We start from the raw sequence: 113,780 nt of genomic DNA, 5'->3' as shown, positions 1-113,780 counted from the left end.
GATCGCCCAATCGGGGGTCGACAAGTCCAGGAGGCGCCCTGTGCTCTTGGCGTCTCCTTGTATCCATGTTGCTTGTAAGGAGGATATGGTTATGAGGACAAACCTCGATTTTTCTCCCCTTTTCCGGTCAAGCATCGGCTTCGACCGAATGTTGAACGCACTTGAAGCTGCAAGCCGTGTCGAATCGATCGACAACTGGCCGCCCTACGACATTATCAAGACCGGTGAGGACGACTACCGCATTGCCATGGCAGTGGCCGGCTTCACGCAGGACGAGCTGACGATTACCCAAGAGCAGAACATGCTCTTCGTCGCCGGGCAGAAGGCGAATGACGACAATCAGCAGTATCTGCATCGCGGGATCGCCGGCCGTTCATTCCAGCGCCGGTTCGAGCTTGCAGATCACGTCAAGGTCGTGGGTGCAGGGCTCGTCAATGGTCTGCTGACCGTCGATCTCAAGCGGGAAATCCCTGAAGAGATGAAGCCTCGCCAGATCGCGATTTCGACCGACGTGGCACTGCCGAAGGTCGAGACGAAGCAGATCGAAGCGGACAAGCAGGCCGCCTGATTTTTCAAACGACGTTGTCTGCAATCAGGGCGCCGGGCCATTGCCCGGCGTCACGGGCGGATATTGTCCAATCAACAGATGAGAAGGAGAAAAACCATGAGTGTTCGTGATCTGATCCCCTGGGGCCGCAATAATCGAGACCAGGTGCCGACTGTCCTGCGCGATGACGACCGCGATCCCTTCCTGTCGCTTCATCGCGAAGTGAACCGACTGTTCGATGATGTTTTCCGCGGCTTCGGCTCGGGCCTGACCACCTTCGGTGGCGGTTCTGCCTTCAGTACCGGCTGGCCGAGCGTTGAGGTCTCCGACACCGACAAGGAGATCAAGGTGACGGCCGAAGTGCCAGGCCTTGACGAAAAGGACATCGAAGTCCTGCTCAACGACGGCGTGCTGACGCTGAAGGGCGAGAAGCGCTCCGAGAACGAGGACAAGGATCGTCAGTTCTCTGAGCGATACTATGGCCGCTTCGAGCGCCGCATCCCGCTCGGCGTTGAGATCGCGGAAGACAAGGTCGACGCGCACTTCAAGAATGGCGTGCTGACCGTGATCCTGCCCAAGACCGAGAAGGCGCAGTCGCAGGTCAAGCGCATCGCCATCAAGAGCTGATCGGTTCAACCAACCCTGGCGGCCGGCCTACTGGCGGCCGCGAGTATCCTTCGCCTACCGGGAGGGATGAAAAATGGAGACTGCAAGAGACACAAAACCAAAAATAGAGACCCCAACTGCCGCTGTCCGCGCCTTAAATGACAACCGGCGCAACTTTTCCTTCGGACGCTCGCCATTTCCGGACGACGCGGTTGCGCGCATCTTCAAGCCGTCGCGTTCTGTGACCACCTCAGGGAATGCGCGAACAAAGGGCTGGCGGCTCGTTTTCGAGCGTCGCTCCGCGCCGTTTATCGAACCCTTGATGGGCTATACCGGCGGCAGTGACCCACTTGCGCAGGTGGAACTCGAATTCCCCACACTGCAATCCGCCATCCGCTATGCCAAGCGACAAGGGCTGACCTACGTCGTGCAACGGCCGGCAGACAAGGCTGTTGCATCGGCCAAGAAGAGGAATGGTCGCCAATCGGCTAGGCCCGCTCATGCCTTTGCTGATGCAACCTTGGAGCGGCTGGGTCTTGCTCGACTTCAGGAAAAGTACGGGCAGGCCATGGATAGCGCGGCAGACCGCGACGATGCGTCCGGCCCGGCCAGCTGGTTCGCCCCGATGGACGTCGTTCGCGATCCGGCGCTATCGCTCGACGCGAAGCGTTCGATCCTGATGAACTGGGCCTGGACGGAATATCTAGCGGATCAGGCGACCAACGAAGGCATGCCGGAGAACGACCGGCCGTCGCGCCTTTACGAGGTCGAGCAGGCGATGCTCGCGCTTGAGCGAGGCGTTGAAAACGGGCCAGTTCATACAATGAACGATCGGCATGCCGCATGAGGTGAGCCATGGACCCGCATGTCATCTTTGATTGTGAGAAGGCTCTTCCGAACCGGTTCGTGCTGGTGCTGGCTGCGGCAGCGCGCACGCGTGCGCTCAACCGTGGGGCCGAACCGAGACTTGCTTTGGGAGACCGGAATGCGGGGGATCTCGCATTGCAGGAGATCGCAGCAGGAGCATTCTCGGAGGAAGAACTGGCGCCGTTCCTGCTCCCCCATCGGGCCGAAGCGCGTCTTCTGCCGGCCCCATCCACGATATCCGAGCTTTGCGGCGACGGCCGTTCGAAGGCTGCCGCCGCACCGGCCGCCTCGCCGACCGAGGCGGTCCATTGATGATGCAACCAACCGATGAGGAGAAATAAACGATGCTAAAGTCCCTGAATTCGAATTACCGGACGGTTTTTGATATCGTCAATATCGTTGCCGGTCTTGGCCTTCTGATCTCGCCCTGGGGTGTTGTCACGTTAAGTTTCTCTGGCCGGAAAGACCAGGGGCTCGTAGATATTCATGCGAAACAGGCCGCAATTTTCCATGCATCGAAAGCTTCGAGGCGATGGTAGCGAATTGTGTGTGCGGCTCGGCGACGAGATGGAACAGAGAAACAATTGCGGGTCGCTGAGTGCATGGAGACGAACCGTTGCAACGCTCCAGGTGACCGATGACCTTGCATGGTTCGCTCCCGTTTCCTAAACGGCAGATGGCTATTTTCAGCCCGATTATTGAGGCCCTTGTGCGACCAATGGCCAAGGCCGGGTGCCACTTCTGCCTTTGCTGCACCGTAGGAGCGGAGCTTATCGGTGATGATCCGTTTGGGAGCAAAGCCATAGCGCTTCATTAACGCCACGAGCAGTCGCTTTGCCGCCCTTTTATCACGCCGCTTCTGCAAGATTTCTTCGAGAACGGAGCCATGTTGATCAACCGCACGCCAAAGCCAGAATTTTTCTCCAGCGCATTTGACGACCACTTCGTCCAAATACCAAATATCGCCGGGGCGCGCCTGACGCCGCCGCAAGTTGCGTGTGATCTGGGGGCCGAACTTGGCGATCCAACGACGAACTGTCTCGTATGATACGTCGATTCTACGCTCAAGCAGCATTTCCTCAACTTCACGCAGACTAAGGTTGAACCGCAGATAAAGCCACACCGCATGAGCAATAATCTGTGGCGGAAAACGGTGACGCTTGAAGATGATATCTGATGTCTGCATCGCCAAAATTTACGCCCAAACCGTCAGGCAGGCAACTGTAGCCCAGTTAACGTGACAACACCCTTCGTGGCCTGCACGTCGGCGGGTGATGTCTCCCGCCAAAGCTGCCCGGACAAGTTCGATCGCCTGCTCATCGACGTGCTTCCAACCAAGCGCCACGCGAGCGCTGCCTAGACCAGCTTGGCGTCCTTCAGTAGCTCTTCGAGATAGGTGCCCTCAATCTTCTTCATGGCCACCTTGCCGAGCAGGCGAGCCACAAACGGTAGCTGGATCTCGTCGAGCTTTTTCCGATCGTTGAGGTAATACAGCGCGCTCATCAATACGCGCACGTCAAACGACGAGGCGAAGACCTCCGGCACGCCGCGATCCACATTGAACAGCGTGTAGACGGCTTCCATGGCCGTGCGCACCGAATATTCGGTGGTGAACACGGTATCCTTCTCGGTTTCAGCGAAATTACCGATGAAGGCCAGATTCTTCGAACCGTCCGGCACAACAAGCGGACGGTCGCCCATCGCTCGCGGCATGAAATAGGACGTGATGTAGGGCATGTTGCAGGGGACCGTGCTCGCCGACCGGCGTGCCAGCGCGGGAATGTCCTCGACCGGAACGCCCATGTGAAAAAGCCACTCCTCGCACAACTCGGCGCCCGCACACTCGCGGATCTTCTTCTTCACGTAGTTACCGGGCTTGTCGGAGAACAGGCCATAGAGCCAGACCACGAGCTTCTGGCTTTCGTCCTGCGCCTTGAAGTGAGGCTGACGGCTCATCGTATAGCCGTACAGCCAGTTCGAGTCCTTGAAGTTGCAGGGGCCGCCGGTGACGATGCGACCATCGCGGGGATCGCGGCCGGTCATCTTCTCAATCCAGGGAACGATCTTATCGTCCAGCAGTGTGACGGTCGCCGAGATCGTCCAGTTCGCGTCCGGGATGTCCTCGCAGAACTTCTCCGGTCGGCCGAAGGCGGGATGCTGCGCCGCGAGATTCTTCCAGAGCGTCCAAGCGCCGCCATGGCCGGTTTCGATCGGCGCAGGATGGTCGTTGTCGCCGAATGTGGACGACTCGGTGATCGAACCGTTGGTGACGAACACCACGTCGTTCTCCGTGAGCTCGATCGTCTTCGGCTCGCCTCCCACCGTCATGACGAGCCGCCGGGCCAGCTTGTTGCCTCCCGCCGTTTCGACCTCGATGTTCTCGACCTGGGTGTCGTACTGGAAGCGGACACCTTTGCCTTCCAGCCACGCGACGAGCGGCATGATGAGCGACTCATACTGGTTGTATCGGGTGAAGCGCAGCGAGGAGAGATCGGCGAGCGTCGCGATGTGGTGGACGAAGCGCAGTATGTAGCGGCGCATCTCCATGGCGCTCGCCCATGGCTCGAACGCGAACATCGTGGCCCAGTAGAGCCAGAAGTTGGAGGCGAAGAACTCCTCGCCGAAGCATTCGTCGATGCGCTTGTCGTCGAGCGCGCTCTCGGGCGTCAGGGCGAGCTTGAGCATCTCCTCGACGGCCTTCGGCGTCAGCGTCAGGTCGGCCATGTGCGGAATTGGATCTCCTCGGCCCTCGGTCGCGCGGCAGGGATTTCGGCTCGGATCCTTCTTGTGAAGCCAGTACATTTCATCGAGGACGGAGGCGTCCGGCGTGTCGAGCGAAGGAATGGAGCGGAACAGATCCCAGAGCGTTTCGAAATGTGCTTCCATCTCGCGACCGCCGCGGACGATGAAACCCTTATGTTCGTCGAGTATGCCGTCCATGCTGCCGCCCGGCAGAGCAAGCTCCTCGAAGATGATGATATTCTCGCCGGATAATTGCGCATCGCGTATCAGAAACGCCGCGCCGGCCAGCGACGCGAGCCCCGCTCCGACAAAGTAAGCCGTTTTTCCATCGACGCCTTCCGGCTTAGGCGGGCGGGCATACGCCTCGAAATTACCGTTGCTGCGATACATGGGTGATACCTCTATGGACCTGGGCGCGAGCGCCGGGAATTATCTGAATGCGAGTTGCCGGCAGAGGTTCTTCCGGCCGTTGATCAACGGATCGACGCCTCTTCCTTCAACGACGGATCATCATACTCGATGTCTTCGGGAGGGCAAGCCATCGCATACAGCACATTGGCGTCCAGGAGCGCAGTATAGTTGCTCATGGACGTTAATAGTCCATGTCCTGTTCCTGGGCCTCACCGACGAGTTGATCCAGAATGGCTTCCCGCTCGCGATCGTCCCGGGCCTTGTAGGCCACGACATCTTCCATGCGGATGCGGCGGTGCTTCCCAACCTTCCGATGCGGAATGATGCCATCGTCAAGCAGCTTGATGAGATAGGGCCGAGAAACATTGAGCGCGCTGGCCGCTTCGACGGTGGTCAGCTCAGCGTTCTCTGGAATGATGGTGACGCCTCGTCCTGCGGCCATGGCCTCCAGAATGTCCATAAGCAGCGCGGCTGCGCCGGCCGGCAATTCGATCGGGTTCCTGTTCGGCATCGGTCACCCTTAGCGTCAGGGGCCTCTTCTGGCGCGCATAGCGAGAAAGAAGCTGGCCGGAGACGCGCGCAATCGCAGCGTCCTGCGCGGAAGGCGGGAGTTGTCGATGTGCGCGAATGGTCGTGGGCTTATCTCCGTTCTCGCCCTTGTCCGTCGTCGAATGATTTGAGACTATTTGTGCTTTTGAAGATTGGAGTTTCCGGCTCGGTTTAGGGGTTGATTCAAGCCGCTTTGGCCTGGTGGTTCAAGCGGCGTTTTTTGATCGTGTCTCGTTTGATCCTTTCGCGTTCGAGCAGGATGGTCTGTCCGCGTCCAAAGTAGACGTCGGCGGGAGTGAGATTGTCGAGGCTCTCATGGTAACGGCGATGATTGTAATGCTCGACGAAGGCCGCGATCTGGGCTTCAAGGTCCTCCTTGAAGAAGTAGTTTTCAAGCAGGATGCGGTTCTTCAGCGTCTGGTGCCAGCGTTCGATTTTCCCTTGCGTCTGCGGGTGGCCGGGAGCGCCGTGAACCTGGTCGATCTTGTGTTTCTCCAGCCATTCGCCGAGATCAGATGCGACGTAACACGAACCGTAGCACCTACGGAAGGAAGAGTTGGAGCCACCTCAAACGGTGCGCGCAGCTTTTTTGCTGCAAGCGCGCACCGTTTGAGGTGGCCATGGCCAGTCGAAGTAGCTCTAGAATGTGAGTGTTCACAACTCATTCCGGAGAGACCGACCATGACCAGTCAGAATTCTATACCTGCCGATGCCGTGTTGGTAGCCATCGACATCGCCAAGGTTCGCAATGAAGTGTTGATCGAAGCACCCGGCCATAAACGCCGCCGTCGGTTGTCTGTTCTCAATACGCGTGCAGAACATGACCATCTGATCGCGATTTTGCAATCATATGACCGACCGGTGGTCTGCGCCTTTGAGGCAACGGGTAACTATCATCGTCCGATTGCCTGGCGGTTGGTGGAAGCCGGCTTCGAAACGCGGTTAGTGTCGTCGCTAGCGCTTGCCCGCACGCGAGAAGCCTTGCACAACAGTTGGGACAAAAACGATCCCAAGGATGCCCAGGTGATCCTGCACATGTTGAGGATCCACTCGACTCAGGTCTACCATGATCCCTTGCGTGCTGGCATCAACGACGTTCAAGAATTGTCGAAGACACACGAAGCCATTGCTAACGCCAAGACCGAGATCCAACATCGCATCCTGACGCATTACCTGCCGCTGTATTTTCCAGAGATCGAGCGTTTCCGGGGTAACAGTCGGAGCGACTGGTTCTTCGCGTTCCTCGACGCCTTCCCCACACCATCGAGCATCACGACACTGACGAAGGAGAAGTTCGTCGAAGCGGCATGGGATGTTGTCGGCAGGAAAGTGAGCAAGTCACAGATTTTAATGGATATTTATGAGACTGCCCGCACCTCGATTGGCTTGCCATTGCCGCTGGATGCGCCTGCAATTCGCATGTTTCGGATGGTTGTCGCCGAAGCCCGCAGCCTGATCCGCCAACGCAACGAGATCGAAGCACAGGCCGATGATTTGCTGCGAAACAGCCGTGATTATCAGATCCTGCGGCAGATTCCTGGGATCGGTCCGATCAACGCGCTAACGATAATTGCGGAGGCTGGGGACCTGCGCCGCTTTCATCATCACCGTCAGTTTCTCAAATTCTGCGGGCTGGACCTGTCGACACAGCAATCGGGCCAGTATCGCGGCCAGACCCGACTTTCCAAATTCGGCAACGCGCGGCTGCGACGAACCCTGTGGATTGCTGGGCAAGTTGCCATCCGCCAGCGTGAGAACGGCTTCCGACATAAATTCGAACGCTACATCGCGAGAGATCGTGACAATCCTGATCTGCGCCGCAAGGCAATGACCGCTATTACCGCCAAGATGGCGCGTGTCGTACACGCCGTCGTCAAAAGCGGTTCAGACTACCGGCCCTTCGTTGAAGGACGGGTACCAGGTGGAAGAACCTCTGTCAGTTAGAGCCGTGAGGGCATCCTTCGGATGATCCTGTAGACAATGCTTGGGTCTTCCACCTGGATCAGAAGCTCGTGTTAAGGACGGTGAGGGCCAAAAGGATGGACCCTGTGTTTGCTATGGACGAGACCTTTTCCCATGCCAGTGGAAGCCGCCTGGTTCGACGATGTGACTTGACGAGCGTCATGCAGCGTGAGCATGCTGACGAGCAGAGAAACTTTGTCTGCCAAGCCCATTTTCTTCCGCACTTAGGACGTTGTCCGACAGCAGACGCGGCCGGTGCTCAACCTTGACCTTGTCACAGCCTGAGGCGGCCAATGCAAGATCGAGTGTATCGGTGACGTCATCCACCTTCATGCTGGTGCACAGCTTCCAGGCGATGATGTAACGGGAATAATCGTCGAGGATGGTCGATAGGTAAAACCATCCCCTGCCGATGACCGTCAGTGGAGTAAGAAGCGCAGATGCGCTTCTCCTCCCCGAACCGTACGTGCGCCTTTCAGCGCATACGGCTCTCTATTCAAGCTTGGCCCATGGCCATAGCAATGTCATGGTAGTGCGACGTGACGGTGCTGCGGTCTTCAAGCCGGGAGATGTATGGGTTTCCCTCCGGATTGCGCCACCGGAATTGCGCCTTGGGGCTTGAGACAAGCCGTTGCAGCGCTTTCCCGACGGGATCACCGCGTTCATTCCGACCAAACACGAGCCAGGTTTTCGCCTTGCCCGGTTCGGGGGCCCTGAACCATTTCCGCATCAAGGGTTTGATGCGGGATCGGTATTTGTGCCCCAGCCAATGCGCCATTTTCCAGAACACGACATGGTCGATGCGCCGGAAGACGTACGCCGTGAAGTCGGCGAACTTGTAGAACGCCGCCCATCCCACCAATTGGCGGTTCAGGCCAGCGATCATGTCGACCGTACTGACACTATGATTGCCGGAAAGGGTTTCGGTAAGTCTGTGAACAAACCCCTTGGCCTTTTCCTTGGGTATTGTCGTTACGATGGACATCCGTCCATGCGCCCCTCGCTTGCGGATGATCCGGTGCCCCAGAAAGACGAAGCCGTCGTTGACGTGGGTGACATGGGTCTTCTCCATGTTCAGCGTCAACTTCAACTCACCTTCTAGAAACGCCCGGCATTCCTCGCGGATTTCCTCTGCCTGAACCTTGGTTCCTTTTACGATCACGACGAAGTCGTCAGCGTATCGGCAATAGGCAACAGCCGGTTTCCATTGCCGGTTCTCGCGAACCGTGATGGGGCGGCCTTGCTTGATGCCGAAGTTCCATGCCCATCGGTCCTTGCGGGCCTTCTTGTTCAGGTATTTCGCCTCCAGCCACATATCAAACTCGTGGAGCATGATGTTGGACAGGAGCGGTGACAGAACGCCACCTTGCGGAACGCCCTCGCTTGAGGCTGTGAACAAGCCACGGTCGATGTGGCCTGCCTTCAGGAATCGATAGAGAAGATCGACGAACCGTCCGTCCTGCACCCGTCGCCGCACACATTTCAGAAGCAGCCTGTGATGGACCGTGTCAAAGTAGCTGGCGAGATCACCTTCGATGATCCAGCGGCCCTTCGTTCCACCTCCATCCTGTAGCTGTATCCTCACGGTGCGGACGGCGTGATGCACGCTGCGTTCCGGCCGGAAGCCATAGGATAGACGATGGAAATCGCTCTCCCAGATTGGCTCCATGGCCATCAGCATGGCGCGTTGGACAATGCGATCCGTCAGGGTCGGAATACCCAGTGGTCGTAGCTTGCCGTTCGATTTCGGGATATAGATGCGCTTGACCGGCTGAGGGCGATAACTCTCCTCCAGCAGGCTTGCCCGCAGGTCGTCCGGATGCTGATCCAGTCTGACCTGCAGTCTTTGCTTATCCATTCCGTCGATGCCCGGCGTTCGTGCGCCATTTGACGCAAGAACAATCCGGGCGGCCTCGGCAAGCCATTCCCGATTGGCAATCAGCCGAAGAAGCCGATCAAACCTCCGGTTTGGATCGTTTTCGGCCCATGTTGCGAGCTTGTGCTGCATTTCGCTGATTATCAAAGGTCTTCACCTCGCTTGGTCAGATAGTTTGCACTTCAAGCAGTTTGAACTGTTCCCCTTCGCCATGTGGCAGGCTTTCCCTGCCGCGGACTACTACGAGAACTCCGCCAACACGATGGACATCAGGGTCAACTCCCTTGCGACGCAATACTTTGTTGTCATTCCATCATGCCTTCCCTCGTTCATATGCTGGACGTCAGCGTATTGGTGAGGCTGCCGGTCGCAGTCTTTTTCCTTGCTTTCCGCAAGTCGATGCCGATGTCATGGTCTGGCTGCATTCTCCCCATGACCCACCGCGAGCATCCTTACATCTGCGCTCGCGTTCGGATGCACGCCGACATACCTGTCCGGCGACATCATCAGCATTCCGCCTGTTAAGCCGTGTAGGCGAGGCGACCTTCCAGCCCTCAGATGCGAGTTAACCGGTTCGTGTTCCTCAACCTTCCAATACTTCAGCCTCGGGAACCATCTTGGCGTAACGGCTTCGCCTCAATCCCCTTTACCTGCGGGCTACGTCACCCTGCCAGTTGACAGCAGGTCACCGCCGCTTGGGCTCATGTCCCCTCGCAGCAAGGGACAGGCAAATCTTCACATCCTCCTTTCTCTTTGCATTCCAGTCATATGCCTCCCCGATTGGGGCGAGGCGCACGATAGGTGAAGTCGGTTTGCCACATCTCGTTCGCGCGCGTGGTCTTGTCCTTGAACTCGTTGTTGGCCTTGATGAGGATATAGGCTGGCGAGGTGATCAGATCGTGGGCCTTGAGCAGGCGATAGACCGAAGCCTCTGATACAAAATAGCTTTCCGTGTCGGTGAACTTCACCGCCAGTTCACGCGGCGACAGATCGGCGTGGTCCAGCGCCATTTCGATAATGCGATCCCGGATATCGTCAGGGATGCGGTTCCACACCCGTGATGGCGCGGGCGTCCGGTCTTTCAGTCCTTCGACGCCATGGGTCAGAAACCGGTCATACCAGCGATAGAATGTCGGCCTTGGAATGCCAAGCCGGTCGAGGGTTTGTCTGGCCGACAGGTGCGATTGCTCGACCAACCGAATGATCTCAAGCTTCTCGGTGGCGGGATATCTCATTCGTCGTCGCCCCCATCCCCGATCATGCTTTTTTTAAGCAGGCGGTTTTCCAGAGTGACGTCGGCCAGCGCCTCCTTCAGGTCACGGCTTTCACGACGCAGCGCTTTTACTTCGTCGCTGGTGGCAGAACGGGCGGTGTCGCCTGCAAGGCGCTTCTTGCCTGCCTCGAGGAATTCTTTCGACCAGCTATAATAAAGGCTCTCGGCGATCCCCTCACGGCGGCAGATCGCAGCGATGCTGTCTTCCCCGCGCAGACCTTCCAAAACAATACGGATTTTATCCTCTGCCGAATAATGTTTACGCGTGGCACGACGGATATCTTTGATCGTCTTCTCCGCAGAAGACGTTTGGGGAACGGCTTTCTGTCTCATCTTTGCGTCCTTTGATAAAGCTATGATGAGCCGAAAATCCTCTCTTCTTAATTAAACCAGTTTTGTCTCAAAGACGCTGATGTCGGACACAGGAAATTGCAGAACGTATTGTCGACGTTCTGCACCCAGAAGACTTTATCGCTCGATCCGGGGGCGAGGAATTTGTCGTGATATTCGGTGAAAAAGGTAGCATGTCACCCGAAATCTCTGCCGAAAGAGTTCGTCAAGCCGTTGCCAGTAAGACTTTTCAGATTGGCACTACTACAATTCCGGTAACGGTTTCTATTGGCGTGGTTGTGTGTCGTGCAAATGCTACCTTTTCCGAAACCCTCAGCAGGGCTGATAAAGCTCTATACGCTGCTAAGAATAAAGGGCGCAATCAGGTCGTTTTCGCCGCTTAGTTGTCACGTGTTAGATCGGTTCAATCGCCGTCTCGTCACCAGGCCAGCGGTTTGAATTGATTTGGCGGTCTACGCGATACGTTTGCAGATCGCCATCCGTATGCTGTCTCATGAGGTCTTTGGCATAGCAGTACCATCTGTTAGTCCTTGGCCCGATGGCATGATGACTGTCTGATTGTTATCACCATTTCCGCTACCTAGCTTTGCAGACCGTTTCCCAGCACAATTATAAGTATTATTTGCATAATCACAAGCTGAAATGGCTGAACTTTTAAACAACGGCAGTACAATAGCTCCAGCCAGGTAGCGAAGCGGAATTGGTTTCACAGTCACCTCCTCATGCAGTATTGTATTTTTATCCGACGATCGTCGAATGCACGATAAGTAATTTCCATTAAAGCGAGCTAAACGTCAAAACTGGACGACTGTGTTCTTTGTGCAACAATTAATGTTCTAATTGGGCGTTCAAAGGACATCATTCTCAATCTCCACGTCAAAAGGCGCATGGCGAAGCCGGAATGGTCGTCAGCGTCCTTTCGTGCGTCTAACGTCGACCATAACGTCCTTCGATGCAATTCTTGAACCCGGTACGACCCGGATAACTGTAGTGATGAGAAAGAGGATAGTTTCGCAACAACTTCAATCTTTTCCAGTCCAGTAGCATATCCGGATTTCGCGTACGCTTGGTAAATATCCAGCCGGCAAAAGCCGGTGGTCACCGGGAATGTGCATAGTAAACATATTGGCGACCAACATCAGGTTCTCTTCCTCTTATGCTCCGCGGATGCTTTATTGTTCATTGAAGCTTTCGACTCGCCTCCGTGAAAGGATGTCCTTTGCAGTTTCTTCGTCCACAAGCCATTTTTACCCTTCGATCCATGCTTGTAACGATTGCGATAGTCGGCCTGTTAACGGGAACGCTCGCTTGGTTTTCCGCATTTGGCATCTGGGGTGATCGTATTTGGTTCGCGGCGACCGTTCCGGTACTGGTAGCGCTTGCCATTGACATCGTATCGAGCTTGCAAAAAGGCGAAGTTGGACTCGATCTGGTAGCAGCTCTGTCGATGGCCGCGGCACTGGCCTTTGGCGAGCCGCTGGCTGGCAATGTTGTAGCGTTGATGTATTCCGGGGGGCAGCTTCTGGAGAGCTACGCAGAGGGGCGCGCGCGTCGGGAGATGACAGCGCTGTTGGGCCGTGTCGCCCACACGGCGATGCGCTATGCTGGTGAAAAACTGGAAGAGGTTCCAGTCGATGATATCCAGCCGGATGAACGGGTTCTCATTCGCCACGGAGAGGTGGTTCCGGTAGACGGTATGCTCGCCTCACGAGCGGCCATTCTCGACCAATCAAGCCTGACCGGCGAAAGCAGGTCTGTAGAAAAGGCCGAGCAGGACGAAATCCTGAGCGGCTCAACCAATCTTGGCGACGCCTTTGATCTCGTCGCAACCAGACCGGCTGCTGAGAGTACCTATGCCAATATCGTGCGGTTAGTCAGTCAGGCGCAGGAAAGCAAAGCGCCAAGCGTACGCATCGCAGACCGCTTTGCGGTTTGGTTCCTGCTCCTCACTCTGTTGATCGCGGGGCTCGCATGGTGGCTGTCTGGCGATCGCATCAGAGCACTTGCAGTCCTCGTTGTTGCGACACCCTGCCCGCTCATACTGGCACTACCGGTTGCCATTATTTCTGGCATGTCCCGCTCTGCAAAACTCGGCGTATTGATCAAAAGTGGTGGCGCATTGGAAGCGCTGGCCAAGATCAAGACAGCCGTTCTGGATAAGACCGGCACCCTGACGTTTGGCCAAGCGCATGTGATCGATCTGAGAGTGACGAATGGCTGGGAAGCACAAGACATGCTTCGCCTCGCAGCGTCGCTCGATCAGGCGTCGGGTCACGTCATTGCCAAAGCTCTCGTCGACGACGCTCTTGGGCGTGGTCTTGTACTGTCCGTCCCCAGCAATGTGAGCGAGACCGCCGGAACGGGCGTGTCTGGTCTGGTCGACGGGCAACATGTAACAATTGGCGGAAGCCGATACGTTCGGAGCAATATCAAGCATGGCGATCCCTACGATTTACGCCAGGGTGTACCCGCTGAATCGGCGGTGGTAGCTGTCGCTGTTAACAACGAACTGGCAGGAGTAATCGTGCTTGCCGACCAGATCAGGCCGGATGCAGCACTCATGCTGGAAACCTTCCATGCCGTCGGCATTGACCGCATCGTGCTTGCCTCTGGTGATCGATCTGATGTTGTTGATGCCGTCGCACAAAAGCTTGGAATTGATGAGGCGCATGGTGATTTAAACCCGGAACAAAAAGTCGACATTGTACGCAAGGAAGCTTCGAAAGCCCCAACCATGATGGTTGGCGACGGTGTCAATGACGCGCCAGCACTGGCGACGGCGACAGTAGGTGTGGCGATGGGCGCACGAGGCGCCGCTGCATCTTCAGAAAGTGCCAATGTGGTGCTACTCGTCGACAAGCTCGACAATCTGATTAAGGCCATCCAATCTGCACACCGTACCAGGCGAATTGCGCTGCAAAGCGTGCTGATCGGTCTCGGACTATCGATACTTGCCATGATCATCGCAGCTTTTGGACTTCTGCCACCCGTAGCAGGCGCGTTCACCCAGGAAGTGATCGACATCGCAGTGATCCTGAATGCCCTACGTGCATTGCGGTAGGATTGAGACGCCAACAAAGACCAAGCCTCGATGTCGATCTGTGTAAATACGGCGTCGCGGCAATCGATATCGTCGGTGAAGCTTCCGACCCAGAAGCGCACATGATAACGAATCCCGTCCGATTCATAGGCTGCCACGCGCACATCGGGTCGAGGTGTTTCCGCTATGATATTACTGTCAGCCGCGGCTTGAGTTAGAAGCAACTTGGCATCTGCAACCGATATTTCATGATTGAGAAGTACCTGAACATGGGCCCGATAGTGCTGCCTTGGGGCGCTGTAGTTTGTCAGTTTCTGGCGCGCGATCTGACTGTTGGGTAGGATGACATAGGTGCTGTCACGCGTTGAAAGGCTTGTTGTGCGCCAGCCTATTTCCATCACACGCCCGCGCGTCACATCGTCGATGGAGATCCAGTCGTGAGCGCGACGAACATCCCACCTTTTCTTTTGTGAATGATGCCGCGAGATAAGCTCCTTCATTGATAGGAGCGGACCGGGATGATTGGAGATCGCGCTGATGCCATGCTTGAAGACATGGATGAAACCAGGCATGAGGGAAAGTATCGTCGGATCGAGGTGATTACCGGCCGGCGGCAGCGGCGGAATTGGACTGACGAGGAGAAGGCGCGGATCCTTGCGGAAAGCGCGGAACCTGATGTTAACATCTCGGCCGTTGCCCGGCGCTGGGGCGTCAATCGCGGCTTGCTGAACGTCTGGCGCCGGGACGCTGGGCTGACCTCTCAACGATCTGCGAGGTCCAGTGCGCAGCAGGCGATGTTCGTGCCGGTGACGGTAGTTGGCGATCGAACGCCGGCTCCAGGCGCGCCGTCAGATGTCGCCCACTTTGCCGCGGGTCGAATTGAGATCGAGATTGCTGGCGCGCGCATGACGGTTATCGGCCCGGTAGCACCTGAACTGGCGCAAGCGATGGTGGCGGCCTTGCGAGGTCGCCGGTGATCGGAGTTTCGCCGAGTGGCGTGAAGATCATGGTGGCTACGCAACCGGTCGACTTCCGGCGCGGGTGTTGTCACGTTAACTGGGCTACAGTTGCCTGCCTGACGGTTTGGGCGTAAATTTTGGCGATGCAGACATCAGATATCATCTTCAAGCGTCACCGTTTTCCGCCACAGATTATTGCTCATGCGGTGTGGCTTTATCTGCGGTTCAACCTTAGTCTGCGTGAAGTTGAGGAAATGCTGCTTGAGCGTAGAATCGACGTATCATACGAGACAGTTCGTCGTTGGATCGCCAAGTTCGGCCCCCAGATCACACGCAACTTGCGGCGGCGTCAGGCGCGCCCCGGCGATGTTTGGTATTTGGACGAAGTGGTCGTCAAATGCGCTGGAGAAAAATTCTGGCTTTGGCGTGCGGTGGATCAACATGGCTCCGTTCTCGAAGAAATCTTGCAGAAGCGGCGTGATAAAAGGGCGGCAAAGCGATTGCTTGTGGCGTTAATGAAGCGCTATGGCTTTGCTCCCAAACGGATCATCACCGATAAGCTCCGCTCCTACGGTGCAGCAAAGGCAGAAGTGGCACCCGGCCTTGACCATTGGTCGCACAAGGGCCTCAATAATCGGGCCGAAAATAGCCATCTGCCGTTTAGGAAACGGGAGCGAACCATGCAAGGTCATCGGTCACCTGGAGCGTTGCAACGGTTCGTCTCCATGCACTCAGCGACCCGCAATTGTTTCTCTGTTCCATCTCGTCGCCGAGCCGCACACACAATTCGCTACCATCGCCTCGAAGCTTTCGATGCATGGAAAATTGCGGCCTGTTTCGCATGAATATCTACGAGCCCCTGGTCTTTCCGGCCAGAGAAACTTAACGTGACAACACCGCTAGCGCCCCATGTGGTGCAGGCTCATTGCGCCAGCCGACCGTCGATCGATCAAGTCTTTATCTGGAACCGCAACGTCGACAGGGCGGAAAAACTTGCCAGCCGAATTGACATTGCTGGCGTCAACATCGTTGCCGTGGAGGATCTCGATAACACAGTCTCGAAGGCGGACGTGATATCGTGTGTCACCATGTCGACCAGTCCGCTGGTTAAGGGAAAACTCCTCAAAGAGGGCGCTCATGTTGATCTGATCGGTGCCTATATGCCAGACATGCGTGAAGCCGATGATGACGTGTTCCGTCGTGCCGGACGGGTATTTGTCGATACGCGCCATTGCTGTGATGATTCGGGTGAACTCGGAATTCCGCTCGCTACAGGACTTATCAACCATGAGCAAATCGAAGCTGATCTGATTGAGCTATGTCAGGGAAAACATCCAGGCCGCAGCGACGACCGCCAGATCACCGTCTACAAAAATGTTGGCGGCGGGCATCTCGATCTGTTTACCGCGCAATACCTGTACAGCACTCTGTAAGAGGGATGCCACGTTCAACAAGCACGGTATTGAACACCGGACGGCTGCGAAGACCGGTTGTTGAATGGCAATCAGGTGGGGGTGTCTGGGGAAAACGCCTGCTTCTCTAAATTTCGATTAGTCCAAATTATCTGTTTCCATTCCGGTCATTTAACGCTTTTCCTTAGCTTTATATCCAATCAAAGTGACGGCATTTTTGGCCTGATTGGGATCACTTGAAACATGATATCGACGGGGGTCACGTTCTTTAGATCGATTTAGCTTTGGAATTGAGGCTGATTTGAATGTTCGTGCGTTAAATTCTAATCAGGTCTCGATTTCACAGCTGGGAGATATCATAGGTGGTTGCGAAGGGCCGTCAGGAAATCCTGAACCGAAGCGCGCAACGGTTCGTTTCGCCGATGAAAGGCGACGATAGAGACCTCCGGCATATCGTTGATCGGCAGTGAAACCAGTCCCTGCATGGCGTAATCCTGCGCAGTCATCGCATCCACGACGCCGACTCCACCGCATGCACGAACCAGACTGCAAACAGTTCCGCAAAACGGCACAACGCATACAGGATCATAGTTTAGTCCTTGAGCGGCAAAGGCTGTGCGAATGGTGCCGCCCATGGGCGACCAGTCTGCATTGTAACAAACCAGCGGGTGTTTGGCGATAATCGCGCAGGTAAGTGACTTCAATCTAGCCAGTGGATGATCCGATTGAATGACTGCAACCAAAGGGGTCTGTCCGACAATATAGGAGTGAAATTCGGCCTTTGGCGGTAAAGCCATTTGTAAACCGATGTCAGCCTCCTCTTTGCGCAGGTCCTCTTCGGGTGTGTGAACCTTCAAAAGTAGGCGCTGTCTCCAGTCACGGTAACCTGCATTAAGAAGCACCGGTCCGATAAAACTTTCAACGAGTGCTGGCGTTGCAGAAATCGCCACTGGGCGGGACGCGCGATGACGCAAGGTGGATAATTCAGAGCGCACAAGGGTGTGCGTCGTGAAAATTGGCATCGAGAGCGCAAAAAGCTCATTTGCCTCGCGTGTCGGTTCAAGACGATTGCCGGTACGATGAAAAAGCGAGAAGCCGAGCCTGCTCTCCAGGCGCTTCAATTGTCCGCTCACACTGGGTTGAGATATTCCCAGCAAGCGCGCGGTTTCAATTGTCGTTCCAACGCGCATGAGCGTCCCGAACAGTTCCAGTTCACGCAAATCCATTATCAGCCTATTAATAAGAGATAGCAGATTTATTATTATCCATACGGGTGGTTGTTGTCTAATTTCTTTGTTGAAGAAGCGGTGGCTATAAAAAATAAGGGGATGCCGCTTCAATCACAGCAAATGGTGTAGGAGCACTTTCATGCTTTCCAGGCTCGGCCTAAAAGGCCTTTTTCTCGCCTCTGTCTTTTCGCTTTCCGCTCTCACGGCGCAAGCTGATCCACTGCGTGTCGCTATCGGTTTTGATCCCATCACACTTGATCCGATTGCAACCAGTGACAATGGTTCGATCTGGACCCAGCTGCTCATTTTCGACACGCTCGTTCGCCCGGACAAAACCGGCGAAAAGCTTGAGCCGGGCCTTGCAGAAAGCTGGACCGTTTCTCCGGATGGGCTGACGCTGAAGTTCAAGTTGCGGGATGCCAAGTTTTCTGACGGCACGCCGGTGACGGCCGAAGACGTGAAATTCTCTATTGAACGTGCTGCTTCCAAGGAATCCGGATGGGGTCGGTTCTATCGTCCGATCACAGGCTTTGAGATCGTCAGTCCGCATGAAATCACGATGAAGCTCGCCGAACCTTTTACGCCGGCCTTCAACAATCTGGGGCTTTTTGCCGCTGCGATTCTACCCAAGGCGCAGGTGGAAGCCAAGGGAGCGGCGTTCTTTGATGCGCCCGTTGGATCAGGTCCTTTCATGCTGAAGTCCTGGGTGCGGGGCTCGAAGGTGGAGCTGGCTAAGAATCCGCATTACTGGCAGCAGGGCAAGCCTTTCGTTGACGAGGCGCGTCTCGATGTCGTCACCGAACCATCTGTACGCGCTATCAAGCTTGAGGCGGGCGAAGTCGATGTGGCGCTCGATCCGCCCGTCAATCAACTAAAGGAGCTTGGCAATAAGGAAGGTATCAGTGTTGGCCAGACCATCCCTTATCGCGCCGACTTCGTGCAGCTCAACACCACACGCAAACCCTTCGATGATGAACGTGTGCGTCAGGCACTGAATTATGCGATTGACAAGAATGCACTGGTACAGGGCGTGCTTTATGGCGCTGGCAAGCCAGCTGCATCAGCCATGCCTGTCATGGCCTATGCCGATGCGAATCTAACGCCTTATCCTTATGACCTGGCCAAGGCAAAGGCGCTTTTGACTGATGCGGGTTACGCCGGCGGCTTTGAGGCCCAGCTTGTGGTCGACTCAGGCGCCGCAACCAGCCGCAATGCAGCTATTGCACTTCAGGCGATGCTGCAACAAATTGGTGTCAAGCTCAAGGTACAGATGCTGGAAGGCGGTACCCAGTGGGAAACGACCAAAGCGGGCAATTACGATATGTCGGTGTCCTACACCACCTCCGACACAATTGACCCCGATCAGATCATCGGTTTTGTCGCCGTTAATCCGGAACGCGCGAATGCCTACCACACCCAGTGGAAGAATGATCGTCTCAACGAGCTTTACGCGGAAGAGCGAAAGACCGCTGATGGGGAAAAGCGTGGTGCTATGTTTAAGGAAATGATCGGTATCCTGCATGACGGCGCACCGTATATTTTCCTCTATCATCCCGCGACAGCCTGGGCGGTGCGCAGCAACGTGAAGGGCTTTGAAGTGCTTCCCACTTCAAACTTCCGCCTTGAGGATGTGAAACTCGAAAAATGAGGTGAGCCATTGCCTCGCGATTCAGCGCCTGCGGGTCGATTAAGGATAGCAGGCGCGAATCCCGCCGCCTATCACGGTTACGGCATTTCCCAGAGCCATGCGGCCGGTCAATTCCGCAAGGTACGGCATTCTTAATGAAGTGAGCCATCGCCTTTTCGAAAGATACTTTCGAAGTCCGGGCGGTACGCCAAAATCGAACGCCAGCGAACGCAATGATTTTTTCCATTCTCAAACGTCTGCTGATGCTGATCCCGGTTCTGTTGGGGATTACACTGATCAGTTTTCTGCTTCTTCAGATAGTGCCGGGCGATCCGGCGTCCCATGCGATGGGAACCCGCGCCAGCCCTGAAGAATTGCAGGCCATGCGTGAACTCTGGGGACTCGATAAGCCGTTATGGGTCCAGTACATCTATTTTCTGCGTGATTGCCTGACGGGGAGTTTCGGGGTTTCGATCTTCCACAAGCAGCCAATCATCGCTCTGGTGATGGAGCGATTGCCCTTCACATTAGCAATCGTGGCTTATTCAACCATTATAGCCCTTCTGATCGCCCTCCCGTTCGCCATTGTCGCCGCCATTTATCGCGGCCGGTTCATCGACAACGTCATCCGTCAGGTGTTTGTGGCGCTCATTGCCATCCCGCCGTTTTGGCTTTGCTATATGCTGATTATCTGGCTAGCGCTTGGCATGGGCTGGTTCGCTACCGGTGGTGTCGGCACTGGCTTCTGGATCAACATAAACCGGCTTTTCCTGCCCTCTCTGGTTGTCGGTCTTTCAACCGCAGCCCTCATACAGCAGAGTCTGCGCGCCGCGCTCATAGACACGATGAAGGCTGATTATATCGACACGGCCCGCGCAAAAGGTCTTCGCCGTCCGGAAATCTTTCTGCGCCATGTGCTGCCAAACAGCCTTATCTCAACAATATCCATCATCGGCGTGCGGGTAAGCTGGATAGTCGGCGGCACCGTCGTGGTCGAGAAGATCTTCTCTGTACCCGGTCTTGGAAGCCTGTTGATCGATGCCATCGTTTCGCGCGATCTGCCCGTCATCCGCGGCCTGACCGTCTTCTTCGCAATCATGGTTGTGATTGTAAATCTGATTACCGACATCTGCTACGCGCTGGCCGATCCACGCGTCAGGATGGAGTAGACCATGTCCATTCCCGGCAAACTTCTGCACACCTGGTCCGGTGCAATTGGCCTGCTCATGCTGCTGATCACACTGGCCGCTACTGTCCTGACACCGATATTGTCACCTTACGATCCCTTCGCGCTCGATTTTGCGGGCGCGATGCAACCGCCGTCTGCGCTGCACTGGTTCGGCACCGATAATTTCGGGCGCGATATTTTTACCCGCATTCTGGCGGGCGCCGTATACGATCTGCGTCTGGCGCTGATCTGTGTCTTCGGTCCCATGATCATGGGTGTGATGATCGGTCTGATCGCAGGTTACTTCGGCGGGATTGTCGATGCGGTGCTGATGCGTATCACCGATATCGTCTGGGCTTTTCCATTCTATGTCCTCATCCTGGCTATAGTCGGGGTGCTTGGGCCCAGTGAAACCAATCTTTATATCGCCTTCTTCATCGTTAACTGGATCGGCTATGCGCGCATTGTGCGCGGTGAAACACTGCTTGTGTCGCGGCTGGAATATATCGACGCCACACGCGTTTTGCGATTTGGCAAGCTGCGTGTGATGCTGCGCCACATCATGCCCAATGTCGTCACGCCGGCGATTGTTTATTCAATGTCCGATGTCGTGCTCACCGTGCAGGCCGTCGCCGCCATGTCCTTTTTCGGCCTGGGTGTGCAGCCTCCCGCCCCGGAATGGGGCCTGCTGATCGTCGAAAGCATCGATTATATGCGCGAGGCGCCCTGGATGACCATTTTTCCGGGACTCGCCATCGTCTGGATCGGCATTGCATTTTCGCTGCTTGGCGAAGGTCTGTCTACCACGCTGAAACCGAAGGGGTAAGTCATGAGCCTTCTTTCTGTCCGCGACCTCATGACCGAGTTTGGCAGCCCGTCGGGTGTCGTTCGTGCCGTCGATGGCGTCAGCTTCGATGTCAATCCCGGTGAAATTTTTGGAATTGTGGGCGAATCCGGCTGTGGCAAGTCAGCCACCTGTCGCTCGATCCTGCGCCTTTTTGGTGGTGCCGCCGCGCGGGTCAGCGGCGGTCAGATACTGCTCGATGGCGTCGGCGATCTCGTTCCGATGAAGGAAAGAGAACTGTCAAAGATCCGTGGAAGCGATGTCGCCTTCATTTTCCAGGATCCGCTGACGGCGCTCAATCCGACCATGCGTGTCGGCAAGCAGATCAGTGAAGTGATACGCCGCCACAGAAATGTCAGCAAAAAGGCAGCCCGCGAAGCAGCGTTGCAACTGTTGCGGGATGTCCATGTAACGTCGCCGGAGCGCCGACTTGACGCCTATCCGCACGAACTTTCAGGAGGCTTGCGTCAGCGGGTGGTTATCGCGATGGCTCTCGCGTTGCGCCCGCGTCTGATTATAGCCGATGAGCCTACCACTGCGCTCGATGTTACCGTACAGGATCAGATATTGCGGCTCCTCAAAGAACGTCGAGACAGCCTTGGTGCCTCAATCATCTTGGTCACCCACGATCTTGGGGTCGTCTCCCAGATCTGCGATCGTATGGCGGTGATGTATGCCGGGCGTATGGTGGAAACGGGCACGGTGCGCGACGTCCTGGACAAGCCTTCGCACCCCTATACGAAAGCGCTGCTCGCCGCGCTTCCGGGTCAAGCCGCTCGCGACCAGGAACTTGCTCCCATTCAGGGAGCTCCCCCAGGGCTCGTCGATCCGCCTGATGGTTGCCGCTTTGCGCCACGCTGTTTCCGTGCCCAACCTCGGTGCGCGATCGGACGCTCGCCGGCGCTGGAGTTACGTGGCGGCTCATCCTTCGGTCATCTCGATGCGTGCATTCTGAATGAGGTTGCCAATGTCAGTGCTTGATTTCCGGAAGATCGAAAAGAAGTTTCCCGTCAGGCGCAGCCTTCGCGATGTTATTGCCAACCGTCCGCCTGTCAGTCTGCATGCGGTGCGTGGCGTCGACCTTGGTATCGAGCAGGGAGAAATACTCGGCATCGTCGGAGAATCCGGATGTGGCAAGAGCACGCTCGCGCGCATAGGCGTCGGACTGCAGCCCGGCAGCGCAGGGGAGGTGGTGTTCAATGGCCGTCGGCTTGACGGGCCGGACCGTGATGGCCGTCTTCAGATGGTCTTTCAGGATCCCTATTCCTCGCTCAATCCACGCATGACAATTGGCGCGCAGCTGGAAGAAGTGATCTCCCATTATCACCGCAATATTCCTGCCGGCGAGCGTAGGCAGCGGGCGCTTGACGTACTCGGGGAAGTCAATCTGGTAGCCGAAACGGCGTTGAAATTTCCGCATGCTTTGTCCGGCGGACAAAGACAACGCGTCTCGGTGGCGCGGGCACTCTGCGCCAATCCGCAGGTTCTGTTTGCCGATGAACCGGTCTCGGCCCTTGATGCCTCTGTTCAGGCGCAGATCATCAATCTTATGAAACGGCTCAACAAAGATAAGGGTTTGACCATAGTCTTCATTTCCCATGACATGAATGTAATCCGCTATCTGTGCGATCGCGTTGCAGTCATGTATCTGGGTGAGATCGTTGAATTGCAGGACAGTGCCGCCCTATTTGCTTCTCCCCGTCATCCTTATACAAAGGCTTTGATTGCAGCTGTGCCCGATGTTCGCCGTCCGCAGGCAACAGGCGAGCCGATCAGTGGTGAGATACCCGACCCCTTTGCCGTCCAGCCCGGTTGCCGTTTTGCGCCTCGTTGCCCGATTACCGAAGACATCTGCCACCAAAGCCAGCCCATGCAGCATCTTGTCAACGGCGGGCTGGTCCGCTGCTGGAAAGCTGAGCGCGCCTAAACCGTGAACGTCCTGATAGAAAGATCATCCCGTGTTCTTTGAAGATAATTCTGATTGGTCGCGCCGCTGTGAAGTCATCACCAGCTGCCTGACTGACACGTTTGCCGACCGCGGCCTGCGGGCCGACAATTTTGGTTTCGTCGCATTGCGTCAGAAAGGTCCCGGTGAAAAGCCGGATGGCTTTTCATATCGTGGCGACTGGCGCTGCTACCCCTGCAGTCTTGTCAAAGCATTTCATCTGGTCCATGTGCTCAACGCTATTGACCATGGCAATGTCGCCGATCATGAAGAACTGTCTCGCGCCATGCGTGACATGATCCTGTGGTCATCCAACACCGGAACCAATTATGTCATCGACATTATTACGGGTACGACCGGCGATACCATGTTGGAAGGCTCCCAGTTCAACGAATGGCGGGAAAAGCGCGAGCACCTCAACAGCTTCTTTTCCGGACTCAACTGGCCAGAGTTCGAGGGTTGTAATATCACGCAGAAGCTGATGGACGATGTGCGCTATGGGCGTGAGGCTCAATATGCAGGGCTTGCGGGAGAAAATCTGAACGCGCTGACGCCGCTTGCCGCAGCGCGTCTGTTCAGCGCGCTTTTCTCCAGTCAGCTTCCGCTCTCAGCCGCTTCTGAAAACAGGGCAAAACAGACATTGCTACGTGACCGCAATAGTGCCGAAGCCAGACAGCCGCATTTTCAGGTTACCGAATTTCTTGGTGGCGGTATTCCCGCTGATGCGCAGATATGGAGTAAAGCGGGGAAGAATACCTGGACCGGTGATCCCAAAGCATCCTATTACAAACACGATCTGATCCGAATTGCCGTCACCGGAAAGTCTCCTGTCATCATCTGCCTGATGACACAGGGTAAAGAAATCTGCGAAGAATTTCCGGAGGCATTTCCAGAGATTGGAGAGCTATTCTTTGAAACTCTCCTCAACGATTGACAGCCTCGACAACCAAGCGGAAAAATTTTTAACAGGCTATTGCTATGCTCAAAAAGCGAACAGTTTACCTCAATGGAAACTTCGTTCCCCAAGACGAGGCGAATATTTCTGTCTTTGACCGCGGCTTCCTGTTTGCCGATGCTGTCTATGAAGTTGTGTCAGTCATTGATGGCAAAATTCTGGATTTTGACGGACATGCAGCCCGATTGGATCGCTCACTTTCCGAGCTGCGCATCCGTCAGCCGCTTCACCGCCAGACGCTTCTTGATATTTTGCGGCAACTGATCATAGAAAACCAGCTCGATCAGGGACTGGTCTATCTGCAGATATCCAGAGGAAACCCCGGCGACCGGGATTTTGCGTTTCCAGACGAAGCCGTTCAGCCGACAGTCGTGATGTTCACACAAGCGGTGTCCAATCTGATTGACGGGCCAAAGTCAAAGACAGGGGTCAAGGTGATTTCTGTGCCCGATCTACGGTGGGCGCGTCGTGATATCAAGACTGTGCAGCTGCTTTACCCCTCAATGGCAAAAATGTTGGCAAAGCAAGCAGGCGTAGATGATGCGTGGTTCGTTCAAGATGGTTTTGTTACCGAGGGCACTGCCAATAACGCGTATATCGTTAAGGACAACAAGGTGATTACCCGTGCACTGTCTAACGATATTCTGCATGGCATTACGCGAACCGCCCTTTTGCGCTATGTGGCTTGTACGACGCTGGAAATTGTTGAACGCAGTTTTACTATTAAGGAGGTGATGGAGGCTGACGAAGCATTCATCACTGGCGCCTCGACATTTGTCACGCCCGTAATTGCAATCGATGGTGAATCGATTGGTACCGGGAAGCCAGGCCAAATTACACGCGACCTGCGCGCGCTTTATATTTCCGAGGCACGAAAAACCGCCATGTAGAAGGGATTTTGAGTCGGCCGCGATATCCAGAACCGTTGGACAAAGAATAGTATGTTCGGAACTAATGGCCACTACAAAGACGAAGGTTAATTCTATTTCTGACTGGTGACCTGCCACTGAGAATTTCCTCCAGAATGGATTAGATTCCGGCCCAATAAAGGACGGACGAATGAAGAAGCAGCGATTTACGGAAGAGCGGATTATTGCGGTGCTGAAGGAGCTGGAGGCAGGCATGAAGGTGGCCGACCTGTGCCGCAAGTATGGGATTTCGGACGCAACATTTTATAACTGGAAAGCCAAATACGGCGGTATGGAGGTGTCCGAGGCGAAGCGCCTGAAGGCACTCGAAGAAGAGAACGCCAAGCTTAAGAAGCTGTTGGCCGAGCAGATGCTCGATGCCGCCGCACTCCGCGAGCTTCTCGCAAAAAAATGGTAGGGCCTGCCGCCAAGCGTGACGCCGTTGCACATCTGAAGGACATAATGGGTCTTTCGGAGCGGCGGGCCTGCCAGATTGTGTCTGCTGATCGCAAGATGATCCGCTATCGGTCCTGCCGACCGCCGGAGGTCGAATTGCGGGCGAAGCTGCGCGACCTTGCCAACGAGCGACGGCGCTTCGGCTACCGACGGCTGTTCGTCCTGCTCAGGCGGGACGGAGAGCCATCCGGCGTCAACCGCATCTATCGGCTGTATCGCGAGGAAGGGCTTTCGGTTCGCAAGCGGAAGGCTCGACGAAGGGCCGTCGGCACGCGTGCGCCGATCCTGGTCGAGGCGAAAGCAAATGCCCGTTGGTCTCTCGATTTCGTGCACGACCAGTTTGCATGCGGGAGACGTTTCCGGATTCTCAATATCGTTGATGATGTGACGCGGGAATGCCTGGCAGCAATCCCGGACACCACAATCTCCGGCCGCCGTGTCGCACGGGAGCTGACGACACTGATCGAACGACGCGGCAAGCCAGGAATGATTGTCTCCGATAACGGCACGGAACTCACCTCGAATGCCATTCTGGCCTGGTCGAAGGATCACAAGGTTGAGTGGCACTATATCGCGCCAGGAAAGCCTATGCAGAACGGCTATGTTGAATCCTTCAACGGTCGGATGCGCGACGAATTGCTCAACGAAAGCCTGTTCTTTGGCCTCGATCACGCCCGCAGCGCCATCGCCCAATGGGCCGACGATTACAACAATTTCCGGCCACACTCGTCGCTGGGATACCAAACCCCGGCGGTCTATGCTGGATCCATCGCCGCAACCGGCTCCAACGCTGCGCAATATGAAAGCTTGGCGTTTCCGCCGGTTGCTACCAACACGCCAATTGGCGTAGTCAAAACCGCCGAGGCTCTAATCGCCGTTGGATGAAAGTTCAGTGGCAGGTCACCCTCTATGTATACCTTCGGCTTTTGCGGCTTCGATCCCCGCCCTCTGCCGGTCTTTGATAAACTTCAGTTCCATGTCGGCGACCATACCGAGGATGGTGATGACAATTCGGCCCATGCTTCCGGCAGTCGTGACTTCGGGTTCAAGGACGCGCAGGGATGCGCCTTTTTCGTCAAGCTCATGAACGAGATTGAGAACGTCGCGTGTGGAACGGCCGAGCCGATCAAGCCGCAGAACCACCAACTCGTCGCCTGTGTGTAGAAACTGCTTGATGGTTTCCAGCTCGGAACGACCTTTTCGTGAAGCCCCTGATCCGGTTTCCGCCCGGATTATTTCGCAGCCGGCGGCCTTCAGGCGTTCGTTTTGAATGTCGAGGTCCTGATCTATAGTACTGACGCGGGCGTATCCGATGCGAGCCATGGCAAATCTGTCACTTTAGGGTGACTTCCATTGTGTAACGTCACTTTTATCGAGAATCCACCCTTTTGTTACATGTGCTACGCGTCACATGTGATTGTCTCTTATAGGTGCACCCTAAAGTTGGTTCGCAACGAAAAAAATGAGTTGTATTTTCGCGCTCAATGGGGCGAAATCCAAGTGTTGGCCAGAACGCTTCCGCATCTGGTCCGTCGGCATAAAGTGCAATTTGCCGATTAAATGTATCTGCATGTTTTAGGACGTAATGCGCTATCTCTCGGCCAACGCCACGTCGGCGGTAGGCTGGCCGAACGTAGAACCGCCTCATACGCAACCAACTGCTATCAACGAAATCCTGAGTGATGCCGCCAATGCCAGCAATTTCATCATCGATGGTTGCTAGCGCTAGTATTTCACCGGGGCGTTCGAAGCGATTAGACCCGTTCCGCCACTGTTCTTGAAGCACGGACATGGTGTCGAAGCCCTCGGCAGCTGCATCGACAAGCAGTTGATCAAAGTGGTCTGGCAATTCAACAATGCGCATAACCTCAAGGGCATTACTGTTACCTATCATCATAATTCTACTTCTCGTCGCTCGCTTGCCGCAAAAAAACCTTCGCCAATAATCACCAAAATTCATATTCTGGATTTGTTCGTCAAGTTGGCCAAAATCGCAGCTTCGGGCCGACTTGGCCATCATGACCTTACACGACCGGAAGCAGGGCAAATTCTGCAATCAAAGTACATACGATTAGTACAACAATGCGACTTGGAAGAACGCCATGTTCATTCCTGTTCTTTAGTGTCAATAAGCCCGTCGCGAGGAGGGTACAAAGGATTGTTATTCTAACGTCATTCCGGACATGATCCGAGTACATGACTACAAAGGCCGAAAAAGCAATTCCTCCCGCCAGTATGAAAAGAAATCCTTTCGAGAATGTTTGGCTAAGGTTTTACAGCTGAAGCTTTGTCATAGCAGATATCCTCTCGGACATTGGTGAAGTCTTGTATTCTTTTTTGGTCAGTTTGATCGTCATTTGCTGGCCTACAGGCTTAGGCAAGCTCTATGTCGGTTTTCGGGAAATCGTCACCCTTGAAGAGCAGGGGTAACCGGTATTCCTGAGCGCAGGCGTAAGCGAAACAATCGCCCAGGTTCAAGCGGGCAGGGTGGGCAACAAATTTGCCGTAGATGCGCGCCGCTTCAATCGCTCTGCGATGGGTCGCGCCACTGATCGCCATTTCCCTTGCGCCTAGCTCCGACATGAATTTCTCAACATGCGCTTGCGCCATATCAATCGTCTCGGTCGGTATGGGTGCTTGTGAGCCTACCTGTTTGTTTGCTAATCGCCTCGCGAGACTGATAACGGCTTCGAACATTGTCAGTGACGAATAATAGATCGGCGATTTCGTTTTTTCGAGTTTTGCCAGAAGATAACCGGCGTCGTCTTCATTGCTGAGAATTGCGACGATGGCAGAAGCATCAAGATACATTAATCGTCCTCATAAAGCTCATCGCTGAACTTCTTCATATCAAAGGGTTCCGGATTCGGACCAAGAATGGCTGCGAATTCATCCTGAATGACTTTGACACGGTCGCGCAGCGGTATAGAATCCTTTGCGCGCTTTAATTCATTTTGCAGCGCCTGCCGTACAGCTTCAGTTTTGCTTGGCGCGTTGGTGATTTTCTGAACCTTCTTCGCCAGTTCATCAACGGCACTATCACGAATGTAAAGGGACATGGCTCTTTCCTTGGATATCCCAGAGAGTATATTTCGTATATTATAAATCGGATATACATCCATTTCAAGGCGGGAACCGGTCGTGCGGGGGAAACGCACGACCGGCCTGCGGCTTATTCAGCCGCTTGGGAAAACTCCGCTTCATCGTCGGCGCATCCAGTTTCCTCGCCGGTTTCGTCATCCATGGTTTCGGTTGCGGTTTCCTCCGCGATCCGAACGGAGACAGGGAGCCATCCGCTTCCGGAAACAAGGCGCTCTGCGATTAAGACCGCTTCGCCTTTCTTCTTGGCGGCACGGACTGACAATTCCGCCTCCTTGCCCTTGGCTTCGGCCACTGCCAGTTCAATCGTCGTCCTGTTGACGTGATTGAAATAGTTGTCGGCGGTCGGCTCGAACCAATCTGACATATCAACGTCAAGTGATCGGGCCAGTTGATCGGCTTGTGCCACATCGCCCTTGCGCTGGCAGAATTTCGGCTCGACCGCATTGACAGAATGAGCGGCGGCAAAAGCCAGAAGCGATAGAAGCATGTCTTGTGGCTGCTCACGCAGCCAATCGAACAGTTCATCGGGATTGCCGGGGAGAATATCGCCGAAGCGATCCGAAAGGTCGTTGAAAGCAGACAAGCCGTTGCAGTTTTCCGCGTCCTTCATGGAACGTTCAAGCCGCTCATGAGTGACACGAATTTGCAAGGCGCTATGACCGCCGTAGGGATAAACAACGTCAATCAACATGGAATGCACCACGGCAACGAGTGCAATATCCACATTGTTCGCCAGTTCAATGCGCAGCGCTGCCGTCTTATGTGCGGTCAGGTCCTCGATCAATGCTGCACTATGCGTCATCACCGGGAGGGCGGAAGCCGATATCTCGGAAGATTGTTCCGTCTCGCTGCTCTCGGTGTCCTCGTCATCCCTCACGGCCTCGGCCTTCACAAAGCCGCGCTCGATGCGAGCCCTGCCGTAGTAGTCCATCATCACGAATGCGCCAGCCTGTTCCAGCGCTTCGGGGCTGAAAGCTTCCGTCTTGGCAGTCAGGGCGTCAATGCGCTCCTGAACAGCTTCAAGCTTCGCCTCGGCCTGATCATCGGCAGCGTCATGCTCGATCAATTCGGCAAGTTCGTCATACTCAGCCTGTGCAGCATCAAGTGCCGCCTGATCGTCCTCGGACAACGGTACGTCTTCAGGATAGAAGCGTTTCATGCGATGCAAGCCATCCGGAATGTCCGCGCTGCATTCGACCCACTGCCAGCCTTCTGCCTTCACCTGCTCGGCAATCGCGGTGAATCTCTCCGAAACCAGCTTTTCCAGCAAGACGGAATCCGTGGCATATCCGCCGTCGCGCGTGTCGAACAGGTCACGTTTGACCGCTCCGCCCGCCGCTTCATATGTCTCAACACCGCCGATGAAATCAAAGCGCTTGTCATCTGTCCGTATCATTTCCTCGGTCAGAGCATACCTGATCCGGTGTGCGTCACGGTTCCAGTCAGGTAGAGCGTTCCAGACTTCCAATTGGCGCTTATGATCATTGCAGATGGTGAATGCCTTCAATTGGCTATAGCCAATTTCCTCGTCGCGGAACAATTGCAGCAGTTCGGGAGCGACACGCGCCAGTGCAAGCCGCTGCCGAACGACCGTTTCGGAAATAGCAAAACGGGCGGCGATATCGGCAATGTCTTTTCCCTCGTCGGCCATAGCCTTGAAAGCTTCATACTGGTCAACGGGATTCATTTCCTCGCGCATGGCGTTTTCAGCAAGGCTGATTGCCGTGGCATCCTCGGCGGCACGTTCCTTGCACTCTACCGCAAAATCTGCCGCAATCTCGCCAGCCTCGGCCAGACTCAACAGCGCCAGACGGCGGCGCTCGCCAGCCGTCACGAAATAGCGACCTTTCTTATCACCCTTGCGCACGACCAGATTTTGCAACGGTTGATAACCGTCACTGCGCAAATTTGCCGCCAGTTCTTCGATGCCTTCCTTGCGGTAGGTTTTGCGCACGTTCTTCGGGTCGCGATCGAGCTTGTTCAATGCGACGATGATTGTCGCTGGCTTGTTCGTATTGGTCATGATGCTCTCCATTTTCCCTTTTCCCTTTTCCCGCGAAGCGGTCTTGCTTGCCCATGGGGCAGGAGCCCCGCTCCTGCTCCTGCGGCGTCGCAAGTCAGACCGGGAGAGGGGGAGGCAATGAAAAAAACGGAGGGGGTTCGCCCGCCCGAGGCGCAGCCGGAGGGTCGATGCAAATCCGCGCATGCGGATCTGTGTCGATCCTGCACGTGCTGAGGACCAACGGGACGATGCGAGGAAGGACGGGGAAACCGTTTTTCTCGTTGCGAGGGGGAGAGGGCAACGCTCTTTCTCCCTCACTGGAGAAACCAAAGTCGACCGCTTTGGCGGTCGTCATTCATGATCTGATTGTCAAAGAGGGAGGGAGCCGACCTGTTTGCACGCAGGACGGCTCCCAGGTGATTGACGCCAAGGGCTAGCAAGACGTCAGCACCATTCCGGTTGCCCGAGATTGACGCACTATGCTGAAGTCATCGGGCCGTGTACACAAGAGATAGCCAATTCGGTTATTGATTTTTTGTTGAGCCGCGAAGCGGCTTGCACGAGTGCGATCGCAACCCGTATGGGCGGAAACCGGTAGAATGCCGGGTTTCGTGCCGATGGCATAGAGCGCCGGTCGCGCAGCGACGTGCCCAAACCATTCGGTCATGACGTGATTTTTCAGCGCATCCAGCTAGCCAAATCGGGTACATTGATTTACCCATGAAATGAATGAAACAACGTTTGGCAGGAGATATGAGGGGACGTACTTTAGAAGAATGGATTGATACTCTAGGGCTTGAACAGGTCGATGACCCGCAAATACAGAAGCCCATTTATAGAAAAGTGAGCTTCGGTCCTATGGCGCTCACCGGCGAGATTGAAGAACTGATCAGTTCGCAGATCCGCGAACTCCGCGAAATTCGCGAGATGCCCCGAACGGTGCTGGCGCCTTTGCTGGGCCTGCATCATCAGGTGTTGTCGCGCTACGAAAAAGCGACGTCGAAACTGACAGTGGCCCGGCTGATCCATCTTTGCGAGGTCCTGGATACGTCGCCGATGGAACTGCTCTATCCGGTCGCACCGCATTTGTTCGGTGAAACAGCCCAAGAAGCAGAGATGACGAAATCGATTTACGACAAGCTGCGGACGCTCGACGCTCTGACACTCGCGGCGATTTCGAATTTCATCCAGCATTTGAAGACCAAGCCGGATAGCATAGATGGAAGCGGCAGTCAGGATGCGGCGCGCGCCGCATCCTGATTGTCTCTTTATTTGAGGAGGGCGACAGAGGAACGCCATACCTGTTCTTTTACCGGGCCAGTGTTTACAACTGCCATCCTGACAATGCTCTCCTGTAGCTGGCTCCTATTGTCCATCGCCGGTGTCATAGGTGCTTTCCCCGTCCTTTCGCAGATGTACGAGTTTCAGCCTTCCTTGCGGTTCGGCATTGCGCTGATGTCCCTTGGACCTCTTCTCGTGGCAACCATAAATGCTGCCCGACAGAAGGAACTGTCTGACCTATCGCGCGCAGCATATTTTGACGTTCTGACCGGACTTCTTTCCAGAAGTGCGTTCCGGGAACGTGGTCAAAAACTGCTTAGGGAGAGCATCGTTGCAGGCCGCGATTTGACCGCGATGATGCTCGATATCGATCATTTTAAGCAGATCAACGATCAGAACGGCCATGCCAGTGGCGACAAGGTCCTGATCGATTTTGCGCAACTCGTCCGCGATCAGCTGCGTGAGGGTGATTTATTTGGGCGATTGGGCGGCGAAGAATTCGCAATCCTGCTGCCCAACACCTCATCGAGACAGGCCGAGAAAATAGCCTCTCGCGTGCGTTTAAGAGTCCAGAACGCAACTTTTACCGGAACAGATAACCAGCCCCTGAAGGTCACGGTGAGCATGGGGTTGGTTGATATCGCCGACTGTCCTTCCACGAAACTCGATGAGTTACTTCATTGTGCCGATCAATCCATGTATGCTGCTAAATCCAGCGGTCGGAACATCGTCATCCGACACAAATCGAATGCTGAATAGATTGTCGATAGGGTAACATTCTAGAGATAGCCAGTTCATCATAACAATAGTATTATTCAATTATTTCAATGGCTTAGTTCCATAATAGAACTTATGCAACTAACTCCTATAACAACGGTGGGTTCTAGCTTGAAGTGCGACTTGCAAGCGATAACAATGAGTTATCCTAAGCAAGGAACCCGTCATGGAACGCACCTACGCGCATATTGATCTGGATGAACGCCGCAAGATCGCCCGCTGGCGCGCAGCAAACCTCTCCGTTGATATTATTGCCGAGAAACTTGGACGACATCGTTCAACCGTTTTCCGCGAGTTGAAACGCAATCGATTTGTCGACGATCAGATCACGGACTTGACTGGCTATTACTGCACGGTTGCCGATCAGAAAGCACGTGAACGTCGCTCGAAACGACGCAAGCTCATCCGGTTTGATCATTTGCGTCAATCCGTGATCAAGCACATCAGCGATGGATGGTCGCCGCAGCAAATTGCCGGGAGAATGCAACTGGAGCGCCACCCCATCTCTGTCAGTCATGAAACGATCTATCAGTTTGTTTATTCCGACGACGGTCGAAAAGAAGGGCTTTGGAAATATCTGCCTGAACGTCGTGCCAGGCGACGTCCACGTCATGCCCGGCGCCGTCATGGACGCCGATTTCCGCCGGAACTGAGCATCTTGCACCGCCCGGACATGATCGCCAGACGTAAGCAATTTGGCCACTGGGAGTGTGATTTGATCCAGTTTCGCAAGAAGTTCGGCAAAGCCAATGTGACGTCTCTGGTCGAGCGGGTAAGCCGTTTCACAGTTTTGTTGCGCAACAATGATCGTCAGTCACGTGCGGTGATGGATGGTGTGATTAGGGTACTGCAACCCCTGCCCCAAATGGCGCGGCGCTCGATCACGTTTGATCGTGGCCCTGAGTTCACGGAATGGGCTTACCTGCAGGCCGGGATCGGATCACAAGCGTGGTTCTGTGATCCGCAGTCGCCCTGGCAAAAGGGAACGGTCGAAAACACCAACAGGCGAACAAGACGATGGCTCCCCCGAGACCTTGATCCGCTAACGTTGAGTGACCGAGACCTCGTATTCATCTGTCATCGTCTCAACAATATGCCGCGCAAATGTTTGGGGTACAAAACACCAGCAGAAGTCTTCCGGCAAAAACTTGTCGCAAACAAACATCGCTGTGAATAAGCTCGAACCGAAAAAGTCGCGCTTCAGCATGACCTCACAAACAAAACAGGCTAATTTTGCGGCTGTATGACAAAAATCACCAACAAATCCTTCGCATCGATCTGGTCGCCCGGGCGCACGAGGACTTCCGCGATCTTGCCATCCCGCTCGGCGTGAAGCGCCGTTTCCATCTTCATCGCCTCAATGGAGAGTAACACGTCGCCGGCCTTGACCTCCTGGCCTTGATTGACGAAGACGCGGCTGATGACACCCGGCATCGGCGCCCCGACATGCGACGCGTTGCCAGGTTCGGCCTTGCGGCGCACGGCAAAGCCGGAAGCACCATGCGTCCGATCCGGCACCTTGATACGGCGCGGCTGACCATTGATTTCGAAAAACACCGTCACCATGCCCTTGTCGTCAACGCCGGACGAAGCCTGATTGACGATGACCAGCGTCTTGCCGCGCTCTATATCGGCAAACAGTTCCTCGCCATCCTCCATTCCGTAGAAATAGGCATGGGTGGGAAGCACCGAGACCGGACCATAGGTTTCGGCGGTGAGCGCGAAATCCGTGAATACCTTCGGATACATCAGATAGGACGCGAACTCGAAATCATCGACCTTGCGCTCCAGCTTGGTCTCGATGGCCTTCCGTTCGGCATCGAGATCGGCATCCGCCAATAGTGAACCCGGACGAACGGTATAGGGCGCTTCGCCCTTCAACGCTTTTTTCTGCAGGGCTTCCGGCCAACCGCCAGGCGATTGTCCGAGATCGCCCTTGAGCATGGAAACCACGGACTCCGGGAAAGAGACCTCGCGCTCGGGATTCTGGACGTCGGCCACTGTCAGATCCTGGCTGACCATCATCAGCGCCATATCACCGACGACTTTCGAAGACGGCGTCACCTTGACGATATCGCCGAACATCCTGTTGGCATCGGCATAAGCCTGCGCCACTTCGTGCCAACGGCTTTCGAGACCCAGCGAACGCGCCTGTTCCTTGAGGTTGGTGAACTGACCACCCGGCATTTCGTGCAGATAGACTTCCGACGCCGGCCCCTTGAGATCGCTTTCGAAAGCCGCATATTGGTTGCGCACGGCCTCCCAATAGAAGGAAATGCGGCGAATCCATTCGGTATCAAGGCCCGTATCGCGTTCCGACCCGGCAAGCGCTTCCACGATCGAACCAAGGCACGGCTGCGACGTATTGCCAGAGAAGGCGTCCATCGCGGCATCGACCGCGTCGACACCCGCATCCACGGCGGCAAGAACCGTCGCTGCCGCAATTCCTGACGTATCATGGGTGTGGAAATGGATCGGCAGACCCGTTTCTTCCCGCAGCGCCTTGAACAGAACCTTGGCGGCAGCCGGTTTCAGCAGGCCCGCCATATCCTTGACGGCAATAATATGCGCGCCTGCGCGTTCCAGTTCCTGGGCGAGATTGGTGTAATATTTCAGGTCGTATTTCGGACGGGCCGAATTGAGGATGTCTCCGGTGTAGCAGATGGCCGCTTCACAGAGCTTGTTTTCCTCCGAGATGGCATCCATCGAGACCCGCATATTCTCCACCCAGTTGAGGCAATCGAAGACACGGAAAAGATCAATGCCGCCCTTTGCGGCCTGACGGACAAAATACTTCACGACGTTATCTGGGTAGTTCTTGTACCCGACGCCGTTTGCCCCGCGCAGAAGCATCTGCAGCAGGAGGTTGGGAGCACCTTCGCGGATCAGCGCCAGACGCTCCCACGGGTCTTCGGTCAGGAATCGCATGGAAACGTCGAATGTCGCACCGCCCCAGCACTCCAGCGACAGAAGCTGTGGCAACGCTTTGGCATAGGCGCTGGCGACGCGGGCGATATCATGGGTACGGACACGGGTCGCAAGCAGCGACTGATGTCCGTCGCGCATCGTCGTATCCGTGACGAGTACCCGCTTTTCGTTGCGCATCCAGTCTGCGAAACCCTTCGGGCCGAGCTTGTCCAGCAACTGCTTGGTGCCGTCGGGCGTCGGCGCATCGATATAAGGCACGATTGGCTTTGCCGCTTTGTCCGAGGGAATTGCGCGTCCCTTGGTTTCCGGGTGGCCGTTCACGGTCACATCAGCGAGATAGGTCAAAAGCTTGGTAGCGCGGTCCTGCCGTTTGACCTGGGCAAAAAGCTCGGGCGTCGAATCGATGAAGCGCGTTGTATAAGTATTGTTGCGAAAACTGTCATGGCCGATGATGGCCTCCAGGAATGTGAGGTTGGTCGCCACGCCGCGGATACGGAATTCGCGCAAAGCGCGATCCATACGGTTGATCGCCTCGTCGGGCCGCGGCGCCCAGGCCGTCACCTTCACAAGCAAAGGATCGTAGTAGCGGGTGATGACAGCGCCAGTATAGGACGTGCCGCCGTCCAGACGGATACCGAAGCCTGAAGCGGAGCGATAAGCGGTGATACGGCCATAATCCGGAATGAAATTGTGTTCCGGGTCTTCCGTCGTAATGCGGCACTGGAGGGCGTGGCCATTCAGGCGGATATCCTCCTGCCTCGGCACCCCGGATTCCGGCGTGCCGATGGCGGCGCCTTCCAGAATGTGAATCTGCGCCTTGACGATATCGATACCGGTGACGACTTCCGTAACGGTATGTTCCACCTGAATGCGCGGATTGACCTCGATGAAGTAGAATTTGCCGGTATCGGCATCCATCAGATATTCGACCGTGCCTGCACCGATATAATTCGTGGCACCCGCAATCTTCAGAGAGTAGGAGGCGAGCTCCTGACGCTGTGCTTCGCTCAGATAGGGCGCGGGCGCACGCTCGACGACCTTTTGATTACGCCGCTGGATCGAACAATCACGCTCGAACAGATGCACGACATTGCCGTGCGTGTCGCCGAGAATCTGGCTTTCGACGTGACGCGCACGCTCGACCAGCTTTTCGAGATAGACTTCGTCCTTGCCGAAGGCCGCCTTGGCCTCGCGCTTGGCTTCCGTCACCTCGCGGGCAAGGTCTTCCTTTTTGCGGATGGCGCGCATGCCACGGCCACCACCGCCCCAGGATGCCTTGAGCATGACCGGATAACCGATCTCCTCGGCCATACGCTCCACTTCCGCCATGTCGTCCGGCAGTGGGTCGGTGGCGGGAACAACGGGAACGCCAACCGAAATCGCCAGATTACGGGCGGCGACCTTGTTGCCGAGCTGGCGCATCGTATCCGCCGTCGGTCCGATGAAGGTGATGCCCGCCTTGTTGCAGGCCTCCACGAATTCGGGGCTTTCAGACAGAAGACCGTAACCGGGATGAATCGCGTCCGCTCCGGAGAGCTTCGCAACGCGGATCACCTCCTCGATCGAAAGATAGCTCTCGATCGGTCCCATATCCTTGGCGAGATGCGGCCCCCTGCCGACCTGATAGGACTCGTCCGCTTTGAAGCGGTGCAAAGACAGCTTGTCCTCTTCCGCCCAAATCGCAACGGTTTTAATCCCGAGCTCGTTGGCTGCCCGGAAAACGCGGATCGCAATTTCGGATCGGTTGGCAACAAGTATTTTCGTGATCGACATGACGTCTCCTTACAGGAACTTGGTACCCGGAACGCGCTGTCACCGTGTCTCGACGGGGTGGTCTAAGAGGTGAGGTCCGCACCTGCCCTTATCTCTTCGGGTTGCATTGCAATTGCGGAAAGTACACCTATCTCACGAAGTGGGAGCTCGCACCGTTGATCATCCCGACGACTACTTTTCGGGCGCCGGGTCTTCGGCGAACACGCCGCCGACGGACCAGTCCTTGCGCTCAACGTCTGTAAACACGATCTGGACATCGTCCGGCTTGCATTTGGCGATGCGCGCCAGTTCCCGGGTGAAAACCGTGGCAACTTCCTTCTTTTGCTCGTGGCTGCGACCGGAAAGCCAATCGACACGTATGACGGGCATATGCTTCTCCTTTTAAGTTGCGATCTTGGAACTGCGGACCGGTTTAGATACCGATCGCCTGGTAAGCGTCGGCGATTTTCCTGATTGCTATGACATAGGCTGCCGTGCGGAAGGTTTTGATTTCCGCAGAAGAGCGCTTTACTTCGGCAATGTTCTGGTAGGCATTGCGCATCACATCCTCCAGTCCCGACCTGACCAGATCTATTTCCGCACCACCCTCAAGAAATTCATCGCGGATGTCGCTCGGAAATGACCGCTCAGTCATCGCTTCGAGAGCGTGTGTGATATGGAGATTCCTGCGCTCACGGCGCCGGCGCTCCATCAGCCCGAAAGGGATGTGTGTAATGTTTTTGACCCATTCGAAGTAGCTCACCGCTACACCGCCGGCATTCACGAAGAGGTCGGGCAGAACGACCACGCCGCGATCGGACAACTGTCGCTCAGCCTCGAAGCTGATGGGTCCATTTGCTGCTTCAGCGATGAACTTTGCTCGAATGCGGCCGACGTTTTCAAGCGTGATGGCGTTTTCCATAGCCGCTGGAATGAGGATGTCGCACGGAAGTTCGAGACCTGCGGCCCGGTCGGTATAGCTCTGCGCCCCCGGAAATCCAAGGATAGTCCCATGTTCACCGTGGTAGCGTTTGAGCTCTTCTATGGCCAGCCCGTCGGCATTGGTGATGTATCCATCGCGCTCGACGACCGCGATGATCCTGGCACCATCGTCTTCACTCAGGAATTTGGCTGCGTGGTATCCGACATTGCCAAATCCCTGGACGACAACGGACATGGTCCGCAAATCCCGGCGCCCGTCTATGCCATTTTCCTGGGCGTCGCGCAGGTAACTTTGGATAGCGTATTGAACCCCCCTGCCCGTCGCTTCGGTTCTTCCTGCGATCCCGCCACTGGCCAATGGCTTGCCGGTAACGCAGGCGTTGGCATTCATGATGTCGGATGGACCAGTGCGCTTGTATTCATCCGCCATCCAGGCCATGGTCTGTTCACTTGTGCCCATATCTGGCGCGGGGACGTTTCGGCCCGGGCATATGAGATTGCGCTTAGCGAGCTCCTGGGTAAATCGGCGCGTGATACGCTCCAGCTCATGGGCATCCCATTCGGTGGGATCAATTTTGAGCGCACCTTTCGACCCTCCGAACGGTACGTCGACGACCGCGCACTTCAGGCTCATGAGCGCAGCGAGCGCCTCGACTTCTTCCTGATCGGAGTGGATCGAGTATCGAATTCCGCCTTTTGCCGGCTCGACATGCTCACTGTGCACCGAGCGCCAGCCGGTAAAGCTAAACATTCTGCCGCGCAACCGGACGCCGAAACGGACTGTGTAGGTCGAGTTGCAAGCCTTGATCCGCTCGGCGAGCCCCTCGGTAAGGGACAGATGCGTCATAGCATTATCGATATAGGCCTCAACGCTCTGAAGAAATGGCGCGTCGATTTGATCGGGCTGAGGGATGGTTGCAGTATCCAATTTTACGGTCCTCGAGGTTGGGGTCGCGGAGCTGGCCAGGGACAAGCGCTTCCGCTCTGTTGAATTGCACGCGGGTTCGATCAGGTCGCCAGCCTCTGGCACCATAGGGAAAGAAGCGGGTGCGACGCGCATCGCATCGCAAACTCACGACCTGCGGCGCAGACAATCGGGGAACCGATCTGGTGGCTCTTCCACTCACCGCTGATCGATTTGTACTCTCCAGGCGAAAGAGGAAACATCACCCGCGGCAAGCGCAGGACGTAGTCCGGAAAGCGGGTGTATGGCGCCATGATTGTGATGCCGAGCAACACCTTGTCGCTACTATCTGTCTTGGGCGCCCCCAAAACGGCATGAGCGTGGTTTCGCTCGAAATTGAGGCTGGCAAACGGACCGCTCTTTGCCGAATACCAGACGAGGCCATCTTCAAGTTCATCCAGCGCTGCCGCCAGGAACTGTGAGTTCGGGCCTTCGTTAGCCAAACTGTTCAACGCGGTGTTAAATTCGCCGCGGAGCCGAAACTCGGGCTGCAAGCGTGGTCCGGACACGCTGCGAACGCCACTGGCCTGAAGAAGATTGAGCATCTTGCAGGCTGGCAAAGTGCCGGGTACGTCGGGGTTTTGACCGAGAACACTGTTCTCCATGGCCCTGATGACATGTTTGAGAGCCTTGGGCCGCTTGCCCCGGGAAACTTCCTCAATATGTATCTCCGATATGGATGGACCGAAGAAATGATCCGTGCTGGTCGCTTGAACCGGGTCGGCCAACGAAAGCATGCGCGTTCCTCATCATGGCTTGTACATTGAGCGGCAGACCGGGCCCCGGACAGCGGATGCAAGGGCTGCACCGGGCGAACCTGCGGACCCATCCGTTTGCCGGCCGCGTCGCCAGAAACGACGCGGCCGGCGCCTGATCAAGCGAGGGCGGGCTTGTCCCAGAGATTGAGGGACTGGCCGATGCCGTTCTTCTTGGCGTTCTCATACACTTCGAAGCCCCAGCTGATGTCGAAGACAGCCATGCCGCAAGCGATGAAGATGACCCGATCCTTGGCGCTTTCGCGGCCCGGCTTCTTGCCGTTGACCACGTCGCCAAGGCCGGTCGAGTCTTTGAGAGCCGGCAACTTGCCAGCGTCGATGAGACGGAAGAACGGACCGCCAATCACGCCGCCGTAATAGGCATCCTTGTTGCCCGAGGCGATAGCGTCCTCGACATAGGCTTCCTGAAGCGGCGTATGATCGTAGACGATCGTCGCCCCAGTGAGGAAGGACTCGTCCGTGTTAAACGGACCGGAAACGAGGATGGTCGCGCCTTCCTTGATCCACTCGTCCTTGAAGTAGAGCGGCTTGAGGCGCGAAGCCGCCACGGTGATGACGTCGATGTTGCGGAAGCCTGCCTCGGCCTCGTCGACGCCGACGGCCTCGACCTTGTAGGTCTCCGCGACCCAGCGCGCAAGTTCATTTGCCTTGTCCAGGAACACGTCGAAGCAGACGACTTTCTCGACGGCGGGAAGCTGCGTCATGATGGCGGTGAAGCAGGCCTTGTTGATCGGACCGCAACCGACAATGGAGACGACCTTAGCATCCTTGTTGGCGAGGTGCTTTGCCGCGACGCCCGGTACGGCGCCTGTGCGCGCGGCGCTGAGCAGGTTCGCTGACATCAGCGCCAGCGGCGCGCCGGTTTCCTTGTCGTTCAGCATCATCGTTAGGATCGAGCGCGGAAGGCCCTTCTGGGTATTGGCATGGTTCGAGCCGTACCACTTGTTGCCGCAGACGTCGAAGCGGCCGCCGAGATAACCGGGCATGGCGGCGAAACGCCGGTCCGGGCCGGCGACGGGCATGTTCGGGAACTTCGTTTCCTTCGGAAAGACGATGTTGAGGCCATGGCTGTTGTGGTTGGCACCGCCCATGAGGTAGTCGCCCTCGCCCAGCAGGCTGAAAGTCTCCTCGCAGATTTCCACGCAACGCTTTGCGTCGTTGACACCGGCGGCGATCATGTCGGGTTCGGAAAGGTAGAGAAAGTCGATTTTCGTGGTCATAATGGAGCTCCCTATGGATGAAGGTTCGATCGGCTGATTTCTTGATCGTCAGAATTTTAGGAGAGGCTTGATGTCGTAAAGGCGACATCCGGCGCTGCGGGCATTGGCACGCATCAGGAAGTTCAGCTTTTCGATGCGCTCGCCGGAACGAGGCGCGCCGTTCTTCTGAAACGGAACCTGAAGTCCGACCGAGAAATCCATCACGACATCGTCAACGACACCGCCGGAGCGCCCTGAGGGGACGGAAATCATGCCATGTTCGCTCGCGTAGCGGTGAGCGTCCATCGCTTCTGTGATCGTGCCGACCTGATTGGGCTTCAGGATAAAGCCGCCGACAGCTTTGGTTTCGAAAGCGCGCTTGAGGTATTCGAGCTTGGTTACCGTTAGGTCGTCACCAAGGATGATCGTCCGGTCAATCTCGCGGTTTGCTTTAACATAGCCATCCCAGTCGTTCTCATCGAGGAGGTCCTCGATAAAAACGAAGTCGTATTTTTCCGTCAGGCGCTTGGCGTAAGCGATCAGCTCGTCACTGCTAACGCGTTGCCCTTTCAGAAGATACGTATGGCTCTCAGCGTCGAAAAACTCGCTCGACGCGCAATCGAGAGCGAAAGCGATGCGCCCGGTGTAGCCGCAGGCGTCGATAGCCTGCTGCATGAGATCGAGAAGCACTTCCGGATCGTCCGAGGGCGCTGCGTAACCGTAAGAGCTAGCGACCTGCGGTTTGTGGCCGAGGTGTCTGGTGAGCACGTGCGAGAGCTCCTGGAAAACGGTAACCGCCATCTCGATCGAAACGTCGATACTGTCCGTACCGTAGGGAACGATCAGGAACTCGTTGAAGGACTGGATGAAACCGTCGTATTTTCCGCCATTGATGACGTTGAAGCAGGGAACAGGCACAGTCTTGATCGAACCGCCCGCAATGTGGTCATAGAGCGGAATGCGCAGCGCATCGGCCGCAGCACGGAAAGCCGCGATCGATACCGAATATATCGTGTTGCCGCCAAGGCTCCCCTTATCTGGCGTACCGTCGATCGCGATCATCTTCTCGTCAATGGCGCGCTGATCGAAGACGTCCATCCCGATGAGCGCTGGTGCGATGATCGTCTCGACCTTCTCGACCGCCTTGTGAACACTAAGGCCGCCATAGGTCGACTTGTCGCCGTCGCGCAGCACGAAGGCTTCGTGCATGCCGACCGAGCTCCCGGTCGGAGCCGCGCCGCGGCCGACAGCACCGCTTTCGGTGCGGATTTCCACCTCTACCGCTGGGCGGCATTTGCAGTCGATGATCTGCTGGGCGAAGATTGAGGCAATCCTGTCTTCCATGTTACTGGCCCTCCTTCAGAGCTGGTACGTAAAGAATGTTGAGGTCGCACAGGTTGGTGCCGGTGTTGCCGGTGAAGACAGCGGAGCCGATAGCGTCGAGCGCCTCGAAACAACTGTGCTCGCGCAGCGTCTGATGGAGATTGATGCCCTTTCCCGCAGCAGCCGCCAGACTGGCGGAATCGGTGATGCCGCCGGCCACCTTGGCCGTCCCGTCGGTTCCTTCGCTGTCAATCGACAGAAGGCACGCGCCCTTTGTTTTCGCGGCGGTGATCGCAAAGCTGATCGTCATTTCCTGGCCCGGTCCGCCGTGCCCGCGGATGACGCTGTTGTCGAGAATCTGAGTCGTGACTTCGCCAGAACTGAGCAGCACGCACGGCGCCTTGACCGGGTTGCCGTAAGTCTGGATCTCACGCGCCATCGAAGCGAAGAACGTGCCTGCGTCCTTGCTTTCACCTTCCAGGAAAGAAGAGATGATAATGGCAGGAATACCCATCTCCTCACAGATTTCCCTGGCGTAGATGCAGGAATCCGGCAGGGTGTTGAGCAAGAAATAGGTGTTGTTCGGAAAGGCCTTCGGCGTTTCCTTGTCCGGCCCGGCATTCATCAGGTAGTCGACGACGCTCTTTGGCAGGCGGTCGGCCACGTCATAATTGACGATGGTAGCGCGCGCATCATCCAGTGTCGTCGCATCGGGCCCAATGGGCGTGCTTTTATAGGCAGCGTAGGGGACGGCGATGTCACCGGTTGCCGGTGAGCCGACGGCATCGCTGATGCCGAAGCCGATCAGCTCCGCGCCCACGTCCTGAATGCGCTTGGCGAGCATGCCCCCGTTCAGCGCGGATATGTGCCGGCGCACCGCGTTGATTTCGTAGATTCCGGCGCCGGATTTCAGCAGTACGTCGGTCGTGTCGATCTCGTCCTGCAGCGAAATACCGTCGATTGGGCAGGACATCAATGCCGAACTGCCACCGCTGATGACTCCGATAAAAAGGTCGTCCGGACCCGCCTGGTCGATGATCTCGATCATCTTCCTGGACGCCCGGTAGCCTGCCTCGTTCGGCAGAGGATGGCCGCCAACGTAAACCTCGGTCTTGTTGAAACGATCGGTTTCCTCGTGGATCTTCACGATGGCTATTCCGCGCGTGAGGCGGTCGCCAAGGACGTGATCCACCGCCATGGCCATGTGGTTGCAGGCCTTGCCCGCACCAAAGAGGTAGATGTTGCGCTTCTTCGACAGGTCCCACGACTTCGTGCCGATGTGCAGGATATCGCCCTCAAGTCGCATGATGCTGCGGATGCGCTTGTAGCTATCGAGCCGCTCAAGTGTCCGGTCCGCGATTTCAAGGACAATCTGGCGTGACGCCGCATCCCCGTGAGCGGCAATCTCGTCAGCGTTTCGAATTTTGTTCGCCCTGAACATCCGGACAGCTCCTCCGACTTGTTTTGAATTCGTAATTGCAATCAGGCCTTTTCTTGAGGCCGACCATTTTCATACGCTCATAAATAGCTCAAACGGCTATTGTCGACAATAGCCTTTTCAAGGAGAATTCGTTATAGTTCTCTTGTTCGCCCCTCGGGGGAACGTTAATGTTGAATTTCAAGCAACTGTGGGCCGAAGATGACGCAAATGAAGCTACCAAAAATCGAAAAGATGCCAGCGGACGTGCGAGCGCTTGGCGTATTGAGATCCCAAATCGTAGACGGATCGATCCGACCGGGATCGCGCTTGACAGAGGTCCAGCTTTCGGAGGGCATGGGTCTTTCCCGTGCCACTGTCCGCACGGCGCTGCATCAGCTTGGAAAAGAAGGGCTTGTCAGTCTCGTTCCCTACACGGGTTGGACGGTCGTTGAACTCACTCATCAGGATGTCTGGGAGCTCTATACACTACGAGGTGCTATCGAACGTCTGGCGGCACAGTTTGCTGCGACCAATGCCGACAACGAAGCGATGTCGCGTATTGAGGCCGCATTTGATAGGCTGAAAAATACAGTGACGGAGAGCTCTGAAACAATTGCCGAGGCCGATTTCGGTTTTCATAAATCGATCATCGACGAGTCAGGGCATAGCCGCCTAAAACAACAATATAAGCTGATAGAGCAGCAAATCCGTGTGTTCATCCGATCAAGCAATCTTCTGATAGAAGATCCCTTGGAGATTATCGTCCAGCATGAACCGATCTGGAATGCTATCCGTGAACGGGATTCGGTTCTTGCCGGGACGTTGGCTGAGCAACACAACATTACAGAAGGTCAAAAGCTCACCGGTTCATTATCACGTCCCGACGGCGACTGAGAACGCCGCTATTCCCGGGACGCGCGGGAGTAGCGGCGCTGTTTAGTTGCGATCAGGATTAGAACGGTCGTCTCGTCGGAGCTTCGTTCCCGCTTCGCCCCACCAGGAAATCAAAATCGAGCCCCTTATCAGCCTGCAAAACATGCTCAACAAAGAGGCGCTCGTAACCGCGCTTGTGGCTGATGGGCGCGAAGGAGGCTTGCGACCGCCGCTGTTCAAGTTCTTCATCCGTAAGATCGACCGACAATGTGCCCGCCTCGACGTCCAGCGAGATCAGGTCACCATCACGGATCAGAGCCAGCGGACCACCGATCGAGGATTCGGGCGCAACGTGAAGCACGACGGTACCATAAGCCGTGCCACTCATGCGGCCGTCCGAAATCCTGACCATATCGGTGACGCCCTTTTCGAGAATATGCTTGGGCAAACGGATATTTCCAAGTTCCGGCATGCCCGGATAACCTCTAGGGCCAATGCCCTTCAGAACGAGTACGCAGGTCTCGTCGATATTCAGAGACGGATCATCGATGCGCTTGTCGAGATCTTCCACGGATTCGAACACGACGGCACGGCCCGTATGTTTCATCAGGTGCGGACTTGCGGCTGATGGTTTCATCACAGCACCGTTTGGTGCAATGTTGCCCCTGATGATGCGCAACGCGTTCTGCGGCTTGATCGGTTTGTCGAACGGCGCGATGACATCGTGGTCAAGGCTTTCGACGCCAGCGAGTTCCTCCCGCAGTGTCTTTCCGCCTGCGGTGCGCGCATCAAGGTTGAGCCTCTCCCCAAGCGATGCCATGACGGCTGGCAATCCACCCGCGGAGAAGAATTCCTCGACGAGGTACTTGCCGTTCGGAAGGATGTTGGCAAGAAGCGGGATTGACCGGCTGTTTTCTTCGAAGTCGGCAAGGGTCAGTTCAATCTCCAGACGCCCTGCCAAAGCCAGCAAATGAATGATTGCATTCGTGCTCCCGCCAAGGGCAGCGTTGACTCGGATTGCATTCTCAAGCGCCGATCGATCGACGATCTTAGAGAACGCCAGATCTTCTCTGACCATCTCGACGATTCGCCGACCGGACAACTGCGCGGAGCCCTTCCGACGCCCATCAACCGCGGGAATGGCAGCAGATCCCGTGAGACTGAGGCCGAGGGCTTCTGCGATACAGCCCATCGTCGTTGCCGTCCCCATCGTGTTACAGGCGCCGTTACTGCGCGACATTCCATATTCCGACGCAAGGAAAGCGTCCTTCGTCATACGCCCTGCCTTGTATTCGCCGTGCATACGAAAAATGTCGGAACCCGAACCTACCTGCCGCATCCCAACGCGACCGCTCAGCATCGTCCCACCGTGCACGACGATGGTCGGAAGATCGACGCTGGCCGCCCCCATCATGTAGGCGGGCGCCGTATTGTCGCATCCTGTTAGCAAAACCACGCCGTCGAGCGGGTTTGCGCGAAGTGTCGCCTCGAGCTCCATACTCATCATATTGCGGAAGAGCATTCCGCTCGGACGCATGATGGAGTCGCCGATTGACATCGTAGAAAACACAAGCGGAAAACCGCCAGCTTCGAGCACACCGCGAGCAACCCATTCCGCCAGTTCCGTGAGATGGGCGTTGCAGGGGACCAGATCGGATGCCGAGTTGGCAATGCCGATTACGGGTTTGCCCTCGAACATATCTGGTAGCGCACCACGCGCCTTGAGGTGGGTGCGGTGCTCATACCCGGTATTGTCAATACGCTTAAACCATGCCTCGCTACGGAGAGGTTTTTTGTCGACGGTCATCATGTTCTCCATTCGAAGCACCCCTCCCCGCCATCTTCGAGAGCGATGGGTTGCATTCACTATTCGTCGGAACGGTATTGGCGAGACGCCGCAGATTGCAGCTCCTCGCCAGAATGTTGCTATTTCTTGATTTCGGCTGCGAGCTTGTCGATGTATCCGCTCGCGATGCGGTCGACTTCGCCTATCGCGGTCTGCTCCTGGATGAAGAAGTTCAGCGACTGGATATCCGAATACGAAGCATCACGACGCAGGCCAAATGCGATGCCCTGCTTCGAAATTGCAGGCTCGGGGTTAAGCGTCACCCAGCGATCCTTGCCCGTCGCTGAAAACAGCGTGTTGCTGTCGCTGTCATCGACGAGGATGTCGCCTCTCCGTGAAGAGAGCGCCAGGCGAGTGGCATCGATATCGGGCAGGCGCAGGATCGTTGCATTCTTGATCTGGCGCGTCAGTGTTCCGTCGATTGCCGTGCCCGACATGATGATGATCGTCACGCCGGCGACGTCGAGATCTGCGATAGACTTCGGTGCCGTGGAGAACTTCGGATTTGCCTTGTCGTAAACGCCGGAAACTTCGTACTGAACGACCGGGTGACTGAAGGCGATCGCCATAGCCCGCTTGGGATTCTGGTTCAAAGCCATGGACAGGTCCCAGCGATTGGCCTGCAGGCCGGCAACGATGTTGTCCCAGGTCGTGTCGACGATTTCAGCTTTTACGCCAAGGGCGTCCTGAGCAAACTTCTTGCAGAGGTCGACGAATGTACCGCTGTATTCGCCGCTTTGAGGATCGCGAATAACGTGCGGGGGCGCGACTGCCGCGCCGCACCGGAGCGTTCCGCGCTTCTGGATTTCCTGCCAGTAACCTTCGGCAGACTGGGCATAGGCCTGACCTGCTCCGGCGAGAACTGTCGCGCCGAGGATCAACCCGGTGATGAGCTTCGTAAGTTTCATTTTAACACTCCCAAATTGTTGCTGCTGTTCCGTTGATTGCTTTTATTCGCATGCATCTGTTCGGTGGGTTCTGCTAGGTTGGTTTCCTTTCGATCGTGTCTAATCGGCGCTCGGCCTGTCAAAAACAATCTTGGCACCGATTGTCATTGTCGACAATAGCCCTTTGAGGGTTCGGCCAGAATTTTTTCGATGCGATGGTCTGCACTAGAGGCTCGGCCGGCTCCCGTGATGTGTCGGGAGCCGGTTGCTACCCGCGGTGTTAGTCCGCGGGTCGCGCGGCCGCGCTCATATAGGACGTATAGACCAGCCAGCCCGCATCGATTGGAATGGTGATCCCGGTGATGGCGGACGCGGACGGAGAGCACAGGAAGAAGATTGCATCTGCAACCTCCCTCGGCTCGACGAACCGTCGCAGCGCGGATCTGGAAATGACAACAGAGGGGTCGCGTTCGCCGCGATCGATGCGGCTCTTCATCGCCTCGGTCATCGTATATCCGGGCGCTACCGCATTGACACGGACACCCTGCGGACCAAGTTCGGCGGCCATGATTTCGGTCAGCATCTTCAGCGCCGATTTGCTCATGGCATATGCCGGCTGTGGCCAGGGCTGGAAAGTGGTCAGCGAGCAGAGGTTCACAATCGATCCGCCGCCCGATTGCGCCATCTGCTCGCCGAAGGCGCGCGCAGTGAGCATCGTTCCGCGAAGGTTGACGTCGATGATGCGATCGAATTCCTCGACCGGCATTTTCGTCACCCTGGTGGCGTTCTGCAAAATGCCGCCAGAGTTCACAAGTGCCGACACAAGCCCATGCTCTGCATAGACTGCCTCTTTGAATTGCGTCACCGCCTGCTCGTCAGACACATCAAGATGACGGTAGCTGACCGCGGCACCCAATTCGGCAGCGATTGCCTTTCCCCGTTCGTCGTTGATGTCTGCGATAACAACCCGCCAGCCGGCAGACACGAAACCGCGCACACTGGCCTCGCCAATCCCGCTTGCGCCGCCGGTGACAACCGCGAGCGGCGAAGAGGTTTGTTCATTTGTACTTGCCATTGCTGATCTCCTTAAAAATCTTCTTTCATGTCACGCGGCTAAGCGTGAAGGTGGGCACCTTAACGGTGGGCCCGTTTGCCTTGAGGGTTCACACTGCCATTTTGACGAGCAGGCGCGTTTCCGCGGCATTGACCAGTCGCGTGAGCACCCAGCCGATAACGAAGTAGACGAGAGCCGCGGTCGTCAGTACCTCGACAGGCCTCGCAGTCACGTTCGATATGTTTTGGGCCGTGTACATAAGTTCGACCACGCCGACTGCCGAAACGAGCGCACTCTCCTTGAAGAGGCTCACCAGGTTCGACATTAGATTGGGAATGGCGCGTACGATTGTCTGTGGCGCGACCACATACATCATCTTCGAAAAACGGCTCAGACCAAGCGCTTTGCAAGCATCGTGCTGATCTTGCCCGATCGACCCTAAGGCAGCCCGAAAGGACTCGCTGGTGATCGCCGATGTATAGAGTGTCAGGGCAATCACGGCCGAGATGAAGGGACTGAGTTCAACGTCGAAAATGATCGGGAAACAGAAGAAGACCCAGAACAAGGTGATCAGGACCGGCGTACCGCGCAGCACCTCGACATAGAGAGAGCAGGCCCAGCGGACCGGTCGAACGTTGGACTTGCGTCCAACACCGATGAGAAAGCCGAACACAACGCTTGCCAATCCGCAAAGCACCGTAATCTGGAGGGTCAGAACGAGCCCTTTGAGCAACGCCGGGCCGTATTGCAGAACAACAGAGAAATCGAGATCTTGCATGATCTTACACCTTGTTCATACGCTCCAGCCGGTGTTCAAAGAACGCGGCTAGACGACCAAAGGGGATTGCGACAACCAGATAAAATGCCGCGAGGAAGGTAAACGTCTCGATTGGGCGGTAGGTCTGGGTCGAGAGCTGCTTGCCCTGATACATCAGGTCGGCAACACCCACGAGTGCAACAAGCGAGCTTTGCTGAAAGATACCAATCGCATTTGTGATCAGGACCGGCGTCGCGGTCCTGATTGCCTGGGGTAGCACGATGTATCTAGTGTAGTTCCAACGGCCGAGGCCAAGTGCGACACCAGCATCCCTTTGCGCTGCGGGAATGGACTGGATGGCAGCCCTGAATGCTTCACCGTTGAACGCCGTTTGGTTCATTCCGAGGATGAGGACACCCATGAATACCGGCGACCACCACACCTCGAAGATCATCGGTATACAGAAGAAGAACCATACGACCTGAACGAGGACGGGCGTACAACGAAACAGGTCGATATAGAAGCGCGCGATCCACCGTATCGGTGCGATGCGGGCATTCGAGAGCAGGGCTAGGGGAAACCCGGCAACAAGCCCGATGATGTTTGCCCACACCGTGAGCTGGAGGGTGATTTTTAATCCCTCCAGAAGCGCTGGCCAGGCATTGAGGACGAAAAAGAAATCGATGTTTTGCATGGTCGTTCGTCCATCTCAGCGATCTGCATGCAGCACGTTGTGGATGAAGTCACGCGCCCTGGCGGTCTTCGGCGCACGGAAGAATTCGTCAGGTGGAGCGTCATCGGCAACGACACCGCCATCGCAGAAGACCACTCGAGTTGCGATCTTCTTTGCGAACCACATATCGTGCGTGACGATCATCATCGGCATGCCGCCGTCCGCGAGCTCGGTCACCATGCTAATCACTTCGTTCACGAGTTCCGGATCGAGTGCCGATGTCACTTCATCGAACAGCATCAGTTTCGGGTCGAGCATCAACGCCCTTGCGATCGCGACGCGCTGTTTCTGACCGCCGGAAAGAGCAGCCGGATAGGCCTTGGCCTTGGCCTTGAGCCCAAACCGGTTGAGCAATTCGAGTGCGCGCGCTTCTGCCTCATCACGCCTCACGCCACGTGACCGAACGGGCGCAAGAGTGAGGTTGCCAAGCACGGTGAGATGAGGAAAGAGCGTGTAACTCTGAAAAACCATACCGATCTGCTTTTGCATTTCGGCGTTGATGGTCGTCTTTATCGGCGCGCCGGCGATATAGTTTTTGCCGTCAACTTTGATCTCACCGCCCTGGACATCTTCGAGCCCCATGACGCAGCGGAGAAGCGTACTCTTTCCTCCGCCGCTGGGACCGATTACGAGCAAGCGGTCAGTTTTCTGCATGTCGAGGTTCAAGCCATTCAGGACTTTAATCTGTCCCTGCGCATAGCTTTTTTGCAGGTTTCGTATCGAAATGAAGCTCTGGTCTGTCATCAGGGTCTCCTGAATCGAAGCCTGATCAAACAGGCGGTTAGGGAACGTCCGACCCACAAGCTCGCGGGCCAGACGCGATATTAGCGCGGGCCTACGAATGGGCCACAACGCTCGATGGCGATACGTACAGTCTCTTCCGGATCCCGTTCCCACCAGTCCAGTTCAGAGAAGAGTTCCAGCTCGAACGGACCGTCGTAACCGATGTCATCAAGCCATCCCCGAATGGTAGCGAAATCAATCACCCCATCGCCCAACATGCCACGATCGCGGAGATTCCGCGTCGGGACTAGCCAGTCGCAATAGTGGAACGTGTGGATGCGGTCTTTCCCGGCACGGCGAAGCTCTCGCTCAAATGCGGGGTCCCACCAGCAATGATAGACGTCCGCGACCAGGCTGGCAGCTTTGTCACCTAACTCGTCGATAAGATCATTGGCATCCGTGATCAGGTTCAGCGCGCTACGATCGCCGCAATACATTGGATGTAACGGCTCGAGCCCAAGTTTCACACCTGATGCCTCCGCGTAAGGGGCAAGTTCGGCCAGAGCGTCATGAATGCGTCTTCGCTGACCGGCCAGATCCTTGTCACCTTTCGGAATACCTCCCACCACCATGACGACACAGGGTGCGCCGATCGTTGCTGCCTGATCAATGATGCGGCGGTTCTCAGCAATTTTTGCTCGGTATGCTGCCGGATCGGTTTCGCTGACCCATGCACTCGTGCAGAGTGAGGCAACCCACATTTGAGCATCGCGCAAATGCTTCGCGGTTTGCATCACGCCGTAATCCTCCAAGAAATTACGCCACACCGCGATGCCCTTGATTCCCTGGCGCGAATAGCCTTCGATCGCCTGAGGCATGGCCCACTTTGGGGTCGTGATCTGATTGATCGCAAAGCGTGTAAGATCGTACTGGGTCACGCGAAAGCCTCCTGTGCGCGTCTTGCGCCGGTTGCAGCTGCATTGATAGTGATGCCGTCGTCCTCAAACACGATACCGTGGTGGTTGCGGGCGAAGTCGGCAGTGATTTTGCCGTTGGAAAGATCGTCAGCGATCAGATCGAGCGAGCGCTTGAGCGGATCGCCGTATCCACCGCCGCCGGCCTGTTCGTGTCGGATGACGACATCGCGTCCGATGGTGCGGGTGATCTTGGCCGGAAGGCGCGTGTTTTCGCCCTCCGGATCGAGGATATTGACGCAAGGTGCGGCGGGCTTGCCTCCGAACAGTCCATAGGGCGCGTGATCGTGCCGGTCTGCGCGTATCTGCAGAACGGCTTCTTCGGCGAGCAGGCGGTAAGTCCGGATAAGGCCGAGACCGCCGCGGTATTCGCCGGCCCCGCAGGAATCGGGACGCAGGCTGTACTCGTCCATCATAAGAGGGTAGCGGACTTCCAGCGTTTCCACCGGCAGGTTCGACATGTTCTGCGAGGGATTGGTGACGCCCTCGACACCGTCCTTGTTCCAGCGGCCACCCCAGGCGCCGTTGATCATGTCGACAAGAACGAACGGTTCGCGAGTTTCCTTATCCCAGCCGCCGAAGGCCAGAACCGTGTTGCCGCCCTCACCTGCCGCCATGACCTTTTTGGGAGCGATCTGCGACAATGCTCCTAGGACCGTGTCAACCACGCGATAGCCGGTCAGAGCCCGGGCAGCCACCGGCGCCGGCATCTGCGGGTTGAGGATAGAGCCTTCCGGGGCGGAGATGGTGATGGCGCGATACACGCCGGCATTGTTCGGCACCTCAGCGTCGAGCGCACAGCGCACTGACAGATAGGTAGCGGACTTGACGAAGGACAGTGTCGAGTTGATCGCGCCCTTCACCTGCGGTGAGGATCCCGCGAAATCGACATCGAGGTGATCACCCTTGACAGTGAGCTTGACCTTGATCGGGATTGCGTCCGTGGAAAACCCGTCGCCGTCGATGAAATCCTCGAAATAGTAGTCACCATCCGGCCACGAGCGGATAGCGGCACGCGTAAGTTGCTCGCCGTAGTCGATCAGATCATCGAAATAGCTGTCCAGTTCGTCGGCACCGTAGCGCTCGATGAGGCGAAGCAATTCCCGTTCGCCGAGATTGCACGTCGCGAATTGCGCTTCAAGGTCGCCGAGGACCAGCTCTGGCAGGCGCACGTTTTTGGTAATAATGCGCATTAGCGTTTCGTTGACCACGCCCTTTTCGTAGAGCTTCATCGGCGCAATACGAAGGCCTTCCTGGTAGATCTCGGTCGAATCCGCGGCATTCGAGCCAGGGACGCGGCCGCCGACGTCGCAGTGATGCGCGATGACCACCGAGAAGCCGCGAAGCCTATCGGCGTGGAAGATGGGCCGGATCATGAAAATGTCCGGCAGGTGCATGCCGCCCTCATAGGGGTCGTTGAAGATGATCACATCGCCGGGCGCAAGGTCGTCGGCGTACTTTGCCATGATCACATCCATTGCATCCGGCACGGCGCCAAGATGCAAGGCGACCGTTTTTGCCTGTGAGAGGATGCGCCCATGCTTGTCGCAAAGCGTCACGGAGTAGTCGAGAACATCACGGACAATCGGGGAGCGGGCGGTGCGCATGACCGCAAAGGCCATGTCGTCCACAATCGTATCGAGTGCATTTTTGATGACCGCAAAGGTTATCGGATCGTTGGTTTTATGGGCCATGAGGCTGTTCCTTCCGAAAGGCTCAAGCAAGGGTGGCGACAACGTTGCCGAAGGCGTCGAGGTCGGCCGTTGCACGCGGAGGAATGACGATGGTGGTGTCTGGGCTCTGAATGATCAGCGGTCCCTGCACGCCCCCCTGAAAGGTGCTGCGCTCGTAGATCGGTGTGTCCACCCAGCCCTCGCTTCGCGAGAAATAGATCTTGCGGGTTTCAGGACCGGCGTCGGTCCTTTCCGGAGCATGGGGTACAAAACTCAACCTGTTGCCGGTATTGCCGCTGGCGTTGAGGCGGATGTTGACGATTTCGACGCTATCATCCGACGCATAGCCGTAGATGCCCTTGTACACCTCTCGAAAGGCGGTGCGGAGCCACTCGCGGTCGCCCTCGGCGACTGTCTCCGGCAGGGCGATCGGTAATTCGAAATCCTGACCTTTAAACCGCAGGTCGGCTTCGAAGCCGCATTCGACCTGGTCGGCCGAATAGCCTTCTTCCGCCAGCGAGGCGATAGCCTCCGCACGCATGTCCCTGAGCAGGCTGTTGACCTGGTCGATCGGAAGCTGGTCGAGCATGCCGTTCAAGCTCCGCAGGAAGTAGCGTTCCACTTTGGCAGCCAGCATACCGGTTGCCGTGAAGACGCCGGGAGATTTCGGAAATATGACGCGGGAGATGTTGAGCGTACGCGCTAGGTCGCAGGCGTGCACCGGGCCGGATCCGCCGAAGGCAAGGATCGCGAAGTCGCGTGGATCAACGCCGCGTTCTACTGTGACTGCCTTGATGGTGCGAGCCATGTTGATGTTGACCACTTCACGGATGCCGAAAGCAGCGTCCTCGATCGACAGGCCCAGCCTGTCGGCGAGGTCGCGCTTTACGGCCGCGCGAGCACCTTCAACGTCAAGTTTCATGCTGCCCCCGGCGAGCGCTGAAGGCAGAAACCCGAGGACGACGTTGGCGTCCGTGACGGTCGGAGACTGCCCGCCTATACCGTAGCAGACAGGGCCAGGATCGGCGCCAGCTGACAGCGGGCCGACGTGCATGAGGCCCCCTTCGTCGATGCTTGCGATGGAGCCCGCACCGCTGCCGACTTCGGCAACGTCGACGGTCGGCACGCGCATGAGATAGCCGCCGGCCTTGATGAAGCGGCTCGGCGTCGAAATACCGGCGCGGAACTCGTATTCATTGGCACGCGACAGTTCGCCCTTGTGGATGAGCGAGGCGGAAGCGGTTGTTCCGCCCATGTCAAAGACCACGAGATCCTTTTCACCCATGGCCTCGCCGAGACGTCCAGCGCCAACCACACCGGCGGAGCGGCCCGAGGATATGAAGAAGACCGGCTTTTCCTGCGCCATCTTAGCGCTTGAAAGACCGCCGTTGGAGTTGCTGATCAGGAGGGGCGCCGAGACGCCGATTTCCCGCAGTCCATTTTCGAGACGTTCGAAGTAGGCGCGCAACGAAGGCAGGACGTAAGCGTTCACCGCCGTCGTGGAGGTGCGCTCGTATTCGCGGATTTCCGGCAAAACGGAAACGGAAGCGGTTACCCACATGTTCGGGAAGTGCTTGTTCATCACCTCGAGCGCGCGCGTCTCGTTTTCCGGATTGCGGTAGGAGTTCAGGAAGCAGATAGCGACGGATTCAACGCCCTCGCTTTCGAAGAAGCGGCCGATCTCGATAACTTCCTGCTCGTTGAGCGGCTTGAGGATGCGACCGTCGGCAGTCGAACGCTCGTCGACTTCCAGGCGGAAGCGGCGCGCAATGAGCGGCACGGCCTTTTCCCAGCTCAGATCGAACATGGTCGGCGTGCGAACGCGGCCGATTTCTAAGACGTCGCGAAAGCCCTTGGTCGTGATGAGGCCCGTCTTGGCCCCGACCTTTTGCAGAAGCGTATTTGAACCGACTGTCGTGCCATGAACGACTTCAGTCACCTTGCTGACGTCCAGTCCGGCCGTCTCCGTGATTTGACGAATACCGGTCAGGACAGCCTGTTCAGGCTTGGCGGGTGTCGAGGGGACCTTTGTGAAAAAGGTTTCGCCAGCGTCACCAAATAGCACCAAGTCGGTGAAAGTTCCGCCAATATCAACGCCAATGCGCGCGTTGTCCATCGTTTGCCTCCTGCGCATCCGCGCCGTTTATCGGGTCAAGTTCTCCCGCAGCCGGGGTAAACCCCGTCCGTTGGGTGGTTTATGGGTGAATTTTCTTGGTCAGTGAGAGCGGACTGACGTATGCCAAGGGATTGACAGCCGCTCTATCCCTTCCATGATGTTGAACAACAGCGATCCCATTGCGATGAGGAGCGCCAGACTGACGAACAGGCCGGGCGTATCGAATTGCCCTTGCGCCGAGAGAATTGCGAATCCGAGCCCTGAAGAGCCGCCGACAAACTCACCGATGATCGCCCCGATCAGCGCTAGCGAGATCGCCACCTTCAGCCCGGCGAACATGCTCGGCAAAGCACAGGGAAGCCGGATTTTCGTGAGAATTTGCCACTTGCTGGCGCGGCCGACGCGCGCCAGATTGACCATGTCGGGGTCGACGGATCGAAGGCCAAGAACCGTGTCGATTACGATGGCGAAGATCGCAAGCATGACCGCAATGGCAATTTTCGGTTCCGGCCCTATACCCATCCAGACCACAAAAAGCGGCGCCAGTGCGACTTTAGGTACTGAGTTCAGCGCCACGAGGAAGGAAAATACTGGTCGTTCAAGCGTCTTCGACGATACGATGACGATTGCCAACAGAACCCCGAAAACCATCGCAAGAAGAAAACCGATCAGGGTTACGGCCAAGGTCACCCCTGCATTGTACAGAAAGAATGATGGCATTCTCCAGAACTCCGCCCAAACCGCCGATGGGGACGGGAGCAGGATCGGCGAAATCGCAAAGAACCTTACGGACAACTCCCAGACAGCCAGTGCGGAAACCAGCATAACGAAGCCTGGAAGTAAGCGAGCGGCGATTGATGTCTTGTCACGCATTCTTGAAAATCCCCAGCTTCGTGAACACCTGGCGGATGTGACCGCTATAACGGCCAAATTCCGGGGTCTCCCGCACTAACAGTTCGCGTGGACGTGGGAGGTCGATATCGAGGATTTCCACGATCCGCCCGGGATGCCGATCAAGGATCACCACGCGATCCGAGAGGAAAACTGCTTCGCTGATGCTGTGCGTGATGAAGAGGATCGTCTTGTGCGTCTCCTGCCAGATGCGCGCCACCTCCACGTTGAGGTCGTCACGTGTCATGGCGTCAAGCGCTCCGAACGGTTCATCCATCAGGAGAATGTCGGGATCTGTCAGGAGGGCTCTACAGATTGATGCTCTCTGGCGCATACCACCTGACAACTCCCATGGCCGCTTGTTTTCATATCCGCCGAGACCGAAGCGAGCGAGTTGCGCGCTGGCCCGCGTCTTCGTCTCAGCAGTTACCTTGCCTTTGATTTCGACCGTGAAAAGAACGTTTTCGAGGATGGTGCGCCAATCGAGGAGCATGTCCCGCTGAAACACCATTCCAAGACCGTCCGGCGGACCATTGATGACCTGCCCGCGAGTGGATATGCCACCTCCGGAAATTGGTTCCAGCCCGGCGATGCACTTGAGCAAGGTGCTTTTGCCGCAGCCGCTGGGACCGAGGATACTGACGAATTCACCCTTCTTTATGTCGAGGTTTATGTTCTCTAGAACGAGCAAACCCTCTTTGCCGCCATAGCGCTTGTCGACGTCGGCAACCTGGATGTAGTTGTCTCTGACCTGATCAAGCATCGTGGCGTCACCCGATGAATTCGTTGGTGAAAATGTCAGAGAGCGCGAGGCCCGACGGGATTGCGCTTGCCTTTTCCATTGTGCCGAGAGCGGCCTTCCAGTCTTCCTCGGCCTGCCAGCCAATCGGCTTGCCTTTGGTAGCTTCGGTATTAAAAGTCTCGATGGTCATCTCGATCTGACGGACAAGCACGTCCTTGATCAGTTTTGCATTCGGACGCTGCTGAATCATGGCTTCCGCGCCTTCCGCCGCGTTTCCATCGCGTAGATACGCCCAGGCCTTTTGCTGGGATGCCACAAGAGCCTTGAGGGCATCACCTCGTTTTGAAATAGTCGCGTCGCTTGCAATCAGGCCATAGCTCGGAAAGTTCACGCCGGCATCGCTAGCCAGGATGCCTCTCGACGGTCGCACGGCTTCCGCTGGAGGGATGATCGACGGTCCGGTTGAGAGGATCGCATCCGCGCGGCGTGTCGTGTAGGTGCTCCAGAGTGCGGCCGGATCAACCAGAAGCAGTTCCACGGTGGAGCGATCCAAGCCGCCCTGCGCGAGCCAGAAATCAATGAAAGGCGCCCATGGGCTTGCAGCGAAACAGACGATGCTCTTGCCTTTGAAATCGGCGACCGTTTTGTAGTCGGAATCACGGTCGACAACCGCGGCCAGGTCAGTGGCGCGACCAAATCCGGCAATCCCTTTTACTAGCGCACTCTTGACGCGCGCTTGCGGAACGAGGCCCAACTGTACCTGTCCGACGTCGACCTGGCCTGCATTTACAAGCTGCAGCGTGTTGCCCGAACCTCGGCCGTCTTGTACATAGACCTCAAGGCCGACGTCCTTGAACCAGCCCTTAACCTGACAGAGATGCATAGCCGCCTGAACGCCCCAGGGGGCGAAGTCCATGCGCGCCGACAACGGCTGAAGGCCTTGCGCACGACCGATAGCAGGCGCAGCGACCATTCCGATGGAACCTCCGAGAAAGGCCCTGCGCGATATCTTCAACGGATTCCCACCCAGTTTCATTGACGCACCCCTTTTTGTTCGTTATAGAACTATTTAGTTTATTAACGAGAGAGCTAGTCCCTTTGTCGGAATGAGTCAACAGAATTTTTGTGGAGGACGTGCAGTTAGTTCGGTTATGTAGTGAGATCAGCAACTTAACTGGCGAAACGGCACCAACCCCGCGCAAGATCTAGCGATTTGCGTGGCGGCTTGGTTTCGGATTAATTGTTTGTTTCGAAGCCCTGTTCACTGGGCATTCACAACGTATTGGATCAGGGAATGCGTATCGAGACCGAGGTGGGAGCCAAAAAGAAGAGAATTCGCGATCCGCGCCGGACGCAACAGCACATCATTGAGTGCGCTATCGACGAGTTTACCGAGCGGGGATTTGATGGCGCGCGCATTGACGCGATTGCCGAGCAATCTCAAACGAACAAAAGTCTCATCTACAAATACTTCACAAGCAAGGATGAGCTATACATAGCCAGCCTGTCACATACATATGAGCGGCTTCGTGCGTCCCAACACGAGATCGACCTCGATGAGAATGATCCCGTGAATTCCATGCGGAAACTTGTCGAATCGACCTTTAATACGTTTGCCAATAATCCGCAGATCGTAAGGATGATGACTCACGAGAACGTACAGAATGCACGGTTCTTGAAGCAAGCCCTCAGCATCAAACTTCTGTATACACCGCTCCTTGAAAAGCTCAGCAACGTTATTAAAATTGGTCAAGAACAGGGTTTGTTCAGAGAAAACGTCGATTTAAAACATCTATACGTCTCGATTTCGGCTTTGGGGTATTTCTATTTCTCGAACACGCACACGCTTTCGATTGTCTTGGACGAGGATTTTCAGAGTTCGAAACATATTGTCAACCAACGCGAACAAGCGGTAGACATGGTGCTTTCGTACCTGCAAAATAGAGATATTCCAAATTTGACCAGTATTCGAATTGAAAGCTGACAGTCGGCAACTCTACAAATTAATCTCCGATAATATATCTCGAAGCATGCGTTGACTTGGCATTTATGGTTTGAATACTTATTATTATAATAATTAACCCTTCCAAAAACATACTATCAACTAAAACAAGTTGTGAAAGAGTCTCGACTGCTTCATTCACAATCATAAAAGGAAGAAAGGGCTCTGCCCTCTCTCCCCACAAGCATCGCCTCGACCTTTCGATGCAGCAAGTCGGTCGCACCATTTCAGGTGCAACCGCGTTGCGCACCATCAGGCAGGGCGGGCTTTGCCCACTCTTCGCCGCTGCTTGCCCCCTCTCTCCCGGTCTGACTTGCGACGCCGCAGGAGCAGGAGCGGGGCTCCTGCCCCATGGGCAAGAGCAAGACCGCTTCGCGGGAAAAGGGAAAATGGAGAGCGAAATGGTAAAAAGTGGCGAGGAAATGCCTGTCAGGCTCGTGGTGGCTACGGATGCCCACATGCAGGCTGTTGGAAAGAGAAAGGATCAGCGGGGCGCTGGCGAGAACAGGGTTGATCTTTTCGATGCCGAGCATGCAAGACGGCTTCTGGAGCTGGCGGCCGCCGAAACGAACGCGCGGAGCGTGGTCATAGACTACAGGCCGGGAAATGTCGCTGACGCGATCGATAAGCTGGTCTATATCGCCGCTTTTCTGATTTCCGGTCGAACGACGCTGGCAAAGGACGAGATGAAAAGGGTGTTGAAGAGCGTCGAGAACTTGGATTAAGAATTGCAAAAAAGCCCGCTCAGTGGCGGGCATTTTATCACCTATATTTTTACCTTCAATGAGACGGTCAATGCAGAAACGATATCATCATCAAAATCGTACGATGCATCCAGATACGGTCGGCCTGTGGCGGGGTTGACGATCTCATTAGAAACTTCACCGCCGGTAAGCACCCCTATCAATCCGCCGACCCGGAGTTCAACGCGTTCATTTGGCGTGTAGGATGCTCCTCCTGCTAGCGTCCAGGTATCAGTCTGGTTGCCGATCGTGGTAGACGTGCCGCGATCCCACGAGATCTGGACCGCACCGCTCCACTCGTCGTTGAATTTATGGCCTATGCCTGCCGATACCGTCCAGCCGTCGCGATAGAGCAAGTCCAGTGACGTTGCCCGCACGCCCTTATAATAAAACGGTATATCCTGCAGTACGCTCCAATCGGTCCATTTAAGCGAGCCAAAGGCGAGCCACCCCGGCGCAATTCCCGACTGCATTTTCAATTCAACGGACTGTGGAAGTTTGGCGGATCCGTTCACGTCCCATGATCCGCCTGCGAGCGGATTGCCGCCAGCTCCTGGCGGAAGACCCTTGAGATTGAGCGTTCCGGTGATCTCATCAAGCTTGACCTCGGAATTATAAACGAGGCTGGCTCTTAATGAGTATTCCGGGATTTCATATGCAACGCCGCTGCGCCATCCCCATCCGTCGGCTTCGAGGGTTAACCGACCGATTCCGTTCCAGCCAAACGGATTAGTAGGAATTGGGGCTACCAGTTGCTCCTTGAAACCGTCCATTGCTTGGTAAAACACGCCGCCGATAAGCCGAAGCTGGGCCTTCTCGCTGACGTCGAATTTATAAGAACAGGTTCCGGAATAGCCATCGCTGTTCATTTTTGTTTCGGTGTTATCGTTGGCGCCAGCCCAGTTTCGACCGGGATTTGTATGTGCGCCCCATGGCTGCGAATAGTCGAGAAGGCAATCAAGGGAATCGGTGATACCGACCTTGAGACCGATACGAGGAACCCAATAAGCCTCAGATTCCTTAACACCGTCGGTTCGTCCCCCACCGACAGGACCATCCCATGGGCTGCTATCCTTGACATTGTTCAATTTTCGGTTTGGCATGACGTAGATGGTGGTCGCTTCGGTAGCGAACCGATCCGGATTAAACAGCAGATCGATATTATAACCGCCACGTTCCAATCCACCGGCGTAGACCTGTCCAGCGGATGCGATAATAGCGCAGCTGGCGCAAAACAGGGCCTTCAAAGGCAGTTTGACCATTAATTCCCCTCCGAGAATGGTGAAAGTTATCCCCTTTGAATAGGACAAGCCCCCTGCCCTTGATAATGAATATTATCAAAGTCTAGGTCACGTCCGACGATCTAGACTGCCAGACTGCGACAAAAACCGTTTTAGATTTACTCCGGCGACTAAAATGTACGGCGGAATGGCAAGTGAATAGTGACCACAGTTTAATTGCAGAACATTCGGATTTACGCCAGCATTATTCAGACTTTCCAACAGAGCAATTGACAATTCTTGCAGTACAACCTTGTCTCTTTTGGCCAAAACAATCTGAATATCCAATGCCGGTCGGGCGAGACTGTAGGCGTAATTTCCCAGATCGAGCGGTGCCCAAGCCCTGTGCAGATGAGACAGGTCTATTGTAGGCTCAAAGCTCTCGCGTATGGCTCGCGTTGCGCGCCCGGTCCAAACCATACCGGCAAGACTACCGGCTGTGAGAAACAGCGAGGCTTTCTTAACGTTGGCGTCATGGGCTGCTACCAATCCTGCGACCCACGAACCGAGGCTCATTCCGAGTACGGAGATTTCTTGATACCCTTCGCTTTTGAGCCAGCGGATGAGCTTCTGTCCATCCCACACGGCCTGCCGTAGCGACTGAACCGTTCGACCGAGATTCGCGCTAAGCATATAATCAGCATAGTGGGACCCCGGACGGCTGCGTTCGAAGTGATAGGGCATAGCAATCTCAACGACCGTGATGCCCCTTTTGGACAAGTAACCCGCTATTTGTCGGTTGCGGGATCGTGCGTTCCAATGATGAAATATCACCAGTGCCTTGTCCCGCGAGCCGCTATCGGTGATCTTCGACCAGACCAGGTTATTTTCCTCAACGTCTGTCAAAATGTCAGATGGAAATTTGAGAAAATCGCCTGCCCGCTCGAAATCATTATCGTTGCCGAGCGGCGCTCTGAAGAACGATGGCGTAGCTGCGGCCTGCACCCCGAGCTGGCAGAATTCCTCGAGATTGGTAACATTTGCAGAGCCCGGAAACGCACGTTCTGCGTCCAGAGTAACGGCTGTTGCTTTTTTAGCATCTTCTCCGCGTCGTGCCCGTTTCTCATCCCATTGATCAAGCCAACTATGAAACACTTTGATTACTTACCTCACTCGCACGCCGGGGCCCAAAAGCCGGATCAAATAAGCCATAAATAGCGATTAAGAGCCCGGCAAACATCAGCACCGTAAAGCCGGAAAACGCGTCGATAGATAAATAGCTTGCGAATAGAAGCGCCACAACCGCGGTCATTTTCCACAATGACACTTTGAAATGATTTCCGGCCCCTGCGCGGATCACTCCATATATAAAGACAAAACTGGTCGATATGGCGATAAGCAGGCTGCTGTAGTGCGTAGGCATTCTATAGCTAATGCGGCTTTGCGCCTCTGGACGCTCGTATAAGATCGATGAAAGATCGCTAATTACCCAGGCAACGATACTCGTGCCATTTGAGGCCAGATAAGAGCTCTGCAGCTTCATAACGGTAGCGATAAGCAAGCCTAAGACCGTGCAGCGGAATACCCACAGCATGACCCAAAAGCCAGTCTCGCTTGGATTGCTCCAGCCGGAGTTGGTCTGCAATTTTGCAGCATCGCGGATTTTCGATAAGTCATTGATGACCGAATAAATCAGGATGAGACCGGCGAAAAAGAGATAAAAGGATAGGCACATATACAAGTAGGCGAGCGCTGTAAAAATGATCGCAACAGGTCTCGTTACGATTTCAGGACGAACTATCGCGATAGTGCCCCAATCCGTTGCGTAATTACCTCCTCCGTAGAGGAGAGGCATCAAACAGACACCGATCCACTGAAAAACACCTGCAAACAACAAGCAAATTAGGAAAACAGCCCAGAATGAACCCAATGACGCGTCAATAATTCGCGGCCATCCTCGGTCGCTGTCCGCGAGTGCGCCATCGATGAGCGTTCTCCGTTTTTCGTGCTTCCATGAATTCACCAGTTCGAACACGAAAGCGAGGAAGAGCGGTAGGAAAACCATGAACACAAACGTCCAGTTAGCCGCCCAAAGGAATCCAACCTGCTTGATAACGCCATCGGTACGAGTGAATTTTACGTTGTGAATGCCTATGATGAACGACAGGAATCCGAGCGCCGACATTCCAGCAAAAACCGAAGCAGACAGATTCAGCGGAGATCCTTCGCTGAATAACTCCTCCGTGCGCCTGGCAAGAGTTCGCCGCTCGCCTTGCTTATGGCCCACGTCTAGCGGTTTTACATACGCGGGTCCAATTTCGGCGGCGTCTTCGGTCGGCTGCGACGGTGTAACGCGATCGGCCTTCTTCAGTTCGCGTCGTTTGGCGACTAAGCGGGATTGAGAAGCACTGAGCTCTATAACCCATTCGCTTGTGGCCGCCATATCACCGCAACTCAAAACTCTGGCCAGCAAACCGATGTTGGTAGCACTAATTCCTTTCTCGTTCTCCTGAAACCAGAGCTGCACCGTTCGAAGATCCACGCCGGTCCGCTTGGGATCGACGAGAGTTATGGCTTGCGCGAGAAGTTCGGGCGTCCACGGGCCTGCAGGAAAGTTATCCTTGCCGAGCGGGCGACCAGCTCCGGCAGCGACGATGCGCTTGAACAATTCCTTGAAATCGCTCCCGTCATTCGGTGGGGGGAGAAAAAACTTTCCGTTCTTAATCAATCGCTTATCGGCTCAGATTTCGTTTCGCTTCGCAGTGTTTCGTATCCTATCGTGCGATATACCTTAATCAACGTTTTTATCATTTGGATTTTGGAATGACTGTTTCGTCAGAAAACTGGTGCATGGAGGAGGGAAACTAAGCGTCGGCTAGTAAGAGTCATCTAGAAATGCAGTTCTACTGAAGATCCTGCTTTCTAATATCGTACGCCGGGGATTGGTATAGGGATTTGCACTTATAATTCTCACCCATGTTCTGAAAATGACTTTCGGAGGCCATCATGGATGCAATCGGAAATGCGTTGGACTGGCGGGATGAAAGCAGCGTCGTTGACCTAAGCGAAGCTGGCCCGACTAAACGCCTGCTGGAACTGTCATCACTGGCAGCGGACCCGCGCCGGATCGTTGATTATGAGCCGCAAGATGTGGATGACGCTATAGGCAAACTGGTCTATCTCGCCGCTTCTCTTATCTCCGGGCGGATTACGCTCGCACAGGGCGAAATGGCGTCAGTTTTGAAAAGCGTCGATAAGAATATTTGATTGCTTTGGAAGCCCGCTAGCGGGCTTCATCTATTTGCGGTCTGTCGCAATCCATTCGCCGGATGATTGATCTTTGGCAAATCCAACCGTCCTCGCAATAGTTTGCGCTGACGGATTTTTTTTGACGTTAGTAACGCACTCGACCATGCCGTTGGCACCGTCAACAGGCCAACAATTCGCTAGTGAGACGGAAAGCTTTTCAAGTTCACTCCTATCCCACAATAGCGGATTTTTTTCTTCCAGCTTCCTCACGGCAAGCAATGCTTCAGCTTGAGTTGGCACATCGAGCTTGGCGCTCGCCGCTGGCTCATCGGGAACGGGACAAAGTGTAGGGTCGGCGTTGATCGCTGCAACGATATCGGCTTTTGCAATGGCTGTTGCGTTGCTCGAAGCGTTGGAGACTACAAACCAAGTACCGCCCGCGCCAACAGCGATGCCGGCGCTTGCTGCCAGTGCGAGAAGTGCGTTCTGATTCATTAGAGCTCCTTAAAGTTTCAAATTGAACCAATAGCGCCCCTTCAAACCTTGATAATCGGGAATGTCGAAATAGTAAGGGTCTTTTCGCATTGGACGAGCAATGGAGACGACCTTTCGACAACTATTTCCGCGATCCGAGTTGCCAATGTCTCGATATTGAACATCCTTGTACTGCTGAAGCTCTTTGTTCTGTTCCCTGATCTTGTTGGTGCAGGTGTTGATTGTCTTTTCGCAGCGGTTGGACAGCATTGCGCCGCGATCGCTCATATTGCTGGCTTCCTTGAATCCAGATGGGCAATCCTCGTAAGGCTGATATCCGGGTTTGCCAGACTTAGCTTCATGGCAAATGGGCCATGAGAAACCCGGTTTTGCCATGGCCTTGATCAACTTTGTCATTGGCGGGACGCAATAAGGGACACCATGCCACGAAGGGTTTGATGATGCTGCGCACAAAAGGACCTGGCAGCCCCAAGATGGCGTCCCTCCCGTGTCCTGCGCTATTGCAGCGGATGGCATCACGGCGATAGTGCCAAGGCCAGCGAGTGCAAACAGAAACTGCTTCATTTCAGGTCATCCTCATACTGTAGCGGTTGAATTGTGCCGAGTGGGCAATATGGCTTGATCGTGTAAGGGCGACCCTGTGACGAGATCTCCGGCCGCATAACTGCACAGGGCGATAAGTGTGAATGCGCAGAACCAGTAGATTCCAACGCGATAGACCAGGAGCTGATTTGGAATGTCGCGGCATACCGCGGGATAAGCAAAAACGCCGATCAAAAATGCGTCGAACGACATTTGCCGCTGCTCGTGGAAAAAGAGCGACGTCGTCAGTAACAGCGCCGCGATTATGCCGTGGACCCACCAGATTTTGGACGACGGGATGATAAGCAAAAACGATAACAGGATGGCCAGCAACAGACAGGCCATCGGATCGCGCGCGAAATTGAGCGCAATATGAGCGATTTCCGACAACTATCGGTCTGTCCTTTTTGGCTTTCTGCGCGCATCGGCGAAAGGAGGGGAAATCTCGCTTTTGCGCTCGGCGAGCAAATTGAAATCCGCAATTGGTTGACGATCGAGCGTCCTATCGACGGCCTTTCGCCGCCATTCGTTCATGTCCAGAACATAAGTCGCCCACATGCCATATCGCGCCGACATAGCGGCACGCTGATAGCCCATATATTGAGGATGAGTGAGGTAGGGCGAATCCACCCGTGCCCAACCGACGCGGAGCATTTCAAGAGCCAGATCATGTCCCCGTGACGTGCACCTGGCTCTCGGCATGGCTTCAGCATCATAACCGACGACGGCACATGTGACGGCGGAAGATCCGATCGTTCTTTTGAGCCAGGCTTTTGCAAAGGGGCCACATGGTACAGGCGGCGGTGCCTTCGTGACCTCCCTGTTCGTCCATTTGGGATCGAGCGCCCATTGCGGCAGTTCACACGCATCAATATCGGCAAGGCGAACTCGTTGGGCATAAGTCGGGAACCAAAGAGTCCGACCGTCCATAACTGCGACACGACCTTTGAAGATTGGAAGCGTGACCGGCTGGCTAGGGTGCACCGGGAGGCTGGCCGCTGGCGTGCGTTTAATAACGTCGGCTGCGAATGCTGACGTGGATGCGAGGGCAATTGATGCTGCTAAGATAAGATGTTTCATTGTTGGGCATTCCTCGTCCGTTCGTTCGCCGATTTGCTCAACATGATGGCAGGATGCTGAACGTCTTCGAATTGCCAGAGGCCTGCCCGCTTCTCGCGCGCATCCTGTTCGGCAACCGCGTACGCGGGATAGTAGGGAAGCCCGTTAGCCATCAGCGCTGCGAAGGCATAGCCGCTCGTAATCAATATGGTAGCAAGATCGAGACGATTTCCGCCGATTGTGGCGTAGCAAATGACATAGGATGTATCGGCAGTTTGCGCGACGGGAGCGCACACCGGTTTGGTGTCCTTGATGTATGCAGCGAACACGGCAAGCGATGCCTCGCCGCAGTCCTTCTTATACCCAGTCCTGTCGGTGAAAGAAGTTCCCCGAAGGCATGACTGAACACCGTAGAGACGATAGCGCTGACCTTCTGCCACCCATGTATCGCCAGATTCTAATGTAACGCCCGGTTGGAGGTCGAAATATCCCTCTGGCGCAGCAATTGCCGTTGGCGAGAATAGGGCCAGACCTAGCGTTATAAGCGCGTGCTTCATTGGCCTTTCACCCGCGGATCGGCCCACATTCCATAAGAGCCGTCTTCTCCGATCTTCTGCGCCTTCTCCAGATCCGGACGCTCCAGCTTCCCATCTTTCGTTTTTGCGATGCGGAGCGCGCCGAGAGAAAGCATCTGCTCCTCAAGCATATCAACCGTGTCTAGGCTTCCGGGATAATTGTAATATCCGTAGCACGTGACGTTTTGCTTCGGCGCGCGCTCCTCGCTTACGAAGGCCCGGCAAAAGAGGACCTTCGGCGATTGCAACATGATCTGCAGTTGCTGCTGCGCATAGTCAGCGCAAGAACCAGCATAGTCATCCTTACGGTTGACCATTTCGCCCTTGCAGGATTCCAGGCCGTAAAGATTTAGAACGGTCTTGTCATCAACACGGAATTCCGTTGGCGAAGTCGCCTTGTAGCCGGAAGCTGATGCAAATCCCTTTCGAGCTGTGACCTTCCCGTCCCCGTCATAATATTCAATGACAAGCACGGTCTTACCCGGCGACGCCAACGACTTGATGTAATCCTTGTTGATGGCTGGCGCTGCGATTGCGGCTGTTGCCAGCATACAACTGCTCATTGCGATTGCGATGGTTCTCTTCATTTTCTAGCCCTTACCGTCTTGCTTATTCGTTTTCCCTGATCATGGGGGGTTTATGATTTGCAAAAAAGCATGTATCACTTAGCCAAATCGGTATCATGCTATTATGAACTTAATCGGTTTTCGCCGCAATCTCAACAGCGCATGTGAGGTCGGCGACAAGAGCTAAAAGGGCTAGAATGGAAGGGCTATCAATCAAAGCGCTACTACTAAGCGCCGCACTGTACGCTCCGCTCGGGATTGCCGCCGCTTGCGCAGAAGAAACCGGCGGAATTGCGCCATTTGTGCAAGATAATGGCGACAAGCCGTCCGCTCAGAATGCATCCGGATCGCCATCTGTTTTGACGGTTTTCAATCGCCGCTGGCCAAGCGAAAGCAAAGAATTTGTTGTGGGCGCCGATGGCGTCGTCGCCATCGAGGATAAAAGCGGAAACGAGCCCAAAACGAGTAACCATATTGGCAATATACGGAGCGCCTATGTTTCCACTGGCTCTCTATCAGAGATTACCAATACGGATATTTCTGATCCGAATGAATCGTCCCGTTTCGGTAATTTATCCCTCGATAAACAGGCCGCAATATCCGTACCGGAATGCGGCCCCTCCCCCCTAACGCCTGACGAAATCAAATCACTCGTCGAACAGGCTGCTCGTCGACATCAAGTTGACGTTCTGTTTGCGACGGCAATCACTTGGGCGGAAAGCCAATTCGACCGTTCTCGCAATTCAGACAAGGGCGCTCGCGGTCCGATGCAGCTCATGCCGAAAACCGCTGAGCGTTTCGGCGTCCGCGACGTCTGCGATCCGGCGTCGAATATTGAAGGCGGCGTTAGGTACCTACGTGTACTTTTGGACGAGTTCCAAAACCCGCTTCTTGTTGCCGCCGCTTATAACGCAGGCGAAGGCCGCATCTATGAGTATGGCGGCGTTCCACCCTTCAAGGAAACAGTTGGCTACGTGGCCAAGGTCGTCAATTACCAACTCGGCGTGGCTATGCCAGCGCCGAAAAAGAAGCCCGTTGGCGGCGGTCGGAGATCTTCGCCGGTCATAGCGAGCGAAACTGAATCCGGGGTCATTGCAGTCAAGAAAACCGGCACCTTCGTTGGTGGCGTGATGCATTTTTAAAGGAGAGAAGGATGATCAACGAACAAAATAAGGTTTGGCATATCAGCGCTTCAAAGCTGGCTATTTGCCTTGGTTTGCTGGCCGCGGCGCAAATTGCCGGGGCAGATTTGGCGATGGCACAATCAGGTGGCGTTGGCGGTGCCTTCGCGCCGGTTCAGACCGTGTTCCAAGCTATCGTTGATTTCATTAGCGGCCCTATCGGACGCCTGTTTGCAATCATAGCCGTCATGGCGCTCGGTTTCCTCGCCTTTGCAGGCCGACTGTCTTGGTTTCTTGCAGGCGGTGTCATCCTCGGCATTGGATTGGTTTTCGGCGCTCCGTCAATCGTCGACGAGCTGATCAGCACGGTCGGAAACTAGCGATGGCCGAATACGAGGATGTAAAGCCGCAACTGACCCCGTTGGTGATCGGACTTACCCGATCTCCTACCATGTGGGGTGTTCCGTATATGGCGGTCGTCGTGGTTATCGGGATCACAATCATAGCATGGCTGGTCAGCAAGTCCTTCTGGACGCTGCTGCTGGCCCCGATCAGCTATGTGGTCCTGTTCTCCCTTTGCGCCTGGGACAACAAAATCCTCGATGTTCTCGAAGTCACCGCGCGCAAAACGCCCCGCACACGCAACAAGTCCTTCTGGGGAACTAATTCGTACGGACCATAGCAAATGTTGAAAGTCGTCAGGGAAGAACTCGGATTTGGCAAGGTCGCTCACAATGAGCGGCCTATGGCAACACATATCCCGTATCTGCGGCATCTGTCCGATACTGTGATTGGCTTGGAAAACGGCGCTCTAATGTCGGTCATTAAGCTAGATGGCCTCTTTTTCCAAACGGAAGATCAAGCCGAACTCAATATGCGCTCGAATGTTCAGAATACGATCATTCGAGCGCTTGGATCGAGCCGTTTTTCTGTCTGGTCGACTGTAATTCGCCGACAGGTCGATTCCGAAATTGGTGGCGCTTTCGATGACCCGTTTTGCGATCAACTAAACAGCCGGTATATGAGCCAGTTGCGCCATAAACGCATGTTCGCCAACGAAATTTACCTCTCCATCGTGCGAACCAATATGCGCGGCGCCCTCGGCCTCAGCGACGTGGTAAGCCGTGCTTTCACGCGATCCGGCGGGGCTGAGGTTCGAGATCAGCAAACGCGGGAAATAGTGACCGAGCTCGAAGAGCTCGTCGCCAATATGACCCGTGAGCTGCAAAAGTATGGCGCACGCGAGCTTGGTATCACCTATCGCGATGGGGAGCCATATTCTGAACCGTGCGAATTCATCAACACAATCCTTACCTGCGGTGTACCGCGCAAAATGCGACTGCCGCGGATGGGGATTCGAAATTACGTCGGAACATCACGCCTGCATTTCGGCAAGCGAGCAATGCAAACACAAGCTGCTGTCGATGAGGACAATCGCTTTGGCGCAATGCTCTCCATAAAGGAATATCCGCCGTACACCGGTCCGGGAATGCTGGACGGTCTGCTACAGGTAAATCACGAGTTTATACTGACGCAAAGCTTCACAATCTCGGACAAGCCGATTGCGCAAGAGCGTATTACCCGGCTTCAGCGCCAGATTGCCGCGTCGGATGAATCCGGTAGCGCGGTCGAAAGCGATATCGACTTTGCTCTGAACAGTCTCATGAACCAGGAGGCTGTTTTTGGCATTCACCATTTCTCTTTGCTTTGCCTGTCTCGCGACCTTGACGGTTTGAGCAAGGCAGTTTCCGAGCTCGGTAGCTGCCTGACAGATATGAACATGAACTGGCTGCGGGAGGATATGAATCTTGAAGCGTCCTTCTGGGCGCAATTGCCTGGCAACCACAGCTATCGTGCGCGTAAGGCCATGCTGTCATCGGCTAATTTCTCCGGCCTGTCATCGATGCATAATTTTGCGACCGGGCAATCGGACAATCTTCATTGGGGCTTGCCGATCACGATACTCGAAACCACCTCGCAAACACCATACTGGTTCAATTTTCACCGTCGCGATATTGGCCATTTTTTGGTCACTGGGCCAACTGGCTCCGGCAAGACCGTCGCTCTGACATTCTTGCTGGCCCAGGCAATGCGTGTCAGTCCAACGCCGAAAGCTGTCTTTTTTGACAAAGATAGAGGTGCCGAGATCTTCGTGCGGGCGATGGGAGGAGCTTACGAAGTCCTCTCACCGGGAACACCCACTGGTTTCAACCCGCTTCAGCTGGAAAACTCCGGCCCTAATCGTGATTTTCTGCTTCGCCTTTTGAAATCAATGTTGCGTTCAAGCGATCACCGCGACTTCAGCCAGGAGGACGCAGATACGCTGGAACGGGCGATTGCCCGTATCATGGAAGAGCCTGCAGCGCAGCGCAACTTGCCAAACCTGTCGGGCTTGCTGGTGGGACGTTCGCGTGCGGACGCGAACGACTTGGCGTCAAGGCTACGTCCTTGGATCGACGGCGAAAAAGCATGGCTCTTCAACGCGCAGCATGATGTGCTGTCGTTTTCGGGACGCAGTGTTTTCGGCTTCGATATGACGAGCATTCTCGGCAACGAGGATATTCGGACGCCCGCGCTGATGTACCTCTATCACCGTCTCGATGAGCTCCTGAACGGCGATCCAGTCATGTTCTTCATGGATGAGGGCTGGCAGCTGCTTATGGACGAAACATTCAGTCATTTCATCATCGACAAGATGAAAACCATTCGTAAGCTCAACGGCATTGTCGGCTTCGGAACGCAGTCAGCCGCCGATATTGCCAAAGCCAAAGCGTCTCACACCCTTATCGAGCAGTCGGCCACGAATATTCACTTCCCGAACCCGCGGGCGGATGAAGAGAGCTACATCAAGCGCTTTGGCCTGACAGTTAAAGAATTCAATTTCATCAAAAACACCCCGCCTGAAAAGCGCACCTTCCTCGTCAAACACGGGAATGACTCGGTCATTGCCCGTCTCGATCTCTCAAACATGCCGGACCTCGTCAAAGTGCTGTCTGGTCGAAAAGAGACCGTCGAGGAATGCGCAGCCCTGCGCGAACGATATGGCGATGAGCCTGAAAACTGGTTGGCTGAATTCTGCGGATGGGAGAGGAATGATGCATAAGAAGTCTGCATTATGCATATTTTTGGCGTCAGCAACCATGCCATTGTCGGCGTGGGCTGGTGGCGTTCCTGTCATTGACGGATCTAATTTGTCCGAACGAACGGTCCGGGATCAAAAAACATCGGAAATCGAGAAAACGGATAAAGACCGGTTTTCGCTCAACAAAAGTGTGACCTGCGCTGTCTATCGTCCGGGGCGCAAGGATGATCCCGTTGCAGCCGCCAAAGCCAATCCGGAAATTTCCGGGTTGGTCAAACGAGTGGCACGCGAAGAGGGTGTAGACGAAAATCTATTTCTAGGGCTCGTTTATCAGGAAAGCCGCTTTAATCCATGCGCGAAATCGGGTGTGGGGGCTATCGGTTTGGCACAGTTGATGCCTGATACCGCAAAAGAGTTGGGCGTAGATCCGCATAACATTGAACAGAACCTCCGCGGTGGTGCTCGTTATCTTAAACAGCAGCTCAAGCGTTTTAACGGCAACGCCAACCTCGCCCTTGCAGCGTACAATGCTGGCGCTGGCAACGTTAAAAAATACGGCGGCATTCCACCGTTCAAAGAAACGCAAGGGTACGTCCGGAATATCACGCAGAAATGGACACCGGCGTTCGGTGGGTCAAAGGACCTGCCCATGAATTACGGCGGCGGTGATACAGCATATTCCGGTATGCGGGATTCGACCATCAATTCGATGGCAACGACGCAGGCGACACAGGAAAGTACCGCCAACGTCGCCTCATGGCTTCAACAGCTCGGCGGTATGCAGTCCGGCACAATTCAAGACAGTTGGGATCACAACGCCGGCGCTCGAAATGCAAATCTCGAAATGGTCAACCAGGTGATTGTCCTCGGGAATTCAATGGCCGACCTGCTCAACAGCCGCAATGCAGTTTCAGCCAGTGGCATTTCGGGCGCATCTCAATCGGCTTCGTTCAAGAAGAAAGACGACAAGCCGCGAGAAACGACCGGCGTCTGCGATCCCCGTACCGGTCTCGAATGGAATGCTGAAGAAAAAGCCTGCGTTCAAAAGCGTGAACGCGAGGCGAACATCAAACTCAACCTTGATCCTCAATAAGGGAGACTAACAATGAAACGACTGATCATTTCGGCGTCTGCGATTGCCGTAGCTTCGGCATCGTTCGCTCCCATGGCGGCTTATGCAGGTGGCGTCCCTGTCATCGACGCTGCCAATTATGAAGTGGCCAAGCAAACCTCGGTTACGACCGACAAGATCCTCGGGACAAACAAGGAAATCCTGACGACGGTCGAGGAGACATTGAAGGCCGTTACCGGTGATCGCGGCGGCGATGCGAACCAGATGCAAAACCTGGCCGTCGGGAATGGCTTTAGCGTATCATCAATGCCCTCTTTCGACAGCCTTATGTCCGGCGGGGTGCCAAATTTTGGCAGCATGGGCGGTGACATCGCCAAGGTCGCGTCCACTTTCATCAACGGGCTTCAGCTCGTTAAGAACCTGTCGGGGCAAGCAAATAGCAGCTTTAGCGGAGACAAGTCCTATGAACAGATGGTCAACACTGTGCTTGGTGTCGCCGCACTCGTAAATGGTTCGCAACAGGCGGTAACGACGCGCCGAAGCGCTTTTGAACAGGCCGGGCAGAGTATCGGTCAGGCAAAGGACATTAAAGGTTCCATCGACCAAAACACGCAGCTGCAAGTCCAAGCAGGACTGACCATCAATGAACTGATCGGCGTGATGAACGGTGCCGTGTCGTCATTACAGGCCGATAATCAGCGCCGCCTCACCGACATTTCCAATTCCAAGAAGGTGTTGACGTACAGTGCAAACTAACATCGCTAACAGCTTCCTGAAGTGTTTTATCTTTGCCGCCATTGCAGCCGGCGTTGCCGGCTGCGGAACGGTCAAGGAAAAGACTGCTCCTTGCAAACGTCCCGCAAATCTCACGTCATTTGCCGAAGACATTCGGCAAGACTGTGGACCTATGGCCTTTGTTAATGGCGATCCAGCGACCGCCATTGCTGCGATCAATTCGATAGCGACGGAATAATCGGGGGCCGCTATGCATGATTTCTTGAGCGATCTTTTGGAGAGAATTGATAATTCCGGCGAGAATTTTTCATCGCAGGCTTACAATATTATTGGCTCTGAAATCACGCCGCTGCTCAAGGTGATGTTCATCGCCTATGTTGGATATTACGGTATCCAAGTAATTATGGGGACTTCGCGGATTAGCGTGGCCGAAATTGTTACACGCGTATTCCGCATGGTCTTCATTCTGGCATTAATCAGCAATTGGGGATACTTCAACGATTTTTTCTATAAGTGGCTGAACAATACCCCTGAAGATGTAGGTCGTGCCATCCTGACCGCCACCGGGACGGGAATTACCGAACCGACAAATGGTCTTTCCATGATCTGGAAAACCGCGAATGAGGCGGCTTCCGCGTTTGCCGAGCAATCGGGCTATTTTTCCGTTTTGCCTTCTATGGTTGGCTTTCTCATCATGGCCTGCGTGGCAATCTTCATCGCAGTTGCCCTCGCAATTCTCGTATTAGCCAAGGTGATGTTATGGGTTCTGATCGGAACCGCACCGATTTTTATCGCCTGCATGTTGTTTGAACAATCGCGCAGCCTTGGACAGGCGTGGTTCCAACAGGTTCTTCTATACGCACTGATCCCGTTATTCGTGTTTGTCGTCGCCGCTTTCCTTATCGCCGCAATGGACCCTGAACTGACGAAGGTATCCGCTGCCGCTACAGAGCGACGCCTTACCCTCAGTGATATTTCAGCCTTCCTTCTGCTTTGTTTCGCCGGGGCATTTGTTCTGTTGAACATCCAGGTCCTTGCTCAAGGCATTGCAGGAGGCTTAGCCGTTGGTATCGGCGCCGCCGCCACACGGATCGCTCGCATGACCGGTGTCACCGCTCCAATGCAGATTGCGCGAGCTGGCTTCAAGGGGATCGGCGCGAGCTACCGAGGTGGACGCTCACTTTACAATCGTTTTGGCGGCGGCGGCGGGGGCTCGATTTCCCCGACAAGCCAAGGCGCAAAAGAAGCAATGCAAAACCGAATAAGCAGCAACAGCCTGCCTCGCTGAGGCTGCAGGTTCATAAGAGGTAAAGGGCTAGATCATGACTGATTCCAAAGAAGCTGCATTGAGAACTTATTTTCAGGACGGTGATCGTTGGGAGAACGAAATCGTCCGGAAAGCAAAACGTTCAAAAGCCGTGGCATGGTTCGTAACCATCATATTCGGGCTCGTCGCTCTTTTCGCATTGCTCGCGCTCGTTATGCTGGTTCCGCTAAAATCTTTCGAGCCTGTGATTGTCGTCGTAGACAAGGCTACCGGCTACATCGAAACCAAAAGCGGACTGACAAAAGCGCAAAATCTGACCGATTCACGCGCAATCACGCAAGCCAACGTCGTTCGGTATATCAGGACGCGCGAAGGCTATGATCCTTACGCGATCGATACAAATTTTGGCACGGCGGCACTATTGTCGACAGGAGATGCCGCTCGCGAATTGCAAGAGCAATATAGCGCCGCGAATCCGAACAATCCGGCGAAGGTCTACGGGAAAAACAAGCGTGTGCTTGTCGATGTGAAGTCTGTCACCTTCCCCAACGATTCAACCGCTCTTGTTCGTTTCTCAACCACTGAAAAGTCCGATACCGATGCCATTACCAGACACTACATAGCTGTCGTGCGCTATCGCTACACGGACGAACCCGCCACAAACGAATGGCGGTTTGAAAATCCCCTCGGCTTCCAGGTTTATAATTACAGGCGTGATCAGGAAACCGTCACGGAAGGGAGCAAGGGATGAAAAACCGCTTCCTACTTGCGGCGGCGTTTTCCGCCGCCATCCTTTCGCACGCCCACGCAGCACAGACGCCAAGGGCTGGATCGCTCGATTCACGTGTGACCAGTGTCGTCTACCAGCCTAACAATGTCGTCAAAATTTCCGCGACGTATGGCATATCGACAATGATCATCTTCGATGAAGATGAAAAATTTGAGACCATTTCACTCGGCGATACAGAGAGCTGGCAGGTTGCTCCAACCGAAAAAGGCAACATTCTGTTTGTGAAGCCGACGGCTAAGAACGTCGTTACAAACATGAACGTTGTCACGACCAAGCGCATCTATTTTTTGGAACTGCACGATTATGCACCCGATGCGGGCAAGAAAGTCTTTGGCGTCCGTTTCATTTACCCCGAGAAGGATTTGAATGCAGCGATGCGCAAAGAGGCTGAATATCGCGCTGCCAACCCGAATATCTCTAAAATCGACAAGGCAAACGTCAATATCGACTATTCCTTTACGGGCGATACGAAACTGAAGCCGTCAATGGTTTTCGATGACGGCAAGAAAACCTTCTTCAAATTCACTGGTCGGACGCCAGCAATCTTTGCAGTAAACAGCGATTTTTCCGAAACATTGCGCAACTTCCGCAAGGAAGGCGAATATCTGGTCGTGGATGGAACGGCAACTCAATACACCCTCCGCGACGGTGATCAGTGGATCTGCATCTTCAACCTTAGAAAGCCGGATTTTGGCGCACCCGATCCCGACATCATGGGTCCTGCGCCTGATCAAGTGGCAACCAAGCGGAGAAGGAGCGGCAACTGATGAAACAGTCTCCCGAACTAGAAGCACTGGCGTCTGCCGATGACGCCGGAGTCAGCAACAAGAATGCAAAGCGGAATCAGACGGCTGCGATGGCCCTATTTCTGCTGGCCGGTGTAGCTATGGCTTATTTCGTTCTCAAACAGCCTTCCGAGAAGCCGCGCGATCTTGTGCGCGGTGACGAGGAGTTCAGCACCACGTCGTTCAGACCGCCGTCTTTCGTGCGCGACCAGGATCAGCCTCCTGCTGCGCCCGAGCCCAACATCATAAATATCCCGCCGCCTCCACCGCCACCGGAGCCGGAGAAAGTCGACACCACGACGTTTAATGTCCCTCCCCCGCCTCCGCCGACGGTCGCAGTGAAGGAACCCGATCAGGCACCCACGCCGGAGATCGTTGAAGAATTTCCAGACCGGTTCAAATCCAAACTTATTCAGATGGATCAAGCGCGATCAGGCGGAGCAAATGGGGGACTTGGTGGCGATAGTGGCGAAGGAACACCGACTGTTGCTGGCGAAGACAGAAACAGCAAGTTTCTAGCAACGGCCTCGGCAATGGCCGACCGTAATGCCAAGGCTACGAAAATCAAGCGCATCGACGCGGTTGTGCCGGAAGGCACGATGATACCCGGTATTCTCGAAACCTCGATTGTAAGCGATCTACCAGGCCAGGTTCGCGCCATCACGTCAGAAGACGTCTACAGTTTTGATGGTCGTCGCATTCTGATTCCGACCGGCACCCGCCTCATTGGTGAATATCAAAGCGACGTCATGACAGGCCAGACCCGCGTTTTCGTAGTCTGGACACGCTTGCTTAGAGATGATGGTGTAAGCGTGCGCCTGAACTCCGTGGGAACCGACAGCCTTGGCCGTTCCGGCCTGACCGGCATCGTCGACAAAAAATGGCGTGAAAGGTTCGGCGCGTCCATCATGTTGTCTGTGGTGGGCGCGGGCGCTAGCTATCTGACTGGTTTCGGCAGCGGGGAAGCCTTCGGTCGTAACAACGATGATGCGAAACGGGGTGAAGAACTAGCCCGCGAAACAATCGCCGAAACATTCTCTCAAATGGCAAATACCGCTCTGAGCGAGAACTTGCGTATCAAACCAACAATCAGCGTCCATCAAGGCGAACGTATCTTCATATTCGTGCGTCAGGACCTCGATTTTTCGGCCATGTACGACGATCCCGTAACAGAAGCGATGAAGGAAATTCAACGTGAACGCAGGGGCAAATAGTGCGGCAGCAGCCACACAAAGCAGATATTACTTTTTAGATCGAGCACTTGAGCCGCTGCGGCCATTTCTCAACGATCCAAAAGTCGTGGAAATAGCTGTCAACAAACCAGGTCACGTCTATATCGAGCGACTTGGTGCCGATCACATGGAGTTCCACGAGGTTCATGCGCTTTCATCGGCGGAGATTCAGAATATCGGTGAGCGCGTTGCGGGTGCGACTGATCAGTTTATCAGTAAATCCGCGCCAATCCTGAGCGCAGCGCTTCCGACTGGCGAGCGCATTCAGGTGGTTCTTCCACCTGCTGCACCGGATGGCGGCTCGATATCGATCCGCAAGCAGGTCGTTAGCAATTTCAGCTTGGAAGAATACAGGGATAGCGGTTCGCTGGACAAGGTTTCCGTGGCTGTTGGTGGGCTTAGTGATATTGACCGACTGCTGATCGAGCATCTGAAGCAAAACAGAATTTTCGATTTCATCAACACGGCCATTACGCAACGGGTTTCGATCCTGATTAGCGGCGGTACATCATCGGGAAAGACTACCTTTCTGAATGCCTGCCTGAAATCTGTCCATCCAAAGGAACGAATTATCACGCTGGAAGACACCCGCGAGCTGTTACCGCCCCAGGAGAACCGCGTTCATCTGGTAGCCTCGAAAGGCGGACAGGGCACGGCTGACGTTACAATTCAGCACTTGCTTGAATCGTCCCTTCGTATGCGTCCTGACCGTCTGTTCGTTGGTGAGATCCGCGGAGCTGAAGCGTTTTCATTTCTTCGTGCCATTAACACCGGTCATCCAGGTTCTATGTCGACTGTTCATGCTGATACTCCGCAAGGAGCCTATGAACAGCTTGCCATGATGATGCAACAAGCCGGGCTTTCAGGCGGATATTCGAAGCATGACCTCATGTCGTACATTCGAATGGTCATCCCCATTGTCATCCAGTTGCGCCGAGACGGCGGAAAACGAGGCGTATCGGAGATATTTTTTGCGCGAAACGAGGAGCCATGAGCAAGGGATACAAAGCGGTTTATCTAATATTCTGTGCTGGCATCGCATTCTTGGTCTGGACCTTGGCTTATGGAGTCGTACTCGGAGTCATTTATAAAGACAGCCGAATTTTGAATATTACCATCACCGAGAATCCTTTTGCTCCGCTTCAGCAAGTCTGGGCCTATGCGTCCAACTCAACACTGCAGCGCGTTGCCATCGGGGCCCTATTGCCTGCCATCGCAGCCGCGGTCTTTGCGGGCTATCTTGGTCTCAGAAGCTACGAAAACCCCTTGGGCGATGCAGCTTTTCAGGACGTCATGGGCCTTCGTCGCGGCAAGTGGTTCCGCAAGAAAGGGCATATATTCGGTCGGTTCGGCCGAAATGTGCTGCGAGCGGCCGACAGTCGCCATCATCTGATTATCGGCCCTACACGATCGGGAAAAGGAGCGGGTTATGTCATTCCAAACGCTCTCATGCATGAAGGGTCAATGATCGTATCCGACTTGAAGGGCGAAATTTTCAAAGCGACAGCAGGGTATCGCAAGAAGAACGGTAGCCAGGTTTTCCTCTTTGCCCCCGGCTCTGAAACGACAAATCGATATAACCCTCTCGATTTTGTGCGCCCCGAGCGGGGTAATCGCACCACGGATATACAAAATATCGCCAGCATTCTCGTCCCTGAGAATCTAGGCTCTGAAAATTCAGTCTGGCAGGGCTTGGCACAACAAGTCGTAGCCGGGATTATCAGCTATGTTCTGGAGAGCCCCTATTATCACGGACGGCGCAACCTCGGCGAAGTCGTTTCCTTCGTGAACAGTGGTGTTGATCTTCAGGCGCAGATCAAGTTCATCAAGGAAAAAGAGCCGAACCTTTCAAAATATACGGTCGAAAGCTTTAACGCATTTCTTGCATTGTCAGAGCGGGCGGCGGCATCCGCGCTACTGGATATCCAGAACGCGCTTAGACCCTTCCGAAATGAACGTATTGTAGCCGCGACAGAAGTGACCGACATGGATATCGCCGCCATGAAACGGCGGCCTATCTCCATTTATCTCGCACCCAATATTACCGATATTACGATCCTGCGCCCACTTCTCACTTTGTTCGTGCAGCAGGTCATGAACATTCTGACTCTGGAACACGATCCCAATTCTCTTCCCGTCTATTTTTTGCTGGATGAATTTCGACAGCTTAAAAAGATGGATGAGATTATGACGAAGCTTCCCTATGTGGCTGGTTATAATATCAAGCTAGCTATCATTATTCAGGATCTCAAGAATCTCGACGAGATTTATGGCGAGACTTCCCGTCACTCCCTTCTCGGCAACTGTGGTTATCAGCTGGTGCTAGGTGCCAATGATCAGGCCACGGCGGAATATGCATCCCGTGCACTCGGAAAAAGAACCATCCGTTACAAGTCGGAATCCCGCACCATCGAGATTCTCGGTTTACCTCGGCGCACAAAAGTTGAGCAAATCCGAGAACGCGATTTGATGATGCCGCAAGAAGTGCGGCAAATGCCAGAAAACAAGATGATCTTGCTCGTTGAAGGACAACGACCGATCTATGGCGACAAGCTGCGATTTTTCAACACCCAACCCTTTAAATCCGCTGAAGCTTATTCGCAATCGCACGTTCCTGATGTGCCTACGATTGAATATCTACCTCATAGGCCAGTTCCAGCACTGACGAGCGAATACGCGAGTGACGGGCAACAGGCCATTGAGCACACAATTACGCCCCTGCCCTCTCGTCCTCAAAAGCATGAGGAACCTCCACATGAAGCGGGCGCAAACAATTCTCCGTCAATTCCTAACGCTGATGACAGCAAAAAAACAAATAGCAGAACGGTCAATCTGAGCGTCAAATTACCTTCAACAGGCAGTGAAACGAAGTCGGCAATTCCTCCCGCTGATATCCATGATCGAATTGAAGAAGTCGAAGCGCAGCTTAAACCGAGCGCAGAACGATTATTGAAGGCTGTGAATGAAAAAGTCGAAGCCTCGGGGGCATCCCCTCGAAAGCGAAAAAGTTATCTGGACATATTCAATGCTACTGTGCCAGACCCGGAAGATATCGGCCTGATGACCAATTCTAACTAACTCTTACGAAAAAGCCGGGTCGCAAAAGCGCCCGGCTGATTTTTCATTCTCTTTACCGTCAAAACGGCAAAAATCCTCCAAGGAAACTGATCACATCAGTTATCCATGCAACGGCTGCGTTGAACCAGTCTCTCACGACAGTAGCAACGTACACGATCGCAACCAAACCAAGGACGAGCCAGAATAAGATTGCAAAAAATTTTGCAAAAGCGTCGTCAGCCTTCGGATCGGGAGGTGAATTATAGATGTAATCGTGCCGCATCGTCCTTTAACGCTCGTGTTCGTCGCGTTCCTTCTTTTGCTGCTGCTCGTGCTCTAGTTCCTGCAATCGCGGAACCTGTTGTTGCGGAGGATCTGTACGGGCTGTCTCTCCATCCCGTACGACCGCCTTTGCTTCCATACTAACCCGATTATCGAGTTGTTTGGAACCTTCAACTTTTTCATCTGTCCGATCCCGCTCCTCAAGCACGTTCGCCTCCCATGCCCGGCGATCAACCATTTGTTCAACGCGATGCTTCTGACCGTCGATCTCCTGTATGACGGTTTTCAGGACGCGTTCCGTACCAGTGGACCGCAAATGAATTTCATCGCCGATATCAGCGCCGGCGCGATGCAACGCATCGGGCAATCCGACACCCCAGACCGTGCGATTGCCATTGGCGGTTTCAATAACGACGAACGGCGAAGGCTCGTTCTTTTCATTATCCTGATAGGGCTTCTCTCCTGTCTCGACGAGGATACCCTGAACACCCTCCTTATAGTCGACGGGTTTGGTGTGCGGCGTGCCGGAATTATCTGCATTCTGTTGCTCTTTATCGACCTTGCTCGACTGATCCGAACCTGCAGATTGCTCCTGATCCCGGTGAGCCGCATCCAGTGCCCTGCCCTCGATCGGAATAATTTCATTACGCAAATAGGACTGCTCCCGGCGAGCCAGATCTTGCCAATCCAGTTCGGTCGGCTGATAGCCCTTGACCGAAATTCCGTGCGCCTGGCCCTCTAGCCAAGTTTCACGGCGGAACTCCTTGCTCCCCGTTATCTCGATGCTCGTCCAGCCTCGATGCGCTGCTGTTTCGATCATCAATCGAACGCCCTGAGCATCGAACGATTTTGCGCGCAGCTTCTCTCCATTGTCCTGGAACACTTCGCGCTCACCCTTTGAATCGGCAAAGACTCGCTGCGTCCCGCCGTGATCCTCACGAATATAATATCGGCTCGTGATTTCACTCGGGAATGAACGATCCATTTCGGCCTGATAAGATGCTGCCGCAGCTTTCTCCTCGTTATCCATGCTCGAACGAGGTTCGTTGGCATTATCTGCCGATGGCCGACCCTGCTCTGCTTCCGCGACAACATGCGCTGGCTTTGCAATTTCGGAATCGGGTTCCCGAGAAATCTGCATCGACGAGCTATCCTGCTCGCTTTCACGCGATGGGGTTTCGACGCTCAATCCACGCTGTTCCGTCAATTCCATATGCTCGCGCATTAGATTGACATGCTCGCGCGTATACTGCGCTACCTGATCCAGATCGGCTTTCTCCTCCGGTCCGAGATTGCGGCCTAGCCGGAACAAAGCTGTTTCAACTTCTTTCTCATATGCCTCAAAATCGCTTCTCGACATTTCGCGCACTTTGTCACCCTCCAATATGATGTTTTGCAACTTTACCAAATTGGTGCGGTAATGTGACCCGAAATCTGCATGAACGATGTTAGAAGTTTTAGCTTCAGATTGAAGCGAACTGGTTGATACAACTATATCTCTTTGCTGTATGGCGTATGAGGCAATCTGGCGATCGCCGCTAGCCATTGCGATTTTCTCCCAACTCTGTGTTACCTTTACGGTATATTCACGGCTGCGCACACTTCGCGCCACGCTACGCCGACCTGACCGCTTGGCATCATAACGCGACTGAGCTGCCGCACTCGTCCCCTCATGTTCCGTTCGTCCATCGCAACTAACCGGCCGCACCTGATTGCGCGTGTAGGCTGGAGCATTTGCAAACTCGCGCCTGTCCGTCATTTCCATAGCGATTCCGTGCTCGCGCGCCTTTTCAGCCATAAGCTCACGCCATTGGCGAAAAACCTGTGGCGAGGTTTCCACCCGATCACCGGCATCCGAACGCATAGCGATAATGGCATGAGCATGTATATGCGGTCGCTTTCCGCCCTGCCCCATCTCCTTCGGGTCGCTGAACGGATCATGCATCGCAAATATGTAGCGATGCCCTTGGAACTGCGCGGCCAGAAAATCCCGAACAGCACTTTCAAAAGCCTGAACGTTGGTGCCAGCTTTGGCAGACATGATGACATGCATCACATCCCTGCCCTTGCGGCTGTGCAACTCCCGACGCCACTGCTTTTGCACCAGGTCGCCGGCGGAACGCGCATCTGAGACAACGCGCCCCTTGTGATCACGAACGTCGCCCTTATGATCCTCGACCAGACTTCTCAGCTTGGCGGCGCCATATTCAACGCCATTTCCATACCCGGTAAAACGGAACCGCGCCCTCCCGAGCTCGGACGCTGCGCTTTCGTTGTAACGCCTCTGAATAATGTCCGCCGCCTTCGAGTCGCCGGTCAACCGCTCCCCTTCCATGCTGCGCAACACCACCACACCTTCAACCTTTAAAACGCCATGTGATGGTTGCGAAACGGCATAAGCAAAGCTGCGATTACCGAATGCGCTAGCCAGGCTATCGCGCACGTGCTGGTGCAAAGCTTCTTCTGTTGCGAACCCGGCAGCTTCGATCGTCACCCGGAAAGTTCCAATATCCCTGCTCTCAGCCCGATTTTGAAACAATGGCTCCCAATCACCGCGCAACCGTGCCAGCTCCTCGCGACCCTGAAGGCGTTCACCGTTTTCCTTTTCGACGCAAATTTCTCCGCTGCGCGATACGTAATTGACCATCGCGCCGAACCGCGCACCGCCACCATACGACGCCATCTTGACTACAGCCGGTTGACTACCTGCTGCCACTGCGGCCAAACGTGTTTCCATCGACCTCGCGATAGCAACCTGTTTGTTTGACGCACTGCCTGCGCTTGTCAGCGCTCTTGAGGAGGGCCTGCGCATTTTAGGCACTGAACCACTACCTGCTGCAGCGGCGCCACCTGCGATCTGTAATTCACGCAATCTGCGGCGCATTTCTTCCTCGGCGCTGCTTGCAGCACTCGAACCAAGTGAAAGCTCATGCAGCATCGCCGCACGGCGCTGCTCCCATTCGCTCTCAAAGGCCCCGAGAAAGAATTCCATGGTCGCTATTCCTTGCTGCGGTGTCTGTATCCCGACCGCTTGGTGACGCGCCTCAATTCACTGAGAACCGCAACCTGCATCTTTTGCACGTCACCCACCACCATACGGATTTCGCCATCCGAAACCGATTTGCCGCTATTCAGTGCTCGAGCAACCTGATTGAGATTGATGCCAATCATGCGCATATCCTCAAGCATGAGAGACAAAAGCGCCCTGTCTTCGTCATTGAAGATTGGCTTTGTCCCCGCCCCTTGCAGCAATACGGCCTTGAAAAATGCGCTCATCGTCATGTCAACCGCCTTCGCGGCGTCGTCGATCGCGTCATATTCGTCCGCCGAAACACGGCTATGAATGGTTTGCGGCTTGGGTTTTGCGACCTTCATAGCCTCTGAAATTGCTTCATCCATAAGCGTTGTTAGCTCCAATTCAGCGCAGCAATCGACAATCGCGGACGTGTTTCGCGATTCAACACGAAAATTGTAGCACATTTTTCCGTATCCTGCCTAACCAATTACAACGCGACTAATCAATATTCGTCTAACTTGGCCTCGCTCCGCTTACCCCTTACGCCGAGGCTACGCCCCGGCGTTTCAAAGGAAACACGCTCACCAAGGTTCACCTCCAGACCGCTTTATCGCCTTTGTGCACCCCTCGTACTCGCCAGCAAGGGGCGCTACGCTCTTCGCCTTTGCCGGACTGCGTGCGTGCGGTACAGACGGCTCTTGCGCGGCTCCGGGGTTCACAATCGATTGGGAGAAACATGTTCCCAAACTCTAGTCATCGAGTGATGTGATTATTTGATGTGAACACATGGTGTGTCACATGCTGCAATGAGTGTTATCACATCGTGTGAAATTACCTTATCTTGACATGTATTCTTGCGCCGTGTGGGCAGCATTTGCCGACGCTTCGGGCAATAAATCGACACAAAGAAAACCAGCATTATCTAGGTACAGGAGGGCCAGCGTGACACTTCGAATATCTTCGGTAAGCGGCAAAGGTGGAGCGGGGAAGACGACCGCAGTCATTTTGACTGCCGGTGAACTCGCACTCAAAAATCGACGAGTATTGCTAATTGATGCCGATCCACGACAGAACTTAGCCGAGTGGTGGAAGCGGTGCGTGGCAAAGGACAATGTACCGGCGTCGATTTCACTGGCGACGGCACTTCGTCAGAACAATATAGAGAAGTTAATGGCGTCACAGGAGGCCAACTATGACGCCATTTTGATCGACGCGCCGGGCGTCGATAGTGTTGTGATGGATACGATAATCGACCATTCAGATATCGTCATCACGCCCATTCAGCCCGCCCAGGATGAGATTAAAGCAGTTGGTGAAGCAGCGGAGGCAATTGCGACGCGAACGGACGTTCTTGACCGTAGTATCCCTCAAGCAGTTCTGCGAACGCGCATCACTATCGTCAATCGGCATCTCGAAGAATACCGGATCATTCGCCCTTTCGTCCAAAATTTGAGCGAACACGGATACAATTCCGTATTGCTCGATACGGAATTGATCGAACGAAATTGCTATCGAGAAATCCGCAGCGGTCTTGGCACACTACAAATGCTCGAACCGAGTAAACCGGTTCTCAAGGCCAGAGCGGAGGTGAATGCATTCGTCGAGGAGTTGGAGCAACTTAAAAAGGAACACCGCGGGGAGACTATCAATGGCTAAGGGAAAAATCTCTCTTTCTGATTTCCCTGTCGCGGAACGTCGAAAACGTTCTGTTGATCTGGATAAAGACACTGCCGCCCCGCCTATTTCTCACGTGCAAGAAGAAGGCGCTGCAAACGTTGGAAATGAATCGGCGTTCATGACATCAAGTCGCAAAAAGCAGGATAAATCTCTCGAGACAACGCCGGAACAACACCGCGCAAGTGCAATTGAAAATGCGAACCGTCGAGAAGACTCCCGTAACCGACTGCGCGAGCTTCGCAAATCCCGTGAACGCGAAAGCAAACATTTCGTCAATGTTTCGCTTGATTATGAAACCAAACGTCGTCTTGAGAACGCTGCTCATGACAATGGCCTCAAAATGACGGTCATTCTTCGTGATGCCATTGATCAATATCTTAAAGATAATGGATACTGACCGTGTTCGGCCGTAGTTTTCTCGTCGGGATAGCGCTCGGAATTGCCATTGGAATCTATATTGCTCCATCGCTACACACCAAACCAGATATTCACAATGACGAACCGACGATCGCTCGTGTGGCAAAGCAAAGCTACGATGCCATCTGGCCTGATGACGAAACAGCCAAGAAAGAGTTATTTCGATTATCGAACTGGAATTACGCCGGATACGGCCATTCTTCCAAAGTGTCAGTGCTACGTTGTATTCTAATCAAAGAGCAGACCGCTGCATGCGAATTGTCTGCATCGCTAAGCTGGCTGAACGAGACCAAAGTTATCGAAGCAGTCTTCGAGGGCGCGGCCAATGATAGGCGCCTTGTGGCGGTGAAATCCAGATAACCGAAGTGACAACGTCGGCATTGGAAGCCCCAAACACATAACGCCGAAATCGCTCTCCTGTTTCATTTCAATATAAACGCGCGTTGAAACAAGCGAACACCACCTCTGGAGTGCTGCAATTTTGAGAAAATGTGATAATGATCGCTGTTGTGGCACGGCAGGCAAAAGGGGTTTCCGCGTGAATCGTGAGGCATTGGATTTCGCTAACGAACATTCTTTGGAAAAAACCAATGATCCTGAGATCGATAAGCCAGTCTTCAGGCGTCCGGGCTTTAATGGAATAAGTACGTTTGAAGAAATCGATCAACGGCTTGCGAAATACCTACGTGATGCACGCGATAGCGCCGGCTTGAAACAAGCTGATTTTGCTCCACTCATGGGACTTTCTACGCCCGTTTATGGTCGCTATGAACGCGCGTTTTCAAAGCTGCATGTCACTCGCATGGTGCATATCTGCGAAGTGCTGAACATTATGCCCATCGAAATGCTTTACGAGGCAGCACCTCATTTGTGGGGCAAAAGTGAGGAGGAAGCGAAGGATCGCGTCGAACTTGCGAAACTGGTGGCTGATCTCCCGCACAGCACTACGCGTGACTTGCTTTCGTTGGTTAAAAAAATGGCTGACCTACAAAGCCAAGTCGACGCCAAAACGCAAAGCTCAGATTGAATCAAATAATTAAAGCTGGCAATGGCTATTGCGAATAGCCGACAATTGCTTGAAATGCGCGAGCTAAGAACCAATCACCGATTGGAGGATAGGGTTCGCTATTGTAATACCTCACTTAATATGGTACTAAATTTCATACCTAATTTGATATGGACTTGTTATGCAACGTGTGGAAGCAAATATAGCGGTTAGCGTTTCAGACCTAAAAAAAAGTCCGTCCGCCGTAATGGACGAGGCTAATGGCGAGGCTGTGGCCGTTCTTAATCATAATCGAATTATGGCTTATATGGTTCCCGCTGGGGTCTATGAAGCCATGCTCGAACAGCTGGATGATATTCGCCTCACTGAGATAATCCGGAATCGAGCCGACGAAAAAGGAATTTCGGTCGATATCGATGCCTTATAAGCTTGAATTCTTGCCATCGGCTCTTAAAGAGTGGAATAAACTCGGCGCGACAATCCAGCAGCAATTGAAGAAGAAACTACGCGAACGATTGGAAACGCCGCGCGTAGTGAGTGCTTCACTTCATGGTATGCCCGACCACTATAAGATAAAACTACGTCAATTGGGCTATCGGCTGGTTTATTCCGTCAACGACGACACTGTGACGGTGTTGGTTGTGGCCGTTGGAAAACGTGAGCGTGGCGATGTTTATAATACCGCTCGCTCCAGAACACAGTAGTATCTCATAATCTTGTCATTTCTATCAGATCCGATGCGGCAGAAAAGACCTGTTTGACATCGAGGTCGCTTACGCGACCTCCGGTCTGTGTATCGATGTGAGCCCATGCAGATAATCGGCAACCGCCTGAGCTTTGGCTGCAGCGGTGATAATGACGCGTTTATCAGCCTTAAGCACGACCAGCCAATTATCGATGTAGGCGGCTGTGTTTTCGTGAGGATCATGGGACACACCCAGGTCAGCGCAGAGAAATGCTGCAGACAGTTCGGCAACGAGCTCTTCGACAGCGTAAGCGTTGGTGCCGAAGCGGCCAGACAGATCGCGATCAAGGCGATGCTTTGCGCCTGACCAATGACCAATTTCGTGCAGAAGCGACGAGTAAAGGTGGACGTCGCTTAAAAAACGCTTGCGGTCGGGCATGAGAATGTCGTCAGGTCCAGGACGATAGCAAGCCTTCGTGCCGCCGTAGTGAATGACAGCCCCGGTCTGGCGGACAAAGGTGTCGACGGTTTCATTGTGCGGCACGGGCGCCGTCGGCATCGGTTCGGCTGGGCTGTAATATTCGGTAGGTAGGTTCTCGATCTGCTCTACGTTGAATACCGTGTAGCCCTTGAGATAAGGGATTGAACGGTCGTCATCGGCGTCCTGATCCTTGCGCGTAAAGGTGCCGTACTTGACGACAAGCGATCCACGTTCGCCCTTCCGGACCTGACCGCCGAGATCCTTCGCCTGACGATAGGTCATCCAGGTGGTGTCCTCGTAGCCGTTCATCTGCGACGCGATCCATAGCATGAGAACATTGATGCCGCGATAGGCTTCGCCGCTGGATCGGCGCGGGATGATGGAGGTCGGGCGGGTATTTCCGCGCCAAGGCCGCACCCAGGGTTTGGTGCCGGCTTCCAGCTGCTCGATGATGAGGTCAGTGATGCGCTGATAGGTGTCGCTTACGTTGTTCATGGCCGTCTCCATTCGTTGGTTGACGGCAAGAAACGGAGATAGCCGAGACGAGCCTATGCACCTTTTGGGCCGCAACGGAAGTGGAGGACCGCGAAGCGGTTGCATGGGGGAGGGGCTATCGCAGCTTGTCCGTCAATCAGCCAACGGGTGAGGCGGCGTAAATGTCATTCACCGAAGCTAACGGAACGGCCCTCGGCGCGGCGGATGTGCCGCTTATCGTTCGCGGTCGTCTGAATCCCGCTCGGGCTGCTTTTGCGCCGACAGCTCTGCAAGCCGGGATGGGTCCGCGGCGCCTTTCTGCTCTGGTGACATTCGCTCGAGGGCGGGACCATTTGAAGACCTGACCTGATCCGGGCGCGACAGGAGGGAGAAGTCAGAACGAGCCGTGAATGTAATTTCGGTATCGTCATCGGGCAACCTCTCTGGAAGGTCAGCGCGATCGACGGCGACAATCCCGTGGTCGGTAACAAGGCTGGCAACATGGATATCGTGACCGAGTACCTGACCTGAAACCTGTTCGCCCGGCCTGGCGCTGCGCACGTTGTGCTCGAAAGCATTGTCACCGCGCATTTCCAGATCGACGAATGCAGCTCTTATGGCTTCCTGTCGGTTTGGATCGATCGCGTCTTCAAAGACATGTTTCATAGCTGGACTGGAGGGATCGTTGGTCGTCGCGATCGACGCTTCGATCATGCGTGGCTTGGTAATGACCGTGAAGTCAACATCATGTCCATATTCGCGACCGATGGCTGCTAGCAGTGCCTCCTGGGCCCGTCCGTTGCCTTCTCGGAACGGGTGCACATAATTCAACTCTGCCAACACTTTACCGGCGATCTCGGCGAACCGTTCGACCGACGATCCGCGCAAAATTTCGGGATTCCGGATCGGTCTAAAGGCTTCGTCCAACCCCATTTCGATACGCGAGCCGTGTAGGAACGAGGTTCCGCCTTTCGACAGATTGCCAATTGGCTCCACTCTCTGGCCATCGACAACGGGGCTTTCATTGCGCGTATGACCGGCCCATTCATAAATATCTTGGAAAATATGACCATGAATGGCCTTCAGATGTTGCGCGTCGAAAGCGCCTTTTGGGCCGTCTCCTTCAGCAATTTCAGCCATCCGGAATGCTGTCGCGCGATATTCTTCGACACGCAGTTCCTTATGAGACCGGTTTCCGAGTTTGTTGCGCAGCACGTCCCTGCGATCAGGATCGTGCGATATATTCGGATAGGTATAGGAGCCTTTGGGTTCCGTTTCACCCATGACGAAGAATCGGGTAGGAGGGCATTTTAGGCCCTCCTCCCACACCACCGTACGTACGGTTCCGTATACGGCGGTTCATGAAGCGTAGTATAGGCGTCGGTGTTCCTTCAGGAACGAGATCAGCCCGATTTTGGTGAAGTAGGCATTCGGTAGGGCTTCGTGCATGTGTGAGGTTCTGGCATTCCACCATGGTCCCCGGCCATTGCTGGCACTTATCCATGCACGCTCCTTCTTTATGCCTCGTTGCATCAGGTTTCTTGCGCGCGCGGCTGGTTTCGTCCATTGCCGCCACAGGGTAGCCCGCAGCTTGCGGTGAACCCATCCATCCATTTCCTCGAACGTCCCCTTCACGTCAGCCAGCTTAAAGTAAGCTGTCCAGCCGCGCAGGATCGGCGCTAGGTCCTTGATGGTGGCGTCAATGGCCCGGCCACGCCCAGCCCGGAACTGGGCTTTCAGTTTGCCACGAAGACGCTTCACACTTTGTACCGCCACCTTGAGGCGGGGCATACGGTGGAACGTCATCGTATAACCCAAAAAGACCCGGTTCCATGGATGGTCAACAGCACTTTTGGTGGCGTTGACCTTCAGCTTCAGTCTCCTTCCAAGGAAGGCGGTGAGCGAAGCCATCACCCGTTGACCGGCACGTATTGACCGCACATAGATATTACAGTCGTCGGCGTAGCGGCAGAAGCGATGTCCGCGCTGTTCCAGTTCCTTGTCCAGATCGTCGAGCAGGACGTTCGATAATAGCGGAGACAGGGGACCGCCCTGCGGCGTTCCCTCGCTTCGCATTGTCGTCATCCCGCCCATCATCAACCCGGCTTGCAGATAACGGCGGATCAACCGCAGCACCCGTTTGTCGTAGACCTTGCGTGCCACTCGTGCCATCAGCACATCGTGGTTTACCCGGTCGAAGAACTTCTCCAGATCAAGATCAACCACAACGCGGTAACCGTCGGCCACATAGGACCGTGCGGCAAGGATCGCATCATGGGCACTCCGCTCCGGCCTAAAGCCGAAAGAGGAATTGGAGAAGCCTGGGTCGAAGATCGGCATCAGCACCTGATGTATCGCCTGCTGGATGAGGCGGTCGAGAACCGTGGGAATGCCAAGAAGGCGTTTCCCGCCGCCGGGCTTGGGGATTTCCACCCCGCGCACCGGCGCTGGCTCATACCGACCCGCCAGCAGGTCTTCCCTGATGCGCGGCCAATGCGATACGAGATGCTGCTTCAGGTCGCCAACGCTCATCTTGTCGATGCCCGCCGCTCCCTTGTTCGACACCACGCGGTGTAAGGCCGCTATCATGTTATCGCGACTGACGATCATTTCCATCAGTTGCATCGCGTCCTTCGGTTGTGAGTTGGACGATCCTGCCGTGACGTTTGATGCGCCCAAGGCATCCTCTCGCAGCTTCCGGCCACTACCTTCCGCATGGGCATGGGGCGTTTCAGCTCCATTATCTGCATCTGCTGTCGTCATCGAAAGATCGTTCTCCATCCGACACTTCATGTTCAGCCCTTCGCCGTCCGGTACGGCTACTACGGCATCTGCTGACTTCTGCCGCCCTATTCCGTCGCTTCTCAGCGGCGGTAGCACACCGTTGCCGGTGGCGAGGCGACAGATCTCCCGAGGTAAGACGCGTGACCTTCATGCCATATACCTGTCGCATCTACAGCCGCATCATCCGGGTGATATCGGGCTTTGGGTAAATGGGCCCCCTTGCCCTGATGCGACTGCCTCTTATGCGCTTCCTGTTCGTCAGGCCGGCACTTTGCTTACAGCTTCCTTCAGACCCCGCCTTACGACAACGCCCTTGCTGTTCGGCTAACGGTTCCCATCACCAGGGCCCGTAGAGGACTTTCACCTCCAAGTCATCGAACGGATACCATCCCGGTCGAGCGATGCTTGCGCACCACGCGCCATGCTCGGCGCACCCAATAAAAAGCCGCCTGCCCAAGGCAGGCGGCATCAAATTCTAAAAGGTTGAGATTGAACTATTGCGGTTTGCGGACTACGCGCTCTTTGTATTCGTCGCGCGTGATCTCGCCGGCGACATAGGCCGCGGTTGCCGCTTCCAACAGTGGATCGTGGACATAGCCTTGTCGCATATTTGCGGCGCGCGCCTGATCCGTAGCCTTTTTGCGCCTGGCAACAGCTTCCGGAGATCGATCCGGACGGGGGGCAAGAAAGTTCATCTTCAAAACTCCTGTTGTGATAGACCCTAGCATAAAATGCGCGCAAAAGCCAGATAACAAAGAGGTTTTCGCGGCTTTCGGTGCAATGCGCCCGGCACTTGGCCGGGCGCTGCTGGGCTATCAATTGCGCGGTTCCCATTCGAGAACTGCCTGAAGGCTTGGGTCGTCCTGTCCGCCGAAACGGCCCAGGTTGGCGTTGTAGTTCAGGCGTCGGATCGAGAGATTGCGCTTGAACCCTTCGCCATCGGCCTTTGCCTTTTTCCAGATCCCGCCAACCTCGATATTGAAGCCACGCGGGGACTTGGCGAAAACGCGGTGCGTCGGAGCGTCCTGGTTTTCCGAGTTGAAGGGCACGACTTCGATGTCGATATCGTCGGTCAGTGTCGAGATGCGGCCTTTACCGGATGCGGTGTCGAGGTCTTCGCTGTCGAACTGGATGAAGTTGGTGATTTCGTTGGCCATGGTATTCACTCCTCTATGTGGTTGCGATGATCGTTCACTGGCACGGCGGTAAGCGGTGTTGCACCCTTGGGCCGGAGCGCAGCGGAGGAAGCCGAGGGCCGAAAAATTTGTCGCGCGAGGAGCCGCAGGCGGGGAAAATTTTCAGGCTTCCGGCTTTGCGGCAACCGCGTTGACGTGCGAACGAGCGTCAAAAGCAACCGAATTAGAGGTGTGCTATATGCGCCAATATGGCAACTCGTTTCGTCGGCATAGACCGTTGATACAATACCGATTGTGCAATGCATGATAGACGGAAAAAGCGCCTTTTTCAACGAGTCTCATGTACTAACGGCAAGTATGGATAACCGGAACGGTTCTCTGCGCCGATCATTCGACAATGCCAATATGGTTATCCAGAGGCGGGCTTATCTGGAGGTATGGACCCGTCGATAGAGATGCAGGCTCTCTACGTCCGCCGCCCAAATTCCTAGCAACCGTTCGCGGGCATCATTCTCGGCATACCCGTATTCAGCAATGTCGATGCCGTGGTTTCGCGGCAAGTAGCGCAAGATCGCTTCCTTCAGCCTGATCGGCGCGCAACCAGGCTGCATGACCACGTTTTTCCGGTCAAAAAGCCACTCTCCTCCCTTCCGCAAGTGTCGATTGCGGCGATAAGACCACCGCTGCGGCGAAAACGTAGCGAAAGATCATTGCATTCCTTCCATTCCATGACGGGCAGCAAGCCCGAAAACCGAGCGCGCAAGATGCAATTCGCCGGCGGCCGCGCGCGCTGTCATGGCGCGCAAATAGCCGCCCGGCGACTTCACTTGCCTCTCGTCGAGCTTCTGCAGCGTGATCGCGATGGCAATCGCGGCGGCCTGTTCTCCCATCTGATCGACAGCGCGGCGGCGTGCATCTTCGGAAATGCCCGCTATGCGGCAAATTTGCGGGGCGAGCCGGGCCAATTCAGTCCAGGTGCGAGGGCGCGACACTCCGTAAGTGGTCAGCGCCGGTGTTGCCCGTATCAGATCTTGCAGAGCCACTAACGCTTGCGGGGAGCAGAGCGGTTGATTGACCTGGCTCGAATTGCGCCCCAAGCTCTTTTCGAGAGCTGTCTTACCGGCGAAGCCGATTTTAGGGAAACTGAGTTGTTCGGCGTATGCCGAACGCATTTCATCTTTACAATATCCAAGGGAATAGGGGTTTGTAATCTGTTTGTGCATGTCGTTTTCGACATATGGGCGTGTCGAATCTTCGTTTCTAGCGGAAGGCGGCTCACCGTGAGGCAGCTGCATTACCCTCTCGATGATCCATTCGATTAAGCCTGTTGCGCGACGAAGAACGGTACTGGATGCTTTGGTCGCGATGCCTACGGCATCAAGAACACGCGCGAAACGCTGCTCGATCATGGCGCGCAGCCGCGCGGGCAGATCCTCCATAGAGGCGAGCGCGTAACGCAGATTGCGAACAGCACCGCGATAGCGGCGCAGGTTCGCATTGAGTGCTTTCTTTTCCGCCTTTGCCTGTCGGACCATTCCATCGAGCTCCGCGAAGCGGGCTATCAGAACGCGTAGATCGATACCGCAAGCGTCGGCAATACTGGCGTCCCCATCACGCACCGGATAGCGTTTATAGTTGCCGCTATCCTGCATGGTAATAACACCGGCATCAAACAGCCGGGACAACACACGGCTGACACGTCCCTCGGATCGCCCGATTTCGAACGCAAGCGCAGCGTTGGATTTGAACACGATCGGTCGGCCACCTTTGTCATAGCTCTCCGCTGGAGCCGTATTGATCAGTACAACAAGCAAGTGCGCCTCTGTGCCGTTGATAAGCCCAAGGCAAGGGAGTGACTGCGCAAGTCTGATCAGTTGGCCGCGTGTCACCATTCCAATTTCCGCAGTCTGAGCCAGCCGTCGAAACTCTGTTCGTTGTGGTGTCTGTTTGCGGCCAACCTGCCGGGTGGGCTGTAGGGTTTCCTCCATCTTCCTCGTCTCCTTAGTGGGGACCAGGCAAAGCTTTCCCGTTCGCCGATAAGCGTTTCTTATTGACTTTGGAAGTTGGGAGTGCGATTCTGGTTTTACTGAATAAATGAAATTTGCACCCCGCTTCCGGATTTTTTTGGGAGCGGTTTTTCTTTTTTACCCGGTCACATTCTCCTCAAAATTTGGTATTCGACAGCAAGGAATGTTACCGATTTGGTTCATTCAGACAACCCAAAAACAGACGTTCTGCCTGCAAAGTGCGCCGTAGAGGCCAATATCTCTAGAATTGAGGACCAGAATTTCCCTTATAAGTCATCCAGCCGGTATTCCTATATTACCTTTTAAGTAACATGGATCAAACTTATCCGTTCTATTAACCAAAGCCATCTCGCCTCTCTTTATGGGCCTCCGGCAACCCTACAGCGCGATATGAGCGCGCGGGTGCCTCCGGCCGGCGGCGTTCGCTACGCTCTCACCGCAAATGGCACACTAAAGCATGTCGCTGTTAACCGGATTCGGGATTCCCGTTTGGCTTGATCTGTGATTCACTTGTCTCATGGAAGGAGATGCACCATGGGCAAGCCGCATCCAATTGAGTTGCGTGAGCGTGTCGTTGCGTTTGTGAATGAGGGCAATAGTCACCGGGAAGCCGCTCGGCATTTCCGTGTTTCGCCTCGGTTCGTCAACAACATGATGATCCTGCATCGGTCATCCGGCTGTCTGGCCGCCGCCAGGCAGGGCCACCCGCCTGGAAGTGTGAAGCTTTTGGCTCATGGTGATTGGGTCCGCGAGCAGATGTCCGCCCGTGGCGAAACGACTTTGGACGAACTGTGCGTTGCGCTCGCGGAGCGCGGTATTGAAGTCCACCGCGCCACGGTCGGGCGATTTCTACACCGACTTGGGCTGAGCAATAAAAAAAAGCCTCAAGGCAAGCGAGCAGCGTAGACCAGAGATCGCCAAGGCGCGTGATCTTTGGATCAATCGCCGAAAGCGGTTCTTCAACAAGGCCTTGTCGCGTCTCATCTTTATCGATGAGACTTCCACAAATACGCGCCTGACAAAACGCACCGGATGGTCTACCAAAGGCAGGCGCTTTGCCGCCTATGCGCCCTTCGGAAAATGGAAGACACAGACCTTCATTGCCGGACTGCGCTGCCATGGCCTGACCGCGCCGTGGATCGTCGATGCACCGATGAACAGCCGCATCTTCGAAACCTGGATCGAGACACAGCTTGTGCCGACACTGTCAGCCGGTGATATAGTCATCCTCGACAATGTCGGCTTCCACAAAAGCCAGAAGGCTGAGCAACTGGTCAAGGCAAAGGGCGCTTGGTTTCTCTTCCTGCCGCCCTATTCGCCGGACCTGAACCCAATCGAAATGGCTTTCTCAAAACTCAAAGCACTTCTGAGAAAGCGAGCAGCACGCAGCTTCGACGCCATCTCAAAAGCACTTGGCGATATCATCAGTCTCTTCTCCATCAATGAATGCCAGAACTTCTTTAAGGCTGCTGGGTATGAGGCCGAATAAATGCGACACGCTTTAAAATTGTTTGAAGATCCAAAACGGATTAACCCAAGATCAGGATTCTATTGAAGGGTCTTCGATGTTTTCGGATAAGCGGCGGGTTGGGTCTGGATTCAAGGCGATTAGATTTTCGGCGTTCAAAGCGGATGGAGACGTGACCAGATTGGGTTGAACGGCCCCGGTGTCTTTGGGAAAAGCACCGGAGTTTAATTCCTTCGGCCAACTCCGCGTTTGGCGCTAAAAAGCGATTGAGCGCTTAAAGCCCGCTGACGCCACCAAAGAGCCTCAACCCTCTTCGAAAGACGGTCGCCCATGGCGAGTAGAGAGCGCCCATGCGTTTTCAGCCGCTACCGAACAGTTAAATTTTGTAAGCACAGACTTCAATCAGAGTCGTGTTTACATTTTCATGCGCAGCATCGACTTATGAACGACAATTATCCTTCCTCAATGATCGATTGGACTGGCCAATCAACTGTCAAACGCCGAAACACGTCCGGTTGCTGGTGGCGGTGATTGTCATGTTGATAGCTTTTGTTGGGGTTACGATGCTCGCGTACAGCCTCCTCGCATCAAGTACATATGACCGCGCCATCCTTCCAGAACACGCGTCGTCACATGAAATGTTTGACTGATCCCAAAAGGGCCACTTAGCTTAGCCTGCTACAGGACACTGAATGACATGCCGCCCTGCCGATCAGTCTCCTCGACATCCAGGGATAAAAGATCATGAGCATCCGAAGGTTTCAGTTCCACTTTCTGGGCATCCATCGCGGCAGCAATAGCCTGCTTATTCCCCCAGAGTTTTCCACGCCTGGACGTATCCGGACCGTCGGCAGGCTCCGCAATACTAAATTCAATCTGGCCGGCATCAACGCCGTCACAAATCAAACTGCCTGACCCGATCAGGAATATAACACTCAAGTCTGCGCCTCCTCACAAGAACTGATACAGTTCATATGGCCAGCGGTTGCTTGGTTCAATGATCAATCGATCGGGTTGCCGCGATACGAGGCGGTTGCGCGTCCACTGCACATTCAATAGTCTCCATCGGCAAAGTAAACGCCGCTCCATTTAAGAGGATCCATATGGCAACGGGCACGGTAAAGTTTTTCAACCAGGACAAGGGTTTCGGTTTCATCACGCCAGAAAGTGGCGGCAGTGATGTTTTTGTGCATGTCTCCGGCTTAGCCCAAGCGGGCGTATCGCTCGGAGAGGGCCAGAAAGTCAGCTACGAAATCGGCCAGGATCGTAAAACCGGCAAAGCCAAGGCAGAAAACGTTCGACCGATCTGAATCAGCATCCCGCAGATTTTTCGCCACGTCCATCGCTGCAATCTGGCGGCGATGGTCGTCGTACGAGCGGCCTACGCTTATATTTCCGATCTCCCTTAATCAGCGGTATTCCGTGCGAGCTTTGCTGGGAACCGGACCCGAGCCGCCCATCTTCTTTGGTTTCCGTCGGCGAACCGGTTACCCCTATGAAAGCCCCCTCGCCTAACGGTTCGAACGTCGGAAAAGGGAAAACCAGTGCGATAAGCAAATCAAGGCCAGCCCAGCCAACAAAGCAATCCCGCGATCAGGCCCGAGCCCAGAATTTGGCTTATTCGCGATAAACGTTTCCAACTCATGGCTGTGCCTTAAGAAACGGGTCAAAACAGTGTCATATCGAGACGAGACCCCCGCTTGCCTTCATTCCCGAAAATAAGAGCTGGCGGATTGAGAAGGTACCTCCCCTCGCCTTCTGTGTCAGAGAACGTAGATATCCGCCAGGCGAATTGATGGTCGATAGTTTCTGCAGGATCCAGGCAATGGCCGTCGAAGCGGTTTCTGGCCCCATGAAACGGATCGCTTCCTGATAGGCTGATTGACTGATACCGAGAAAGCCTGAGACGATACGCGAAGCATCGTGAAGCTCACGCCATGTGCCAATTCCGTTCGCACCATACTCGCGAATATCTGGACAGGATCGAAGCACCTGATCGAGGGAAATGGATGGGGTTAAGTTGCCAGAAGTTCCTTCTTCCGGCTTCTCAGAAACTGGTGTTTCCGCGGAAGGCGCGTTCAAATCAATCTTTTCTCCATTTTGAGATTCAAAAAGGGATTCTGGCAGGGATTCATTATGCTGCCGCTCAGTTTGAGCGACGCTGACGCTCATTTCCGGAACAATCTCTATTGTTTTCAAAGCGATAGCCAATTCACCACGAATGGCTTCAAAATTGGCCCTAATCGCGGACAGTTCATCAAGAGATGCACGACGAGGAATTGCGTCGACAATGGAGCGGAAGCGAACGAACAAAGCTTCGAGACACTCACTAAGCTCACCTCTTTCTTCGGCCTTATCCGCAAAAGCTGCCGCCATATCTCTGCGCATGACCGACACTTCGTCGCGAAGACGCTTCAGTGCTTTCTGATCGGCGAGAATCTTATCCGCGATAGCAACAATTTCAGACGCTCGCTCGAGCAAGGGTGCAAAGGAAAAGCCAAAAGCAAGCTCGACGCCGCCTTCCCTGTCCTTATGAACATAGCGCTTGCGGGTCGGGCTATCTTTGCGCGCAATGATCCCAACTTCGATCAGGGATGCCAGATGTCGGCGCAGTGTAGACTCCGGCATGCCATGGGCACGCAGCGAAAGCTGTCGGTTGGATGGGAAGACGACAAGACCACTTTTCTCATGCAATTCATCATCAGGCAGAAATGACAACAGCGAGCTCAGCACGGCAAGACAACGATCGTTCAGGCCGAAGTTAGCCTTAGCCACGCAAAGCTGTTTGTAGAGCGCCCATCTGTTTACGCCCCTCCTCCGCTTCGGCTTCTCTTGCCGATCAGAATTTTGGGCAAACATCTTCATTCGCCCGCGGAATGCGGACGTGTCAGTCTTCAAAATTTGCATTCCCTCTCACCTTTCAAAAGGCAAAAGAAATCCACCCGCCAAAAAGACGCTTACGACTCTTGACACTGATTCATGGAAATGCGATTCTCTGATTACCACATCCGAGAGAGGCTTCCACGACGGCGACGTTTTGGGGGCCTTTTTCTTTTGGTCGTTATCCTTCTTTTTCGTCTATTAGATACTGCGCATGCAGCTCGGGCATTCGTTCCGCAAGAAAGTCAACGAACCCTTGAGGAACATTTTTCTGAAAACTTAGCCGTGAACCGGCCTTGGACCGAGCAATCGTTGCCAGCAGTTCGCCGTTTGCTCGGATTTCACGCTGTACTTTAGATTCCTGTGTTGCTTGCGTCAGATCGGGTTGTTTCAAAGCAGCGACAGCGGCTTGAAAACGATCCGACGGCGAGCTTGTCAACGCCTGCTGAACTAGAAGCTGGGCATTGGATCGTGCGTTCCACAGTTCGCAAAACTCGAGCCAACGTCTGCGTCCTGTGTCAGGCGCCCTTCCGATTAGAAGCAATGTAGACTTCGGAACAGTAGTCGTGATGCGTAGCATCTCAGACAGATGTGACTTTGTCGTTGATAACGAGGCGCAAATGACATCACGCCGAAAACCTGCTGCTTCCTGTTCATGCGCAAAAAGACATTTTTCCAAAAAGCTGAGGTCTTCTCGATTAGTGTTCTCCTCACCCTGAAAGACAATTGCCTGTTCGTCAGTAAGTTCCTTGATAACGGCACGGAAGGGCAACCCCAATTGCTTTGCTGCATTCCAGCGACGGCGGCCAAACACGATCTGATAATGGTGTGTTCCATCGTCCAACGGACGGACTAGACCAGGAACGATCTGTCCTCGTTCTCGCATTGACTCAACGATCTCTGCTATCGCTGACTCTTCATAAGAGCCATCAAAGCGATCTTGAATCGGCGACGGAGCAATATCATTAACGTCAATGTCAATGATGTGATCGCCGTCCTTCAGAATTTTCGCGAACGTCTCCTCGCGTTCGTGAAGCTGGCGAAGCCCAGCCGCCACTTTTCGAAGATGAGGCGATGGCGAAGCTGCTGGCGTCATGTCGCCAGTTTGCTCTTGCGGCTTCACAAGGTTTGCGAAGATGGATCGGGAATCTTTCCGGCTCATTCTCTGCCCCATGCTGTCCAAAGCAGCTTTTCGATTTCATCGTTCACAGCGTTGAGTGATTCCATCGCCCTGTCATACGTTTTGGGCGCTGAGAAACGGGATCGCTGCACTTCATACAGGCTTTGCTTCCACGTGAGTGCATCTGCTACCGCTGTCGATTTCATAACCATATTCAGCAAGAGGTCCTCGCCAAAAACCTGTCGCATAAGAGCGGTCATATTAGCTTGCGGGTGATCGTTTGCTTCAAATTTGGTTATGATGAACTTTGCAAAATCCCAATCAACTTCGGCTCCGGCATCATTCAACACCTGCATATACGACGCAGCGAGCTCGAGAAACTTTCCGGTAGCGTCAACATCGAGCATATGAGCAGGTACAGGAATTATCACACCCGTAGCGGCCGTAAGCGACGCAAGCGTCAAGAAGTTTAGGGATGGCGCTGAATCCATCAGGATAACGTCGTAGTCGTCTGAGACCTGATCCAACGCTTGCGATACACGAAGGAGGAAGTTGGTGCCGCTTTTGCGCATCTGGAGCGCTACTGCAGTTTCAAATTCTGTCAGTTCCAATCCCGCGCAAATTACATCCAGTCCCGGAATATGCGTCTGATGGATCAATTCTTTAGTGGGCCGGGGATTCTCAAACTGGATCGCCGCGTACAGAGTATCATCAACCCGTGGATCAAAATTGGGAAGCGTACCGTGTAAGCTGGTCAATGAGGCTTGCGGGTCAAGGTCCACAGCGAGAACGCGATAGCCCTTCAACGCGAGATAATGCGCTAAATGAATCGTCGTCGACGTCTTGCTCGACCCGCCTTTAAAATTCGTAACTGCAATTATATGGCAAGCTTCGTCTCCGGTGCGTCGTGGGTTCATCCATTTCTTACGTCCCTTCGACGCAAGCATCATTCTGAGTTCAAGGACTTGTTCCAACGTATAAAGGCGGCGCCCATTGGATGTTACCTCTGGCGTCGGACCTATATCTTTTTGAACGACTTGGCGGATATAAGCTTCCGAGACATCGAGCAATGCTGCGACTTCCGTCGACGAAAATTTACGCATCTCTCGACGGGCATCTGGCGGATATTGAGCGATTGAAAGATTCTGCAGAGCGCTTTCGAGCTTGCCCGAAAAATCCTGCATAAACTGAAGACTGCTCAGGTGGCGATTCACGATTTTATCCTCATTGAATTGGAGCATATTAGACGCCACTAGAGTTAACGAATGGTAAAACCAAATGTAGTTTCGCAAAAATACAAAAGTGCGAACTTTTTGCGCAACTTCAAACTAATCCGATTCGGGTGGTGAGAAAAGAGGGAGTTCCCCGCGGGGAACTGTTGAAAAATTTTGTATTTTGGAGCCTGAGGAGGCGCGGTGACGGCCCACGGCTTCGTCTTATACATTGCATAAGTGCTTTATGGTTCCCCGCGGGGAACTTTATTCCTCGAGCGTTGCGCCCCTCCCCTCTTGCAGTCTCCATAATGCAGGGCATAAAGACGTGAGACTGAGCATAAAGTTCCGTGTGAGCTTAATACATATCGTTGTACGGCTCTTTGGTTTCTCCAACCATTCGGGCAAGCTCGGAAAAAAATTTGCTGGATCGCGGAGTTGTTTCCTTATTCGCGGCCTCGAGAATTCGGATAGGGAAGCAGACAGCATCACGGCTTGAAGGATTGAGGTCCTCTACAAAACGTTCGTCGCTTCGCGCTATCGCTTCGGCATTCTTAAGTGCTCTGTTTAGCTCTAATTGCGTGAGCATGCCTTTTTCAACCAAGGCATGGTTGATGGCACTAATTGCCATGCAAAGTCCTTCGATCTGCAGATTGGCTACGTTCATTTTCACCTCCTGTGGCTGGAGGAGAATAACGCTGCGCTGCTGTCTTTTGATCCATGGGTGGTCGTTTTGACGAATAGTCAAGAACGATAAGGTTGTCGCACGAGTTTATGATCCCAACCCAAGTTGGCAGTTCGGTGGGGCAGTTCTGAGGTGTACTTTAGTGTTGATAAGACGGTAGTGCCTCAGAATGTTGCTTCCACTTGCGTGTTCGTCCCAACTAACTTGGAGCATTCATGTAGGGGTATATGGGGTGGTCTGAATGCCGGCTGTTTCTTTAGTCGAGTGGGATATTGTCGAAGCCAGAGTGTCGGCTGCGAAGGCAAGATATGCGCTTTCAAAACAGTCTCTCGCATTTCTTTATCTGGTGCTGGAGCAGTTTTTTCCGGATCGATCTTCCGATTATCCTGAGATGATTGTCGATGGAGGAAACGATCTCGGGGTCGATGCAATTGAAATTCTTGAGAGAGAGGATCACGCTGAAGTTCTGGTCTTTCAATCAAAGCACAGGACATCTCTCGACTCCACGGACCGAACAATCAATGACGCGGAGGTTCTTAAAATTGGGTCATTTCTGCATTGTCTCTTTGGCAGAGAAGAAAGGCTTACGAAAACGGGGAACCTTCAACTTGCCGAGGCTGTTTCGCGAATCTGGCAGCTTCACCGCACTGGAGTGACCTTGCCCCCAAGTTTTATCCAGTTTTGAGTTCGCTCCAGCGGTTTTGGGTTGCTGTATTTGGGGCGGTAGCGGCGGGTTGCGGTGCGGAGCCATTTCGGCTGCGCAGCACCGCATCACGTCGCGGGTTGATGGTCTGAGCGAACTCGGCAGGTGTCAGCCAGCCGAGGCCAGAATGTGGACGGTGATCGTTGTAATCGCCGCGCCAGTTTGAAAGCGCTGATCGAGCATGGGTCAGTGACGAGAAGAGGGTTTCATTCAAGAACTCGTCTCGCAGCCGTCCATTGAAGCTTTCGATGAAAGCGTTCTGAATGGGTTTGCCAGGCGCAATGTAGTGCCAATCCACCTTAGTCTTGTCCGTCCATTGCAGGATCGCGTTGCTGGTGAACTCGCTGCCGTTGTCACTGACGATCATTTTCGGTTTGCCGCGCTCCTCGATGATCCGGTCAAGCTCGCGGGCAACGCGCAGACCGGAAAGCGATGTATCGGCGACGAGTGCCAGGCATTCCCTGGTGCAATCGTCGACGACCGTCAGAATCCGGAACCTGCGTCCATCGGTGAGTTGATCCGACACGAAGTCCAGTGACCAACGATCATTGGCTGTCATCGGAACCAGCATCGGTGCTCGTGTGCCGATCGCTCGCTTGCGACCGCCGCGCTTGCGCACCATCAGCTTTTCCTCCCGATAGAGCCGGAAGAGCCTCTTGTGGTTCACAAGGTGCCCCTCGCGTCTGAGTAGGACATGAATGCGTCGGTAGCCAAAGCGGCGGCGTTCATGCGCCAACGCCTTCATTCGCTCGCGAAGGTCATGGTCGTCGATGCGGCTGCTTTCGTAACGAACTGTCATCCGGCAAACACCGATGGCTTTACACGCCCGCCGTTCGCTCATCCGATGTTGGTTCATCAGATGCGCGATAGCGTTCCGCTGGGCTGCGGGCGTCACCACTTCTTTCCCAAAAGGTCTTTCAACGCGGCGTTGTCGAGCATCGCATCCGCCAGAAGCCGCTTCAGTTTCGTGTTCTCGTCCTCCAGCGTCTTCAGCCGCTTGGCCTCAGACACGTCCATCCCGCCGAACTTGGCCTTCCATTTATAGATGCTCGCATCGCTGACACCGTGTTTGCGGCAAAGCTCCGAGACAGGCGTGCCCGCCTCGTGCTCCTTCAGGATGCCAATGATCTGTTCGTCTGTGAAACGGTTGCGCTTCATTCTCTGGTCCTCTCAATGGGCCAGAGCTTACTTCAAAATGGATTATTTCAACGGGGCAAGGTCAGGAGTAATATGCCGTTATAAGGTTGTTTTTTGTAGCAACGGGAAGGGCTTGTCTCATTCGGCAACGACGATTCTCGATAGTACGCTTAATTCGATGCCTAGCGTTGATTATGAAGTATACGGTCCTGCCGAAATTATGAGGGACATCGGCGCTACCGGTCGCGAACGTGAGAATGGGTATCTGCAAGTTATCGGTAGGGAAGCATTTGAGCGGAGCGACGGGGATATACGCGGGGTTATCGCATCCGTGGACGCACGCTCTTTCGTTGATATGATACGAACGTCAGATGGCAAATCCATCAAGCGACATTTGTTCGACGAAAATCTGCGCATTTTTCTCGGGTCAACCGGCGGCTATAATAGCAATATTATCCAAACAGCCGTGTCCGAGGATAGCCATCTGTTTTGGTATCTGAACAACGGCATAACGATTACCTGCAAAGATTACGCCTATAACAAGGGTCATTCGAACCCGGTAATTAAGATTGAAGATTTTCAGATCGTCAATGGTGCTCAAACCTCGCATTCGTTATTGGAAGCCTACAATCGTTCCCCAGACGCATTCGAAAATATTGTGATTATGGTCAGAGTTTACGCTACGGCGAGAGGAGATATTGCGGAGCGCGTAGCAGTTGCGACTAACAGTCAAGCTCGCATTCAAGTTCGAGATCTGAGAGCTAACCATCCGATACTCAAAAAGCTCGAGATAGCTTTTCTAAATCAAGGTTATTATTTCGAACGCAAACGAAATATGCATGCCGACAAGGACCCCGGGCGCCGTCTCGATGCCTTAAAGCTTGGCCAAATACTACTTTCATACGCGTTGGGGGAGCCGGATAGCGCTAAGGCGGACTCCGATAAGATTTTTGGCGAGCGGTTTGCAGGGATCTTTCACGAGAATTATTCCATTGAGGAACTATGTCGTCTTGTTGAACTCTATCGGTTGATAGAAGATATGCGTGACGACTACGTTGCAAAGCAGCGGGACGCTATAGAGTCTACAGGCGAACAGCAGTACTTAGTATATGGACACTGGTTTGTACTCTATGCGGCGCATCTTATCTGCACTCAGAAGAAGTTGCCCATACCGTTCGGATCTGACGCGAAACAACTAGTATTTGATGCCCTTACTTTGGTCGCCAACGCATGTGCAACAGCGAAAAGCGCAGCGCAATATCAGCTATTCCGTAGTCCACGAACGAAGAACAGGCTGATCGCAGAGCTTGAAGGTCGCCAACTGAGTCTGTTCGAACTTTGAAGTGCGATTGTCAGAGTCTGTGAGGTTCTTTCCGAAACCAAACAGGTAGTAAAAGCTAAGTTTGATGGACTAAGGGCTTCGAATGGATGAGACCTGAGGCGGGGAAGATGCCAAAAATTCAGAGTTTGAAATATTACGACCGCACGGGCGATCAGCGGATAATAGGGTTCAATGCTGGTCAGCTAAGTTCGAGCTTTGAATTGACACTGCTTACTGGTCAAAACGGCTCACAAAAGAGCTCGGTGCTTCGGGATCTCGTATCGGCGCTTATACTGCCGGACCATCGGACGAGAGTACAGTTTTGCGGCCAGTATCAGGCAGCCACGCCGACTCCAGTAATTTGCTTTTCGGGATCGGTTGCTGACAGATTTCCAGTGAAGATGCAGGGTGGGCGCCGTACAGAGTACGACGTGGCAAACTATCATTATATCGGCCAACGCGCCGGGACCAATCTACTCAGTAAAAAGCTTCCTCTGGAAACTGCAGTTATCTTCGCGTTGAACCCGGCGATGAAAGAGCGGTTTCGATTTCCTTTCTTCGAAAGGGCGTTTTCATTTTCAGGGCTTCTTCCCAGGCTGAGTCTAGATATCCGCTACGATCCCAAATTCCGTAAGCGGTTTCCATCGAAAACGCCGCACGAAATCCTCGCCATAGCTCTGGACGAAAACGCAGAAACGAAAAATCGAGGCGGCATATCTAAGGCTACCGCTCAAAGTGTGGTAGCCCAATTTTCTGGGGACGATTTCAATTTCTTGAACGCCCTAATAACGGAGCGCAAAGGAAAATTTCTCCAAACAACGTTGGATCAATTTAGTGTCACTGACACTCCAGAGAACCGCGCCGTGAGGCTTGGGTTATTGCTTGATATACTCATTATCGATCGAGCCTTTGTACAGCGTCCGGGCGAAGAACCGTTTTCGGCTTACGAGCTTAGTTCGGGTGAATACCACATGCTAACCAGTCTTCTGGCGTTAGGGTTTTCAGTTACAACGGAATCTATTGTGCTGATTGATGAGCCGGAAAACAGCCTTCATCCTCAGTGGCAACAAGACTTCATGAGCACGGTCCTTGAGTTGTGTGAATTAATGCAAGATGGTCATCTCGTTATTTCTACACACTCGCCACTCATTGTAGCTTCTGCAAAACCCGATAGCATGATCGTCGATTTGAGTATCCCTATGGATGTCATGCCTGCGGCTCCGATCCAGTTTGGCGCATCAAGTGATAGTATTCTTTTCGATCAGTTCGGCATCGCTTCGAGCCGGAACCTCAATGTAGTTGACTTGGTTCAAAAAGCCGTAAATTTGGTCGAGCACGATCTAATAAACAGCACTGATTTCATTGTGCTTCTGCCGAAGCTAAGGCTACTACGCGAAGCATTGTCGGATACGGACCCGTTAATTCCTGTAATTGATGTTTTATTAGAGGGGGCTCTGCGAGATTGAATATAGGCTTCGAAAGCATTGTTCCCACGCCAACCTATGCAAAAGGAGTATCGCTCGCATCATTTGCTGGGCTCAACTGGGATAGTCGAGCAGGCATAGTCACTGCATTTAAGCTAAGTCTAAAATCTGAGCTAAGGCGTAGTCAGCACGCTTTGTGTTGCTATTGTCGCCGACCGCTTGGCGATCCCCGTGACACCGATCTTGAACATATAATTGAAAAAGCTGCTCACCCCGCTTTTACCTTCGAAATTCGGAACCTGGCTCTCTCATGCTCTACATGTAACAGCCAGAAAGCGAGGACTTATAAGCTGCTTTGCGAAAAAATTAAAAAACGATCTAAGAAAATTTCAGGAGATGGCGTTAAAGTAAATAGAAGTCCCGTGCTCTCGAGTAACTTGCCACCAGTCGCAATTTCATCGGCAGCAGACTTTCGGTGGGTCCACCCACATCTCGACATTTTTAGTAATCATATCGTGCTCAAGAAAGGTTACATCTTTCAAAGACGAACGTTAAAAGGCTATAGGACTATTCAGGGTCTACAACTCAATGCTCTCACCCGAGTAGAGCATCGCGCTGCCGTAGAAAAGCTACTCACGCGAAAAGGACCGCTATCAATGGCTTTTGGAGCTTTTGCGCAAATGCATTACCATAATCCCAATCAAGTATTTTCAATTCTTGCTGACGTCCTTAGAACCAAAATCAGTACTGCGTACGAAGCCATTCCGTAGCCATTTTCTTCATAGCATTCTGGCAGCGCTGCCGCTTCTTCTTGTAGCGTTATTGTAATAATCGGACGCCTGCTGCACCGAGCGATGACGCGATTGTTCCATGGCTTCAGGCAACGGAATGCCACGATTGGCGGCTTCGGTGAGATAGCCAGAGCGCAGGCCGTGGGCGGAGAATTCTGTGGCATCCAGCCCTGCCATTTGCGCGCGCTGTTTGACGATCCGGTTGACGGCGCTCGGTTCAAGTGCGCGAGCCGACACATTGCCCCAGCGATCGACTTTTCGAAACACGCTGCCCTTGTCGATCCTGGCTGCTTCCAGCCAGCGGGTGAGGGCTTCGACGGGTCGGCCGGTCAGATAGACGGTTTCGTCCTGATCGGCACCACTGGTCTTGGTGCGACCGAGATGGATGCCGAGCGAGGGGAGGGGGGAACCGCCCTCATCGGTGACAGGGGTCTGTTTGACCAGCTGTTCTATGCGCAAGCCGGCGACTTCGCTTCGCCTGCGCCCGCCCGAAGCAAAGGCTACCATCAGGATAGCTCGATCCCGCAAGGCGGTGAGATCCTCGCCGGAACAGGTTGCCAGCAGCTTGCCCAGAATATCGCCGGTAATCGCATTTGCACTCTTGCGGCTGCGCGGTCGGTTCAGGGCACGCACCGCAAGCCGGATTGCCGATTTGACGGAAGGCGATGAAAACGATCCCTCCAGACCGCGCCAGCGGGTCAGCGTCGACCAGTTAGCGAGACGACGGCGGACGGTCGCCGGCGCATGCGGTCCCGACACGCGCAGAAAGCCTTGTCGACGCAAGTCTGCTTCCACGTCAGCTGGCATGCCGTGATCGGGTTCGATCTCGCGTTGCTGCGGCCGCCACAAATGATGCGCGACGAATTTCAGCAACAAGGCTTCCGGCGCGGGGAAGGGCAGGGGATTGCCTGTCGCAGCCATCGCCCAGGCTTCGAGATAGGCCAGATCCGAGGTTAGCGCGCGCAGCGTGTTTTCGCCCATGCCTTCATTGACCAGATGGCGTAGTGTCTCGACATCCTCGTCTGTCAAAATGCCAGCCAGCATGTCGCGCCGGTTCATCGGCAAGACGGCGGCGATTGTATCGAGTGTTTCGGTGCGCCGTTCGATGGCGGAAACGGACGATGTGGTCACAGATCAAAACTCCTGATGGCCGGAAAGCGGGCTTTCTGTGGCGCGGCTTTGCCCCGACTTTCGCTGATTTGCGGCTTCAAATCAATAACCTTCGATAACCTGTACTTATCGGAGGTGATGCACGCGTATAGTTAACGTCATGGTAACGAAAGCAAGAGCGAGTTTTGGTTTCGTATAGCGACATTTGTATAATATATAGAATAGGTTATCTTGAAGAAATGTCGTGTAACGCCGCTAGAAATTCGGTAAGCGGGGCATATCCGTTGGCGGTGCCATTTTGTTGTGCAGTTGCACGGTGAGTTGCAATCTACCATAATTCCTTTTGCCCAAGAAGGTCGTATAGATTGCACGATGAAGAAGACTCCGATTACCGAGCTCGATATTGATAGTCTTGATGAAGCCACGCTGATGGAATTGAACCGGCACATCGTTGAGCGATTGCAGTTTCTCCATCAACAAAAGACAGCCGCTGTGCTGCAGGAGATTAAGATCGGCAGTGGCGTGATGTTTGAAGGGCCAGATGGTACGATGGTTCGAGGCTTTGTTATTCGTCGCAATCGCAAGACGGTGACGGTGCACACGGATGACGACAAACAGTGGAATGTTTCACCGTCATTACTGAGCTTGACGGGTGGTCATATTATGGATGAAGCACCAACAAGAGCAGGTCGGGTGGTGCCATTCTCAAAGCCTGACAGTCGGAAGTAAGTGGGATCAGGCTTTGGCGATAATGAGGCCTGCAAGCTCCGGAATGGCTGTTTGTTGACTGGATATACCAAGCCGGTCGCCGAGATAATGCCAGAAGGAAAGCCGAAGCTTTTTGCAGGTCTTCATAAGGCCCAGCATGGTATCGCGGGCAATGCGTCCATCGTTGCTCATGGTGCCACCCGAGATTTTGCGTTTGGTGACGCAACTGCGCAGATCGTTCTCGGAGGCGTTGGTGTGCAACGGAATTTCCGGGCGTTCGAGAACCTTGAGCAGTTCTTCCTTGCGGCGTAGCAGGCGTGCCAACAGCTTGTCCAGCTCCATACAACCCGTCCGGATAGAGAAGATGCGGTCAAACCGTTGCCGGAAAGCGCTGATTGATCCTGGTGAGGGGCTCTTCTGCCTGAATGCCTTGAGCGCCTTGTAGAAGCTCCAAATGAGATCGCGTATATTTTCCACCCACCGGACGTGCTGTGGCGTCGCCGGCATCAGCTTTTGCAGCAGCCGCTCCGCATGCACCCAGCACAGCGCATGATTGCCAACCCGGAACTGGCCGGCATCGTCGGAGATAATGACGGCATTGCCCAGCAGGCCGTGGTGGCGAACAGAACCCCAGATGCCCGCTTCCGCGACGACCCGAACCATGTCCTTATCGAAGATGTCGACACCTTTTTGCGCCAGGTGTTCCAGAAAGGGGACCTGGTTGCTAAAGCGTTGAGGCGTGCGTGTTTGCAGCCTGGCGATGACTGTCGGATCCACGCCATGTCGCGTCTTCAGATAATCAGAAGTAGCATCGTTAAGCACATAATCCTGATAATTGCCGCGCAAGAGCGACAGGAAGTTCAGGCGGGATTTTGTTTTCGTGGTGCGAAAGACGGTAAAATGCTCGCCGCCAATATGGGTGGTATAGAAGTTATCACGCGCATGACGGGCCCCGGTGTCATCGACCGTTACATAGGCTTCCGACACCAGGCCAGCATGCAGAACGGCAGCATCCTCAGCAACAAAGCCATCCAGCCCCTTGGTGAGCAAACGCACAACCTGGCGTTTGGAGATGTCCATGCCGATGTCATTAAGCAGGGTCGACAACCGTTGCGCTGTGACCTGACCTTGCGCATGCAGCATCAGGCAGAGCCGCCTGAGGTTTGGGCCATAACCACCGACGATTCCGGCAGGTAACGGCGCAAGAATAGTCTTACCGTTCGGAGCAACCCAGCATTCGCGCCGGTAGTGAATAACCTCAGCGCGCAAAACTATATCGCGCACGTAATAGCTCTTGTAGCCCTTGAAGCGTGAACCGTCCGGAACACGGGCATGAAGAACCACATCCCGATCAACGCGCTCGACATCCAGTTTCGGTCCACGCGGCTTCTTCTTGCCCGCCTGCTTGTCCTGAGCTTTCGCGTCCGTTGCCTTATCCATGCCCGACGGTTTGAACGGCGGCCGTGGCGGCAGGTTTTTCAGTCGCGCAATTTCATCGCGAAGGAGTTGGTTCTCAACTTTAAGCCGGGTGTTTTCCAGACGGAGCTCGGCATTCTCCTTACGGAGTGCTGTATTCTCAGCTTCCAGTTTTTCAAGCCGAGCCTCTGCACGTTCGGTTTTCTCAACCAAACCCGTGACCAGACTGCGCAACGCGTTCAGTGAAAGCGTGTCAGCATGCTTGGGCGAGGGAAGCATTCTCTTCGGCATCGCAAAAGAGAATCATGATTTGCCAAAATCAGGAATCCCATAGCCATGAAATATCGATGCGGAACTCACGATATGCACAGTGTTTAATTTTTCTGACTTGGAATCAGAAACAGGGTCTTGGCCACCAAATTTGCCCCGCTTACGCATATCGGGTGAATCGAAGCTGACCACTGCGCGTCAATGCGCCCTTGTCGACCAGATCCTGCAAATCGCGGGTGGCGGTTGCGCGTGAGGTCTTTGTTATGGCCAGATAGTTGTCGGCACTGAGGCCACCGATAAAACCCTCCGGTCCTGCCTCGAACAGACGCGCAATGACTTTCTCCTGACGGGGATTGAACGTTCCCCTGAACCGGTCGTAAAAATGCGCCTTGGCGATGTAGAAGGCGACGCGATCCAGCGGGTTCTGTCGCGAAATCTTCACTTCTGCTCCGCTACTGTCCCTTCGGAGCGCATAATTGAGTGAGGTGACAGGGTATGGCAATCGATTTCAAAGGGGCTCATTTTCCTAAAAGTGTCATCCTTTACGCCGTTTACTTTTACGTGCGCTATCCCGGTTCCTATCGTGACCTGCAGGAAATTATGGCCGAACGTGGTGTGAACGTTGACCATGCAACATTGAACCGTTGGGTTGTCCGTTACGCGCCACAGATCGCAGATCAGGCACAGAAGCGTAAACGTCGAACGCTTGCGTCATGGCGTGTTGACGAGACCTATATCAAGGTTCGTGGTCAATGGACCTATCTGTACCGAGCCGTTGATCGTGACGGACAAACGCTTGATTTCATGCTCGCCGAACGCCGAAATCTCGGTGCTGCACGGCGTTTCTTCAAGAAAGCCATCGCAGCCAACGGTGTTCCAGACAAAATTGTCATTGATAAAAGCGGAGCCAATCTGGCCGGAGCACAAGCTGTAAACACAATCCTGAAAAAACCGGTCACAGCAAGATGATTGAAATCCTGCAGGTTAAATATCTCAACAACATCCTTGAGCAGGATCACCGGTTTATCAAGCGAGTCACCAAACACATGTTGAGCTTCAAGGCATTTCATTCGGCTTCAGCGACAATCGCGGGCATCGAAGTAGCACATATGATCCGCAAGAAGCAGTTCGCAAATGACAACCGCTCGCCATTCGAGGTCTTTGCGGAGCTTGCAGCATAATTGCGTCTGAAGATCAGGCCGCGGTGTTGTCACGTTAACTGGGCTACAGTCGCCTGCCTGACGGTTTGGGCGTAAATTTTGGCGATGCAGACATCAGTTATCATCTTCAAGCGTCACCGTTTTCCGCCACAGATTATTGCTCATGCGGTGTGGCTTTATCTGCGGTTCAACCTTAGTCTGCGTGAAGTTGAGGAAATGCTGCTTGAGCGTGGAATCGACGTATCATACGAGACAGTTCGTCGTTGGATCGCCAAGTTCGGCCCCCAGATCACACGCAACTTGCGGCGGCGTCAGGCGCGCCCCGGCGATGTTTGGTATTTGGACGAAGTGGTCGTCAAATGCGCTGGAGAAAAATTCTGGCTTTGGCGTGCGGTGGATCAACATGGCTCCGTTCTCGAAGAAATCTTGCAGAAGCGGCGTGATAAAAGGGCGGCAAAGCGATTGCTTGTGGCGTTAATGAAGCGCTATGGCTTTGCTCCCAAACGGATGATCACCGATAAGCTCCGCTCCTACGGTGCAGCAAAGGCAGAAGTGGCACCCGGCCTTGACCATTGGTCGCACAAGGGCCTCAATAATCGGGCCGAAAATAGACATCTGCCGTTTCGAAAACGGGAGCGAACCATGCAAGGTCATCGGTCACCTGGAGCGTTGCAACGGTTCGTCTCCATGCACTCAGCGACCCGCAATTGTTTCTCTGTTCCATCTCGTCGCCGAGCCGCACACACAATTCGCTACCATCGCCTCGAAGCTTTCGATGCATGGAAAATTGCGGCCTGTTTCGCCTGAATATCTACGAGCCCCTGGCCTTTCCGGCCAGAGAAACTTAACGTGACAACACCGGCCTGACACATGACCGCACCCGATCACATGCTCAGCGGCACGAATTTACCCTTGCATGAACCGGGGCATCCACACATGGAGCCTCCGGCAAACCCGGCGCGTGTGTGGATGCCCCCTACATTGCAAGGTTTTTCTTCCGACTTCTTTTGCAGCGTGTTGCTTCTATCGGTCGTGTGTCAGGCCTCTGATCGCGGCCTGCGCCACGGGGCCGTTATGCAGTTCGAAGAATAGGGTCCACATCGGTTCAGAGAGCTTTATGCTCGAGCCCCGGGACTGGTTTACCCCATCCTGAACATTGAAGTCCTTGCCGCATAGTCGTCAGTCGATCTCCTTGCCGGGGCCAAACGACCCCTAGACGTTTGCCGTTGCCTCCAACAGAGGTGACCGCTCACGCCATTTGGTAATTCTGCTCCCTTGTCATGATCGCCCATATGAC

107 protein-coding genes and 9 pseudogenes (1 of these 116 running past the window's edge) are annotated in these 113,780 nt (G+C 54.6%); 55 read left to right on the top strand and 61 right to left on the bottom strand.

The features are described from left to right. Positions 1–91 precede the first annotated feature (91 nt). The 4 genes from OANT_RS23850 (at position 92) to rpoZ (ending at position 2,332) form a co-directional block, all read left to right on the top strand. Positions 92–568, top strand: a complete 477-nt coding sequence (locus tag OANT_RS23850) for an Hsp20 family protein (protein WP_011982782.1) — start codon at positions 92–94, stop codon at positions 566–568. Between the two features lie 96 nt (positions 569–664). Continuing rightward, positions 665–1,174, top strand: coding sequence for an Hsp20/alpha crystallin family protein (locus OANT_RS23845; RefSeq protein WP_011982783.1), 510 nt, complete (start codon positions 665–667; stop codon positions 1,172–1,174). A gap of 73 nt (positions 1,175–1,247) precedes the next feature. Next, a complete protein-coding gene (locus tag OANT_RS23840; RefSeq protein ID WP_011982784.1) occupies positions 1,248–2,000 on the top strand; it encodes an NADH dehydrogenase ubiquinone Fe-S protein 4 in 753 nt (250 codons plus the stop codon). 8 nt (positions 2,001–2,008) lie between these two features. Beyond that, a complete protein-coding gene (gene rpoZ, locus OANT_RS23835) occupies positions 2,009–2,332 on the top strand; it encodes a DNA-directed RNA polymerase subunit omega (protein ID WP_011982785.1) in 324 nt (107 codons plus the stop codon). Positions 2,333–2,504: 172 nt separating this feature from the next. Here rpoZ and OANT_RS23830 read toward each other — a convergent pair whose 3' ends face one another. From OANT_RS23830 to OANT_RS26020, 4 genes and pseudogenes are all read right to left on the bottom strand, one after another. Beyond that, positions 2,505–3,206 carry an IS6 family transposase gene (locus OANT_RS23830; RefSeq protein WP_011982786.1) on the bottom strand — a complete coding sequence of 234 codons (702 nt, stop codon included), beginning with the start codon at positions 3,204–3,206 and terminating at the stop codon, positions 2,505–2,507. A 170-nt stretch (positions 3,207–3,376) separates the two neighbouring features. Next, a complete protein-coding gene (locus OANT_RS23825; RefSeq protein WP_011982787.1) occupies positions 3,377–5,152 on the bottom strand; it encodes an oleate hydratase in 1,776 nt (591 codons plus the stop codon). A gap of 202 nt (positions 5,153–5,354) precedes the next feature. Then, on the bottom strand, positions 5,355–5,684 hold the full coding sequence (locus tag OANT_RS23820; protein ID WP_011982788.1) for an excisionase family DNA-binding protein: 330 nt from the start codon (positions 5,682–5,684) through the stop codon (positions 5,355–5,357). Positions 5,685–5,905: 221 nt separating this feature from the next. Beyond that, positions 5,906–6,256: pseudogene (locus OANT_RS26020) on the bottom strand (integrase core domain-containing protein); the annotation flags it as partial. A gap of 147 nt (positions 6,257–6,403) precedes the next feature. Between OANT_RS26020 and OANT_RS23815 the strand changes: the two are divergent. Then, a pseudogene (locus tag OANT_RS23815) lies at positions 6,404–7,691 on the top strand (IS110 family RNA-guided transposase). A 224-nt stretch (positions 7,692–7,915) separates the two neighbouring features. Here OANT_RS23815 and OANT_RS26015 read toward each other — a convergent pair. From OANT_RS26015 to OANT_RS26010, 3 genes and pseudogenes are all read right to left on the bottom strand, one after another. Next, positions 7,916–8,113: pseudogene (locus tag OANT_RS26015) on the bottom strand (DDE-type integrase/transposase/recombinase); the annotation flags it as partial. 67 nt (positions 8,114–8,180) lie between these two features. Beyond that, positions 8,181–9,707, bottom strand: a complete 1,527-nt coding sequence (gene ltrA / locus OANT_RS23810) for a group II intron reverse transcriptase/maturase (protein ID WP_172488826.1) — start codon at positions 9,705–9,707, stop codon at positions 8,181–8,183. Positions 9,708–10,357: 650 nt separating this feature from the next. Next, positions 10,358–11,166, bottom strand: a pseudogene (locus OANT_RS26010) (helix-turn-helix domain-containing protein); the annotation flags it as partial. A 95-nt stretch (positions 11,167–11,261) separates the two neighbouring features. Between OANT_RS26010 and OANT_RS27470 the strand changes: the two are divergent. Beyond that, a complete protein-coding gene (locus OANT_RS27470) occupies positions 11,262–11,567 on the top strand; it encodes a GGDEF domain-containing protein (RefSeq protein WP_080514373.1) in 306 nt (101 codons plus the stop codon). Positions 11,568–11,675: 108 nt separating this feature from the next. Here the strand turns inward: OANT_RS27470 and OANT_RS26585 are convergent, their stop codons facing one another. Further along, entirely contained in the window at positions 11,676–11,894 is a 219-nt protein-coding gene (locus OANT_RS26585; protein WP_146206528.1) for a hypothetical protein, read from the bottom strand. Positions 11,895–12,403: 509 nt separating this feature from the next. Between OANT_RS26585 and OANT_RS23790 the strand changes: the two genes are divergently transcribed. Beyond that, positions 12,404–14,245 (top strand): heavy metal translocating P-type ATPase, encoded by a 1,842-nt coding sequence (locus OANT_RS23790; protein WP_235918370.1) that lies wholly within the window; start codon positions 12,404–12,406, stop codon positions 14,243–14,245. Positions 14,246–14,532: 287 nt separating this feature from the next. Here OANT_RS23790 and OANT_RS27465 read toward each other — a convergent pair. Beyond that, a pseudogene (locus OANT_RS27465) lies at positions 14,533–14,724 on the bottom strand (mechanosensitive ion channel domain-containing protein); the annotation flags it as partial. A gap of 18 nt (positions 14,725–14,742) precedes the next feature. Here OANT_RS27465 and tnpA point away from each other — a divergent pair. From tnpA to OANT_RS23775, 4 genes and pseudogenes are all read left to right on the top strand, one after another. Continuing rightward, positions 14,743–15,201 carry an IS66-like element accessory protein TnpA gene (gene tnpA / locus OANT_RS23785; RefSeq protein WP_011982794.1) on the top strand — a complete coding sequence of 153 codons (459 nt, stop codon included), beginning with the start codon at positions 14,743–14,745 and terminating at the stop codon, positions 15,199–15,201. After that, positions 15,198–15,266 (top strand): annotated as a pseudogene (locus OANT_RS26580) (IS66 family insertion sequence element accessory protein TnpB); the annotation flags it as partial. The gene tnpA and the pseudogene OANT_RS26580, both read left to right, overlap by 4 nt. A gap of 60 nt (positions 15,267–15,326) precedes the next feature. After that, a complete protein-coding gene (locus OANT_RS23780) occupies positions 15,327–16,028 on the top strand; it encodes an IS6 family transposase (protein WP_011982795.1) in 702 nt (233 codons plus the stop codon). Positions 16,029–16,070: 42 nt separating this feature from the next. Next, entirely contained in the window at positions 16,071–16,616 is a 546-nt protein-coding gene (locus tag OANT_RS23775; RefSeq protein ID WP_235823052.1) for a hypothetical protein, read from the top strand. 335 nt (positions 16,617–16,951) lie between these two features. Here the strand turns inward: OANT_RS23775 and OANT_RS23770 are convergent, their stop codons facing one another. Next, positions 16,952–17,821 (bottom strand): LysR family transcriptional regulator, encoded by an 870-nt coding sequence (locus tag OANT_RS23770; protein WP_011982796.1) that lies wholly within the window; start codon positions 17,819–17,821, stop codon positions 16,952–16,954. 142 nt (positions 17,822–17,963) lie between these two features. Between OANT_RS23770 and OANT_RS23765 the strand changes: the two genes are divergently transcribed. The 8 genes from OANT_RS23765 (at position 17,964) to OANT_RS23725 (ending at position 26,612) form a co-directional block, all read left to right on the top strand. After that, on the top strand, positions 17,964–19,472 hold the full coding sequence (locus tag OANT_RS23765) for an ABC transporter substrate-binding protein (RefSeq protein WP_011982797.1): 1,509 nt from the start codon (positions 17,964–17,966) through the stop codon (positions 19,470–19,472). Positions 19,473–19,684: 212 nt separating this feature from the next. Further along, positions 19,685–20,620 carry an ABC transporter permease gene (locus OANT_RS23760; RefSeq protein WP_011982798.1) on the top strand — a complete coding sequence of 312 codons (936 nt, stop codon included), beginning with the start codon at positions 19,685–19,687 and terminating at the stop codon, positions 20,618–20,620. A 3-nt stretch (positions 20,621–20,623) separates the two neighbouring features. Next, positions 20,624–21,445: an ABC transporter permease gene (locus OANT_RS23755; RefSeq protein WP_011982799.1), complete on the top strand. Its 822-nt coding sequence runs from the start codon at positions 20,624–20,626 to the stop codon at positions 21,443–21,445. A gap of 3 nt (positions 21,446–21,448) precedes the next feature. Further along, positions 21,449–22,444 (top strand): ABC transporter ATP-binding protein, encoded by a 996-nt coding sequence (locus OANT_RS23750; protein ID WP_011982800.1) that lies wholly within the window; start codon positions 21,449–21,451, stop codon positions 22,442–22,444. Continuing rightward, entirely contained in the window at positions 22,431–23,390 is a 960-nt protein-coding gene (locus OANT_RS23745) for an ABC transporter ATP-binding protein (RefSeq protein ID WP_011982801.1), read from the top strand. The genes OANT_RS23750 and OANT_RS23745 overlap by 14 nt, the downstream gene beginning before the upstream one ends. Before the next feature lie 31 nt (positions 23,391–23,421). After that, entirely contained in the window at positions 23,422–24,342 is a 921-nt protein-coding gene (locus OANT_RS23740) for a serine hydrolase (RefSeq protein ID WP_011982802.1), read from the top strand. 44 nt (positions 24,343–24,386) lie between these two features. Beyond that, positions 24,387–25,253, top strand: coding sequence for a D-amino-acid transaminase (locus OANT_RS23735; protein WP_011982803.1), 867 nt, complete (start codon positions 24,387–24,389; stop codon positions 25,251–25,253). Positions 25,254–25,422: 169 nt separating this feature from the next. Next, positions 25,423–26,612, top strand: a protein-coding gene (locus tag OANT_RS23725) for an IS3 family transposase (RefSeq protein ID WP_086000520.1) whose coding sequence is annotated in 2 segments (ribosomal slippage) — positions 25,423–25,675 and positions 25,675–26,612 — 1,191 coding nt in all. Because the reading frame shifts where the segments join, the coding sequence is not laid out codon by codon here. 18 nt (positions 26,613–26,630) lie between these two features. Here the strand turns inward: OANT_RS23725 and OANT_RS23720 are convergent. The 5 genes and pseudogenes from OANT_RS23720 to OANT_RS23700 all read right to left on the bottom strand — a co-directional run. Then, positions 26,631–27,050 (bottom strand): annotated as a pseudogene (locus OANT_RS23720) (recombinase family protein); the annotation flags it as partial. Positions 27,051–27,096: 46 nt separating this feature from the next. Next, the gene (locus OANT_RS23715) at positions 27,097–27,747 is read right to left on the bottom strand and encodes a GNAT family N-acetyltransferase (protein ID WP_235823051.1); all 651 of its coding nucleotides are present in this window, start codon (positions 27,745–27,747) and stop codon (positions 27,097–27,099) included. A 353-nt stretch (positions 27,748–28,100) separates the two neighbouring features. Further along, positions 28,101–28,538, bottom strand: a complete 438-nt coding sequence (locus OANT_RS23710) for a type II toxin-antitoxin system VapC family toxin (RefSeq protein WP_011982808.1) — start codon at positions 28,536–28,538, stop codon at positions 28,101–28,103. Further along, positions 28,538–28,786, bottom strand: a complete 249-nt coding sequence (locus tag OANT_RS23705) for a type II toxin-antitoxin system VapB family antitoxin (protein WP_011982809.1) — start codon at positions 28,784–28,786, stop codon at positions 28,538–28,540. Before OANT_RS23705 ends, OANT_RS23710 begins: the two co-directional genes overlap by 1 nt. A gap of 113 nt (positions 28,787–28,899) precedes the next feature. Continuing rightward, positions 28,900–30,852 carry a ParB/RepB/Spo0J family partition protein gene (locus OANT_RS23700; protein WP_041545827.1) on the bottom strand — a complete coding sequence of 651 codons (1,953 nt, stop codon included), beginning with the start codon at positions 30,850–30,852 and terminating at the stop codon, positions 28,900–28,902. Between the two features lie 708 nt (positions 30,853–31,560). Between OANT_RS23700 and OANT_RS23690 the strand changes: the two genes are divergently transcribed. The 3 genes from OANT_RS23690 (at position 31,561) to OANT_RS23680 (ending at position 34,066) form a co-directional block, all read left to right on the top strand. Then, complete coding sequence (locus tag OANT_RS23690) at positions 31,561–32,091, top strand: helix-turn-helix domain-containing protein (protein ID WP_011982812.1); 531 nt, start codon at positions 31,561–31,563, stop codon at positions 32,089–32,091. A 108-nt stretch (positions 32,092–32,199) separates the two neighbouring features. After that, positions 32,200–32,871 (top strand): GGDEF domain-containing protein, encoded by a 672-nt coding sequence (locus tag OANT_RS23685; protein WP_158304337.1) that lies wholly within the window; start codon positions 32,200–32,202, stop codon positions 32,869–32,871. A gap of 184 nt (positions 32,872–33,055) precedes the next feature. Then, entirely contained in the window at positions 33,056–34,066 is a 1,011-nt protein-coding gene (locus OANT_RS23680) for an IS30 family transposase (RefSeq protein ID WP_011982814.1), read from the top strand. A 50-nt stretch (positions 34,067–34,116) separates the two neighbouring features. Here the strand turns inward: OANT_RS23680 and pyc are convergent, their stop codons facing one another. The 7 genes from pyc to OANT_RS23645 form a co-directional block, all read right to left on the bottom strand. After that, positions 34,117–37,590 (bottom strand): pyruvate carboxylase, encoded by a 3,474-nt coding sequence (gene pyc / locus OANT_RS23675; protein ID WP_011982815.1) that lies wholly within the window; start codon positions 37,588–37,590, stop codon positions 34,117–34,119. A gap of 171 nt (positions 37,591–37,761) precedes the next feature. Next, on the bottom strand, positions 37,762–37,959 hold the full coding sequence (locus OANT_RS23670; protein WP_011982816.1) for a tautomerase family protein: 198 nt from the start codon (positions 37,957–37,959) through the stop codon (positions 37,762–37,764). Positions 37,960–38,002: 43 nt separating this feature from the next. Then, the gene (locus OANT_RS23665) at positions 38,003–39,358 is read right to left on the bottom strand and encodes a Glu/Leu/Phe/Val family dehydrogenase (RefSeq protein WP_041545824.1); all 1,356 of its coding nucleotides are present in this window, start codon (positions 39,356–39,358) and stop codon (positions 38,003–38,005) included. A gap of 161 nt (positions 39,359–39,519) precedes the next feature. After that, positions 39,520–40,212, bottom strand: a complete 693-nt coding sequence (locus tag OANT_RS25175; protein WP_011982818.1) for a dimethylsulfonioproprionate lyase family protein — start codon at positions 40,210–40,212, stop codon at positions 39,520–39,522. Between the two features lie 137 nt (positions 40,213–40,349). Further along, on the bottom strand, positions 40,350–41,471 hold the full coding sequence (locus OANT_RS23655; protein ID WP_011982819.1) for a tyramine oxidase subunit B: 1,122 nt from the start codon (positions 41,469–41,471) through the stop codon (positions 40,350–40,352). A gap of 48 nt (positions 41,472–41,519) precedes the next feature. Next, positions 41,520–42,794: a phosphopyruvate hydratase gene (eno, locus tag OANT_RS23650; protein ID WP_011982820.1), complete on the bottom strand. Its 1,275-nt coding sequence runs from the start codon at positions 42,792–42,794 to the stop codon at positions 41,520–41,522. A 1-nt stretch (position 42,795) separates the two neighbouring features. Then, entirely contained in the window at positions 42,796–44,214 is a 1,419-nt protein-coding gene (locus OANT_RS23645) for a glycerate kinase type-2 family protein (RefSeq protein WP_011982821.1), read from the bottom strand. A gap of 207 nt (positions 44,215–44,421) precedes the next feature. Between OANT_RS23645 and OANT_RS23640 the strand changes: the two genes are divergently transcribed. Further along, entirely contained in the window at positions 44,422–45,087 is a 666-nt protein-coding gene (locus tag OANT_RS23640; protein WP_115179357.1) for a GntR family transcriptional regulator, read from the top strand. A gap of 58 nt (positions 45,088–45,145) precedes the next feature. Here the strand turns inward: OANT_RS23640 and OANT_RS23635 are convergent, their stop codons facing one another. The 12 genes from OANT_RS23635 to OANT_RS23580 form a co-directional block, all read right to left on the bottom strand. Then, the gene (locus OANT_RS23635; RefSeq protein WP_011982823.1) at positions 45,146–46,885 is read right to left on the bottom strand and encodes a dihydroxy-acid dehydratase; all 1,740 of its coding nucleotides are present in this window, start codon (positions 46,883–46,885) and stop codon (positions 45,146–45,148) included. Positions 46,886–46,992: 107 nt separating this feature from the next. Beyond that, positions 46,993–47,820, bottom strand: a complete 828-nt coding sequence (locus tag OANT_RS23630; RefSeq protein ID WP_011982824.1) for a substrate-binding periplasmic protein — start codon at positions 47,818–47,820, stop codon at positions 46,993–46,995. Between the two features lie 259 nt (positions 47,821–48,079). Then, positions 48,080–48,874, bottom strand: a complete 795-nt coding sequence (locus OANT_RS23625; protein WP_011982825.1) for an SDR family NAD(P)-dependent oxidoreductase — start codon at positions 48,872–48,874, stop codon at positions 48,080–48,082. Positions 48,875–48,962: 88 nt separating this feature from the next. Next, positions 48,963–49,631 carry an amino acid ABC transporter permease gene (locus OANT_RS23620; protein ID WP_011982826.1) on the bottom strand — a complete coding sequence of 223 codons (669 nt, stop codon included), beginning with the start codon at positions 49,629–49,631 and terminating at the stop codon, positions 48,963–48,965. 4 nt (positions 49,632–49,635) lie between these two features. Beyond that, complete coding sequence (locus OANT_RS23615; protein ID WP_011982827.1) at positions 49,636–50,304, bottom strand: amino acid ABC transporter permease; 669 nt, start codon at positions 50,302–50,304, stop codon at positions 49,636–49,638. Positions 50,305–50,319: 15 nt separating this feature from the next. After that, on the bottom strand, positions 50,320–51,087 hold the full coding sequence (locus OANT_RS23610; RefSeq protein WP_011982828.1) for an amino acid ABC transporter ATP-binding protein: 768 nt from the start codon (positions 51,085–51,087) through the stop codon (positions 50,320–50,322). Positions 51,088–51,167: 80 nt separating this feature from the next. Further along, entirely contained in the window at positions 51,168–52,004 is an 837-nt protein-coding gene (locus OANT_RS23605; RefSeq protein WP_011982829.1) for a sugar phosphate isomerase/epimerase family protein, read from the bottom strand. Further along, entirely contained in the window at positions 52,001–53,734 is a 1,734-nt protein-coding gene (locus OANT_RS23600; protein WP_011982830.1) for a hydantoinase B/oxoprolinase family protein, read from the bottom strand. Before OANT_RS23600 ends, OANT_RS23605 begins: the two co-directional genes overlap by 4 nt. 22 nt (positions 53,735–53,756) lie before the next feature. Beyond that, complete coding sequence (locus OANT_RS23595) at positions 53,757–55,829, bottom strand: hydantoinase/oxoprolinase family protein (RefSeq protein WP_011982831.1); 2,073 nt, start codon at positions 55,827–55,829, stop codon at positions 53,757–53,759. A gap of 99 nt (positions 55,830–55,928) precedes the next feature. Next, positions 55,929–56,702 (bottom strand): ABC transporter permease, encoded by a 774-nt coding sequence (locus OANT_RS23590; protein ID WP_011982832.1) that lies wholly within the window; start codon positions 56,700–56,702, stop codon positions 55,929–55,931. Continuing rightward, positions 56,695–57,483: an ABC transporter ATP-binding protein gene (locus tag OANT_RS23585; protein ID WP_011982833.1), complete on the bottom strand. Its 789-nt coding sequence runs from the start codon at positions 57,481–57,483 to the stop codon at positions 56,695–56,697. Before OANT_RS23585 ends, OANT_RS23590 begins: the two co-directional genes overlap by 8 nt. A gap of 7 nt (positions 57,484–57,490) precedes the next feature. Continuing rightward, positions 57,491–58,498 (bottom strand): ABC transporter substrate-binding protein, encoded by a 1,008-nt coding sequence (locus OANT_RS23580; RefSeq protein WP_011982834.1) that lies wholly within the window; start codon positions 58,496–58,498, stop codon positions 57,491–57,493. A gap of 258 nt (positions 58,499–58,756) precedes the next feature. On the opposite strand from OANT_RS23580, the gene OANT_RS23575 reads away from it, so the two are divergent. Together OANT_RS23575 and OANT_RS26575 are read left to right on the top strand one after the other, a co-directional pair. Then, on the top strand, positions 58,757–59,446 hold the full coding sequence (locus OANT_RS23575) for a TetR/AcrR family transcriptional regulator (protein WP_115179338.1): 690 nt from the start codon (positions 58,757–58,759) through the stop codon (positions 59,444–59,446). 407 nt (positions 59,447–59,853) lie between these two features. Beyond that, entirely contained in the window at positions 59,854–60,189 is a 336-nt protein-coding gene (locus OANT_RS26575) for a hypothetical protein (RefSeq protein WP_041545795.1), read from the top strand. Positions 60,190–60,230: 41 nt separating this feature from the next. On the opposite strand, the gene OANT_RS23565 is transcribed toward OANT_RS26575, so the two are convergent. The 3 genes from OANT_RS23565 to OANT_RS23555 all read right to left on the bottom strand — a co-directional run bounded on the left by OANT_RS23565 (position 60,231) and on the right by OANT_RS23555 (position 64,155). Beyond that, the gene (locus tag OANT_RS23565) at positions 60,231–61,469 is read right to left on the bottom strand and encodes an OmpP1/FadL family transporter (protein ID WP_011982837.1); all 1,239 of its coding nucleotides are present in this window, start codon (positions 61,467–61,469) and stop codon (positions 60,231–60,233) included. Between the two features lie 87 nt (positions 61,470–61,556). Continuing rightward, a complete protein-coding gene (locus OANT_RS23560) occupies positions 61,557–62,582 on the bottom strand; it encodes an RcgR family putative quorum lactone hydrolase (protein WP_011982838.1) in 1,026 nt (341 codons plus the stop codon). Further along, positions 62,572–64,155, bottom strand: coding sequence for an RcgA family putative transporter (locus tag OANT_RS23555; RefSeq protein WP_011982839.1), 1,584 nt, complete (start codon positions 64,153–64,155; stop codon positions 62,572–62,574). The genes OANT_RS23560 and OANT_RS23555 overlap by 11 nt, the downstream gene beginning before the upstream one ends. A 278-nt stretch (positions 64,156–64,433) precedes the next feature. Between OANT_RS23555 and OANT_RS23550 the strand changes: the two genes are divergently transcribed. Next, a complete protein-coding gene (locus OANT_RS23550) occupies positions 64,434–64,694 on the top strand; it encodes a hypothetical protein (protein ID WP_011982840.1) in 261 nt (86 codons plus the stop codon). 30 nt (positions 64,695–64,724) lie between these two features. Here OANT_RS23550 and OANT_RS23545 read toward each other — a convergent pair whose 3' ends face one another. From OANT_RS23545 to OANT_RS23520, 6 genes are read right to left on the bottom strand one after another with little or no spacing between them, the layout of a single operon-like run. Further along, complete coding sequence (locus OANT_RS23545) at positions 64,725–65,171, bottom strand: hypothetical protein (protein ID WP_011982841.1); 447 nt, start codon at positions 65,169–65,171, stop codon at positions 64,725–64,727. Between the two features lie 9 nt (positions 65,172–65,180). Continuing rightward, complete coding sequence (locus OANT_RS23540) at positions 65,181–65,735, bottom strand: hypothetical protein (protein WP_011982842.1); 555 nt, start codon at positions 65,733–65,735, stop codon at positions 65,181–65,183. A 12-nt stretch (positions 65,736–65,747) separates the two neighbouring features. Then, positions 65,748–66,143: a hypothetical protein gene (locus tag OANT_RS23535; RefSeq protein WP_011982843.1), complete on the bottom strand. Its 396-nt coding sequence runs from the start codon at positions 66,141–66,143 to the stop codon at positions 65,748–65,750. Continuing rightward, a complete protein-coding gene (locus OANT_RS23530) occupies positions 66,144–66,833 on the bottom strand; it encodes a thermonuclease family protein (protein ID WP_011982844.1) in 690 nt (229 codons plus the stop codon). After that, on the bottom strand, positions 66,830–67,369 hold the full coding sequence (locus OANT_RS23525; RefSeq protein WP_011982845.1) for a thermonuclease family protein: 540 nt from the start codon (positions 67,367–67,369) through the stop codon (positions 66,830–66,832). Before OANT_RS23525 ends, OANT_RS23530 begins: the two co-directional genes overlap by 4 nt. Further along, positions 67,366–67,974: a hypothetical protein gene (locus tag OANT_RS23520; protein ID WP_011982846.1), complete on the bottom strand. Its 609-nt coding sequence runs from the start codon at positions 67,972–67,974 to the stop codon at positions 67,366–67,368. Before OANT_RS23520 ends, OANT_RS23525 begins: the two co-directional genes overlap by 4 nt. 143 nt (positions 67,975–68,117) lie before the next feature. Between OANT_RS23520 and OANT_RS23515 the strand changes: the two genes are divergently transcribed. The 13 genes from OANT_RS23515 to OANT_RS23455 are packed head-to-tail and all read left to right on the top strand — an operon-like array spanning position 68,118 to position 81,115. After that, the gene (locus OANT_RS23515) at positions 68,118–69,095 is read left to right on the top strand and encodes a lytic transglycosylase domain-containing protein (RefSeq protein WP_235823050.1); all 978 of its coding nucleotides are present in this window, start codon (positions 68,118–68,120) and stop codon (positions 69,093–69,095) included. An 11-nt stretch (positions 69,096–69,106) separates the two neighbouring features. After that, positions 69,107–69,454 carry a TrbC/VirB2 family type IV secretion system protein gene (locus OANT_RS23510; RefSeq protein ID WP_011982848.1) on the top strand — a complete coding sequence of 116 codons (348 nt, stop codon included), beginning with the start codon at positions 69,107–69,109 and terminating at the stop codon, positions 69,452–69,454. A 2-nt stretch (positions 69,455–69,456) separates the two neighbouring features. Continuing rightward, positions 69,457–69,756, top strand: coding sequence for a VirB3 family type IV secretion system protein (locus OANT_RS23505; protein ID WP_011982849.1), 300 nt, complete (start codon positions 69,457–69,459; stop codon positions 69,754–69,756). Between the two features lie 3 nt (positions 69,757–69,759). After that, positions 69,760–72,177, top strand: coding sequence for a VirB4 family type IV secretion/conjugal transfer ATPase (locus tag OANT_RS23500; protein WP_011982850.1), 2,418 nt, complete (start codon positions 69,760–69,762; stop codon positions 72,175–72,177). Next, positions 72,170–73,249 (top strand): lytic transglycosylase domain-containing protein, encoded by a 1,080-nt coding sequence (locus OANT_RS23495; protein ID WP_373366460.1) that lies wholly within the window; start codon positions 72,170–72,172, stop codon positions 73,247–73,249. The genes OANT_RS23500 and OANT_RS23495 overlap by 8 nt, the downstream gene beginning before the upstream one ends. 12 nt (positions 73,250–73,261) lie before the next feature. Next, a complete protein-coding gene (locus OANT_RS23490; RefSeq protein WP_011982852.1) occupies positions 73,262–73,984 on the top strand; it encodes a type IV secretion system protein in 723 nt (240 codons plus the stop codon). A 1-nt stretch (position 73,985) separates the two neighbouring features. Beyond that, the gene (locus tag OANT_RS27280) at positions 73,986–74,201 is read left to right on the top strand and encodes a hypothetical protein (protein ID WP_049768468.1); all 216 of its coding nucleotides are present in this window, start codon (positions 73,986–73,988) and stop codon (positions 74,199–74,201) included. A gap of 12 nt (positions 74,202–74,213) precedes the next feature. Further along, positions 74,214–75,251: a TrbL/VirB6 family protein gene (locus OANT_RS23480; protein WP_011982853.1), complete on the top strand. Its 1,038-nt coding sequence runs from the start codon at positions 74,214–74,216 to the stop codon at positions 75,249–75,251. Between the two features lie 34 nt (positions 75,252–75,285). Next, entirely contained in the window at positions 75,286–75,981 is a 696-nt protein-coding gene (locus OANT_RS23475) for a VirB8 family type IV secretion system protein (RefSeq protein ID WP_011982854.1), read from the top strand. Beyond that, positions 75,978–76,787, top strand: a complete 810-nt coding sequence (locus tag OANT_RS23470; RefSeq protein WP_011982855.1) for a TrbG/VirB9 family P-type conjugative transfer protein — start codon at positions 75,978–75,980, stop codon at positions 76,785–76,787. Before OANT_RS23475 ends, OANT_RS23470 begins: the two co-directional genes overlap by 4 nt. Further along, positions 76,787–78,019: a type IV secretion system protein VirB10 gene (gene virB10 / locus OANT_RS23465; protein WP_011982856.1), complete on the top strand. Its 1,233-nt coding sequence runs from the start codon at positions 76,787–76,789 to the stop codon at positions 78,017–78,019. Before OANT_RS23470 ends, virB10 begins: the two co-directional genes overlap by 1 nt. Then, positions 78,000–79,031, top strand: coding sequence for a P-type DNA transfer ATPase VirB11 (virB11, locus tag OANT_RS23460; protein WP_011982857.1), 1,032 nt, complete (start codon positions 78,000–78,002; stop codon positions 79,029–79,031). Before virB10 ends, virB11 begins: the two co-directional genes overlap by 20 nt. Next, the gene (locus OANT_RS23455) at positions 79,028–81,115 is read left to right on the top strand and encodes a type IV secretory system conjugative DNA transfer family protein (RefSeq protein ID WP_011982858.1); all 2,088 of its coding nucleotides are present in this window, start codon (positions 79,028–79,030) and stop codon (positions 81,113–81,115) included. Before virB11 ends, OANT_RS23455 begins: the two co-directional genes overlap by 4 nt. A gap of 268 nt (positions 81,116–81,383) precedes the next feature. Here the strand turns inward: OANT_RS23455 and OANT_RS27375 are convergent, their stop codons facing one another. Both OANT_RS27375 and OANT_RS23440 read right to left on the bottom strand, forming a co-directional pair. Next, positions 81,384–84,368, bottom strand: a complete 2,985-nt coding sequence (locus OANT_RS27375) for an LPD7 domain-containing protein (protein ID WP_011982859.1) — start codon at positions 84,366–84,368, stop codon at positions 81,384–81,386. Positions 84,369–84,373: 5 nt separating this feature from the next. Continuing rightward, positions 84,374–84,775, bottom strand: a complete 402-nt coding sequence (locus tag OANT_RS23440) for a plasmid mobilization protein (RefSeq protein WP_041545814.1) — start codon at positions 84,773–84,775, stop codon at positions 84,374–84,376. Positions 84,776–85,334: 559 nt separating this feature from the next. On the opposite strand from OANT_RS23440, the gene OANT_RS23435 reads away from it, so the two are divergent. The 6 genes from OANT_RS23435 (at position 85,335) to OANT_RS23410 (ending at position 88,196) form a co-directional block, all read left to right on the top strand. Next, positions 85,335–86,048 carry a ParA family protein gene (locus tag OANT_RS23435; RefSeq protein WP_011982861.1) on the top strand — a complete coding sequence of 238 codons (714 nt, stop codon included), beginning with the start codon at positions 85,335–85,337 and terminating at the stop codon, positions 86,046–86,048. After that, entirely contained in the window at positions 86,041–86,466 is a 426-nt protein-coding gene (locus OANT_RS27265; protein ID WP_011982862.1) for a hypothetical protein, read from the top strand. Before OANT_RS23435 ends, OANT_RS27265 begins: the two co-directional genes overlap by 8 nt. A gap of 2 nt (positions 86,467–86,468) precedes the next feature. Further along, positions 86,469–86,846 carry a hypothetical protein gene (locus tag OANT_RS23425; RefSeq protein WP_011982863.1) on the top strand — a complete coding sequence of 126 codons (378 nt, stop codon included), beginning with the start codon at positions 86,469–86,471 and terminating at the stop codon, positions 86,844–86,846. 178 nt (positions 86,847–87,024) lie between these two features. Continuing rightward, the gene (locus OANT_RS23420; protein WP_049768461.1) at positions 87,025–87,513 is read left to right on the top strand and encodes a helix-turn-helix domain-containing protein; all 489 of its coding nucleotides are present in this window, start codon (positions 87,025–87,027) and stop codon (positions 87,511–87,513) included. Positions 87,514–87,673: 160 nt separating this feature from the next. Continuing rightward, positions 87,674–87,919, top strand: coding sequence for a type II toxin-antitoxin system Phd/YefM family antitoxin (locus OANT_RS23415; protein WP_011982865.1), 246 nt, complete (start codon positions 87,674–87,676; stop codon positions 87,917–87,919). Further along, positions 87,909–88,196, top strand: coding sequence for a type II toxin-antitoxin system RelE family toxin (locus OANT_RS23410; protein ID WP_011982866.1), 288 nt, complete (start codon positions 87,909–87,911; stop codon positions 88,194–88,196). Before OANT_RS23415 ends, OANT_RS23410 begins: the two co-directional genes overlap by 11 nt. A gap of 69 nt (positions 88,197–88,265) precedes the next feature. Here OANT_RS23410 and OANT_RS23405 read toward each other — a convergent pair whose 3' ends face one another. From OANT_RS23405 to repC (OANT_RS23375), 6 genes are all read right to left on the bottom strand, one after another. Beyond that, positions 88,266–89,153 (bottom strand): ArdC family protein, encoded by an 888-nt coding sequence (locus OANT_RS23405; RefSeq protein ID WP_011982867.1) that lies wholly within the window; start codon positions 89,151–89,153, stop codon positions 88,266–88,268. A gap of 213 nt (positions 89,154–89,366) precedes the next feature. Next, positions 89,367–90,416 carry a Fic/DOC family protein gene (locus tag OANT_RS23400; protein ID WP_011982868.1) on the bottom strand — a complete coding sequence of 350 codons (1,050 nt, stop codon included), beginning with the start codon at positions 90,414–90,416 and terminating at the stop codon, positions 89,367–89,369. A 75-nt stretch (positions 90,417–90,491) separates the two neighbouring features. Beyond that, positions 90,492–91,895: a group II intron reverse transcriptase/maturase gene (ltrA, locus tag OANT_RS23395; RefSeq protein ID WP_011982869.1), complete on the bottom strand. Its 1,404-nt coding sequence runs from the start codon at positions 91,893–91,895 to the stop codon at positions 90,492–90,494. Positions 91,896–92,410: 515 nt separating this feature from the next. Then, positions 92,411–92,611, bottom strand: coding sequence for an antitoxin VbhA family protein (locus OANT_RS23390; protein WP_011982870.1), 201 nt, complete (start codon positions 92,609–92,611; stop codon positions 92,411–92,413). A 120-nt stretch (positions 92,612–92,731) separates the two neighbouring features. Then, positions 92,732–93,073 (bottom strand): DUF736 family protein, encoded by a 342-nt coding sequence (locus OANT_RS23385; RefSeq protein ID WP_011982871.1) that lies wholly within the window; start codon positions 93,071–93,073, stop codon positions 92,732–92,734. 686 nt (positions 93,074–93,759) lie between these two features. Then, entirely contained in the window at positions 93,760–95,040 is a 1,281-nt protein-coding gene (repC, locus tag OANT_RS23375; protein WP_011982873.1) for a plasmid replication protein RepC, read from the bottom strand. A gap of 573 nt (positions 95,041–95,613) precedes the next feature. Between repC (OANT_RS23375) and OANT_RS27260 the strand changes: the two genes are divergently transcribed. Next, entirely contained in the window at positions 95,614–95,985 is a 372-nt protein-coding gene (locus OANT_RS27260; RefSeq protein ID WP_011982874.1) for a winged helix-turn-helix domain-containing protein, read from the top strand. 64 nt (positions 95,986–96,049) lie between these two features. Beyond that, a complete protein-coding gene (locus tag OANT_RS27255; RefSeq protein ID WP_011982875.1) occupies positions 96,050–96,568 on the top strand; it encodes an IS630 family transposase in 519 nt (172 codons plus the stop codon). Positions 96,569–97,225: 657 nt separating this feature from the next. Here the strand turns inward: OANT_RS27255 and OANT_RS23360 are convergent. Further along, positions 97,226–97,486 (bottom strand): hypothetical protein, encoded by a 261-nt coding sequence (locus tag OANT_RS23360; protein ID WP_011982876.1) that lies wholly within the window; start codon positions 97,484–97,486, stop codon positions 97,226–97,228. Positions 97,487–97,650: 164 nt separating this feature from the next. Here OANT_RS23360 and OANT_RS23355 point away from each other — a divergent pair, with 164 nt between their 5' ends. Next, a complete protein-coding gene (locus OANT_RS23355; protein ID WP_011982877.1) occupies positions 97,651–97,857 on the top strand; it encodes a cold-shock protein in 207 nt (68 codons plus the stop codon). 367 nt (positions 97,858–98,224) lie between these two features. Here the strand turns inward: OANT_RS23355 and repC (OANT_RS23350) are convergent, their stop codons facing one another. The 4 genes from repC (OANT_RS23350) to OANT_RS23335 form a co-directional block, all read right to left on the bottom strand. Next, positions 98,225–99,454: a plasmid replication protein RepC gene (repC, locus tag OANT_RS23350; RefSeq protein ID WP_011982878.1), complete on the bottom strand. Its 1,230-nt coding sequence runs from the start codon at positions 99,452–99,454 to the stop codon at positions 98,225–98,227. A gap of 154 nt (positions 99,455–99,608) precedes the next feature. Next, the gene (repB, locus tag OANT_RS23345) at positions 99,609–100,589 is read right to left on the bottom strand and encodes a plasmid partitioning protein RepB (protein WP_011982879.1); all 981 of its coding nucleotides are present in this window, start codon (positions 100,587–100,589) and stop codon (positions 99,609–99,611) included. Next, positions 100,586–101,761 carry a plasmid partitioning protein RepA gene (repA, locus tag OANT_RS23340; RefSeq protein WP_041545811.1) on the bottom strand — a complete coding sequence of 392 codons (1,176 nt, stop codon included), beginning with the start codon at positions 101,759–101,761 and terminating at the stop codon, positions 100,586–100,588. The genes repB and repA overlap by 4 nt, the downstream gene beginning before the upstream one ends. 355 nt (positions 101,762–102,116) lie before the next feature. Continuing rightward, positions 102,117–102,425: a hypothetical protein gene (locus tag OANT_RS23335; protein WP_041545792.1), complete on the bottom strand. Its 309-nt coding sequence runs from the start codon at positions 102,423–102,425 to the stop codon at positions 102,117–102,119. Between the two features lie 259 nt (positions 102,426–102,684). On the opposite strand from OANT_RS23335, the gene OANT_RS23330 reads away from it, so the two are divergent. Next, positions 102,685–103,128 carry a hypothetical protein gene (locus OANT_RS23330; RefSeq protein ID WP_011982882.1) on the top strand — a complete coding sequence of 148 codons (444 nt, stop codon included), beginning with the start codon at positions 102,685–102,687 and terminating at the stop codon, positions 103,126–103,128. Here OANT_RS23330 and OANT_RS23325 read toward each other — a convergent pair. Then, a protein-coding gene (locus OANT_RS23325; RefSeq protein WP_086000502.1) for an IS3 family transposase occupies positions 103,115–104,304 on the bottom strand; the annotation gives its coding sequence in 2 pieces (ribosomal slippage) (positions 103,115–104,055 and positions 104,055–104,304; 1,191 coding nt in all). The two genes, OANT_RS23330 and OANT_RS23325, sit on opposite strands and share 14 nt — an antisense overlap. Before the next feature lie 112 nt (positions 104,305–104,416). On the opposite strand from OANT_RS23325, the gene OANT_RS23315 reads away from it, so the two are divergent. From OANT_RS23315 to OANT_RS27460, 3 genes are all read left to right on the top strand, one after another. Continuing rightward, positions 104,417–105,625: an AIPR family protein gene (locus OANT_RS23315; RefSeq protein WP_235823066.1), complete on the top strand. Its 1,209-nt coding sequence runs from the start codon at positions 104,417–104,419 to the stop codon at positions 105,623–105,625. Positions 105,626–105,732: 107 nt separating this feature from the next. Beyond that, the gene (locus OANT_RS25985; protein ID WP_172488828.1) at positions 105,733–107,070 is read left to right on the top strand and encodes an ATP-binding protein; all 1,338 of its coding nucleotides are present in this window, start codon (positions 105,733–105,735) and stop codon (positions 107,068–107,070) included. Continuing rightward, positions 107,067–107,798: an HNH endonuclease gene (locus tag OANT_RS27460; protein WP_011982886.1), complete on the top strand. Its 732-nt coding sequence runs from the start codon at positions 107,067–107,069 to the stop codon at positions 107,796–107,798. Before OANT_RS25985 ends, OANT_RS27460 begins: the two co-directional genes overlap by 4 nt. Before the next feature lie 9 nt (positions 107,799–107,807). Here the strand turns inward: OANT_RS27460 and OANT_RS23305 are convergent, their stop codons facing one another. Further along, the gene (locus OANT_RS23305; RefSeq protein ID WP_011982887.1) at positions 107,808–108,950 is read right to left on the bottom strand and encodes a site-specific integrase; all 1,143 of its coding nucleotides are present in this window, start codon (positions 108,948–108,950) and stop codon (positions 107,808–107,810) included. A gap of 351 nt (positions 108,951–109,301) precedes the next feature. On the opposite strand from OANT_RS23305, the gene OANT_RS25975 reads away from it, so the two are divergent. Further along, positions 109,302–109,658, top strand: a complete 357-nt coding sequence (locus OANT_RS25975; RefSeq protein ID WP_011982512.1) for a hypothetical protein — start codon at positions 109,302–109,304, stop codon at positions 109,656–109,658. A 6-nt stretch (positions 109,659–109,664) separates the two neighbouring features. Here the strand turns inward: OANT_RS25975 and OANT_RS23295 are convergent, their stop codons facing one another. Then, positions 109,665–111,344: an IS66 family transposase gene (locus OANT_RS23295; RefSeq protein ID WP_011982513.1), complete on the bottom strand. Its 1,680-nt coding sequence runs from the start codon at positions 111,342–111,344 to the stop codon at positions 109,665–109,667. 139 nt (positions 111,345–111,483) lie between these two features. After that, positions 111,484–111,750, bottom strand: a pseudogene (locus OANT_RS23290) (DUF4172 domain-containing protein); the annotation flags it as partial. Positions 111,751–111,818: 68 nt separating this feature from the next. Here OANT_RS23290 and OANT_RS23285 point away from each other — a divergent pair. Further along, positions 111,819–112,504 (top strand): annotated as a pseudogene (locus tag OANT_RS23285) (IS6 family transposase). An 84-nt stretch (positions 112,505–112,588) separates the two neighbouring features. Continuing rightward, the gene (locus OANT_RS23280; protein WP_011982889.1) at positions 112,589–113,290 is read left to right on the top strand and encodes an IS6 family transposase; all 702 of its coding nucleotides are present in this window, start codon (positions 112,589–112,591) and stop codon (positions 113,288–113,290) included. A gap of 442 nt (positions 113,291–113,732) precedes the next feature. Here the strand turns inward: OANT_RS23280 and OANT_RS23275 are convergent, their stop codons facing one another. Further along, positions 113,733–113,780, bottom strand: partial view of an IS110 family RNA-guided transposase gene (locus OANT_RS23275; RefSeq protein WP_011982890.1) — the end only. Its footprint extends 966 nt past the window's final position; the window shows 48 of its 1,014 coding nt (coding positions 967–1,014); the start codon falls outside the window, past its right edge; its stop codon occupies positions 113,733–113,735.

The organism is Brucella anthropi ATCC 49188 (genome assembly GCF_000017405.1).
GTDB classification, from domain to species: domain Bacteria; phylum Pseudomonadota; class Alphaproteobacteria; order Rhizobiales; family Rhizobiaceae; genus Brucella; species Brucella anthropi.
Note: the sequence above shows the minus strand (reverse complement) of the source record. Positions and strands in the feature narration are given on the sequence as shown.

What these genes read in the sequence shown, in the direction of transcription:
- OANT_RS23510 (WP_011982848.1), top strand. Translation starts at nt 69,107, where the DNA reads ATGATCAACGAACAAAATAAGGTTTGGCATATCAGCGCTTCAAAGCTG.
- OANT_RS23845 (WP_011982783.1), top strand. Translation starts at nt 665, where the DNA reads ATGAGTGTTCGTGATCTGATCCCCTGGGGCCGCAATAATCGAGACCAG.
- OANT_RS23635 (WP_011982823.1), bottom strand. Translation starts at nt 46,885, where the DNA reads ATGGAGAACATGATGACCGTCGACAAAAAACCTCTCCGTAGCGAGGCA.
- OANT_RS23490 (WP_011982852.1), top strand. Translation starts at nt 73,262, where the DNA reads ATGAAACGACTGATCATTTCGGCGTCTGCGATTGCCGTAGCTTCGGCA.
- OANT_RS23630 (WP_011982824.1), bottom strand. Translation starts at nt 47,820, where the DNA reads ATGAAACTTACGAAGCTCATCACCGGGTTGATCCTCGGCGCGACAGTT.
- OANT_RS23505 (WP_011982849.1), top strand. Translation starts at nt 69,457, where the DNA reads ATGGCCGAATACGAGGATGTAAAGCCGCAACTGACCCCGTTGGTGATC.
- OANT_RS23455 (WP_011982858.1), top strand. Translation starts at nt 79,028, where the DNA reads ATGAGCAAGGGATACAAAGCGGTTTATCTAATATTCTGTGCTGGCATC.
- OANT_RS23640 (WP_115179357.1), top strand. Translation starts at nt 44,422, where the DNA reads ATGAAGCTACCAAAAATCGAAAAGATGCCAGCGGACGTGCGAGCGCTT.
- OANT_RS23520 (WP_011982846.1), bottom strand. Translation starts at nt 67,974, where the DNA reads ATGAAGAGAACCATCGCAATCGCAATGAGCAGTTGTATGCTGGCAACA.
- OANT_RS23755 (WP_011982799.1), top strand. Translation starts at nt 20,624, where the DNA reads ATGTCCATTCCCGGCAAACTTCTGCACACCTGGTCCGGTGCAATTGGC.
- OANT_RS23705 (WP_011982809.1), bottom strand. Translation starts at nt 28,786, where the DNA reads ATGTCCCTTTACATTCGTGATAGTGCCGTTGATGAACTGGCGAAGAAG.
- virB10 (WP_011982856.1), top strand. Translation starts at nt 76,787, where the DNA reads ATGAAACAGTCTCCCGAACTAGAAGCACTGGCGTCTGCCGATGACGCC.
- OANT_RS23715 (WP_235823051.1), bottom strand. Translation starts at nt 27,747, where the DNA reads ATGATGGCCAAGTCGGCCCGAAGCTGCGATTTTGGCCAACTTGACGAA.
- OANT_RS23585 (WP_011982833.1), bottom strand. Translation starts at nt 57,483, where the DNA reads ATGCTTGATCAGGTCAGAGACAACTACATCCAGGTTGCCGACGTCGAC.
- OANT_RS23600 (WP_011982830.1), bottom strand. Translation starts at nt 53,734, where the DNA reads ATGGCCCATAAAACCAACGATCCGATAACCTTTGCGGTCATCAAAAAT.
- OANT_RS23580 (WP_011982834.1), bottom strand. Translation starts at nt 58,498, where the DNA reads ATGAAACTGGGTGGGAATCCGTTGAAGATATCGCGCAGGGCCTTTCTC.
- ltrA (WP_011982869.1), bottom strand. Translation starts at nt 91,895, where the DNA reads ATGACGACAGCAGATGCAGATAATGGAGCTGAAACGCCCCATGCCCAT.
- OANT_RS25985 (WP_172488828.1), top strand. Translation starts at nt 105,733, where the DNA reads ATGCCAAAAATTCAGAGTTTGAAATATTACGACCGCACGGGCGATCAG.
- OANT_RS23525 (WP_011982845.1), bottom strand. Translation starts at nt 67,369, where the DNA reads ATGAAGCACGCGCTTATAACGCTAGGTCTGGCCCTATTCTCGCCAACG.
- OANT_RS27375 (WP_011982859.1), bottom strand. Translation starts at nt 84,368, where the DNA reads ATGGAATTCTTTCTCGGGGCCTTTGAGAGCGAATGGGAGCAGCGCCGT.
- OANT_RS23335 (WP_041545792.1), bottom strand. Translation starts at nt 102,425, where the DNA reads ATGAACGTAGCCAATCTGCAGATCGAAGGACTTTGCATGGCAATTAGT.
- repC (WP_011982878.1), bottom strand. Translation starts at nt 99,454, where the DNA reads ATGCAAATTTTGAAGACTGACACGTCCGCATTCCGCGGGCGAATGAAG.
- OANT_RS23770 (WP_011982796.1), bottom strand. Translation starts at nt 17,821, where the DNA reads ATGGATTTGCGTGAACTGGAACTGTTCGGGACGCTCATGCGCGTTGGA.
- OANT_RS23400 (WP_011982868.1), bottom strand. Translation starts at nt 90,416, where the DNA reads ATGGGTGAAACGGAACCCAAAGGCTCCTATACCTATCCGAATATATCG.
- OANT_RS23410 (WP_011982866.1), top strand. Translation starts at nt 87,909, where the DNA reads ATGCCTTATAAGCTTGAATTCTTGCCATCGGCTCTTAAAGAGTGGAAT.
- OANT_RS23850 (WP_011982782.1), top strand. Translation starts at nt 92, where the DNA reads ATGAGGACAAACCTCGATTTTTCTCCCCTTTTCCGGTCAAGCATCGGC.
- OANT_RS23295 (WP_011982513.1), bottom strand. Translation starts at nt 111,344, where the DNA reads ATGCCGAAGAGAATGCTTCCCTCGCCCAAGCATGCTGACACGCTTTCA.
- OANT_RS23655 (WP_011982819.1), bottom strand. Translation starts at nt 41,471, where the DNA reads ATGACCACGAAAATCGACTTTCTCTACCTTTCCGAACCCGACATGATC.
- OANT_RS25175 (WP_011982818.1), bottom strand. Translation starts at nt 40,212, where the DNA reads ATGCTTTCGTTGGCCGACCCGGTTCAAGCGACCAGCACGGATCATTTC.
- OANT_RS23590 (WP_011982832.1), bottom strand. Translation starts at nt 56,702, where the DNA reads ATGCGTGACAAGACATCAATCGCCGCTCGCTTACTTCCAGGCTTCGTT.
- OANT_RS23540 (WP_011982842.1), bottom strand. Translation starts at nt 65,735, where the DNA reads ATGAAGCAGTTTCTGTTTGCACTCGCTGGCCTTGGCACTATCGCCGTG.
- OANT_RS23355 (WP_011982877.1), top strand. Translation starts at nt 97,651, where the DNA reads ATGGCAACGGGCACGGTAAAGTTTTTCAACCAGGACAAGGGTTTCGGT.
- OANT_RS23415 (WP_011982865.1), top strand. Translation starts at nt 87,674, where the DNA reads ATGCAACGTGTGGAAGCAAATATAGCGGTTAGCGTTTCAGACCTAAAA.
- OANT_RS23620 (WP_011982826.1), bottom strand. Translation starts at nt 49,631, where the DNA reads ATGCAAGATCTCGATTTCTCTGTTGTTCTGCAATACGGCCCGGCGTTG.
- OANT_RS23645 (WP_011982821.1), bottom strand. Translation starts at nt 44,214, where the DNA reads ATGTTCAGGGCGAACAAAATTCGAAACGCTGACGAGATTGCCGCTCAC.
- OANT_RS23595 (WP_011982831.1), bottom strand. Translation starts at nt 55,829, where the DNA reads ATGGACAACGCGCGCATTGGCGTTGATATTGGCGGAACTTTCACCGAC.
- eno (WP_011982820.1), bottom strand. Translation starts at nt 42,794, where the DNA reads ATGGAAGACAGGATTGCCTCAATCTTCGCCCAGCAGATCATCGACTGC.
- OANT_RS23840 (WP_011982784.1), top strand. Translation starts at nt 1,248, where the DNA reads ATGGAGACTGCAAGAGACACAAAACCAAAAATAGAGACCCCAACTGCC.
- OANT_RS23475 (WP_011982854.1), top strand. Translation starts at nt 75,286, where the DNA reads ATGACTGATTCCAAAGAAGCTGCATTGAGAACTTATTTTCAGGACGGT.
- OANT_RS23550 (WP_011982840.1), top strand. Translation starts at nt 64,434, where the DNA reads ATGGATGCAATCGGAAATGCGTTGGACTGGCGGGATGAAAGCAGCGTC.
- OANT_RS23665 (WP_041545824.1), bottom strand. Translation starts at nt 39,358, where the DNA reads ATGACGCATCTGTCCCTTACCGAGGGGCTCGCCGAGCGGATCAAGGCT.
- OANT_RS23495 (WP_373366460.1), top strand. Translation starts at nt 72,170, where the DNA reads ATGCATAAGAAGTCTGCATTATGCATATTTTTGGCGTCAGCAACCATG.
- OANT_RS23610 (WP_011982828.1), bottom strand. Translation starts at nt 51,087, where the DNA reads ATGACAGACCAGAGCTTCATTTCGATACGAAACCTGCAAAAAAGCTAT.
- tnpA (WP_011982794.1), top strand. Translation starts at nt 14,743, where the DNA reads ATGATTGGAGATCGCGCTGATGCCATGCTTGAAGACATGGATGAAACC.
- OANT_RS23330 (WP_011982882.1), top strand. Translation starts at nt 102,685, where the DNA reads ATGCCGGCTGTTTCTTTAGTCGAGTGGGATATTGTCGAAGCCAGAGTG.
- OANT_RS23575 (WP_115179338.1), top strand. Translation starts at nt 58,757, where the DNA reads ATGCGTATCGAGACCGAGGTGGGAGCCAAAAAGAAGAGAATTCGCGAT.
- OANT_RS23385 (WP_011982871.1), bottom strand. Translation starts at nt 93,073, where the DNA reads ATGGCCAACGAAATCACCAACTTCATCCAGTTCGACAGCGAAGACCTC.
- OANT_RS23750 (WP_011982800.1), top strand. Translation starts at nt 21,449, where the DNA reads ATGAGCCTTCTTTCTGTCCGCGACCTCATGACCGAGTTTGGCAGCCCG.
- OANT_RS23760 (WP_011982798.1), top strand. Translation starts at nt 19,685, where the DNA reads ATGATTTTTTCCATTCTCAAACGTCTGCTGATGCTGATCCCGGTTCTG.
- OANT_RS23670 (WP_011982816.1), bottom strand. Translation starts at nt 37,959, where the DNA reads ATGCCCGTCATACGTGTCGATTGGCTTTCCGGTCGCAGCCACGAGCAA.
- OANT_RS23745 (WP_011982801.1), top strand. Translation starts at nt 22,431, where the DNA reads ATGTCAGTGCTTGATTTCCGGAAGATCGAAAAGAAGTTTCCCGTCAGG.
- repB (WP_011982879.1), bottom strand. Translation starts at nt 100,589, where the DNA reads ATGAGCCGGAAAGATTCCCGATCCATCTTCGCAAACCTTGTGAAGCCG.
- OANT_RS23735 (WP_011982803.1), top strand. Translation starts at nt 24,387, where the DNA reads ATGCTCAAAAAGCGAACAGTTTACCTCAATGGAAACTTCGTTCCCCAA.
- repC (WP_011982873.1), bottom strand. Translation starts at nt 95,040, where the DNA reads ATGGAGGAAACCCTACAGCCCACCCGGCAGGTTGGCCGCAAACAGACA.
- pyc (WP_011982815.1), bottom strand. Translation starts at nt 37,590, where the DNA reads ATGTCGATCACGAAAATACTTGTTGCCAACCGATCCGAAATTGCGATC.
- OANT_RS23690 (WP_011982812.1), top strand. Translation starts at nt 31,561, where the DNA reads ATGAAACAACGTTTGGCAGGAGATATGAGGGGACGTACTTTAGAAGAA.
- rpoZ (WP_011982785.1), top strand. Translation starts at nt 2,009, where the DNA reads ATGGACCCGCATGTCATCTTTGATTGTGAGAAGGCTCTTCCGAACCGG.
- OANT_RS23470 (WP_011982855.1), top strand. Translation starts at nt 75,978, where the DNA reads ATGAAAAACCGCTTCCTACTTGCGGCGGCGTTTTCCGCCGCCATCCTT.
- OANT_RS23405 (WP_011982867.1), bottom strand. Translation starts at nt 89,153, where the DNA reads ATGAACAACGTAAGCGACACCTATCAGCGCATCACTGACCTCATCATC.
- OANT_RS23440 (WP_041545814.1), bottom strand. Translation starts at nt 84,775, where the DNA reads ATGGATGAAGCAATTTCAGAGGCTATGAAGGTCGCAAAACCCAAGCCG.
- OANT_RS23500 (WP_011982850.1), top strand. Translation starts at nt 69,760, where the DNA reads ATGTTGAAAGTCGTCAGGGAAGAACTCGGATTTGGCAAGGTCGCTCAC.
- OANT_RS23480 (WP_011982853.1), top strand. Translation starts at nt 74,214, where the DNA reads ATGCATGATTTCTTGAGCGATCTTTTGGAGAGAATTGATAATTCCGGC.
- OANT_RS23700 (WP_041545827.1), bottom strand. Translation starts at nt 30,852, where the DNA reads ATGACCAATACGAACAAGCCAGCGACAATCATCGTCGCATTGAACAAG.
- OANT_RS23545 (WP_011982841.1), bottom strand. Translation starts at nt 65,171, where the DNA reads ATGAATCAGAACGCACTTCTCGCACTGGCAGCAAGCGCCGGCATCGCT.
- OANT_RS27260 (WP_011982874.1), top strand. Translation starts at nt 95,614, where the DNA reads ATGGGCAAGCCGCATCCAATTGAGTTGCGTGAGCGTGTCGTTGCGTTT.
- OANT_RS23615 (WP_011982827.1), bottom strand. Translation starts at nt 50,304, where the DNA reads ATGCAAAACATCGATTTCTTTTTCGTCCTCAATGCCTGGCCAGCGCTT.
- OANT_RS23390 (WP_011982870.1), bottom strand. Translation starts at nt 92,611, where the DNA reads ATGAACTTTCTTGCCCCCCGTCCGGATCGATCTCCGGAAGCTGTTGCC.
- OANT_RS27265 (WP_011982862.1), top strand. Translation starts at nt 86,041, where the DNA reads ATGGCTAAGGGAAAAATCTCTCTTTCTGATTTCCCTGTCGCGGAACGT.
- OANT_RS23825 (WP_011982787.1), bottom strand. Translation starts at nt 5,152, where the DNA reads ATGTATCGCAGCAACGGTAATTTCGAGGCGTATGCCCGCCCGCCTAAG.
- OANT_RS25975 (WP_011982512.1), top strand. Translation starts at nt 109,302, where the DNA reads ATGAAGAAGACTCCGATTACCGAGCTCGATATTGATAGTCTTGATGAA.
- OANT_RS23780 (WP_011982795.1), top strand. Translation starts at nt 15,327, where the DNA reads ATGCAGACATCAGATATCATCTTCAAGCGTCACCGTTTTCCGCCACAG.
- OANT_RS23710 (WP_011982808.1), bottom strand. Translation starts at nt 28,538, where the DNA reads ATGTATCTTGATGCTTCTGCCATCGTCGCAATTCTCAGCAATGAAGAC.
- OANT_RS23530 (WP_011982844.1), bottom strand. Translation starts at nt 66,833, where the DNA reads ATGAAACATCTTATCTTAGCAGCATCAATTGCCCTCGCATCCACGTCA.
- OANT_RS23280 (WP_011982889.1), top strand. Translation starts at nt 112,589, where the DNA reads ATGCAGACATCAGTTATCATCTTCAAGCGTCACCGTTTTCCGCCACAG.
- OANT_RS23625 (WP_011982825.1), bottom strand. Translation starts at nt 48,874, where the DNA reads ATGGCAAGTACAAATGAACAAACCTCTTCGCCGCTCGCGGTTGTCACC.
- OANT_RS23820 (WP_011982788.1), bottom strand. Translation starts at nt 5,684, where the DNA reads ATGCCGAACAGGAACCCGATCGAATTGCCGGCCGGCGCAGCCGCGCTG.
- OANT_RS23680 (WP_011982814.1), top strand. Translation starts at nt 33,056, where the DNA reads ATGGAACGCACCTACGCGCATATTGATCTGGATGAACGCCGCAAGATC.
- OANT_RS26575 (WP_041545795.1), top strand. Translation starts at nt 59,854, where the DNA reads ATGGAGAGCGAAATGGTAAAAAGTGGCGAGGAAATGCCTGTCAGGCTC.
- OANT_RS23830 (WP_011982786.1), bottom strand. Translation starts at nt 3,206, where the DNA reads ATGCAGACATCAGATATCATCTTCAAGCGTCACCGTTTTCCGCCACAG.
- OANT_RS23765 (WP_011982797.1), top strand. Translation starts at nt 17,964, where the DNA reads ATGCTTTCCAGGCTCGGCCTAAAAGGCCTTTTTCTCGCCTCTGTCTTT.
- OANT_RS23565 (WP_011982837.1), bottom strand. Translation starts at nt 61,469, where the DNA reads ATGGTCAAACTGCCTTTGAAGGCCCTGTTTTGCGCCAGCTGCGCTATT.